Here is a 114,183-nt window from a genome sequence, read left to right on the forward strand (position 1 = left end):
GGTGGTCGCGGTGCTCGGCGACCGCGCGGGCCTCTTCGGCAACGGCACCTCCGGCGAAGGCTGCGACGCCGAGACCCTCGACCTGCCCGGCGTACAGCCGGAGCTGCTGGAGGCGCTGCTCACGACCGGCAGGCCGGTGGTGGCGGTGCTGCTGTCCGGCCGGCCGTACGCACTGGGCGCCTTCGCCGACCGCCTCGCCGCCACCGTCCAGGCCTTCTTCCCCGGCGAGGAGGGCGGCCCCGCCGTCGCCGGCGTCCTCTCCGGCCGCGTCTGCCCCTCCGGCCGCCTCCCGGTCAGCGTGCCCCGCCGCCCCACCGGCAGCCCCTCCACCTACCTCGGCCCGCCACTCGCCCACGCCACCGCGGTCACCTCGGTCGACCCGACACCGCTCTACCCGTTCGGGCACGGCCTGTCCTACACCACCTTCGCCTGGGACAGCGTGCGCGTCGACGGCGCGACCACCGACCCCGAGCGGCCGGTCGAGGTGCCGACCGACGGCGCGATCACCGTCTCCATGACCGTCCACAACATCGGCAAACGACCCGGCGCCGACGTGGTCCAGCTCTACCTCCACGACCCGGTCGCACAGGTCACCCGCCCAGTGGTCCGCCTGATCGGATACGCACGGGTGGCGCTCGCCCCCGGCCAGTCCCGGCGGGTCGACTTCCGCGTGCACACCGACCTGACCGCCTTCACCGGCCTCGCCGGCCGCCGCGTAGTCGAGCCCGGCGCGCTGGAGCTACGCCTCTCCCGCTCCAGCACCGACGTCGCCCACACCGTCGCCCTCCAGCTCGTCGGCGACGAACGCGAAGCCGGCACCGACCGCCAGCTCACCACCGAGGTCACCCTCCACAAGCCACAGCCACAGCACTTCGCCGAACACACGCAGAGCCCTTAACCGTACTTCGTGACGAAGTGTCTCCCCACGATCTTGTTGATCTAACGCAACGTCTCGACAGGCACTCCGACAGCAGCATTGCGAACCGGCCCGTCGCTGGAGGCGGCTACGCGAACTGCGTGAAGATCGTGGCCTGGCGCTGAAATACGTCGCCAACTTTTGAGCATCGAATTCGCCGACCTGGCCGCCCATGGGCACGGGCGGCGGGTGTTCCAGTTCGACAAGGTGGCCTCGCTGCCGTCACCCTCGCCCAGCTCAAGCAGCTCGGCTTTCCCCGCGAGGTGGTCGCCGCGGTCGACGCGGTCACGCGGCGAGACGTACGAGGACCTGATCCGCCGCGCGGCTGCTGACCCGCTCGGCCGGCTGGTGAAGCTGGCCGACCACACCACGAACAGCGGCCCAGCGCGGCTGGCGCTGCTCGACGACGCGACCGCCGAGCGGCTACGGCAGAAGTACGCCCGGGCCCGCGAGATGCTCGATGCCGAGCCGCACCTTGGCTGAGACGACCCTGACCGTCTGGTTGCCGCCCTGACGCAGGCTGGTTCGAGGCGAGCCGCACCAGCATCGGCGACGTCGTTGTCTGCCGCCGCTGGATCACCACGTCGTCATCGTGCCCACGGACCGCAGCCTGCGCGGCTTTGGCGAGAAAGACGGCCACCGCGTTCGCCGAGATGCGGCAACTGTCGGATGTTGGCCCAGCAGCGGATCGGGCGTTGGGCGAGGCGACCTGCCCGTGCGGCGGGAAGCGCTGGGTTGATGACGAGAACTGATCGCCTGACCGGGAGGAGTTTGCCCGCGGTCGCCGGCGGGATTCTGGGCTGATCCCGTGCGGGTTCTGCAATAGACGCGGCCGAAAAAGACCGTTGCCTCAAGTGGACGCCCGATCTACCTTTAGACCAACAGGTACGCAGACCGACCAAGGAGTCACCGACATGTTGTGGCACGCCACGCACAAACCGCAGCGCCAGTCGCTGTGCGGTTTCGCGGGCCTGTCCTACGTCAGGCGACCCAGCGACGTGACCGCCAGCGAGAAGCCGAACCCGGGCCAGAGGCGGCGAACGTAGCGCATACCAACAGCGTCTACGCCGCCCTCCCAGACCGGGACCGGGCGGCGTTTTCGTTGCAGGGCACCAACTTCATAGAGGCGTAGCTCAACGGAAGAGCCCTGGTCTCCAAAACCAGTCGTTGCAGGTTCAACTCCTGTCGCCTCTGCGATCCCCCGGCTGCGGCCGGCGGGACTGATGGTTGAAAACTCCACAGTGGATGGCATACACACGATGCCCCGTTCGGCCAGCGGAGGAATCCGTTGGCCGGGCTGGGCGATCGGGAGCGACCGGCACGGTGACCGGACCTGATTTGGGATCAGGAAGTGCGGGTTCGACTCCCGCTCTCGGTAGGCAAGCCGTCGTAGCTCAGGTGGTACGAGCACGCCCTTGGTACGGGCGAGGTCGGGGTTCAACTCCCCGCGATGGCTCTCATGCGGCTGTAGCACAACGGCAGTGCGGCTGCTTGCCATGCAGCAGACCCGAGTTCGACTCTCGGTAGCCGCTCCAAAGCCCTCACCGGTCACGCCGACGAAAGGAGGATGCGGTGGACGTCCTGGTCATCAACGCCGACCTCGGCCCGCTCCACCGGGTCAGTCTCCGCCACGCGGTACGCATGCTGGTCCGGCGTGTCGCCGAGGTCCACGAAGCCCAGCCCGACCGGGTGATCGGCGTCTACCCGGTCCCGGCGGTCGTCCGCCTGGTCTGGTACGCCGTCAAAGAAGTGGCGGTACACCGCCGGCCCGGCCTGGTCCCGCTCGGGCGTCCTGGCCCGCGACGGCCGCCGGTGCGGCTACTGCGACGGGCACGCCACGACCGTCGACCACATCCTGCCTCGCTCCCGCGGCGGCCGGAACACCTGGCTCAACACCATTCCCTTGTAGCCCAATGGCAGAGGCGCCGTCTTGAGGAGGCGGTCATGTGCGCGTTCGACTCGCGCCGAGGGCACGCATGCCGACGGAGCACGACGGGTCGTGCACTCGACTTGTAATCGAGAGGTAGCCGGTTCGAGGCCGGTCGTCGGCTTCATACCAGCGCAGCACGACGGGTGGTGCACGCGTCTCGTAAGCGCGCGGAGCCGGTTCGAGCCCGGCCGCTGGCTCTGGGGTACGTGCTGGTGCACAGGCTCGCTTTGCAAGCCTGTGGCGCGGGGTTCGACTCCCCGGTACTCCACGCTTGTGCTCGTGATGGAACCCGGCGAGCACACCATGCCGACATAGCTCAGTGGTCAGAGCAGCCGCCTGTCGAGCGGAAGGCCGGCGACACCATGCCCCGGTAGCTCAATTTGGACAGAGCGCCGGTCTACGAAGCCGTAGGTTGCAGGTTCGAGTCCTGCTCGGGGCACTTATCGGGACGTGGCGCAGCTTGGTAGCGCTCGCGGCTGGGGGCGCGCGGTCGTCGGTTCGAATCCGACCGTCCCGACCAACGGCGGGCCGCAGCCGGCCTTGAAAGCCGGAGCCCGGTGAAAGCCGGCGGGTTCGACTCCTGTGCTTTCCGCCAGGCGCCGTTAGCTGAGTGGTTTAGCCGCCGACTCTTAATCGGGCAGACGAAGGTTCGATTCCTTCACGGCGTACCACCGACACGCATGTGCGCTGGATGCGCTGCCGGGCCTTCTAAGCCCAGCGTGCCAGGTTCGATTCCTGGACATGCCGCACAACCTTCTCCCGCTAGCTCAATGGATAGAGCACCATCCTCCTAAGGTGACGGTCTGCGTTCGACTCGCAGGCGGGAGACCTCATGCCGTCGGCGCCTGATGGCCGGGCTCCGTACTTTTAATGCGGACTGCGGGGGTTCGATTCCCTCCGGCGGCACTGCGGGCGTGGTGGAGTGGATACCACACTGGGCTCATTACCCGGAGACGCGGTTCGAATCCGACGCCCGCCACCCAAGCCCCGGTAGCTCAGCTGGAGAGCGCCGTCTCGACAAGGCGGATGTCGGATCCTCCTCGGGGCACGCAACGCGCGTTCGGCTATGGGTAGGCTCTCGTCCTTTCAAGTCGGGAAGCGGGTTCGAGTCCCGCACGCGCGACCATTTCGGCGTCGTTCAACGGCAGGACGCGGGGCTGTTAACTCCGTCATGGCAGTTCGAATCTGCCTGCCGAAGCGTCTGGAGGGGCCGGCTGGTCACGGAACGCCGTTGGAAACGGTGTACGGGTCCAGGCCCGTCGCGGGTTCGAATCCCGCTCCTCCGCGCGCCGCAGCCCATCTGGTTGGTGGGACCTGGCTTATATCCAGGCTGTGGTCGAGTTCGATTCTCACGCGGCGCACGCCGGGTGATGCCTGTGTAGCTCAACGGGAGAGCGCCCCTCTACAAGGCGGAGGCCGGGGGTTCGACACCCTCCTCGGGCACTGTGGCTGTAGCGCGCGGCCCTCCGAAGGCCGAGGCCGCTGGTTCGAATCCAGCCGGGCTACGCGATGGCCTCGGAACGCTCCCGGTGGGGCGCCCAGCCCGCAAAGCTGGTGACCGTCCGGTTCGACTCCGGCCGGGGCCTCGACATGTCATCCACTGTGGACATCGTGAGCGGGGCGTTGGCTGCCCGGCCGTCCCTCATAAGGACGGAGTGCCCGGATCGACACCGGGGCTCACGACGGGGAGGGAATGTGCTCGCGTCGCCCTGCGGGGTGACGCTCGTTTCCCTCTGCACCTCCCGGTGCGAAGCCCGGCGGTTACTTCTTCTCTTACAAAGAAACCAGACCGCAGGGCGCCTTTGATCTCGGGAGGCCACAACTTCAGATGCGAGTGCCCGGTGCGTAGGTGACGGTTACTTCCACTGGTAATGGGCGGGTTGCGGGTTCGAGTCCCGTCGGCAGCTTCGGTTGCCGTAGCTCAACTGGCAGAGCAGCAATGTCACCGTCGCCGCTTGGATCTCGGGCACCCGCAATCTGGAGCCGGCTCCTCCCGGTGCGAACGGAGTTGAACGGATGAGCAAGTTCAACAAGACCTCGACCCGCCCGGCGGGTGGCACGTCGCCGGTGTTCACCGAGGCGGCCCCGACCGGCAAGACGTTCGAAGGCGCACCCGGCTACGCACGGGACGCCAAGTCCGAGCTGTTCCTCCTCGCCGTCTCGAACATGGTCGGCGAGCAGACCTTCTACGAGCAGGCCGACGCCCGCGACAGCCGGTACCAGAAGCTCGTCCGCCAGGTCGCCGTCGCCGACCCGGAGTGGACGGCCGGGTTCCTGGCCTGGCTGCGCGGAGACGCGAACATGCGGTCGGCCGCGCTGGTCGGCGCCGCCGAGTTCGTCCGCGGCCGCCTGGCCGCTGGCGGCGAGCAGCAGCTCCCCCGCCGCGACCACACCACGGAGGGCACGGACAGCCTGTCGTACTCGACCGCGTCGAACCGGCGGGTCATCGCCTCGGTGCTCCAGCGCGCCGACGAGCCGGGCGAGCTGCTCGCGTACTGGACCTCGCGGCACGGCCGGGCGATCCCCAAACCGGTCAAGCGCGGCATCGCGGCGGCGGTCGGCCGGCTCTACACCGAGTACACGCTGCTGAAGTACGACACCGCGACCCGGGGCTTCCGGTTCGCCGACGTCATCGAGCTGGTCCATCCGGCACCGGTCACGCCACGGCAGGGTGAGCTGTTCCGCTACGCGCTGGCGCGGCGGCACAACCGGCCAGACGTACCCGACCCGGAGGCGCTGCCGATGGTCGCGTTCAACCGGACGCTGCGCGCGCTCGCCGCCACCAACCCGGAGCGGCACCTCCTCGACCAGGAGGCGCTGCGCCGCGCCGGCATGACGTGGGAGGACGCGCTGTCGCTCGCCGGATCCACGGTGGACAAGGCGAAGCTGTGGGAGGCACTGATCCCGTCGATGGGCTACATGGCCCTGCTGCGCAACCTGCGCAACTTCGACCAGGCCGGCGTCTCCGACCAGGTGGCCGAGCAGGTCGCGGCAAGGCTTGCAGACCCTGACCAAGTGGCAAAGTCCCGGCAGTTCCCGTTCCGGTTCTACGCCGCATACAACGCTGTCGGCTCGCTGCGGTGGGGGCACGCGCTGGAGAAGGCGCTAGCCGCGTCCCTGGCGAACGTTCCGGCGCTCCCGGGCCGCACGCTGGTGCTGGTGGACCAGTCGCCGTCGATGTTCCCCGGCTACTACTCAGCGGCGCAGCAGGTGATGCGGGACATCAGCAACGCCGACGTGGCGAAGATGTTCGGCTCGGCGCTGGCACTGCGTGCGGCCAACGCGACCTTGGTCGGGTACGGCCACACCAACTACCGGGTGCCATTCGGTCCCGGCGAGGCAGTTCTGCGGGTCATGGGCAAGTTCCGGCAGGAATACGGCACCGACGCCTACGGTGCGGCACGCGACCACTTCGACCGCCACGACCGGATCGTCGTTGTGACCGACGGCGAGAACAACGGCTCGCTCCGTTCATGGAAGCATGCTCGCGTGCCGGGCACCGTGCCGATCTACACGTGGAACATCGCGGGCTACCGACTGAGCCAGGACCCGGGCGGGCGGAACCGGCACACCTTCGGCGGCCTGACCGACCAAGCGTTCAGGATGATCCCGCTGCTCGAGGCCGGAAAGTCGCAGACGTGGCCTTGGGTGTCCGCCAACTAGGCTGACGTGTGTTAGCGGAGTGGCTACGGCCCGCGACGTCGGCACGGTCCCGGGCCGCTCCGTCTGTCAGTCAGTCTCGCAGGCCACCCCGTCGTTGTCCCGGTCCAGACCCTTCCGATAGCCGGGCTCACCCCGGTAAATCGGTGCCGCACCAGCTCGTCTCGCCGCATCACAGTTGGCGTAGTAGACGTCAGGCTCGTCCTCCGGCGGCGGAGGTGCGGCCGGCTTCGTCGTCTTCGGCGGAGGTGGCGGCACCGCCGGTTTCTTCGACGCGGGCGGCTTCGGCGCCGGGCTTGAGGTCGCCGGAACGGGCGAAGGCGTCGGTGACAGCGACAGCGATGGAGATGGGCTCGGCGTCGAGCTGGGCGAGGCCGGCGTCTCAACCGGCGCGGAAACCAGCCGCTCCACACCGGCGGGCTGCGCGGTCGCGGTCACTCCACCACCCGGCTCATCGTCATCGCCGGTGGTGGCAAGAGAGACGACCCCGCACAGTCCGCACAGCAGCAGCATCGCGCCCGCGGTGGCCCCGCCGACGATCGTGAGCGCCTTGCGGAGGGCAGGATCGGGTGTTTTGCGTGGTGCATGGTAGGTCATGTGCGGCAGTGTGGTCTTGCCCAGAGATCGACTTCACTGGCTGTTAGGTCAGGGTTGGTGTCGCCTACTGGACTGGCACGTTGCTCCGAGCCGCCCCACGTCCAGGGTCGAGACTCCAGTACTCCAATACCGGGGTAGGCCAGTAGAGGCGCACGGGCTAGCGTGCCTGCGATCCTCGCCAACGGAACCCCAGGTCAACGCAAGGCAGTCATCGAGGAGTACACCGCCGAGATCAAGATCCAGGGCAGCCAGCTCATACCCATCTTCTGGATCCCCACCAACGGCGAAGGGCCAGCCGACACGCCGACTGACCCCGCGTTTCGCACATCAGTACACGTTGTGGGGCGGGCGGGACTCGAACCCGCGACCGAGGGATTATGAGCCCATCCAAGATCATTACTATTGGGTCGGCTTGATCCCGGACCGGGGCCGTGACGTGCGGTTTCATTGATCGCCGTCCGGCCCCCTCCGGGGTCGTCCGGACGGCAACGGCGCCGTTCCCTAGCAAGATCCCTAGCACTTGCCCGGGACCTCCAGCACGACGGAGGTCGATGTTATGAAGGCAAGTGAGTACGCGGCGACCACCGGGTACGTCGGCCCGCAGCTCCGGGAGGTGGCTCTGCGCGACGCGCTGCGCGGCGTGGATCTGGGCGGCCACGACGAACGGATCATCGCCTGAATGGTCCGGCAACTCGACGACCCCACCCTGCGTACGGTTGTCAGTCGCATCGAGCGTGCCCGGCTCGCGGAGGTGTCGCGGTGACCGCCGAGCGCCCGCGACCCGCGTACGGTGAGCGGCTCGAAGGTGTGGTGCAGGTCGCCATCATGCTCGTCATCGGCGCCGCGGCGGGAGCGGCGAGCTTCACGCACGTCCACGATGTGGCGGAGACGCGCGGCCAGCCGGGGTGGCTGGCCTGGGCCGACGCGGTCACGGGCGCGCTTTTGTCGAAGCCGTCGAACAAGGCCGCACTCCCGACCATCGCGAGCTGGCCCGCGCTGCTGGGGCCGACATCTCGCACGCCCGGCGGGTGCACCGGCGGTTGGCGGCGGCGCAGCCCGGCTGAGTCCGGACCGGTCCAGTTCCCTGGGACCACGTCTCGGGGAACTGGACCGGCTCCCGGAACGCTGGGCCGCCGTTGGCGGTAGCCTGCCCTCGTCACGCGAGCCGGACACCATGGGCGAAGGGGAGTACGAAGCGATGGCGACAACGGTCGACCTGGTTGCGCGGAGCGGCGACCTCAAGCGCGAGCTGGTGCAGTACACGCAACAGCCACGCTACGACCGGGCCCTCCGTGAGGCGCTGCTGGCCCGGGACCTGCCCCCGACCGTGTCCGAGGAACAGCAATGGATCATGTTCCTGGACTACTTCGTGCTGCAACACCGGCTGCCCAACGGCAAGACCGTGGTGGAGCAGTTTGTCGCCGCCCACCCCGACCTGCCCGAGGCCGAACGGGACCTGCTGCTCGGCTGGCGCGACGTGGTCGAAGGCGTCTTCGAGGTCAAGCGCCGCGACGGTGACGCACTCGTGGTGGAGAACCTGATCGACGACCTGACCTACCGGGTGTATTCCAATATGGGGCCGGCCGTGTTTCGCCGGATGCCGCGTCGCTCGTTCGTCATTACCCGGCTCGTGCCCATCGGTGCGGACTGGCTGATCAGCGGCATGACAAATGTGTTCCCCGCCGGCCAGCGCGCGCACGTCCACCAGGCCGCCGCTGGCGTCGCGCTGCGCAATCCCGCCCTCATCTTTCGCAACCCGGACAAGCTCGCCCGCGGTTGGGAGCTGCAGCGCGCCGAACGGGACCGGTTCGTCCGCTTCTTCGGCACCGACCTCGTCGTGCTGTCTGGCGAGCAGTTCGCCGATCAGATGCGCCAGTACCAGGAGTTCAGCCGCAAGGAGATACTCGCAGCCCTCCCCGAAGCCGATCGCACACGCCGTGCCGACAGCCCGGCCCCGGAGTTCGCCACCGATCCCCACCTGCTGGAATCCGAGACCGTGGCCATCATCTTCGACGAGGTCGAGGGATTGAACTTCTACGCCGAGTTCGGCCTTGTCGAGGCGGTCTTCGCCGATCCGGCGCTGCTGCGTCGCCGCCTGTACAAGCAGCGGCTGATCGACTACCTGGACGATGAGTCCGTCTCCCCGCTGCCGTTCCGGCGCCTGGCCGACCGCGACCTCGACCGGGCCAGCGTGCTCTTCCAAAAGCTGCTGCGCCGGCCCGGCTTCGACTGGCGCCGCGACGGGGAGGAACTGCTGCGCGAACGCAAGGCGTCGTTCTTCGAGCGGCCGCCGCAGCCCTCGTTCAGCCCGATCAGCGAACACCTCGCCGGGTACGTCTCGCGAGGCTGACCACGACCGGCTGGCAGACTGGTTCGTCGTGGCACAGTTCGTCATCGCCAGAAACCCGGAGCCGGACTCGCGGCTGCCGTACCTGCTGTGGGTGCCGCTGGGCCAGCGGGGCGTGCTGTTCAAGGCCGGCGGCACCTGGCCGCGCACGTCGGCGGTGTATTGCCACCCGATCGACGGCTGGCCGGACGACGCCGAGGTGCTGGAACGGCTGCCCGTGCGCTCCTGCGTACGCCGGGGCGCCGCGATCGACCTGGTCCTCGACCGGGGACGCGAAAACCGCTCCCAGTTCGTGTTCACCACCGCCCGGGGCCGTGAGGTGGTGTTCTGGCAATCCCCGCGTACCGTCAAGCAGTCCCGCCCCGGTGTGCGCCGGCCCACCGCCCGCGCGGCCGGCATCCCGCAGCTGGAGATCCTGGTCGACATCCGCGAGCAGTACCCGTACCGCTTCGCCGACCAGCGCGTCAGCGTGACCCGGCGGCCGCTACCGGCCGGCGACTACGCGGCCATGGTCGACGGGCGGCTTGTCGCCACCGTGGAACGCAAATCAATCCCTGACCTGATCTCCTCGATCACCGGCAGCAAGCTCAAGTACGCCATGGCCGACCTGGCCGCGCTGCCACACGCGGCGATCGTGGTCGAGGACCGCTACGCCGCCATCTTCAAGCAGACCCGGGTACGCCCCGCCACCGTCGCCGATGCCCTCGCCGAACTCCAGATCACCTGGCCGGCCATCCCGATCGTGTTCGCCGACACCCGGGCGTTGGCCGAGGAGTGGACCTATCGCTTCCTGGCCGCTGCGGCTCATCACGCCGGGGACGACGCGCACGGCCGGGACCGGCTGGCCGACCTACCCGAGCCGGCCCCACCGCCGGCACCCGATCCCACCGCCGCGGAGATCCGGGCCTGGGCGCGCACCGCTGGCCTGGACATCAGCAACGGTGGACGCATCCCCGTCGAAATCCGCGAGGCGTACCGCCACGCCCACACCTGACCACCCTCCCGGACTACTGGTCAGGAGGCTGCGACGAGGTCAGCTCATCGCGCCAGGCAGCCACGCGGGCACGCAGCGAAGCGACCTCCGTCGGCGAAAGGCCGTACTCGGCGAAGTCCTCGTCGTCGAATCGTTCGACGTAGCGCAGCATGCCCGCGAACATCGCGCGGTCGAAGCCGGCATCGACGGTCTCCGCGAGCACGCACAACCGATCGAGGGTGTAACGGCCAGACGTGATCGCCGCGTCGATGTCGAGGAAGTCACGCGCGGCAGCGCGGTTGTACAGGGCGTCCATCTTGCCCGCCAGGACATCGTCGGCGTGCAGCACCGGGCCGATCTCCATCTGTACCGGCGGTTGCATACGCCAATTCGCCACCAACTCCACCCGGTACTGTGCGCCCGGCTCTGCCGGGTCGGTGAGGTACAGGCGGACGAACGTGTCCGTCCGGTGGTCGACCTCGACCTGGTAGCCCGCGCCACGGTATGCGGTGATCACCTCGTCGACGGCGGCTGGGAAGTCCGCTCGGCGTTGCCAGTCGGCGAACAGGTCAACGTCTTCACTCGGGCGTTGCAGAATGCCGTGCGCGGCGACGGCATGGCCACCGGCCAGCGCGAACCCGTGTGGCCCGCCCGCCGTGAGCCCGATCTCGGCCAGGCGCCGGTGGACCGCCGCGTGTTCCGCTCTCACTACGCGGCTGGCCGGCGCGCGGCGGCCAGTTCAGGAAACCGCGCCTCCCACAGCTGGCGCACCTGGGGCGGGACTACCAGGCCCGGCCACAGCCGCACCAGTGTCGGCCCGTCCAGCCATCGGGTCAGCTCCTCCGGATGGGTGGCTTCGCGAAGGACGGTCTCGTACATGCTGGCCAGCCTGCGCGGGTTGTCCAGGTCATAGCTGGCCCGGCCGGACCAGTTCAACCGCCGGTCCAACCGCAGCACTCCACTCGTGGGACCACGCAAGTCGGCCAAGCGTGCAGCCACCGCGTAGGGGCGTTGGTCGGCGTACCGCGAGCCGAGCGGCGCACGAGATGCTTCCGCGCTCATTGCCAACCCCCTCCGCCTCGGCGTCGACCGTCTCATCCACGGTAAACGACCACACGCAGTTGATGTCACATCAGGCGGTTGCGCGACTTGACTTCTCCGCTGAGCTAGCTCAGGATGAAGGCGCTGTAAGTTCTTAGAGTTCTCGGAGTCGGGATGGCAAGTATTGATATTGACGACACCACCGATCAGTACCTGGAGTTCGCCGCGAACGTTGGCGGGGTCACCAAGGGCCAGATCGTCGCCCAGCTCGTAGCCGCGGCCAGGACCAGGGCCAAGCCTCCCCTGGAGAGCAAGGAGAGTGACCAGAACGCGGTCGCGATACACGTGGACTACGACGGCCACCGCACCCGAGCCCAGTTTGTCCCCGGCCCCGGCCGCATCGAGATCACGGACGGGCCACTCGCCGGCATGACGTTCCGCACGCCAAGCGAAGCCGCGCGCGCCGTCGTGGGCCACTACAAGCCCACTGTCTCCCCACATAGGAATGGCTGGGTTTTCTGGATCATTACCGCGAACGGAGAACCGCTGCAAAGCATCCGCCACAGTCGTCCATGACGCGGACGTCGACGCCGTTCCCTAGCAAGATCTCTACCATCTGCTCGGGCCGGCCAGGACCCTTGATGCCGAACCGTTCGATAGGCTACATCAGTGCGCACGACAATCGTCACCACGAAGGCTCGCGCCAGTGACGTACGGCCACCGCTATGTGACCGCTGCTGGGTGGATAGGCTCGGACGACCCGTCATTGTGAGCCAACGAGTACGAGCAAAGGACCCGGGCGGCGATTAGCATCCTAGGGCACGCACCAACGTTCATTGCTCTTGTCGCTTGACCTCGATGGCTTGATCTAGCTGTTGCTGCCGTTTGCTATGTTCGTCACGTAGCCGCTCTGTCATTTCGGCGAATATCGCATAGGCATCTTCGTCGACCAAGTTACGGTATCTACCAACGCGCAGTTCAACCGCCTCATACTCTCGTTCTATCGCATCTGCGGCTTGCTGCGAACTGAAGCTCCGTTCGTGGTATTTGTAGTAGCCAGTAAACCCAGCCGCCAGGCCAACGGCCGCGGTAACGCCGACGGCCGCCCATCGTGCCTGTGCATAGGAAACGGAGGCCGTCGCTATCGCGGTGGAAGCTACCGATCCGGCAATGACTACCCCCTGGAATCGATTGTGTATCCGTCGGTTCCGATTTGCTTCTTCGCGAAATTGAGCGATGATGTCCAGAGTGTCGTCACGGTACCGCTTCTGAGCAGCAAGCGGTGATCCGCTTAAATCCGCTTGCGGGTCACGCTGTTCGATGAGCAGTCGCCGACGTAGCAGGTTCAGTCGCTTTATATTGAAGCGAGTTTCTCGCATCCGCTTGTATTACCGATACACGACAGCGGGCGAGAGTATGACCGAAAGCGCGAGTACACCGTAGGCGTAAGGTACGTATCGGTCCGTCCAGGCGTCTCGATATAGCACTACGACCACCGCTAGCGCCAATAGACCGAGATTGCCCAAGAAGAGCCAGACGCGTCCGACTCTTTGCCATATTGTCTGCAGATGGAGGCGCTCTTCCTCTTCAAGGATGCGTACCTTTACATGGTCGGCATCCCAAGGCTCGTTCTCCTGTTGGAGCAACTGCCGCACGCTGGGGCGTTTCGCTTCTGCGGGGCCCGACCCGCGATCGACAGTCGGTGATGTCATGGCCACTTAGGGTAAAAGATCACTTCCTGAAATAGAAGCTTGTGCTCGCCTACCCGCTGTGTTAACCGGCTCGTCAGAGGCGGTGCCGCATCAGAGAGGGCAGTCAGACGGCTCCGCCCGCCTTGGAGGAGGCACGTTCGAAGAGCCGTTGGCGCTCTGCCGCCACGACCTCTCGGACGAGTTCGGCCTCGGACAGGTCCACGGCCTCAGGAGTGGAGTCAGCCATGTCGCTGACACGAGCAAAGTCGTTGAAGAGCCGCATCTTCCCAGCGAGTAGTTCGGTGATCCGCTGGTCGACGCTGTCCTCCGACAGCAGCCTGTGGACCTGCACCGACTGCACCTGCCCCATGCGGTGTGCCCGGGCGATGGCCTGTGCTTCGGTGGTGGGTTTCAGCTGAGGTTCACAGATGACGACGACGGATGCGGACTGGATGTTGAGCCCGACGCCGCCGGCCAGGATCTGGGCAACGAGGACGGCGCCGTGCCTGGCCGACGAGAACTGGTCCACCATCTGCTGGCGTCGGATCGCTGGCACCGACCCCGTGAGGGGGCCGAATACGGGCCCCGGCAGCGCCCGGGCGACCAGGTCGAGCACTTCCCTGAAGTGGGAGAACACGATCACTCGCCGCTCGTTCTCCTCGGCTTCGCGGACGATCTCGATCAGGCGCTGCATCTTTGTGGACTGGCTTCCCTGGAGCATTGCCGCTTGGCGCATCTCCATGAAGTTTCCACGCTCCACAGAGGCCCGGTACCGGCCGGCGTCGGAAGTGGACATTGGAAGCCATTCCTCGACCTCGATGAGTTCGGGAAGTTCGGTCAGTACGTCTTCCTGGTTCCGGCGTAGGTACGCCGGCGCGATCTGCCGGCGGAACGTCCGTGGCGACAGGTCAGTGGCGTTGACAGCGAGGTCGGGGCGCACGTAGGAGGCAAGGTTACGGAACTCGTCGACCCTGTTCTCCAGTGGCGTACCGGTGAGGAGGATCGCCCGGTCGGCGCGCGCGACGAGTTGCTTGGTCCTGATCGTGCGCTGCGCTTGAGGGTTCTTGATGTAGTGGGCCTCGTCGACTACGACGCACGGCAGGTCGCGGAGTTGCCGCAGGGCCGGTTCCCACCACGCCAGGGTCTCGTAGGTGGTGACAGCGACGCCACCATCGCGCATCCAGGTACGGGCTGCGCGGTCGCGTTCTGGTCCGTGGACCCGGTGCGCTCGTAGTTTCGACTTGCCGGCGACCTCACGTATCCAGTTGGTCACCACCGCGGCTGGGCACACCACCAGGAGATGCGTTTTCCCTCGGCTACGCAGGTGCGCGAAGACAGCGATAGCCTCCAATGTCTTACCGAGGCCCATCTCGTCCCCGATGATCACCTTGCGTTGCACGAGGGCGAAGCGGGCTCCGAAGCTCTGATAGCCGCGCAGCGACGCGGTCAGATGTTCGCCGTTGAGCGCTTGGTCGCGGACCGCTTGGATGATCTCTTCTGGGAGATCGCCGTGTACCGCGTTCTCGTCCTCGGTGACGAAGCCCAGTTCGGAGAGCATGGCGAAGTAGTCGGCAGGCCGAGCGAGGAAGTCCTCCCACGGGTCGCTGCCGACGTTCTTTCGGCCGGCTGCGGACGACATGCCGAGCAGTTCGGCTCGGCGTATGACGATTTGGATGCTCTCGACGAGTCCTGAGCTGGGGAGCTGCCTGGTCGGAATGACAAGCAGGTGAGTGGTTTGGCTGTCGATCGCTGCTCGCATTGGCGCGAGTTCGGATGCCCGTTCGAGGTCGGCGGCTGCCCCTCGGGTCTGCCGGCACGAGTCCCATTCGGCGAGGCGGCGCAGCAGTTGGGTGGTTTCCGGGTGGCGATGCTTGATGTCGATGCGGACTGGCATCTCGTCGTACGTTGTCTGCCAGATGGTTTGGGCTGCTGCGAGCATTCGCCGGGCGGACGTTTCCCCGACGCCTGGAAGCATCTGAAGCGAGCGACCACGGTTCAGCACCTCCTGCACCGTGTTGATCTTTGCCTCGGCGAGAGCTCCCAGCCGGAGACGATCACGGGTGGCCGCCTTCAATGCCTCCGTGGGCATCTCCTCAAGGAACCGATGGACCGCAGCGCGTCTCACCTTCTCACCCGCGTCACGGGCTGCGGACCGGTACGAGGATTCACCTGCGACGACCTTGGCGATGGCATCCAGCGCCTCTGGTAGCCCGTTGACAATCGACCGGTCCAGCATCTCGGGTGCCGGGCCGGTCTGCCTGGAGACGAGGTCGAAGCGGAGTGCGGGGTCGAGCAGCGTCTGGAGCCCGAGCCGTTGGGGATCGACGGAGGTGGTGGAGACGCCGAGCCGGTCCAGTCGGCGAGGTCCGTCGTACCGCAGGAAAGCCGCGTGGTGATGACGCAGGAGTTCGCCGGCCGCCTCCGCCGATTGCTTCTTCGCTGATCCGCTGAAGAAGCGACGCACTCCGAGCATGGGGGTGACCGAAGCGATGCTGCTGGGTACGTCCTTGGTGAGTGGGCGCAGCAGTGCGTTGTCGTCGGCCGTTGGCATAGGGAGCGCGGCCCGCTCCCAGAGGCGCCTCACGACCCCCACGTCACTCGTTCGGAGTGCGAGCACACGCCAGGCGGCCTGGCCGGACCGGCCAACGATGACGCTGCGTGCACGCATGGTTCGCTCGTCGCTGCTGGCCGCTTCCTGGACAGCCTTGTGCCAGTCCTGTATTTCCTCGGCACGATGGATCCACTGCCTGAAGTCCGCCGTGAGGCGACGAATTTCTTCGCGCTCGGTCTTATTCATGCTCACCGCAGTGATCGAGGGGGTTTAGGCACGATATCGTAGTGGACCCGTACATGAAACGGGACCTCCGAAGACGGCTGTCTGGAATCCGACGCACGACAAGTGCGGTACCTACGGTTCTGTGCCGATGTTGTGCTCCTCAGTAGTGTCGGTGCTCGTCGGTAAGCTCTGGGGGCTGTCGATCTGGAGGTGACTGGTGCGGCTCGAGGACCTCTCGCCCGGTCTCCGGGTGACCGGGGTGGTGCCCGGCGAGACCGTCTCGGTGATCGCCGCGCAATGGCACGGCTCCGATGCCGTGGAGCTGACCTTCAAGACCCTCGACGGCGGCCTGCGTCAGCAGGTGCTCTTCCGATCCGACGAGGCCAAGCTGAGTCTCTCCGACGCGGGCAGCCGGCCGTTCGACGCCGATGCCCAGGAGTTCCGGCTGGTCGCTGAGGCACAGCGGATCTCCTTGGCCGGGTTGTTCGACCCGATGCTCGCGGTTGCCACCAGCGACGTGCAGCCGTTGCCCCACCAGATCCGAGCCGTCTACGGTGAGATGCTCGACCGGACGCCGCTGCGGTTCCTGCTGGCCGACGACCCCGGCGCAGGCAAGACAATCATGGCTGGCCTGTATGTCAAGGAGCTCCTGCTTCGCGACGACGTGAAGCGCTGCCTTATCGTGGCACCCGGCGGGTTGGTTGACCAGTGGCAGGACGAGTTGTTCTTCAAGTTCGGCCTGCGTTTCGACATCCTCACCACAGCAATGGCCGAGGCCAGGCTCGGATCGACCGTCTTCGAGCAGAATCCGCTGCTCATCGCACGGATGGACCAGCTCGCACGCAACGAACAGCTGGCTGCGCACCTCGACGACGCCGAATTTGACCTCGTCGTCGTCGACGAAGCGCACCGGATGGGTGCGAACTACTTCGGCGGCAAGCTGAACAAGACCCGACGCTTCCAACTCGGCGAAAACCTGCGCGACCGCACCCGCCACCTGCTGCTAATGACGGCCACCCCCCACGCGGGCAAGGAAGAGGACTTCCAGCTCTTCCTCACCTTGCTTGAGCCCGACGGCTTCGAGGGCAAGTTCAAGGCCGGCGTACACAACCCGAACACCAGCGGGCTCATGCGACGCATGGTCAAGGAGGACCTGCTCACCTTCGAGGGCAAGCCGCTCTTTCCTGAACGCATCGCGCAAACCGTGCCGTACGAGCTGACCGCAGACGAGCAAAACCTTTACGAGCGCGTCACCGAGTACGTGCGCGAAGGGATGAACCGGGCCGAGCGGCTGGACGACAAACGCCGCAACACGGTCGGCTTCGCGCTCACAGTCCTCCAGCGACGCCTGGCCTCCAGCCCTGAGGCGATCTTCAAGTCTCTGGTTCGGCGAGCCGAACGACTCAAGCGCCGCCGCGACGACCTGATACACGGACGCCGTGTAGGCGACGAGCTGCCCCCGATCGATCCGTATGACTGGGACAGCGACGAGCGCAGTTCCGAGGAGGTCGAGCAGATCGAGGAGGAACTGCTCGACGCGGCCACCGCGGCCCGCACTATCGAGGAGCTCAACGCCGAGCTGGCCGATCTCGACAAGATCATCGAGGTCGCGCGGTGGGTCCGCAACCTTGACACCGATCGCAAGTGGGTTGAGCTGCGCAAAATCCTCGAAGACAACGATCTCATCCATCCCGGAGCTGAAAAGCCCCGCAAGCTGATCATCTTCACCGAGCACCGCGACACGCTTGACTACCTGGCCCGCAAGATCCGTTCGCTGTTCGGCAAGCCTGACACCGTTGAGGCCATCCACGGCGGTGTCCGGCGCCTCGACCGCCGTGCCATCACCGAGGAGTTCACCAAGAACCCCGCCTGCCAGGTGCTCCTGGCCACCGACGCGGCCGGCGAGGGCCTGAACCTCCAAGCCGCCCACCTGATGGTCAACTACGACCTCCCGTGGAACCCAAACCGCATCGAGCAGCGTTTCGGCCGCATCCACCGCATCGGGCAAACGGAGGTCTGTCGCCTGTGGAATCTCGTGGCGGCCAACACCCGTGAGGGCGAGGTGTTCAGCCGGCTGCTGCAGAAGGTCGAAGAGCAGCGCAAGGCCTACGGCGGCAAGGTCTTCGACGTGCTCGGGGCGGCCTTCGACGAGACGCCGCTGCGAGAGCTATTGATCGACGCCATCCGATACGGCGACCTCCCTGAGACCCGGGCCAAGATGGAGCAGGTCATCGACGAATCGGTCGCCCACGGCCTCAAAGAGCTTCTTGAGGAACGAGCACTGGCTCACGACGCCATGTCGGACGCAGACCTGGCCCAGATGCAGCGGCTCATGGAAGAGGCTCGCGCCCGCCGGTTACAGCCGCACTACATCGAGTGGGCGTTCCGCCTCGCGTTCCAGCGCCTAGGAGGTCGGCTCGCCCGACGCGAGCGCGGCCGCTACGAGATCAGCCATGTGCCCGCGGCCGTCCGTGCCGTCACTAAACACGGGCCTGTCGCCAGCCGCTACGAGCGGGTCACCTTCGAGCTTGGTTGCATCGATGTTGCCGGCAAGCCACGCGCCGACCTGCTCGCGCCTGGGCATCCGCTCCACGACTCCGTAGGTGACCTCACCATCACCCAGTTCCGAGCCGCCCTCGATCGCGGCACGGTCCTGATCTCCCCCGAGATCGAGGAGCCAACCTTGTTGGTTGGCGTGGTGGAGGAGGTAGTCGACGGCACCGGCGAGTCGATCGCACGGCGCTTCGGCTATGCCTACGTCGATGCGACCGGACGCGTCAGGCCCGCCGGCCCCGCGCCGTACCTCGACTGCGTGGCCGCCCCAAACACCCCAGCCGTGGCGGCGGCCATGAAGCTGGCATGGCTCGGCGGAGCCGAAGCCAAAGCCCGGACATGGATCATCGGACACCAGCTCAAGGATTACCTCGCCGAGGTCTCACCCGCCGACTCGCCGAGATCGACCGCACGCGGAAGCGAGTGGACCAGCGGTTGGCGAATGAGTCGAACCGACTCATCGGTGACGCGATGGCGGCCCAGGAGAAGGAGCAGGCTGGCATCAAGCCAAAGGAAAGCTCCGACAGCCTCATGCGCAAGGCTCAAGACCTCCTGGCGCGCCGCGAGGCCCGTTTGGCACTGCTGGACCAGCAAGCCCAGTTGGTCTCCAAACCGCCACGCATCATGACAGCCGCGCTCGTGCTGCCCTTGTCGATGGTTGACGCCGATATCCCCGCCGATGCTCCCATCCATGCCAAGGAGACCAAGGCCGTCGAGCGGCGCGGCATCGAGTTGGTCTTCGCCACCGAGCGTGCCCTCGGCCGTCAGCCACAGGAGCAGGCGTTCAACAACCCCGGCTACGACATCCTGTCCATCCCCACCCAGGGCGGACCCTCCATACGCATCGAGGTCAAGGCACGCATCGAGGGCGCCGAGGACTTCTACGTCACCCACAACGAGGTTGTCACCGGCAAGAACGCCGTCCCTCACTATCGGCTCGCCCTGGTCACGGTCAGCAAGGCCGGCCCGGATCACGACCAGGTACGGTACGTTGCCGACCCCTTCACAGGCATCGACTTCGGCGACCTCTATGCGACCGGCGTCCGGGCCAGTTGGGCGAAGACCTGGTGGGCCGGCACCGCACCCTTTTGAGTCACAGAGCTAGCCTAGCGGGCTGCGATATCGGAAAACTCATCTACGTCTTCGCGGACGGCGCGTTGGCGGTCTGCCCGTACATCGTGTTCGCGTCCCGTACGCCGCAGTCGCAGTACAACGATGCCGAGTTCCTCGTGGGCAACATCTTGGAGAACGAGGTGGGGCCTGCGCTGGACGCCTACGACTTCCATGGCCGCTACGCCGTCGGCGCGAACACCAAATGCGGTGGGTGTGGCATGAACAGCCAGTGCGGCAAGGGCTGTCCGGCCGCGGTCATCTCACGCGGTGGACGCATCGGGGACGTGGACGACGAGCAGTGTCCGGTGCCCGGCGAGCGGGGCCGGCGAGGTCTCCCGTAACGTCGCCGCCCTCGCCGAGGTCCCGAGCGCCAAGAGACCGCGGGTCAAGATCTGGCACCCGGAACAGCTCGCCACCTTCCTCGACGCCATCGCCGCCGATAGCGAGCCGCTCTACCCGATGCTCCACCTGGCCGCCTTCGCCGGCCTGCGACGCGGCGAGCTATGCGGCCTACGCTGGCAGGACGTCGACCTCGACGCCCGCCTGGTCGACGTCGCCTGGCAGCGCACCACCGCCCAGCACCGCGTGGTCGAGTCGACGCCCAAGACCGAGGGCTCCGAGTCGGTCATCGACATCGACGCCGGCACCGCCGAAGTCCTCCGAGTGTGGCGCAGGCAACAGCGCGAGGAACGCCTCGCCGCCGGCCCAGCCTGGCAGGACACCGGGCTCGTCTTCACCCGCGAGGACGGTTCGAGCTGGCACCTCGACTACATCACCCACCACTTCGGCAAGCTGGTCGCCAAGCACCGCCTCCCCAAGATCTCCCTGCACAAGCTGCGACACCTCGCCGCCAGCCTCCAGATCGCCGCCGGCGTCGACATCGCCATCGTCAGCAAACACCTCCGGCACAGCTCAATCAAGATCACCAACGACACCTACGGCCACCTCATCGGCACGGTGGGCCGGGACGCCGCGGAAGCGGCGGCCGCGCTGGTCCCCCTACGCAGCAGGAAGACGCATAGCAGAACAAGATCCCTAGCATTTCCCTAGCAAGGCCGCTCCATCGAGATCATCTGGAGCAGCGCGCAGACCATAATCCGAGGTCAAACCCTGTGGGCCGGAGGCATCACCATGCGAACCAGACCGCGACCATCGCCGGTGACCTGCTGCCGCTACGTTTGACCGGGTCGCGGGCGCGTGGCGGTGTCCAGTGAGCCTTCTGTCACGTCGTTCCTAGGGGCCGCCTGTGGTGATGGTCGACGTTAGCGATTCATGTGGCGTCATCGACCCGCCGCGTTGTACAATTTCTTGTACGCCAGCTCGGGAGGGACCATGCGCACCGTCACGTATTCAGAGGTCCGGCAAAATCTGGCCAAGATGCTCGACCATGTCGTGGATGATGCCGAGGAGGTTGTGGTCACCCGTTCCGGCCGCGAGGCCGCGGTGATCATCTCACTGCGGGAGTACGAGTCGCTGAAGGAGACGGCGTATCTGATGGCCAGTCCCGCCAACGCGCGTCGCCTGAACGAGGCCGTAGAGGAACTGCGCAATGGTGGTGGGCAGATGCACGACTTGATCGACCCCGCCGCCGAGGCGGGCGAAGCGTCGGCGGCGTGAAGGTTCAGTTCGCCAGCCAGGGCTGGGAGGATTACCTGACCTGGCAGCGTGATCGCCAGATGCTCAGGCGGGTGAACGCACTAATCGAGGACATCCGACGCAATGGCCACCAAGGCATCGGCAAACCGGAGCAGCTTCGCGGCAACTGGTCAGGGTTCTGGTCGAGGCGCATTGATCAGGAACACCGCCTGGTGTATCGGATCATCGATGACACCGTGCAGATAGCGCAGTGTCGCTATCACTACGAATGACACGGCCCAGCTACTCCCACCGGTCAGCCGGCTGGGCGTCAGCGGTTGCGGACAAGCTCTGCCGGGTCGCTCAGTCGTGGCAGGGCGATCACGTCGCCGCTGTCTGGCTCGTTGGGTGGTGGAGCGGCGCGGCGGCGTTGCGGGATCTCGATCGCCGGGCTGCCGTCGGTGCGAAGTCCGGCCGGCGCGTGGCCGGCGGCCCGCAGTGCAGCTAGGGTTTCAGCCTGCGGTTTCGCGCTGGCGAGCACGGTCGGGGCGAGCCGGACCAAGTGCAGGGCCTGCGGTGAGCGGGTGTTCAGGATTTCGGTAAGCAGGGTTTCGTCGTCGCTGCAAAGGCAGCAGCCGGTTGGGTGTACTTGGACCTGGCCATATCGGCGGGCTACGTCGTTGATCAGGTAGACGAGTGTCTGGGGCACGCGGTCGCCTTCGGCTACCTCGGTGATCCGGGTAAGCAGGTCCGTCGCGTTGGTGCCGGCGTCGAGCGCGGCGCGAAATGCTGGCCGGTGAGAACCGCCAGGTCCAAGCGCCACTGCGTGACTCAGGGGCGGCTGCGCTGTCGAGCAGGGCCAGGAGCGTCAGGCCGCCTGCGGCGAGCAGTTCGATGGTCAAGCGGGTGCGGTCCTCGTCCTGACCAGACGACTTGATGATCCGGCGAAGTTCGCGTACGCCTAGGCCGCCAGTCTTGAGCAGGGGCCGGGCCGATGCTCATGGTCTCGACGGTCGCGGTGATCGCGGCGAGGGTCTCGACAGCCGCGGCTGCGGCCTCCCGTTCGGCGGCCTCCGGCTCGACCCGGGTGACAGACACGGTGGGCGGCCTCGGGTCGAACGGAGCGACGTAGCCCTCCCGCAGCGCTAAAGCGACCTCGCGGGGCATCTCACCGCCACCCCATCCGGAACCCACGAGGAGACCATGCTCGGTGGCCCACGGCAACGCCATCCCGGGCGCGCCGAGCGTGATCCCTGGCAGACCGAAGGGCGAAGCCGGGCGCCGGGCAAGCATGCCGAGCTGGACACAGACATCGGCTGGGGCCTGCGCCACGACCCGGCGCACATTCTCCGGCTGGGCCAGCCAGCCGGAGAGCGCGACGACCAACTCGTTCTTGCCGACGCCGGCGACAGGGACACCGTACAGCTTCGCCAGCCTGCGTAGCTCGTTCATGTTTTGCGTGCTGAACAGCTCGGCGGCGCCGGGCCCGAGCATCAGCGGGTGCGGCCACACCGCGCTCAGATGTGCCGCCACGAAGCCGCCGGCGTGCGGCCAGATGAGGGCGAGTTGAGTGAGCCGGCGCAACGCCGCCCCCAGGTCCGGGTCATCCGCCGGTACGCCCAACAGCATCGCCAGCCGCGCGGCGGTGCACCCGTCGCCCAGCCCCGCAGCGACCTCGCCTGCCTGTAGCTGCGGCAAGGTAAGCAACGCACAGGCGCCCGCCATCGACGAGGGATGCAGAAGCCGTACGGCGAGCTGCTCGGTGCTCTTCGGCGCGGGTTCGAGCGTCGCATCGCGACGGCTCGCAACCAGACTGGTGAGCTGGTCCAGGTCAGGGTGCGAAGGTGAGCAGCGAGAGACTGCACCTGGCCAACCTACGACCCACGGTCTGGCAGCAGTCGGCTGCACGCTCAACGAGGGATCGTGTCGCACGACGCGGATCACCAACGCTATTCCGCCTCGTGACCGTCCCCCTGAACCCCCTCCGGTTGGGCATCCGTTTCGGGTGGGGCGGGCGGGACTCGAACCCGCGACCGAGGGATTATGAGTCCCCTGCTCTAACCTGCTGAGCTACCGCCCCCTGCTGCGCCGGGATCCTATCCCGCAGTGCGAGCCAGCGGCCACTGGCCCGCCGGCCGTCCATGCGCAGCGATCGAAGGGGCCAGCCTGGCCCGCCAGGAGTAGAAGCTCCCCCATTTGGACTCGAACCAAAAACCTGCCGGTTAACAGCCGGCTGCTCTGCCAATTGAGCTATGGGGGATCGAGCTGGCCCGGATCGCTCCGGTGCCGCGCGACTGCACAAGAGTACAGGACGATGGGGGTCCTGGGGCTACAGGGTTACCCTGGACACGCCAGGACCAATTCGGGACATTCTGCCAGTCCGTACCCAACGGCGCATGAGGGCGGGGCAGGATGGGTACGTACCGTGTCAAGACCACTGGGAAGGAGCCGCCATGCGCGGAAAGCTGTGGTTCATCGGCGGGCTGGCTGCGGGCTTCGTCCTGGGCGCCCGCGCTGGCCGGGAAAGGTACGAGGAACTGGTCCGCAACGCCCGCAAGGTGTGGGACCACCCCACGGTGCAGGAGGCCGCCGGCGTCGCGCAGGCGCAGGCCAACCGCATCTACTCGGAGGGCAGGGACCGCCTGTCCCACACGCGGGTCGGGGAGAAGCTCTCCAGCACGCACGACGACGCGCTGGCCGCGTCGACCTCGTCCACCGGGTCGAGCGCAAACCGCAACAACAGCACCATGTGACGCTGATCAATGAGTGAGGGGCCCGACCGTCACCGGCCGGACCCCTCGTCATCTCCGGGGTTGAGCACAAACGCGACAGCAGCACCGCGCGGGGCCAACCACGAACGAAGATCAGTCTTTGCTGGAGAAGGCCGCGTCGAAGGCGGCCTCGGGCGCGTCGAAGGCCAGGGCGCGGACGAACTGGAGCGCCTCGGGCGCGCCGACCAGGCGGTCCATGCCGGCGTCTTCCCACTCGATCGAGATCGGGCCGTCGTAGCCGATCGCGTTGAGCGCCCGGAAGCAGTCTTCCCACGGCACGTCGCCGTGGCCGGTGGAGACGAAGTCCCAGCCGCGGCGGAGGTCGGCCCAGGGCAGGTGGGAGGAGAGGCGGCCGCGGCGGCCGTCGCCGGTGCGGACCTTGGCGTCCTTGCAGTCGACGTGGTAGATCCGGTCGGCGAAGTCGAGGATGAAGTTGACCGGGTCGAGCTCCTGCCACACGAAGTGCGACGGATCCCAGTTGAGCCCGAAGGCGGGGCGGTGGCCGATCGCCTCGAGCGTGCGCTTGGCGGTGTAGTAGTCGTACGCGATCTCGCTGGGGTGCACCTCGTGCGCGAAGCGGACGCCCTCCTCGTCGAAGACGTCGAGGATGGGGTTCCAGCGGTTGGCGAAGTCTTCGTACCCCTTTTCGATCATCGAGGGCGGCACCGGCGGAAACATGGCGAGCGTGTGCCAGATAGACGAGCCGGTGAAGCCCACCACGGTGCGCACGCCCAGCTTGGCCGCGGCGCGGGCGGTGTCTTTGATCTCCTCCGCCGCTCGCTGGCGCACACCTTCGGGTGAACCGTCGCCCCAGATGCGGGCGGGCAGGATGTCCTGGTGGCGCTCGTCGATGGGGTGGTCGCAGACGGCCTGCCCGACGAGGTGGTTGGAGATCGCGAAGACCTGGAGGTTGTACTTGGCGAGCGTCTCGCGCTTGCGCTCGACGTAGCCGTCTTCGGACACCGCCTTGTCGACCTCGAAGTGGTCGCCCCAACAGGCGATCTCCAAGCCGTCGTAGCCCCACTCGGAGGCCAGCCGGCAAACCTCCTCGAACGGCAAGTCGGCCCACTGGCCGGTGAAGAGCGTGATCGGTCGGGCCATGTCCCTCTCCTGTAAAGAGCGGTGGACGGCGCGAGGGAGACCGGTCCGGTGCAAGCACGGCGCTGGGCCAGGCGGCGGATGGCGGCGGACTCCGGGCGGGTTGCGCCTCCCGCCCGGACGCGCACCCACGCCTGGTCAACGCCAGCCCCAACTCTAGGCCGCCGGGCCGCCGGCGGGAAGGATGCGCCCGCCCCGGAACGGCCGAGGCTGGCCGGGCGCGATGGCACACAACTCGCCGCCACGCCGTCCCACCAGCATGAGGATCGCGATCGCCGGGGGCACCGGCACACTCGGCAGCCACGTCACCACCGAGCTGCGCTCGCGCGGGCACGAGGTCCGCGTACTCAGCCGCAGGTCGCCCGATCACCCCGTCGACCTGACCACCGGCGAAGGGCTCGAGGCCGCGCTCGCCGGCTGCGTGGTGGTGGACGCCACCAACGCCAGCAGGAACGCCTCGGCGGTACTCGTCGAGGGCTCGCGGCGCCTGCTCGCCGCGGAGGCGGCTGCCGGCGTCGGACACCACGTGTGCGCGTCGATCGTGGGATGCGACCAGGTGCCGCTGGGCTACTTCAAGGTCAAGGCCGACCAGGAACGCGTGGTGGCGCAGGGTCCCGTGCCGTGGACGACCGTCCGCATCACGCAGTTTCACGAGCTCGTCGCGGCGACGCTGGCGCCGGCCGGGCGGTGGCGCCTGCTCCCGGTGCCGAACGCGCGGCCGCGGATGGTCGCGGTGGCCGAGGCCGCCGGTGGCGGTCGCCGACATCGCCGAGGGGGCGCCGCGCCAGGGGGCGTCGAGGTCGCCGGCCCCGAGTTCGCCGACGCCCGCCAGCTCGCCAGGACCTGGCGAAAGACCACCGGCCACCGCGCGCTGCTGCTCCCCGTGCCGCTTCCGGGCCGTCTGGGTCAGGCTTTACGAAATGGGGTACTGGCGGCGGGGCGTCCCGATGTTCAGGGAGTTACGCCGTTCGGGGCGTGGCTGGCGGCGCGGCCGTGACTGGCGATGAAGCGGTGCTCGCTGTGGCCTTCGAGAGGCATCGGCCGCGCCTGCTGCGAGTGGCGTACGCGACGCTCGGCTCCCTGGCGGAGGCGGAGGACTGCGTGCAGGAGGCGTGGCTGCGGCTGCGTACCGTCGCCGACCCGGCCGGCATCCGCGACCTGGGCGCGTGGCTCACCACCACGGTCAGCCGCAGGACGCTCGACACGCTGGGCAGCGCCCGGGCCCGGCGGGAGCGGTACGTGGGGCCGTGGCTGCCCGAGCCGCTCGTCGAGGAGGCCGCCGTACGGGGAGCAGCGGCGCCTGGTGGACGCGTTCGTGGGCGCCTGCGAGCGGGGCGACCTGGACGGGCTCGTCGCGCTCCTCGACCCGGACGTGACCTGGCAGGGCGACGGCGGCGGCAAGGTCTCGGCGCTGCTGCCGGTGGCCCACGGGGCGGTGGCGGTGGCGCGCGCACTGATCGGATTCACCCGGAAATGGCCGGGCGAGGTGCGGGTCGTGACGGTCAACGGCGGCCCCGGCATCGTCGCGCGGGACGCGGGCGGGGTGTTGACCGTCGTGTCGTTCACGGTCGACGCGGGGCGGATCGTGGCGCTGGACGCGGTGCGAAACCCGGAAAAGCTCTCCCATCTGCTGGCCCCCGAGGATCGACCAAGCAGTTGACCACGTACGCCGTCAGGTGAGCACGACGCGCGGGATGGGGGCGGTGTCCGAGTCCCAGGCGGGCATCGGGCGGACGCCGCGGACCGGGCGGCGGGCGGGTCGGGGGCGGCTGGCGGCCTCGCGCACGCGCAGCGCCGCGGCGAGCGCCTCGGCGTCGAGGCTGTGCTTGGCGGCCACGGCGACCTCGGCCGCCCGCCACGCCGCGCCTTCCACTTCGGACAGTGTTTCGCAGGCGCGGCGCAGGCGGTCGCGCCGGGCGACGAGCAGCCGGGTCTCCTGCTCGAACGGATGCCGCCGCGCGTCCCAGCCGTCGCGACCGGCGAGCACGTCACCGAACTGTTCAACGGTCAGGTCGCCGCGCCGGTAGGCGGCCATGGCCGAGCGCTCCAGGTATCGCCGGCGCGCGGCCATCTCGTCCACAGTGGATGGTGTATCCGGGATGCCGAACGCCTCCGCCTGGATCGCCCGCAGCGCAGCCTCGGCCGCCTCGTCGTACGCCCGCCACGCCGCTTCCTGCGTACGTGACACGGCGGCCCACTCGGCGCGCCGGCGCTCGGCGGTGACCGCGGCACGGCCGGCGGCGACGGCCACCTCCTCCGCGTACCGGCACAGCTCCGCCTGCCGCGCGGCGGCCGACTCGCGCCGCGACCTGAGCCGTCGAGGGGGTCGCGGCAGTGCCCGCCCGCGGCGGCGCCGAGCCGACACGGCCATCGCCACGAAGGGCGCCGCGCCGATCGCGATCAGCCCGAGCCAGATCAGCGCGGCGCCGCGCACGTCCAGGAGGAAGCCATGAAAATCGATGTTCACGGGATACACCTCACCCACGGATGGAGGGGGGACGGGAGGAGGTTGTGCCGGGAGTCAGTGGGCCGGCTGGGGCGGGGCGCGCTCGCCCCTCGCCGACCGGTCGGCGCTCTCGACGGCGACCCGCTCGGCGGAGACCGGCACCGGGGCGGGCGCCGGCTCGGCGGCCACGGGTGCGGGGGCGGCGGGGGCCACGGCCGGCGCGTCGCGCTCGACCGACCCCGCCACCTCGACGCCCGCACTCACCGGCGCCGATACCTGAGGTGGGGTCGCCGCGTGGGCCGACCCGGGAACGGCCAGGACGGCCAGGAGCGCCAGGCCCATGGCCAGACGTCCGCGCAGGCGACCCCGCTCGCGGCGGGCCGGCGCGACGTCGGACATCCATACACGTTATCGCAGCCGGGAACCGGACACGCGCAGGCGCCGTCAAAAGGAGATGACGATCGCATCCGGCTTCCGCGCGGCCGCTGCCGCATCCCTGTTTCTGCTGGTCGCGTGCGCCCAGGATGGTGGCAGCTCGGCCTTGCCCGGTGACGCGCCGGCGGCGCGTGACCCCGACGCCGTCGCGGTGCGGGTCGACTACACCGGCGGGTTCCTCACCCCGGCCGACAACATCGCGCGGCTGCCCGCCGTGACGGTGTACGGCGACGGGCGGGCGATCGTCCAGGGGCCCACGCCCGCCATCTATCCCGGTCCCGCCCTCCCCAACCTCCAGGTGCTCCAGCTCTCCGCGGCCGAGGTCGACAAGCTGGTCGACCGGGCCGCCGCCGCGGGCGTCGGCACCGCCACCGACCTCGGCCAGCCGCCGGTCGCCGACGCGCCGTCGACCCGGTTCACGGTCGACACCGAGGCCGGGCCGGCGACCACGGAGGTGTACGCGCTGAATGAGGCCGCCGACGCGGGCAGCGGGCTCACCGCCGACCAGCTGGCCGCCCGGCGCAAGCTGCTTGACCTGCTCAGCGCGGTCAGCGACCTGCCCACGACCCTCGGCAAGGCGACCGGCGGGGAGCAGCCGTACCAGGCGACGGCGCTGGCCGCGATCGCCACGCCGTACACCGCGCCGGACGCGGCCATCGGCAAGGACCAGCCCGCGGTCGCCTGGCCCGGTCCGGCGCTGCCCGGCACCTCGGCCGGCAAAGGACTGGAGACCGGCTGCGTGACGGTCACCGGTGACGACGTGGCCAAGGTGCTGGCCGCCGCCGGCAAGGCCAACGCGGCGACGCCGTGGACCTCGGGCGATCGCAAGTGGACGGTCGTGCTCCGCCCGCTGCTGCCGGACGAGACCGACTGCGCCGACCTGCTCAACCGATAGCCACGGACGACCGCGAAGTCGAGCCGAGGTGGCCTGCCGCAGGCCGGCCACGCCCTTGTGAGACAGGCATTAGACGCGGACGGCTTCGACGAACATCTGGCGGCCGAGGAGGCGCCAGGCGAAGGGCATCCGCAGATACGCGTGCACCAGGCGCGGCCGCACCTTCACCGGCATGCTCTTGACGGTGTACGGCAGGAAGCGTGGCACCACCTCCCGCGGCTCGAAGCCGGCCATCCGCAGCCCTTCCACGAGGCTGAGGTGGGTCAGCGGGAGGTGGTGGTCGAAGTAGTCCCAGTAGCGCTGCTTGACGTAGCGCAGGTTGGGCATCAGCGTGAGCAGCCGGCCGTGCGGACGCAGCACGCGCCGGCACTCCGCGAGCGTGTCGAGCAGCGCCTGCTTTGTCGGCAGGTGCTCGAAGAAGTTGGAGGTGAAGACGACGTGGACCGAGCCGCTGGCCACCTCGCCCATGTCGTCGCTCGGCGCGGTGACCACGCGGGCGTCCGTGGCGAACGCCTTGGTCTGCGGGTTGAGGTCGACGGCGATCTTCTCCCGGGCCCGGCACGCGTTGACAAACTCGCACGAGCCGGCGGCCAGGTCGAGCACGGTGTCGTCGGGGTCGACGTACCGGTCGAAGAAGCCCCGGCACAGCGCCTCCCACAGGACCCGCTTGCTCTCCAGCTCCGCGGCGCTGAACCGCGCCTCGTAGAGCTGCGCGAGCTCGTCACCACTGAAGTCCGACGCGCGCGTCACCCAACCACCTCACCTCAACAGCCGGCTGTACGCCCGTGGCCTTACCCCGAGGCGCGGCCGTGGTAAACGCCTTTGGCGAGGTAGCGCGCGAATGCGGAGGGATCAGACGGATATGTCGGACACGGGCCAGGGGTCCGGCCAGCCCAGCAGCTCCGCGAGGCGCGCGTTGTGCGGTACGAAGTAGTCGCGCAGCGCCTGGGCCACCTCCGGCGGCGGGCCGCCAAGCTCGACCCGCCGCGTGTGCTGGGCGAAGCGCGGCGGCAGATACGGCTCCAGCTCGAGAAACTCCAGCACGTCCGCGTAGGTCGAGGCGGGATCGGCGTAGAAGTCCTCACTGCGCACGACCATGATGCGCTCGCGCGGCACGTGCCGGAACCACCGCTCCAACTGCTCGGCGTAACGCCCCCGGGCCGCGTACGAGTGGCGCCGCAGCACCGCGTGGGCCGCCCGGCTGTCCGGACCGGCGCGCAGCGCCCACGCCAGCCGGTCGTGCTCGGCGGCGATCGCCTCGGCGAAGGTGAGCGGCTCCGCGCCGTACGAACGGGTCTGCGAATAGTGCGAGTAGGCCCGCTCGACCGGGTCACGCAACAGCGCGATGTACCGGCCGCGCGGCAACGTGGCCGCCGCCCGCTCGGCCGCCCGCGGATGGAAGAGGTAGTACGGGCTCGCCTCGAAGCTGAGCCGCCCGGCCATCGGCGCCGGGAAGTGACCCCGGTACCACCGCTCGCCACGTCCATAGTGGATGCTGAAGAACTGGATCTCCTTGCCCGTCGCGGCGCGCACCTGCGGATGCTCGGCGAGGTAGCGGTGCAGGGACGTGGTGCCGCATCGCTGCGCGCCGATGACGAGGAAGTCGGGCAGCGCGCCCGGGGCCACCACTCGGGCCCAGGCGCGCGTGCTGCGGACCGCACGGCGAACCGTGTCGACCGTGGGACGGCGACTCATGACCTCGGCCACGCCGCTACCGCCCGTAGCGTCATGGTCACCTCCCGAACCGTCCCGGCACGGACGGCTCAGAGTCTGCCACAAAAGAGCCTCAGCGCTCCCGGTTGACCGCCGATCCGGCCAGCGCCACCAGCGCCTCGCGCGCGCCGTCGGGGATCGGAGCGTCGGCGAGGGCCGCGACCGCCGCGTCGGCGCGTACCCGGATCATCTGCTCGATGCGCTCCAGAGCGCCCGTGTCGACGATGATCCCGCGCAGCTCCTCGGCTCCGGCGGCGTCGAGGTCGGGGTTGCCGAAGCGGTCTCGCAGCCGGGCGGCCTGTGCCCGGTCGGCGCCGCTGCGGGCGAGCGCCATCATCACCGTCGGCTTACCCTCCCGCAGATCGTCCAGGATGGACTTGCCGGTGAGCGCCGGGTCGCCGAAGACGCCGAGCACGTCGTCGCGGAGCTGGAAGGCGTCGCCGAGCGGGTCGCCGAAGGCCGCGTACGCGGCGTGCAGCTGCGTCCCTCCCCCGGCCAGCGCCGCGCCGATCTGCAACGGGCGGGTCACCGTGTACCGAGCCGCCTTCATCCTTATCACCGTGAGCGCGCTCGCCACCGAGCCGTCACCCACGCCGGAGACCAGATCGAGGTACTGCCCGGCGATCACCTCGGTGCGCATGTGCGCGAAGACGCCGTACCCACGGTGGATCTGCTCCGGTGGCAGCCCGCACTCGTGGAACATCTGGTCGGCCCAGGCGGCGCAGAGGTCGCCGCAGAGCAGTGCGGTGTTGCGCCCGAACGAGGCCGGGTCGCCGCGCCACATCGACTTGGTGTGCAGCTCGGCGAAGACCTTGTGCACCGAGGGCTCGCCTCGACGGCGGTCGCTGCCGTCCATGATGTCGTCGTGGATGAGCGCGAACGCGTGGAACAGCTCCAGCGCCGCCGCCGCGACCACCACCTCCTGGCGGTCCGGCCCGCCGGCGCCCCGCCAGCCCCAGTAGCAGAACATCGGCCGCAGTCGCTTGCCGCCGGCGAGGACGAACCGCCGCAGCGTCGCCAGTACGCCGCGCGGCGCGCCGTCCGGCCAGTCCGGATCCTGGCGGTCGATGAACGCCGCCAGCTCGTTGTCGAAGCGCTTACGCAGCTCCTCCAGCTCGGAATCGCGGGCGACCTCCACGCTCACGCCCGTCCTCGCTTCGCTCCGGGCGGCCATGAGGCTCCAAGCGCGCAGAGTTTGATGGCTTGCTCGCTACGCTCGCTCACGGCCGAAGCCCAGCCAGTCCGAGCAGAAACCGCTTGACCTCCGTCGCCGCCAGGTGCGGGCGGGCCGCCGACCGGTCCGAGCAGATCAACACCGGAGCGTCGTTGGGGTGGGCGGGGAGCCGGCCGTGCGTGCCGCGCACCGCCTGCGCGCCGGCGTCCAGCCCGACGACGCTCATCAGGTATCGCATGCCCATCTTCTTACGGGCCAGCGCGGAGGCCGCGCGCCGCTTGGCCGCGGCCGGGGCGGCCGGGTCGAAGAAGAGCTCGGCCGGGTCGTAGCCGGGCTTTCGGTGGATCTCCACGAGCCGGGCGAAGTCGGGCGCGCGCGCGTCGTCGAGCCAGTAGTAGTACGTGAACCAGGCGTCCGCCTCGGCGACCAGCACAAGCTCGCCGGAGCGCTCGTGGTCGAGGCCGTGGGCCGCCTTGCCGGCCTCGTCCAGCACCTCGCTCACACCGTCCATCGTGGAGCAGAGCTTGGCGACGGCGGGGATGTCGGCGGGATCCTTGACGTACACGTGGGCGATCTGGTGGTCGGCGACCGCGAACGCCCGGGACGTCCACGGATCGAGGTACTCCATCCCGTCCTGTGTGTACACGCGCAGCAGACCCTCGCGGCGCAGCATCCGGTTGATGTCGACCGGTCGGTTGGCCTCGGTGATGCCGTACTCGGACAACGCCACCACCGTCGCCCCGCGCGCGGCGGCCGCGTCGAGCAGCGGGGCGAGCACGCCGTCGAGCGCGGTCGCGGCGGCCGCCGCCTGCGGTGCCGAGGGGCCGAAGCGCTGGAGGTCGTAGTCGAGGTGCGGCACGTACACGAGGGTCAGGTCGGGGTTGTGGTCCGCCATGATCTTCTCGGCCGCCCGGCAGATCCACTGCGACGACGGCAGGCCGGCCCCCGGACCCCAGTACGTGAAGAGCGGGAAGTCGCCGAGCGCACCGGTCAGCTCGTCGTGCAGCTCCGGCGGGTCGGTGTAGCAGTCCGGCTCCTTGCGCCCGTCGGCGTAGTAGATGGGGCGCGGAGTGACCGTCCAGTTGACGTCCGCGCCCATCGCGTACCACCAGCAGACGTTGGCGACCGTGTAGCCCGGCTGCGCCGCGCGGGCCGCCTGCCACAGCTTCTCGCCGCCGACGAGCGCGTTGTGCTGGCGCCACAACAGCACCTCACCGACGTCCCGGAAGTACCAGCCGTTGCCCACGATGCCGTGCCCGGCCGGCGTCTCCCCGGTGAGGAACGTGGACTGCACGGTGCAGGTGACGGCCGGCAGCACGGTGCCCAGAGAGGCGTGGAAACCCGCGTCGGCCACCGCCTTGAGCCGTGGCATGTGCGCCAGCAGCCTCGGCGTCAAGCCCACCACGTCGATGACGACAAGTGGCGTCATGCGGTTGCCTCCTCGTTGATCAGGGCACGGGCGAAGGCCAGCTCGGCCGCGATGCCCGCGGCCACGCCGGCGTCGGTGCGGGGGCGCTGTTCCTCCGGAAGTACGCCCCAGGTGTACGTCTCCACGTCGAAATGGTCACACGCCGGCTCCGGCCCGGCCAGCAGTTCGCGCATGGCGGCGCGGAGTACCGGCACGGTGGAGGTGAGCGGCGCGGCCGGCTCGGCGTGCAGCGGGACGTGGTAGTGCACCCGCCACGGGCCCTTCAGCTCCCGCTCCAGCGCCTCGTCCAGGTCGTCGGCCGCGTCGCCGTACCCCGAGCGCGTCTGGTGCAGGAAGCGCGGCTCCACGTACCCCCGCAGCACCTCGGCGGCGGCGACCGGGTCCGCGGCCTCCAGCGCCGCCGAGACCTGCACCTTGACCACCGGCAGCCCGGCCGCCCGCAGCCTGGCCAGCGCCTCGGCCGGCTCCTCCCAGGCACAGGCGAGGTGGGCCAGGTCGAGGCAGACGCCGAGCCGCTCGGTATCCACGCCGGACAGGGCGGCGGCCGCCTGCGCTGTGGTCTCCACCACACACCCCGGCTCCGGCTCGAAGGCGACCCGCACCGGGCGCCCGGAGCGCGCGGCGATGCCGGCCAGCCCCGCCGCCAGCTCGTCGAGCATGCGTGCGGCGGCGCCGGCGCGGGCCGCGTCCCACGGGTCGCGCCAGGCCAGTGGCAGCGTGGAGATGGAGCCGCGCGCCGCGCCCTCCGGGAGCAGGTCGACCAGCAGGCGGGCGAGGTCCAACGTGTAGTCGAGCCGGCGCCGGTCGGTCCAGTCCGGATAGTAGACGCCGAGCTTCACGACCGGCGCCTGGAAAGCCTCGTACGGAAAGCCGTTGAGCGTCACCACCTCCAGCCCGCGCGCGTCCAGCTCCCGGCGCAGTCGCCGGCGCAGCGCCGGGTCGGCGGCCAGCTCGGAGGCGAGCGGGGCGGCCAGCCACAGCCCCAGTCCGAGCACGTCGGCGTCGAGGTGGCGGCGGATCGCGGCGGCGTACGTGTCGAACTGCCGCACGATCCCGTCGAAGTCCTCCGCCGGATGCACGTTGGTGCAGTAGCTGAGGTGCATCAGCTCCCTCCACGCAGGATCGAGTTGCCGGCGAAGGTCGCTTCCTTCTGCTCCACGTCGGAGAGGTCGAGGCGCCCCGACTGCCCGTAGAACTCCACCGGATTGCGCCACAGCACGCGGTCGACGTCGTCGTCGCTGAAGCCGGCGGCCAGCATCGCGTCGGCCGTGGCCCGGGTCAGCAGCGGGTCCGAGCGCCCCCAGTCGGCCGCCGAGTTGACCAGCATCCGCTCCAGCCCGTACTCCTGAAGGATCTTCACCATGCGGGGCGGGGACATCTTGGTGTCCGGATAGATGGAGAAGGCCAGCCAGCAGCCGGAGTCGCGGACCAGCCCGACGGTCACCTCGTTGAGGTGGTCGACGACGACGTGCCCCGGATCGATGCCCGACTCCGCGACGACCGCCAGCGTGCGCTCGGTGCCCCGCGCCTTGTCGCGGTGCGGCGTGTGCACCAGCGCGGGCAGCTCGTGCTCCACCGCGAGGGCGAGTTGGGCGGCGAAGACCTCGTCCTCCTCGGGGGTCATCGAGTCGTACCCCACCTCGCCCACCGCCACGACGCCGTCCTTCTCCAGGTAGCGCGGGAGCAGGTCGAGCACCTCCCGGCAGCGCGGGTCGTTGGCCTCCTTGGGGTTCAGGGCGATGGTGGCGTGGTGGCGTACGCCGAACTGGCTCGCCCGGAACGGCTCCCAACCGACCAGTGAGTCGAAGTAGTCGGTGAACGAGCCGGCGCTGGTGCGCGGCTGCCCCAGCCAGAACGCCGGCTCCACGATGGCGATGATGCCCGCGGCGGCCATCCGCTCGTAGTCGTCGGTGGTCCGCGAGGTCATGTGGATGTGCGGGTCGAAGATGCGCATCAGAGTCCCTTCAACCGGTCGAGCAGGGCGAGTGCGTCGGGCGCCATGTCGCGGCCGGCCGCCCGGCGCTCCTCGACCAGGCCGCCGAGCATCGTGGCGAGCTCGGCGTCCGCCCGCTCGTCCAATCCATCTACAGTGGACAGCGGTACGCCCATGAACACGCACTTGAGCACCGCCTGCCGCCACGCCGCGTCGTCCAGGTGCCGGGCGTACGGCCCGAGGGCGGCGGCCACGAGGCGCGTGTCGTTGGTGCGGATCGCATCCAGGAGCAGCGGCACGCCCTCGTCCTGGAGCGGCAGCAGCGGCAGCGACTTGAGCACCGCCCGCTTCTCGGCCGCGTCGCCGTAGCGGTACAGCCCTTCGACCTCCGCACCGACCCGATCGGCGGGGAGCGCCGCGAGCAACTGCGCCCGCGCGGCCTCGTCGGCACTCCAGCCCGGCACGTCCGCCAGCTCCGCGCGCCCGACCCGCCGCCCCGCGGCCGGAAAGAGCCGCCCGATCGCGGCCGGCTCGCCCGCGACGCGCTCCACCGCCTCGCCGAGCCAACCCTCCGCGGGTACGGCCGCCCGCAACGCGTCCAGTGTCGTCATGACGCCCCCATGTTCGACGGAGCCGGCACCACCGAAGTGGGCGTGGTGAGGCCGGCGGCGGCCTGGCGGAGGTACTCGATGGAGTGGGCGGCGACGGTGGGGGCGGCGTGGGAGTGGCGGGGAAGCTCGACGGCGACCAGGCCGCGGTAGCCGGACTCGTGCAGCGCGCGGAGTACCGGTGGGAAGTCGACCTCGCCGGTGCCGAACTCCAGGTGCTCGTGGACTCCCCGGCGCATGTCGTCGATCTGGACGTTGACCAGGTGGTCGGCGACCGCGTGTACGCAGTCGGGCACCGGCAAGGGCTCCAGGCAGCGACAGTGTCCGATGTCGAGGGTGATGCCGAAGCCGGGCGGGGAGCCGAGGTCGGCGTGCAGGCGGCGCCAGGCGGCGATGTCGTCGACCAGCATTCCGGGCTCGGGCTCGAAGCCCAGTGTCACGCCGGCCCGCGCGGCCACGTCGACCACCTCGGCGCAGCCGCGTAAGAGCCGGTCCCACGGGTCGGTCACGCCAGGTGGGGCGACGCCGGACCAGAACGAGACCGCCTCGGCGCCCAGGTCGGCGCCGACGCGTACGGCCCGGCGCAGGAATTCGAGGCGCTTGGCCGGGTCGTCGTGCAGCAGCGTGGGGGCGTGCTTGTGCCACGGGTCGAGCAGGTATCGGGCGCCGGTCTCGATGACCACCGACAGGCCCAGGCGGTCGAGTGTGGACGCCACGTCGTCGGTGCGGCGGGCCAGCTCCGGCGCGAACGGGTCGAGGTGGTCGTGGTCCAGCGTGAGCGCGACGCCTTCGTATCCCAGGTCGGCGATGACCGCCAGCGCGTCGGTGAGGCGGTGGTTGGCGAAGCCGTTGGTGCCGTACCCGAATCGGATGGTCATGTCGGTGAGACCTTGCGTGCCAGGCGGCGGGCGAGTGGCGCGATGGCCGCGACCGCGACGCCGGTGGCCGGTGCGCCGGCGCTCGCGGCGAGCGCGCCCTGTAGCGGTGGGAGGCCGGTGATGCCGGCGCCCACGGCGGCGCGCACCTTCGCGGCGGAGGGGTCGGCGGCGACGCGGGCCTGCGCGGCGCCGTAGCCGGCCGCGTACCAGGCGGCGAGCATCCCCGGCACGGCGGCGGCCGCGCCCTTGCCGCGGGCCGTGGGCAGGCCGGCCGAGAGGGCCACCGCCGCGGTGCCGGCGAGCGTCGCGGCGGGCAGCGTGCGGTCGGCGCCGGAGACCTCCCGGCGGGAGAGTGCGGTCACCGTGTACGTGTGCGCGGCGACCGTCAGCGCCGCCGGCAGCGCCCGGGCCACCTTGCCCGGCGCGGCACCGAGCAGCACGTCGAGCCCGCGGCAGGCGGCCATGACGGCGGGGCCGGCGGGCGTGTTCTTGGCCCGCAGGTCGTAAGCCCACACGGCCCCGGCCAGCGGGAGCGCCACCGCGAGCGCGCGGCGGCCACCGGCCAGCGCGGCGAGCGCCACCCCGGCGGCGGTCAGCCCGGCCGCGACGCCGAGCGCCTGGGGCGGCGTGACCCGGCCCGAGGGGATGGGGCGCTCGGGGCGCTCGACCGCGTCCAGTTCGCGGTCGGCCCAGTCGTTGGCGGCCATGCCGGACCAGTACAGGCAGACCGACGCCGCCGCGAGCCCCGCCGTGCGCGGCTGGAGCGCGCCGCCGGCCGCCGCTCCGGCCACGACGTCACCGGGTACGGAGAGGGCGGCCGGCGCCCGGACCAGCTCGACGAGCGAGCGGAGGCTGGGCAGGCTAGGCATCGGCGAGCCCGCGTACGAACGATGCCAGCAGCGACCACTGCTCGGCCAGCGCGTGCGGCACAGTGCCAGCCGGCGCTCGCTCCGCTCGCGCGGGGTCCTGGGGACGTCCGGCTCCGTCCGTCCTCGTCGCTTCGCTCCTCGGCTCGGACGTCTCCGGACCCAGGACCCCACCAAGCGGATCCTTGAAGAAGAAGGCCAGCTCGGTCAGCGGACCACTGCGCCCGGCCTTGTGCGCGGCGGCGGTGAGGCGGGCGAGGTCGAGCACCAGCGGCGCGGCCAGTGCGGAGTCGCAGCCGTGCCAGGTGAACTCCATCCGCATCGAGGTGCCCAGGAAACCGCTGAACGTGATGAGGTCCCAGGCGGTCTTGAAGTCGCCGATGTCGTCGACGTACTCGATGCGGGTATTGCCTTGCGGCTCGTAGCCCAGCGTCTCCCCCAGCACGCGCTGCTTGCTGGTGGCCTTGGCCGCGTTGGCTCCCGGGTCGGCGAGGTTGGCGCCGTCGCCGCCGCCCAGCAGGTTGGTGCCGGACCAGGTGCGGACCCGCAGGTTGCGCATCGCGAACATCGGCGCGAGCACCGACTTCACCAGCGTCTCGCCGGTCTTTCCGTCGTGGCCCGCATAGGGAACGGCGTGGCGGTGGGCGAGCGCGTCGAGGGCGGGCAGGCGCGCGCCGGTCGACGGGGTGAAATCGATGTACGAACAGCCCGCGACAAAGGCCGCGTAGGCGTACAGGGAGCTTGGCGGGAGCACCGTGCCAGGCTCGCCCAGCGCTTGCCGCAGCGCGTCGGCGTCGCCGTGCGCGGGGTGCGCCGCCGGGGCCGGCTCGGTGGAGGAGACGTTGACAACCACGACCCGCTCGAGGCTGTGCCGGTACCGGAACGCGGCGATGTCCTCGGCGATCAGCGCGGCCGTCTCGAGCTGCGTGGCGGCCACCGGTACCGGGCGGATCTCGGCCTCGACCGCGGCCAGGTCGTCGGTGAGCGCGGCCACCAGCCGGGCCGGTACGACACCGGCCGCCGCCAGCGCCTCGGCCTTCTTGCACAGCCGCGTGGTGGCCGGGTCATGACCGCCGAAGACCAGGTCGGCAAGGGTCGGCAGCGCGGGGCTGCGCAGCTGGGGCAGCTCGGTGACGCAGCCGGTGGGGTCGGCCAGCCCGGCCCGGATCGCCGTCGCACCGACAATGCTGGTCACCGCGACCGAACCGCGCCCGCCAGCGAGCCATACACCTGTCGCCATAGCGACCTCCCACCTCGCATTGGGTACCGGCGATCGATCCTTCGCCGGGAGTGCGTTTTGGGCCCCGTCCACCCGCCTGCCGAGATGGCACCACCGTGACGGCGCCGGAGTCGGCGGCAACGACGCTGTCGCGGCCCGGCGGGCAGGGCGGACGGGGCTGTGGTGGGCGGGACCGGTCGGCGTCCGTTCCCGCCCCCCACGTCTAGGCTCCGGACGAGCCGGAGAACTCGACCCAGTTCAGGTTGACCAGCCCGGTGGTCGGGCCGCCCGACACCGCGCCGAAGACCAGGTAGAGCCGCTGGGTACCGGCCGCGTAGCTGACCGGGAGGCTCTGGCTGGCCCAGGAGTTGGTACCGCTGGTCGCGTTGAGCGTGGCCGTGGCGACGACCGGCCCGGTGGGCGAACCCACGCGCAGCTCGACCGTTGCCCGTGGCGTGCCGGCGGTGGCGTTGCCGCCGCTGGCGTACCGGAAGGTGACCGCGCCGACGCCGCCCAGGTTGATCGGGTCGAACGCGATGTGGTCACCCACGTCGATGCCGGTCACGTGCTGGCCGCCGCCCGTGTCGTTGGTGTTGGCCAGCGTCACGCCCTGCTGCACCTGGGCGAACTCGGCCTGCTGCCGGTGCAGCTGGATGACCGCCTGGCCGACCGTGGTCAGCGCCGGCTGGCCGTTGCCGCCCAGGTCGGTGTACGAGGCGCTGATCCCGCCGTACAGGTAGCCGCCCGCGTGGTCGGCACCGTCGGGCGGGCTGGGCAGCGTGCCCGTGCACCCGGTGGTGGTGGTCATCTCGTGCCCGTGCGTGTCGTGCCCGAGGATGAACGACACCTGTACGCGGTTGCAGTCGATGGTGCCGTCTTCGGGGTCGGTGACCGTGACCGAGTACGGGATGGTGTCACCCCACTCGAAGAACGAACCCGACACCGGCGACGTTACAGTCACCGTCGGTGCGGTGTTGCCCACGACGATCTCCCGGGTCAGCACCGCGGTCTTGCCGGTGGAGTCGGTCACCGTCAGCTTGGCGGTGTAGACCCCGTTGGTGGTGTACGTGAACGACGGGTTCGGGTCGGCCGAGTCGACCGTGCCGTCGCTGGTGAAGTCCCAGGCGTACGAGATGGACTCGCCCGGGTCGGGGTCGTACGTGCCGGCGCTGCTGAACGCCACGGTCAGTGGTGCCTGGCCGGAGGTCGGCGTGGCCTCCAGCTTGGCGACCGGCGCCCGCGTGCCCTTCACGTACCGGATCATGGCGAGCTGCGCGTCCGGGTTGGCCCGGAAGAAGCCGTCGCCGTACTCCAGGAAGTAGATGTTGCCCTCCGGCCCGATCTCCATCTCCATCAGGTTGTCGAAGACGAAGCCCGGCAGGAACTGCTCGACCCCGGTCAGGTTGCCCTTGCCGTCGGTCTGCATCACGAACATCTTGTCGCGCGTGAACTCGCCGAAGAAGACCGCGTCGTTGTAGTACTCGGGCAGCTTCGTCTCGGAGTCCAGGTTGGCGTCGTACTTGTAGATCGGGCCGCCGTGCGGGCCGACGCCGCCGGTGCCGATCACGGGCCACTTGAAGTCACAGGTGGTCGGCGGGTTCTGCAGGTACGCGCCCGCGCACGGGGTCTGCGCGTTGTAGGTGTACCAGAACTGCGGCTGCTGCACCGGTGGGAGAACGGTCCGCCCGGTGTTGCGCGGCGAGTCGTTGACCACCGCGCCACAGTTGAACGGCTGCTTCGAGGTGCGGGTCGCGAAGTCGAAGTCGATGTACGGCAGGCTCGGCGACATGCAGTACGGCCAGCCGTAGTTGCCCGCCTTCTTGGTGGCGAACCAGCGACCGGTCCCCTCCGGGCCACGCGTGGCGCTCGGCGTGCGCGAGTCCGGCGAGTAGTCGCCGACGTACAACATGCCGCTGGCGTCGACGTCGAAGCGGAACGGGTTGCGCAGGCCCATCAGGAAGATCTCCGGGCGGGTCTTGTTGTCGTAGTCCTGGCTCTCCGGGAAGAGGTTGCCGTTCGGGATCGAATACGTCCCGTTCGGCTTCACCTTGATCCGCAGCACCTTGCCGCGCAGGTCGTTGGTGTTGCCGGAGGAGCGCTGCGCGTCGTAGCCGGGGCCCTGGGTCGGCGACTCGTTGATCGGGGTGAAGCTGTCCGAGCCACCGGCGTTGGTGTCGTCACCGGTGATCAGGTACAGCAGGCCCTTGCCGTCGAACTTGACCTTGCCGGCGACGTGGCAGCAGATGCCGCGGTCCGCCTCGACCCGGATGATCTGCTGCTCGCTGTCGAGGTCGAGGTGCGGGGTCGGCTCCTCCACGAACTTGAACCGGGAGAGCTGGTTGTACCCCTTGAACTTGTCCCAGACCGTGGGGTCGGTGCTGGTCGCCGGCGCGTCGCCCTCGTTGACGCCGGGCGTGGCCGGGTTGTCGACCGGCGTGTTGAGCTTCGGCGCGTAGTAGACGTAGACCCACTTGTTGTTGGCGAAGTCGGGGTCGATGGTGAGCGTCTGTAGGCCGTCCTCGTCGTGCGTGTAGACCGGGATGGTCGTGATCACCGGGCTGGCGCCGGTCTCCGGGTCGTACAGCCGGATCTCGCCACCGCGCGTGTTGTGCAGCACGCGGCCGTCTGGCAGCACCGACAGCGACATCGGCTCGCCCGGCTCGTCGTTGAGCGTGACCTTCTCGTAGTTGGCGAGCACGGTCGCGCCGCAGTCGCCCTCGACCACGCCGGCCGACCACTGGATGCCGCCGAGCAGGTGCTGCTTGAACTTCCCGTTGCGGTAGGTCTCGATCGAGTGGCCGAGCCCGGTGTACCACGATCGGCCGCCCTGGTAGTCCTTGCACCAGGCCACCGGATGGTCGAAGCCCATGGCGCCACCGGTGTAGCTCTTCTCGTCGACCGTGGCGAGCACGTGCGAGACGCCCCGGACGTTTGTCGTGTAGTTGTACCACTCCTCGGTCAGCGACAGCTCCCGCGGCACCGTCTCGGTGGAGGGGTGCGCCCGGTCGGCGACCTTCACGGTCGCCTGGGAGACGCCGGAGACTCCGGAGACGTTCGTGCCGACCACGTTGCGGTAGAAGGTCCAGTCCTGCTCGGTCTCGGCCGCCGCGTGTACGCCGACGTAGCCGCCGCCGGCCCGGAAGTACGCCTCGAACGCGGCCTCCTGAGTGGGGTTGAGCACGTTGCCGGTGGTGTTGAGGAAGACCACCGCGCGGTAGTTGGCGAGGTTGTCCGCGGTGAACGCGCCACCGTCCTGCGTGACGGTGACGGTAAATCCGTTCTCCTGGCCCAGTGCGCGGATCACGCGCACACCATCCTGAATGGACGCACGGCGCGCGCCGTCGGTCTTGGTGAAGACGAGTACCTTGTACGACTCCGGCGCGCGGGCGTCGGAGCGAAGAGCCTCGGGGCCGTTCTCCTGCGCGACGAGGTTTTCGGCCGCACCGGGCTCAGGGGCGGCGGTCGCTGGCGTGGCGGCTAGCAGCGGGATGGACAACGCGGTCACGGCGGCAACGGATAGCCACCGAAAGCGGGGCCCCCGCGGAAACGTTTCGCGAAGCCCCACGCTTTCGTGGGGTGCTCTAGCTTGTGGAGCCATGTAACCCTCCGGGGTCTGGGTGTGGGTTCCCTACCCCTGGCGCGGTGCCATGCCCGCCAAGGTCGTGCGAGCGCGCTCTGTGCAGGTCGTACGGCGCGGCTGAGTCTGGGCTCAAACCGCGCCGTACGGCCGCCCCGGTGGCTGAGCTCCCGCTCGGTCCCGGGCTGCCGGCGCCGTCCGTCCTCGTCGCTGCGCTCCTCGGATCGGACGTTGCCATCCCCCGGGACCACCCATCCGGACGCGGGGCGCAACCGCGTCCGGACCCTCGCGGGCGGGCCCGAGGTGTCGAGAGTGGACGCGCGCCACCGCGTCCACAGTGGGTGAGGTCAGGCGGCGACTTCGGCGAGTGCCGGTGCCACCTCGGTCCACGCCGAGTCTCGCTCCGCCGAGCGGGTCACGGCGTCCATGACTAGCTGCACCTGAAGCGCGTCGACGAACGAGGGCGTGGGGTCCGCCCCGGTGCCGACCGCCTCAAGGAAGTCGCGCATCTCGTGCGTGAACGTGTGCTCGTACCCGATGATGTGTCCCGGCGGCCACCAGGCCGACATGTACGGATGGTCGGCCTCGGTCACCAGGATCTTGGTGAAGCCCTGCTCGGCGCCGGGCGCGGTGGCGTCGTAGAACTCCAGCTCGTTCATCCGCTCGAAGTCGAAGGCGACCGAGCCGAGCGAGCCGTTGATCTCCACGCGCAAAGCGTTCTTGCGGCCGGTGGCGAAGCGGCTGGCCTCGTACGTGCCCACCGCCCCGCCGTCCAGCCGGGCCAGGAAGAGTGCGGTGTCGTCGACGGTGACCGGCCCGGTCCCCGAACCGTCCGCCGAGGCGGCCAGTCCGGCGGCCGCCGACGGCAGCGGGCGCTCCTTGACGAAGGTCTCGGTGAGCCCGCTGACGCCGGTGATCCGCTGACCGGTCACAAACTGGGTCAGGTCGATGATGTGCGCGCCGATGTCGCCAAGCGCACCGGAGCCCGCCTTGTCCCGCTGCAACCGCCAGACCAGCGGAAACTGCGGATCCACGATCCAGTCCTGCAGGTACGACGCGCGGACGTGCCGGACCACGCCCAACCGTCCACTCTCGACAAGCTGGCGCATGACGGCCACGGCCGGGACCCGGCGGTAGTTGAACCCGCACATGGATCGTACGCCGGCCGCCTGGGCCTGGATCGCCGCGGCGACCATCGCCCGCGCCTCCTCGACGGAGTTGGCGAGTGGTTTCTCGCACAGGACGTGCTTGCCCGCCTCCAGCGCGGCGATCGCGATCTCGGCGTGGCTGTCGCCCGGCGTGCAGACGTCGATCACGTCGAGGTCGTCGCGGGCGATCAGCTCACGCCAGTCGGTCGAGTACGCCTCCCAGCCGAGCCGTGTGGCGGCGTCGGCCACCTTCGACTCGTCCCGGCCGCAGATGACGGACATGCGAGCCCGCGCCGGAAGGTCGAACACGCGGTTCACGGTGCGCCACGCCTGTGAGTGCGCGGCGCCCATGAACGCGTAGCCGACCATGCCGACCCGCAGCTCTTTCTCCATGGTGGACAAGGTGGGTCTCCCCCCGTTACGTCAGAACCCGAGCTTGAGGTAGTTGCTCGCGTTCTCCTTGGTGATGGTCTCGGAGGCGAGGATGATCTCCTTCGGGACCTGCAGCTCGACGAGATCCGACATGCCCTTGTTCTGGGCGATGAGCCGGGCGAGCGAGATCGCCGACGAGGCCATCGAGGGGCTGTAGGTGACCGTTGCCTTGAGCACGCTGTTGTCGGCCTGGATCGCTTCGATCGCGGCCTTCGAGCCGGCGCCGCCGACCATGATGAACTCGCTGCGGTTGGCCTGGTTGATCGCGGCCAGGACACCGATGCCCTGGTCGTCGTCGTGGTTCCACAGGGCGTCCATCCTGGGCAGCGCCTGGAGCAGGCCAGCCGCCTCGCGCTGACCGGAGTCGGCGGTGAACTCCGCCGCCCGCCGGTTGCCGACCCGGAAGCCGGCCTGGGCGAGCGTGTCGGCGAAGCCCTTCGACCGCTCCTGGGTCAGTTCCAGCGAGTCGATGCCGGCGATCTCGCCGATCACCGGGCTGCTCACGCCCTTGGCCTGCATCTGCTCGATGATGTAGTGGGCCGCCGACACGCCCATGCCGTAGTTGTCGCCCTTGATCTGGAGGCGGTAGGCGAGCGCGTCGGGGAAGGCCCGGTCCAGGTTGACCACCGGGATGCCCTGCTTCATCGCCTCCAGACCGAAGGCGTTGAGCTCCTTGCCGTCGTGCGGCAGCAGCACGATGATGTCTGGCTTCTGCGACAGCAGCGTGGCGAGCGCGGCGCGCTGCGCGGCCGCGTCGGCACCGGCCTCGACCGTCTTGAACTCCACGTCCGAGTACGTGCCGGCCTGGGCCTTGGCGTTGTTGGTGATGGCGGCGATCCAGCCGTGGTCGGCCGCCGGCGCGGAGAAGCCGATGGTGACCCTTTCGCCGGGCGCGGCGTTGGCGTTGCCACCAGCGGCGACCGTCTGCGCGCCTCCGCTGGGCTCGTCCGACTCGTTGCTCGTGCAGGCGGTGAGCAGGGCTCCCGCACCGAGCGCGGCCCCACCGAGCAGAAGCCGGCGGCGGGACAGGTCGGGCGCGTGTTTCATGACGACCTCCGGTAATCGGGTGCAAGGGATCCGGCGGCCGTCCCGGTATCGGACGGTCACCAAGGGTTTTTTGGGGTACTAGCTGGTGGTGAGCTTGTTGTTCTTGTTGAAGAACTGGCTTACCGACTTGAACTGGATCTGCTGGATCAGGACGGCGGCGACGATGATGCCGCCCTTGACCATGTTCTGAACCTCACTGGGCACGTCGTTGATCGCGAACAGGTTGGTGATGGTGGAGAACACCAGCACGCCCAGGACCGAACCGATGATCGTGCCACGACCGCCGCTGAGGAGCGTGCCACCGATGATGGCCGCGGCGATCGCGTCCAGCTCGTACAGGTTGGCCATCGCCGCTTGGGCCGAGGTGGACTGCGAGGTCAGCATGATGGCCGCGATGCCGCAGCAGAGGCCGGAGAGGGCGTACAGCAGCAGGGTGTGCCGCTTGACGTTGATGCCGGCCAGCCGGGCCGCCTCGACGTTGCCACCGACCGCGACCGTGCGCCGGCCGAACGTCGTGCGGTTGAGCAGCACCCAGCCGGCCGCGACCACGACGGCGAGCATGATGACGAGGATCGGGATACCGAGGAAGTCGTTGGCGGCGAGGCCGTTGATGAACGAGTTGCCCGACACCTGGGTCTGCTTGCCGGAGATCTGTGCCGCCAGGCCGCGAGCCGCCACGAGCATGGCGAGCGTGGCGATGAAGGCGACCAACCGGCCGTAGGCGATGAGGATGCCGTTGACCAAACCGACCCCGATGCCGACCGCGATCGCGCAGAAGATCATGCCAGCGGCGCCGAACTCCTGGGTCGCGACCGTCGTGCTCCACACACCGGCGAGCGCGATGATCGCGCCGACCGAGAGGTCGATGCCGCCGCCGATGATCACGAACGTCATGCCGACCGTGACCACACCGATGACCGACGCCAGCTCAAGGATGGTGAAGATGTTTCGCCGGACCCACTCGCCGTCGCCGTAGAGGTCGGGCCGCGTGATGATGCCGGCGATGACGAGGATGACCAGCACGGCCACGAGCGCCAGGTTGCGCCACAGCCCTTCGGTCGAGTCGACCCGCCACCAGCTCCGCTTCTCCGGGGCCGACTTCTCCGGCTCCTTGACCGGCGCAGGCGCGGTCTGCGCTGTCATTGTGCTTTCCTTTCGTTCGCGACTGCGGGGCTCGCAACTACAGGCCCACGGCCCGAGGCGGGCCGTCGGAGCTCAAGCTCGCATTCCGGCTCGGCGGCGATATCCGCGTGATGGTGCCCGGCGCCAACAAGGCGCCGCCGACCCAGAACGCTCGTCCTCGCGCTCACAGTCAGACCGCCTCCTCAACTTGCAACGAACCCGCCATCACGAGGTCAAGCACGGTGTCTTCGTCGATCTCCCCGGCCGGCGCCTCGCGGACCACGCGGCCTTCCCGCATGACCAGCACGCGATCCGCCAGCCCCAGCACCTCGGGCACCTCGCTGGAGACCAGCAGCACGCCCACGCCCTGGGCGGCCAGGTCGCGGATCACCTGGTAGAGCTCGGCCCGCGCGCCCACGTCGACGCCTCGCGTGGGCTCGTCGAGCAGCAGCAACCGCGTGTCGCCGAGCAGCCAGCGCCCCACGACCACCTTCTGCTGGTTGCCGCCGGAGAGCGTGCGTACGGCCCGGCGCACGTCGCGCGGGCGCAGGTCGAGCCGCTCCGCGATCCGGTTGGCCTCCTCCACCTCGCGGCCGGCGTTGGTGAAGCCGACGCGGGCGTAGTCGCTGAACGTGGAGAGCGTCACGTTGCGGTAGATCGGCTCACCGAGCAGCAGCGCCTGGCTCTTGCGCTCCTCGGGGGCCATCCCCAGCCCGGCGCGGACCGCCGCGCTCACGCTCCCCGGCCGCAGCACCTTGCCGCCCATGCGCACGCTGCCCGCCTCCGCGCGGCGGGCGCCGAAGATGGTCTCCAGCAGCTCGGAGCGGCCGGAGCCGACCAGGCCGGCGATGCCCACGATCTCACCACTGTGGACGCTGAGCGAGATGTCGGCGAACTCGCCGGAGCGGGTCAGCCCCTCCACGCGCAGCAGCTCCTCGGCGCCGCTGACGGCGGGGGCCGGCTCCGGGAAGACGTACTCGATGGTGCGGCCGGTCATCCGGCTGACCAGGTCGCGGGTCGGCGTGGTGCGGGCCGGCAGGTTGGCCGCGGTGGTGCGGCCGTCCTTGAGTACGGTCACCCGGTCGCCGATCTCGCGGATCTCCTCCAGCCGGTGCGAGATGTAGATGACCGCGATGCCCTTGGCGGTGAGGCCGCGGATGATGCGGAAGAGGTTGCCCACCTCGTCGTGGGCGAGCACCGCGCTCGGCTCGTCCATGATGATCAGGCGGGCGTCGTGGGAGAGCGCGCGGGCCATGCTGACGACCTGCTTGCCGGCCGCCGGCAGCGAGCGCACCAGGCGCGTGGGCGGGATCTCGGCGTGCCCCAGCCCGCCCAGGATCTCCCGCGTGCGGCGGGCCATGTGGCCGCGCCGCACGAAGCCCAGCACCTTCGGCTCGTGGCCGAGAAACGCGTTCTCACCCACCGAGAGGTCTTCGACGAGGTCGAGCTCCTGGTAGATGGTGGCGATGCCGGCCTTCATCGCGGCCTGCGGATTGGCCGGCGCGAAGTCCTGGCCGAGCCACTCGATCTGGCCCTCGTCCGGGCGGTGCACGCCGGCGAGCACCTTGATGAGGGTCGACTTGCCGGCGCCGTTCTGCCCGAGGAGGCAGTGCACCTCGCCGGCGCGCACCTCGAGCTGCACGCCGTCGAGCGCGCGTACGCCGGGGAAGGTCTTGACCACGTCGGTGAGGCGGAGGACGACTTCCGCGCCCGGGGTCTCGGTCTCGTTGTGCTCGGTCATGACGCCTGCTCGAATGCCACGTCGCTGGCGAGCACCGCGGCGCCGGTGACACCGGCCCTCGGCCCCAGCTCGGAGAGGACGACCGGGAGGTTGCCGGTCGCCAGCGGAAGCGAACGGCGGTAGACCACGCTGCGGATCTCGGCGAGCAGGATGTGCCCGAGGTGGGCGAGCCCGCCGCCGATCACGATCATCGACGGGTTGGCGAAGCTGACCAGCCCGGCGAGCACGCCACCGATCCGCCTCCCCCCGTCGCGGATGAGGCGGATGCAGGTGACGTCGCCCTCGCTGGCCGCCTCGGCGACATCGCGTGCGGTCACCGTGCCGTTGGCCGCGAGCCGGTCGACAAGCGCCGGCGAGGTGCCGTTGCGCGCGGCGAGCGTGGCGTCCTTGGCCAGCGCGGCGCCACTGAAGAGCGCCTCGAGGCAGCCCACGTTGCCGCAGGTGCACATCGGACCGTGCGAGTCGACCTGGATGTGGCCGATGTCGCCGGCGCAACCGTCGGTGCCCCTGTAGACCTCGCCGCTGAGGTAGATGCCGCAGCCGATGCCGGTGCCGATCTTCACGAAGAGGAAGTCGTCGACCGAGTGGGCCACGCCGCCGTGCCGCTCGCCGACCGCCATGATGTTGACGTCGTTGTCGACCACGGCCGGGCAACCGTGCTCGCGGGTGAGCAGCTCGCGCACCGGGAAGCGATCCCAGCCCGGCATGATCGGGGGCGAGACCGGCACGCCGTCGCGGAAGCTCACCGGCCCGGGGACGCCGATGCCGACCGCGTCCAGCTTCTCGTACGCACCGTCCACTTTGGCCTTGGCGAGCAGCTCGTTGACCCGCTGGAGGATCACCTTGGGGCCGGAGCGGATGTCAGCGCTCTCGGTGTACGCCGCGACCGGCTCCAGCCGCCCGTTGGTCACCTCGACGTCGACCGAGCTGGCGCCCAGGTCGACCGCGGCGAAGCGCAGGCGCGGGTTGAGCTCGACAAGTGTGGAGCGCCGGCCGCCGCGGGAGGCCGCCATCCCGGCCTCGGCCACGTAGCCGAGCGCGACCAGCCGGTCGATCTCGCCCAGTAGCCGGGGGCGCGGGATCTCCAGCCGGTCGGCGAGCTCGGCGCGGGAGATCGTGCCATGGTCGCGCAGCAGGCGGAGAAGGCGCAGGTGCAGAGGTTCGGCCGTACGCACGGAACCCTCCCTCGGAAGAGGTTCACATCGACGCAACGTCGGCGTGTTGTGCCCGACACACTAAGAGCCTTCCGCTCCCAATGTCCAGACCTTTACTCGTACTGCAACACAACTTTTTGCGAAGTCAGCAGAAGTTGTGATCGGGACGCCCCACAAGACGCCCCGATCACCACCTTGTTATCGCTTGTAGATGGTCAATTCGGACATATTGCGGTAGCTGAGGTCCGCGAACTCCAGCGACTGGCCGGGGTTGGCCGTGCCACCGGGCGCGGTGTCCTGCTCCCAGTTGGCGTGGTGGAAGTCCTGCTCCCCGATGACCTCGAAGAACTGCTGGAAGTTGATGTCGCCCTCGCCCAGCGGCGTCATCACGTGCCCGTTCGCCTGCTCCGGCGCGCGGTCACCGTCCTTGGCATGGAAGAGCGGGAAGCGCTTGGTCCGGTTGGCCACGTTGAGGATCGGGTCGAAGATGTCCGTCCTCACCTGGCCCCGGGAGTTCGTGTAGGTGCGGTGCTTGAACCGGGCCACGTAACCCCAGTAGATGTCGAACTCGAAGTAGACGTACTTCGGGTCGGTCTTGGCGAAGAAGTACTCCAGGCGGCGCACGCCGGACGAGGCAGTGGGCCGCCCGTTGGCGTCGAGCGGGCCGGAGTCGAGCAGGAAGCTGTACGCCGCGTCGTGATTGTGCGTGTACAGCCGCATCTTCCGTTCCTTCGCCTGGCGACCCAGCTCGTTCCAGGTGTCCGCGGCGGCATCCCAGTCGGCCTGGTAGGCGCTGTTGGTCGGGTCGGAGCCGGTGCCGATGTTCTTCATGCCAAGCTCTTCGGCGATGTCCAGCTGCTGCTGGAACGTGTCGGCCCGGATCTGCGTGTGCGTGCCGTTGGCCACCAGGCCGTTGTCGTCCAGGATCTTGCGGATCTCGGCCGGCGTGATCTGGCGCCCCAGGATCGAGGTGTGCTGGTTGTAGCCGGCGAACTCGATCTCCTTGTATCCGATCTCGGCGAGCCGGGCGAGGACCCGCTCGAAGCCGTATGGCACGCCGCTGTCGTCGGGCGCCGCGCTGATCCGATCGCGCACGCTGTACAGGATGATGCCGCGGTTCTGGTGCGGGATGAGGGGCTCGACCGTGATCTTCTTGTCACCGAGCGCCGGCGAGCCGGTCTGGAGCACGGGCAGGCCGGCGGCACCGAGCGCCGCGGCCGCGCCGGCCGATGCCTGGAGCAGACGGCGGCGGGTGAGCGCCTTCTTGGACTGTGGCTCGGTCATTGCCTTCTCCACCTTTCTTCGGCGGCCGGGGACCGCCGTCGACGACGAGAGCAGAGGTGATTAGGACGTATGAACGGGAGAGAGGGTGCGGACGACCCAGACCAGCGCCGCCGACGCGCCGGACCTGCGGGAATAGGGGACTCAGAACCGTTTGTGTCTCACGTGTTACGCCTGAGAGCAGACGCTAGCCCCTCGGGGTCGCCGAAAGATAGTCCCCAAAGCAACAAACTTTTGATCGCACGAACGAAAGATTTGCGTAGTGCACGAGAAAGCGCTCTCTACCCGGTCACTTGCACAGCAACTTCGCCATCCTCCGCGAAACGACGAAGAGGCCGAGCGCCATCACCGCCAGCAGGTACGCCACGTCGAGCCAGCCGCTCGCGCCGAGCGTGCCGGTGCTGATGCCGCGCAGCAGCTCGACCGAGCGGTAGAGCGGGGTCACCTCGACGATCCAGCGCAGCACCACCGGGTACGACTCGGCCGGTACGAACGTGCCGGAGAAGAGAAAGAGGGCGAACTGCGCCGAACCCATCAGGTCGAAGTCTTGCCAGCCGCGCATGAACGTGACGACCGCCATGCCCAGCGCGCCGAACGCGAAGCCGACCAGCACCGCCGCCGGGAACGACACCAGCGCCCGCATCGCCGTGGTCAGGTCGAGCGCCACCATCACGACCAGGAACGCGGCCGAGTAGAGCGAGCCGCGCACCATCGCCCAGGCCAGCTCACCGAGCGCGATCTCGAAGGGCTGCACGGGGGTGGCGAGCACCCCGTCGTACAGCTTCATGAACTTCATCTTCCCGAAGAAGTTGAAGGTCTCCGACAGCGCGCCGGACATGGCCGAGGCGGCGAGCATCGCGGGCGCGACGAAGGCGGCGTACTCGATCACCTGCCCGCCGGGCAGCGTGAGGTCGCCGATCAGGCCGCCCACGCCGACACCGATCGCGAGCAGGTAGAGCAACGGCTCGAAGAAGCCCGAGATCATCACGACCCAGTACGCCGACTTGAGCGCGGCGACGTTGCGCTCGGCGACCGACGCCGAACGCCGGCCGGCCCCCTCGAAGCTCAACAGCCGGGGCAGCACCAACGCGACCATTGCTTACCTCTCGTTCACGACTGCGGGGCTCGCAGGCGGGCGTCCGCGACCGCCCACAGACCGTCGAAGCTCACTCCTCGCGCTCACAGTGCTTACCTTTCGTTCGCGACTGCGGGGCTCGCAGGCCGTCGAAGCTCACTCCTCGCGCTCAGTGCTCAGATCACCAAGCGCTTCTTGAACCGGAAGCGGGCGATCGCGTAGCCGCCGGCCGCCCAGATGGCCAGGTAGAGCAGGTGGCCCGGCACCGACCAGTCGGCGGGCACGCCGAGCGTGGCGGCCCGGGACAGGTCGACGCCGTGCCACAGCGGCGACGCGTACGCCAGCCAGCGCAGCCCCACCGGCAGCGACTCCACCGGGAAGAACACGCCGGCGAAGAGCGACATCGGGATCACCGCGAACCGGAAGAGCAGCGCCAGGTAGCTGTCGCTCGTGACCGAGGAACTGTAGGCGAACGTGGGCGCCGCGAAGGCCAGCGCGAGCAGCAGCGACACCGGCAGCACCGCCAGCGCCCACCACGAGTGCACCGCGCCGAACGCGAGCGCCACCAGCAGGAACGCCACCGCGCCGGTCAGCGCCCGGAAGAGCACGTAGAGCAGGTTGCCGCCGAGGATGTCGTCGAGGCGCACCGGTGTGGCGGCCTGCCCCTCGTACGTGCGGACCCAGTTGAAGTTGCTCAGCACCGGCCAGGTCGACTCGAAGAGGGCCACCTGCATGACCGTCGACGCGATCAGCCCGGGGACGATCCAGTCGAGGTAGCGCACGCCGCCGATGCCCCCGTCGACGTACTCCCCCACGCCGAGGCCGAAGCCGAGCACCGTGAGCAGCGGCAGCACGAACGTGGAAAGCGCGCTGCCCCGCCACACTCGCTTGTACGTGACCAGCCAGAACTCAAAGACCGCGGTCATGCCTACCCCGCTCCGTCGCTCGGCGCTCATCCGCCGCTGTGGCCGAGGCCCGTAGCCTCACGACTCCCGCTCATTAGTCGACCAACGTGCGACCGGTCAGGTGGAGGAAGACGTCCTCCAGCGAGCTGCGGCGCACCAGCACGCTGGCCGGCGTGAGCCCGCGGCCGTGCACGTCGGCGACCGCGGCGTCGCCGTCGCCGACGTAGAGCAGGATGCGGTCGGGCAGCACCTCGATCCGCTCGCCGAGGCCGGCCAGCTTGCCGGCGAAATCCTCCTGCGACTCGGCGACGAAGCGCAGCTCCACCACCTCGCGCGTGGAGTAGCGCTCGATCAGCTCGCGCGGTGAGCCCTCGGCCACGATGCGGCCGCCGTCCATCACGACGAGGCGGTCGCAGAGCTGCTCGGCCTCGTCCATGTAGTGCGTGGTGAGCACCAGCGTCACGCCCTGCTGCTTGAGCCGGAACAGCCGCTCCCAAACCAGGTGGCGAGCCTGCGGGTCGAGGCCGGTGGTGGGCTCGTCGAGCAGCACGATGTCGGGCTCGTTGACCAGCGCGCGGGCGATCGTGAGCCGTCGCTTCATGCCGCCGGAGAGGGGCTCGACCTTGCTGCCGGCCCGCTCGGCGAGCTGGACGAAGTCGAGCAGCTCGGCGGCGCGCTCGCGGGCGACCCGGCGCGGGATGCCGAAGTAGCGCGCGTAGGTGGTCAGATTTTCCCGGACGGTCAGCTCGGGGTCGAGGTTGTCGAGCTGGGGGCAGACGCCGAGCCGGGCGCGGATGGCCGGACCCTCACGCGTCGGATCCTTGCCGAGGATCCGCAGCGTGCCGCCGGTCGGTGGGGAGACGCAGCCGATCATGCGCATCGTCGAGCTCTTGCCGGCGCCGTTGGGCCCCAGGAAGCCGAACGCCTCCCCCGGCTGCACGTCGACGTCGATGCCATCGACGGCCGTGAAGTCGCCGAACCGCTTCACCAGCCCCCGCGCTTGGATGAGTGGTTGGACTGTAGCCACGCCGGCACCCTAAACCCGCCCTGTGACAACCTCCCAGCCGTTTTTCGAAGACTTTTGATGTCTTCGGAGAAAGTTCCCTCGGTATCGAACAAACTTTGCGCTATCTTGGCCGAATGGTTGGAGTGTGGCCCGACAATCAGCACCAGGCGGCGGTCCTTCGTCTCCTGCGCGACGGCGGGCCCCGCTCCCGCGCCGAGCTCGTCGACGCGGTGGGCCTGTCCCGGTCCAAGCTGGCGGTGGAGATCGACCGGCTCATCGACCGCGGCCTGGTCGACACCGCCGGACCCGCCGCCTCCCGGGGCGGGCGGCGCTCGTCGGTCGTCCGGATCGCCGCGGCGACCCGCTTCCTCGGCATCGACATCGGCGCGACCACACTCGACCTCGCGGTCACCGACGGTGAGATGCGCATCCTCGGACGGGTCACCGAGCGCACCGACCTGCGCAAGGGGCCGGTGGCCGTGATCGGCCAGGCACTCGAGCTGATCAACAAGCTGCGCGTGGAGACCGTCACCACGCGGTTCACCGGCGCTGGCGTGGGCATCCCCGGGCCGGTCAGCTTTCGCGAGGGCATGCCGGTGTCGCCGCCGTTCATGCCGGGGTGGCACCGGTTTCCGGTACGCGAGACGCTGGCCGCCGAGCTGAGCTGCCCGGTGCTCGTCGACAACGACGTCAACATCATGGCGCTCGGCGAGATGCACGCCGGGATCGCCCGCTCGTTCGAAGACTTCCTGTTCGTCAAGATCGGCGCGGGCATCGGATGCGGCATCGTCGCCGCCGGCGAGGTCTACCGGGGCGCCACCGGCAGCGCCGGCGACATCGGCCACACCTCCGTCGACCACAACGGGCCGGTCTGCGTGTGCGGCAACACCGGCTGCCTGGAGGCGTTCTTCGGCGGGGCGGCGCTGACCCGGGACGCACTTGCCGCCGCCCGCTCCGGCCGCTCCCCCCACCTCGCCGACCGCCTGCGCGAGCACGGCTCGGTCGGCCCGGTCGACGTCTCGACGGCCGCCGCGGACGGCGATCCGTACGCGATGGGCATGGTCCGCGACGGCGCCCGCCGGGTCGGGCAGGTGCTCGCCGGGCTGGTGAGCTTCTTCAACCCCGGCCTGGTCGTGATCGGCGGCGGGGTCGCGGGCATCGGTCACGCGCTGCTCGCCGAGATCCGCTCGGTGGTCTACCGCTCGTCGCTCCCCCTCGCCACCGGCGACATGCCGATCGCGCTCTCGGAGATGGGCGACGAGGCCGGCCTGGTCGGCGCGGCCCGCATGATCAGTGACCACATCTGCCACGACTCGGGCGTACGCCACGCCGTGCGCATGGCCTGACCCGCCAGCGCGATCAGTCTGGCGTCGATGTCGCCTGCGCGGCCGCGACCAGCTCGTCGACCACCGCCTCGTCCGGCGGCGTGCCAGGGTCGTAGCGGACCGTCCAGGTCAGGCCGTCGACGCCGCTCACCCGCCGCGCCACGACCCGCACTCCCCCGCCCTCGGGCAGCGGGTGATGTTCGGTGTACGCCACCGAGCGGGTCACCCGCGTGCGCACCTGGTCTGGCACCTCGCGCGGCTCGAGCAGCAGCGTGGAGAGGATCGGCTGGTCGGCGACGAGGGCGTACCCGGGGCGCTCGCCCACCACCGCCGCGGGCGTGACCACCAGCTCGCGCCCCGACCAGACCGCCTTGTGGATCTCGTGCCAGCCGAGCCGGTGCAGCCCGGGCAGCCACAGGCCCCGGTTGGTCGCCACCACCACACTGCCGGCGGCGGCGGTCGCCCACGCCACGATCCGCTCGTCGGACTCCAGCGCCGGGCGCCGGTCGGCGGGGAGCTTGGGCTTGCGCCGGAAGAGAGCCATCAGAGTCCACCAACCGCCTGCTCGCGCAGCGCCCGGGCGTGCTGCTCCAGCGAAAAGAGTTCCCCGGCGAGCGCGAGGTACTCGTCTTTGTTGGTCACCGGGTTGACCCGCTGCACCTTCGACTTCAGCTCACGAACCCGGGTCGCCACCGAGCCGTGCTGGAGGCGGGCGAGCGTGACCGAGACGTAGCGCGGGTCGGGCTCCCCGTCGATCCGCAGCGGCTCGACCGCCAGCTCGCCGACGAGCGCCTTCCCGGCGAGGTCGGCGCACTCGTCGCGTACCCCCTCGATCCAGACGGCCCCGGCCACCGCGGACGCCGCACCGCCCGCGGCGGTGATGGCCTCGCGGATCGCCATGTGTACCGGATGGCGGTAGACCTCGGCGTCCAGCGCGTCGAACATCGGCCCGGCCAGCGCCGGCATCTGCAGGGCCAGCTTCAGGCACTCCCGCTCGACCATCACCTGTGGACTGTCTACAGAGGACTCCACCGGCGCCGGGCGCCCCGGCGCGGGCTCGGCCCGTCCCGAGGCGGCCGCCACCGCGCGCTGCACCGGCTCGATCTCCATGCCGAGGTCGCCGGCGAGCTTGCGGACGTACTCGGGGCGCTTTTCCCGGTCTTTGATCTTCGCCACCAGCGGCGCGGCCCGGCGCATCGCGTCGACCCGGCCCTCCACGGTGTCGAGGTCGTGGCGGGAGAGCACCTGCCGCAGCGCGAAGTCGACCAGCGGCTCGCGCCGCGCGACCAGGTCACGCACGGCCAGGTCGCCCTTGGCGAGGCGCAGGTCGCAGGGGTCCATGCTGTCCGGCGACACCGCGATGAACGTGCGCCCGACGAACTTCTGGTCTTCCTCGAACGCGCGCAGCGCCGCCTTCTGCCCCGCCGCGTCACCGTCGAACGTGAAAATAATCTCGCCGGTGAAGCCGTCGGTGTCCATCAGCAGCCGCCGCAGCACGCCGATGTGGTCGCTGCCGAACGAGGTGCCGCAGGTCGCCACCGCCGTGGGGACGTCGGCGAGGTGGCAGGCCATCACGTCGGTGTACCCCTCGACGATCACCACCCGCCCCTGCTTGGCGATCTCCCGCTTGGCCTGGTCGACCCCGTAGAGCACATGCGACTTCTTGTAGATCGGCGTCTCGGGTGTGTTGAGGTATTTCGGGCCGTCATCCTGGTCGAAGAGCTTGCGCGCGCCGAAGCCGATCACGTCTCCGGTGAGGTCTTTGATCGGCCACAGCAGCCGCCCCCGGAAGCGGTCGATGAGCGAACCGGAGCGCGCCTCCCGCGCGAGCCCCGCCGTGATCAGCTCCTGCGGGCTGAAGCCCTTTTGCCGGAGGTGCTTGGCGAGGTGGTCCCAGGCGTCGGGGGCGAAGCCACAGCCGTACTGCTGGGCGGTCGCCCGGTCGAAGCCCCGCTCGGCCAGGAACTCACGCGCCTTCTGCGCGCCCGCCGTGCCGAGCTGCTCCGCGTAGAACTCGGCCGCCGCCACGTGCGCCGCCACCAGACGCTGCCGCTGCCCCTGCTGCTGACGCACCGGCGCCGGCCCGGCCTCGATGTAGCGCAGCTGGATGGCGGCCCGCCCGGCCAGCCGCTCGACCGCCTCCACGAACGAGAGGTGGTCGATGTCCATCAGGAACTTGATGGCGTCGCCGCCCTGCCCACAGCCATGGCAGTTACCCGTGAGGATGTTGTCTTCGAGTACGAACGCGTGGGTCTTGTCGACGACAGGGCAGAAGACCTCCTCGACCTCCCCCAGGTCTTCGACCTGCTCGACGACCCAACCCCGCCGCTCGAACGCCTTACGATGCGCCAGGAAGCGCTCGCGGTGGGCCGCGAGGAGGAAGAAGTCCTCCGGCAGATCCGAACCCATGAGCGTCAGGCGATAGACCGGCCCCTTGTAGCCGGATTCACCGTTTGCCCTGAGCACGTCCTTGAATCCGGTTCGGATGTACTCACGGATACCGTACGTGCCCACGCCGATACGGGTGCACAGATCCCGGACGAACTCCAGGTGTTGCCGTGATGTCGAGTTGAGTGAAATGCAGCCGTCGGCCGCGACGTCTCCATCCGCCGCGAAGTATCCCGCGAGCCAGCCGAACAGATAGGAGAGGCTCTCTCCGAGGGGCGGCAACTCCGCCTTGAAGTAGGCGGGCAGGTTCGTCACGGCGAGGCCGCCCGCCCGCTGGTACGTGTGGCTGAGCGGGAACCACTTCAGCAGTTCTCGGTCTTTGTCGCCGTAGAGGAGCGCCACGCTCCCTCCGCCGAACAATGTGCCGTCGCCGAACACTATCCCCCGGGCCACTCCGTACGGCGACGGCCGCAGTTCGTGGCCCCCATCTCGAGTACGCAGCGACCGCGGGTACGCGTGGGCGAGGCGATCGCCAGGGCGCAGGTCTGCCGTCGTCCGCTCGACGTGCCGGCGGCGCCCCTGCCCCCCGCGCACGAACCACCGGTGGTTGGTGGTGGTGCGGATGGTTTTCTTCAGACCGTTTCGTGAGAGATGCAACCGAACCACGGGCTGCTCGCCGAACGAGTAGAAGGGCGCCTCCACCCACCGCCCGCCCGTCGTCAGCACCCGGTGCGACGCGCCCGCCAGGTCGCGGATCTCGCGGACCCCGTCCGCCGTCAGTACGCGGGTGTCTCCAGCCAGGCAGAAGTACACGTTTCGCCCGGGGGCCACGGTGAACGACGCGGTCTTCTCATCGTGAAACGGGCACAACCCCTTGAGGTTGCCGCCGCCGGCCGTCTTGAGCGTCACGTGCTCGGAAATGACGTCGGCGATCGCCGTGCGCTCGCGGACCAGCGCGATGTCCTCGTCTCGGATGCGGCCAGCCATGACGTACATCCTGCCTCACCCATCGCGGCGGCCGCCGCCTCCCTCTCGCGTGCGCACGCGAGGCGCCGCGATCGTCAGGTAGGACGGCGGCGGGCCAGCACGCGCAGGCCGGCCCCGCCGCCCACCAGCGCGGCGCCCACCGCCACGAACGCGCCGATCGCCAGCCCGGTGCGAGGCAGGTCACCGCCGGGGTTGGCGGGAGGTGTGGGCGAGGCGGTCGGGGACGGGGACGGGCTGGGCGAAGCCGACGGTGTCGCGCGCGGGCCGATCGACACCTGGATCTCGACCTCGGCCGGGCTCGGGTCCATCGCTGCGGGCGCGCCGACCGCGAACAGTGCCACGGCCGCCAGCACCAGGCCGCGGGTCTTCGCACCGGCCTCGGCCGGGATCGGGTCGAAGGTGACCGGCAGGTCGTCGCGCCGGGCGCGGCGGCGGCGCCAGAGCCACAACACGAGTACCGCGGCGGCGGCCACCAGCACGACGACGATGAGCCATGGGACCGCCCACAGCGAGTGAGACTGACTCATCGACGGAAGCGTCTGGGCGGTGGTCTGCGGATTGACGGTCACCTCGGCGGTGAGGCGCCCGGCCGGGAAGACCCCCTCGAGCGTGCGGGTGATCCGCACCTCCGAGTCGGGCAGCAACTCGGGGATGTCGATCATCTCGGTGTGCGCCACGCGTACGCCGAGTGGACCCCTGACCTGGATGCGCGCCTTGCCGGAGAAGCGGACGTTGCCGTCGTTGGCGACCCGGTACGTCACGGTCATGTCGCCGCCGCCGAAGGGTACGGCCGGGTTGTCGTAACGGACGTCGACCGAGGTGATCAGCGCCACGGGCTGCACCGGGCCGTCGACGCGCAGGTAGACGCGGGCGGCCACGCGCCGTTCGACGTTGACCTGCTGGCCCTCGGCGTTGGTGGTGGTCTCGGTGGCGGAGGCGATCAGGCCGCCGATGTGGTCGCCCGGCTCGGCGTTCGCGGGGATCTTCAGTTTGAACGGGATGTCCACGCGCTTGCCCACCGGCACCGTGTACTCCCGACCGGGCAGCGAGATCCAGGCGCCCACGTCCTTGGGTCGCTCGCTCGCCGGCAGCAGCGCGAAGCCGCCGTCGGCCGCGTTGAAGGCGTCCGTGCCGTACACGTTGATTTTCAGCGGTTTGCGGCCCAGGTTGCTCACCGCGAGCCAGTCGGCGACCTCCTCGCCGGGCTTGAGGCCGTACTCGAAGCGGCTCCGCACCGTCGGCCCCGTCGAGCTGGACGGCAGCACGCTCCACCGGTAGTCGTCCCCGGGCGCCTCCCGTACCGGCGTCGCGGGCAGCGCCTGTGCGGCCGCGGACGGGGAGGCGGCCGCGACGGTGGGCGGGAGGCCGGCCGCGACCACGGCCACGGCGGCGAGCAGAAGCCCGGCGCGGAGTGAACGCCGGGTGCGAGCGGGGCGGGCAGGGCTCATGGCGTGGGCTCCTCGACGGGGTCCGGATGCAGGCAGGCGGCGGAGGCGCCGCAGGCTCGCGCCCACGGCACCTCCGCCTCTGTCGACCCGTTGGCCGGGCGTGACCGGGTTCCGGTCAGGCAAGCGTCAGGGTCAGGGTCGCGGCGTAGCCGCCCGGCGTGGCGGTGTCCGGCACCGACAGGGTCAGGCCGGCGCCGCAGGAGAACACGCCGGCGCTGCTCGCCGCGGCGGCCGAGCAGAGGGTGCGGGTCGCACCGAGGTCGGCCGAGGTGCCCGCGCTGACCGAACCCGAACCGCTGGTCTTGCTCGCCGTGGGGGCCCAGGTCAGGTTCGCGGCCCCGATCGGGGTCGTGGCCGGCGTGGTGTTGAAGTCCTCCAGCTGGCCGGTCAGGTCCCAGCCGGCGTTGCTGCCGCGCAGGTCGGTGACCGTCGCCGACTGAAGGTCGCCGGTCGCGCTGCCACCGACGGTGCCGCCCGCGAGGAGCGCCTGGTTGCCGGCGACCGCCAGGCTGAACGCGCCCGGCGTGACGTCCGCGACGATCTCCTGCTGGCCCGACGGCCCGTCACCGGGCTCCACCGTGACGGACTGTGCCGACGAGGCGGAGGGCTGGAACGCCGAGGCGTTGGCCGGTACGAAGCTCGCCGTGATCGAGTGGGTCCCGATCGGCAGCGACGTCGTGGTGAGCGTGGCCGAGCCGCTGGCGACCGGGGCCGAACCGATCACGGTGCCGGCGCCCCGGCGGAACTCGACCGTGCCCGTCGCGGCGGCCGGGGTCACGGTCGCCGTGAGGGTGACCTCGGCGCCGGACTCGACCGGGCCGGCCGGCGCGATGGCGAGGTCGGTCGCCGTGGCCTCCGCCACCGGTCCGGTGTCGACCCGCCAGTTCGAGCCCTCGACCACGATCGGGAGCTGGAACTCGTCGGCGTGCCGGCCCGCGGTGAGGCTGAAGCACTCGATGATGATCAGGTAGTTGCCCGGGGCCGGCGTCGCGCCCAGCGCCGTGGCGAACGAGCGGTTCGGCTCGATCGTCACGTCGGCCTGGTCGAACCCGCCGCCGCCCAGCGGGCGGCCGAGGTTCTGGTACGGACCACCGACCGGACCGACCCGGAGACCGGCGTTCTCCCCGTACCCGGTCGGGCACGGGTCCGCGGACGTCGCCGACGTGAACATCGGGTTGGCGTCGACGGTGCCATTGGTCTCTGTCAGCGTGATCGTGCCGAGCGACGCCGCCTGCGCGGGCGACGCGACCGCCACGAGTACGCCCGCCGACATGACGGTCGCACCGAGCAGCGCGCCAACGCGGGCGAACATGCGCTTGCTCATGAATCACTTCCTCTCGCTGAGGATGATGCTCAGGCCAGGTCCTGGTGACCCGGCCGGCCATCAGGCTCTCCAGGAGCCGTGACCCGGTAGGCAGGCCAACGTCTCCGCCGAACGTGCGGAAGGCGAATTCTCGGTGCCCGTTCATCGGGCGAAGGGTCCGGAGGACACACTCGGGGTACTACCGGGGGATCAGCCGAAACGCCCGTGCACATAGTCGGACGTACGCGGGTCCTGCGGATGGTCGAACATCGCCGCCGTCGGGCCGTGCTCGACGATGACGCCGGGCGTGCCCTGCGAGGCGAGGAAGAACGCGCACAGGTCGGATACGCGCGCCGCCTGTTGCATGTTGTGCGTGACGATCACGATGGTCACTTCGTGCACGAGCTCGGCGATGGTCTCTTCGATGCGCCGCGTCGAGGTCGGGTCGAGCGCGGAGCACGGCTCGTCCATCAGGAGCACGCGCGGGCGTACGGCCAGCGAACGCGCGATGCAGAGCCGCTGCTGCTGCCCGCCGGAGAGCGCGCCGCCGGGCTGGCGCAGCCGGTCGCGCACCTCCTTCCACAGTCCCGCCTTCGTCAGCGTCTCCTCGACCAGGTCGTCCCGCTCCCGGCGGCTGACGCGCGTGCCGGTGAGCTTGAGCCCGGCGACCACGTTGTCGTAGATGGACATCGCGGGAAAGGGGTTCGGCTTCTGGAAGACCATGCCGACCTGCCGCCGCGCGTCGGTGATGCGGCGGTCGGCGGAGTAGAGGTCGCGCCCGTCGAGCAGCACCTTCCCGGCCAGTGACGCGCTCGGCACCAGCTCGTGCATCCGGTTCAGGATGCGCAGGAACGTCGACTTGCCACAGCCGGACGGCCCGATCAGCGCGGTCACCTTGCCCGCCGGCATGGTCAGCGAGACTCGGTCGAGCACCTTGTGCTCGCCGAACCAGGCGGAGATGGACCGCGCGTCCAACGACGCCAGGCCGGTGGCGTCCGGCACGGGCACGGGGGCCTTGCCGGAGACCGGCGGGGCCAGGTCGACGAGGGTCGAGTCGTCGAGCTTGGTCACGGCACAATCCTTTCTGGACTGTCGCTGGGGCCGATATGGTGGATCTTGTGCGTGCGAGCCGCAGCCCTGCGAAGATCCATCAGACCGGCCCTAGAGGAGGTTGGGCAGCAGCCGGGCGGCCTGGTCGGCGATGGCGAGCCCGAGGGCGAGGATCACCGGCGCGCCGACGATCCACGCCTGCCAGCCGCCCCACCGGGCCCTCAGGTAGGTGACCCCGAGCGTGGCGAGCAGCAGGCCCTGGCTCCAGAGCAGGAGCGGGGTCCACGCGCCCGCGTCGGTCGCCATCGCGGCGTCGGCCGGAGGCAGCGACGCGGCCCCGAACCGGCGGGCCGGCGCCGGCTTCGCCTCGGTGACCAGCTCCGCGTCGACGCGCAGCACGTCACGGGGTACGTAGAGGCTGCCGTCGGCGGTCACCAGCGTGAGCCGCCCCTTGCCGGCATCCAGCGGGGGCGGGGCCGGCTCGCCCGGGCGGCGCAGCCCGACGACCCGGTACGTGTGCTCGCCCTGCCCGGTGGTCACGATGACGGCGTCGCCGGGCAACAGCAGGTCCAGGTCGCGGAACGGGCCGCCGTACGCCGCCCGCCGTCCCATCACGACAGACGTGCCGGGCTGTCCAGGTAGGACGCTGTCGCGCCGGTGCCCCGGACCCTGCCGCAGCACGTCGCCGCTGGAGCCCTCGAAAACGACCGTGCTCAGCCCCACGGCGGGAATCCGGAGCACCGCCACCGGCGTCCCGGGGCCGACGACGCTCTCGCGGCCTTGTTCGGCGCCGTCCTCGTACTCCACTGTGGTCTGGCCGACCGGGGCGGTGCCGCGGGCCAGCTCGGCGCGGAAGTCCGCGAACGCGGTCTGCTGGTTGCGCGCGTACTGCAACTGGGAGAGCAGCGTCAGGTGCACCACGAAGCCCAGCGCCACCGCGGCGAGGATGCTCAGCGCGATCCCTGGTACCTGTAGCGCGGCGCGGACCGCCGGAGACGCGGGCGGCGGTGGCGGCGCCGCCGGCTCGCGAGGCGGGCTCGCGGCCGGCGACGGGCGCTCGATCGTGACGGTCATTCCCGCTCGTCCGGCCAGGCGACCGGCTCGGGCTCCGGCTTGCGGCGGCGGGTCACCAGCATCGCGCCGGCGCCGAGGCCGATCAGCGCGAGCCCGGAGGCCCCGATGGCGACGAGCGGCGCGCCGGTGCTGGCCAGCGAGCCCCCACCGCCCCCGTTCCCGTCTGCGTCACCGTCGCCGTTTCCATCGCCATCGCCGTCACCATCGCCGTCGCCGTCCTCCGCGGTGATCTCGACGGTGACCGTGTTGGACGTGGACGAGGTGTAGGCGGTGGCGTCGGCGGGCGTGAAGACCGCGGTCAGCGCGTACGTGCCGACCACGTCGGCGACGAGGATGAGGATGGCGGTGCCGCTGGCGACGGTCACCGGGTCGCCGATCTGCGCCGTGCCGAGGCGAAACGTCACGGTGCCGGTGGCGGCCGACGGCGCGACCGTCGCGGCCAGCGTCAGCTCGGCCCCTTCCACCTGTGGCGACTCCGGGGTCACCGCCAGGGTCGTGGTGGTCTCCCGCGGACCGCTGGGCGCGGCGCCGACCTGGTAGCCGCCCAGCCCGTCGCTCGACTCCCCGTACGCCTCCGGGTCGTCCGGCACGAACCGCGCCTCGAAGTCGTACCGCCCGTCGGCGAGGCCGGTGACCTCGGTCCGCGCGGCGCCGGCGGCCAGCGGTACGGTCGCGATGTCGGTCCACGCCGCGCCCGCCTCGGGCCGCTGGCGAAACGTCACCGCGCCGGCCGGCGGCTGCTCCTCGCCCGTGGCCGCCACGGTCGCCGCGAGAGTGATCGCCGAGCCGGTCGGCGCCGGCGAGGCCGGGTCCGCCGACAGCGTGGTGGTCGTGGGCTTGCCGCCGGTGAAGACCGTGACCTCGACCGGGTCCGATGTGGACGCGAGGAAGGCCGCCGGGTCGCTGGGCGTGAAGCGTGCGGTCAGCGCGTACGTGATCTGCGTGCTCACCAGCGGCAGGATCACGCCGGGCAGGGCCGCCGTCCCGTCCGCGCCGACCGGCACGGGCTCGCCGAGGTCCTCGGTCACGCCGCCGGCCGTACGGCGGAAGAGCACGCTGCCCGCGGCCGCCGGCGTCACCGTGGCGGTCAGCGTGACCGGCGTCTCCGGCGCGATCGAGCCGCCCGGCTCGGCGGTCAGCGTGGTCCGCGTCTCCTGCGCGGTGCCGCAACTGGTGCCGACCTGCCAGGTCGTACCACAGACCACGATCTCGAGCTGGAACTCGTCGACGTGCCGGCCCGCGGTGAGGCTGAAGCACTCGATGATGATCAGGTACACGCCGTCGGTGGGCGCGGCGCCGAGGGCGGTGGTCAGCGACCGGTTCGCCTCGATCGTCACCGGCGCCTGGTCAAAGCCGCCGCCACCGAGCGGGCGGCCGAGGTTCTGGTACGCGCCACCGGGGCGGCCGACCCGCAGCCCGGCGTTCTCGCCGTAGGTGGCCGGGCAGGCCGCCGCCGAGGTGGCGGATGTGAACATCGGGTTGTCGTCGACTGCTCCGCCCTGCTCGGTCAGGGTGACCGTGCCGAGGGACGCGGCCAGTGCCGGCGTGGCCGAACCGACGAGCACACCGGCCGCCAGGATGCCGCTGGACAGGAGGGCCGCCAAGGCCAGCGCGAGCCAGGAGCGACGCCGTTGCCCGCTCATATCGTCGATTCCTCCATCTGGGTCGGTTCCGGACGGCCAGCGGTCCGGACGGCCACGCGGGCCGCCCGGACCTGGTTGTCACTGGTTCAGCTGTTGAAGCGCAGGTTGGTGTAGCCGCAGTTGGCCTCGAGCGGGTTGTTGAACGTCGCCCGGTAGCCGAAGCCGAACAGTTCCACCACGCGGCGCTGCTGGCCGCCGATCGTCACGGTCTGGCTGCACGCGGCCGAGCCGGTACCCACGAACGTGCTCTGGATCAGCGGGTTGGTCAGGTCTGCCGTGGGCACCACGTTGTACACGTCGCGCCGGAACGGCACCGGGAAGTTGACGTTCAGCACGCCGCTTACGACCGGCTGCGTGGTGGCCTGCTGCGTGGTGCTCATGCCCACGATGTGCGCCGGGCCGCGGCGGTCGACGACCTCCACATTGGGCACGTTGGCCTCGATGACGGCGCTGTTGGTCTGCGCGACGAACTGCCCGATCGAGAACGGGATGACGTGGGTCAGGTTGCCGGTGAGCACCGTACCGTCGTGCTCCTGGATGCGCGGGTGCACCGGTACGGCCGGGGTCGCCGGGTTGTTGTCGTTGTCCACCGCCAGGCAGGGGTAGTCACCGAAGTTGATCTCGTTCTCGGTGATCGCCATGCGCGCCGGCTGGATCCAGAACTCCCAGGTGCCGGAGCCGGTCTGGATCATCCGCGGCACCACCGGGTTGCCCGCGATCCTGGTGTCGAAGCACTTGTAGACCCGCTGGATCTGGGCGAAGGACAGGTTGAACGGCAGGTCGCCGCCCTGGTGCACGGCGAGGGTCACCGCGTCGACACCGGCCGGGATGTACGTGTAGTTGCCGGTGTCCGACGGCGTGCTGCCGCCGCCGTAGCTGGACGACCGGGCGAAGTCGACGCAACCGCTGATGTTCACGCCGTTCCAGAAGCCGGCGCCGCCGTGCGAGCCGCCCAGGTTCTCCCCCTCCGACGCGCGCAGCGCCTGCCGGCCCTGGCCCGAGCCATTGGGACGGACGAACTGGCAACCGTTCGCCTTGGTCTTGACGGTCGTGGTGCCGCCGGCCGGGGGCCGGGCGTCCCACGACGCGATGACGTCGCCGCCACCGACCGTCGCGCCGAGGCCGTTCATGAGATCCTGGGTCGTGTCGGAGCCGGCGCCCGCCAATTGGCGGTAGTCGTTGGCCGGCACGGGGTCGGCGATGGCCGGAGTGGCCGCCACGGCCACGGCGATGACGGCGCTGAAGCTCACCGCCACCGCCCTGCCGATGGTCTTGACCTTCATGTGTGCTCCCTTTCTGCGGGACTCAGAGGTCTGGCTCGCGGGCTGCGCCGATGACCCAGGCCCGCCGGGCAAGACACTCCGGCTCGCCTCCATGCCAGACGAGCCGCAGCCATCGTCGCGTCGGCGCTCTGGCCGCCGAAACCGATGCCAGACAAACGTTTCGCGCGTGTGTCTCTCGCCAACACGTAGGCCGGATGAACGAGAACTGGCGAGTTCTCCTCGCCCCCACCGGACGGTCATTTCCGGCCACCGCGCGCGAGCGCCTGGAGCACCGGTCCGGCCACGCCACCGAGCAGGCCCATGACGAGCGCGGCGATCAGGATGTACCGGATGATCCCCAGTGGACTGCCGATTGTGGACTGTGCGGCCGGTGTGGCGGATGGCTGCGGAGTGGGTGGAGCGGCCGGGCCGGACGCCGAGGGAGTGGCCCCCGGGTCGGGTACACCGGCGGAGGTCGCCGACGGAGCCGGTGTCGTCGGGCCGCCGTTGCCGTTCCCGTTGCCCTCGCTCGGCGTCGGTGTGGTCGGCGTGACCCACCGCTCCAGCCGGTCGGCGGTGTCCAGCGTCCGCTCGCGCATGGCCGCCGGCAGCGGCAGGTATCCGTCGGGCAGTTGGCCGTCCGCCTGCCCCGGTGCCTGGCCGGGACCGGCGGCGTACCGCAGCAGCCGGGCGTAGTCGCGGCGGGCGTCGGCCGGATCGCTGGTGTCGCCGATCGCGTACGTGATGGTGGTCAGCGGGTACGCGCCGGGCGCCGCCCACGCCTTGGCCGGGTCGATCACGTCGACGCCCTCGACCCCGCTCGCCGACGCGGTCGCCAGGGCCGCCGACATCGCCGCCGTGCTCGGACTACGGCAGTCGTCCGGCATCACCAGCGCCCCGCTGGTATCCCGCTTCGGCTTGCAGAGCTGGGCCGCGTAGAGGCCGTACCGGGCGGCCGCCGAGGAGTCCGTCACAGACATGGCGAACCGGGCTCCCGGCGTCTTGCGAGGCAGCTCCAGGTACCGGTACTGCGGGTCGTCAAGCCACGGGGCGACCTCGCCCGGCTGCGGCCGCAGCAGCGTCTCCTTCACCTTCGCGTTGGCCCGCAGGGTCTGCAACGCCGCCTCGGCCATCGTGCCCATGTACGGAAACCGTTCGAGGCCGCAGAGCTGGTACTCGACGCCGTCCCCGCCGAGGTTGGCGACGCAGCGCGGATCCGCCTTCGGGAAGGTCTCCGGTGTGGGCGTGAAGACGCCTCGGTAGTTCTCGTTGACCACCATGCCGTCCTCGTCGGGCGTACCGTCGAGCCACGCCTTGGCCTCGGGGTCGGCGAGGATCCACCGCCAGAGGTCACGCGCGGCGGTCGAGCTGCCGACGGTCACCATCAGGCCGTCCAGCGTCGCGGCCTCCTCGCGCGGCCAGTAGCGGAACTCGGGGTTGAGGGTCAGGAACTCGTTGTCCACGCGGATGCTGGCCGGGTTCGCCCGTCCGGCCTGCCCCACCGGGCCCATCGCGTCCCGGCGGTAGCTCTGGGTCAGCAGCTTGGCCATCAGCCGCGGGGTCAGCTTGAGGCCGCTCACCGCCAGCGCCCGCAGCCGTTCGATCTCCTCCGGGGTCGGTTCGCCGCTGACGTGCTGCGGGTCGATGATGTTGTAGTCGATGTTGAGCGCGACGACCGTGCCGCTGACCGCGACCGGCGCGTGCAGGTACGCCGGCGAGGTGGCGGTGACCGGTTCCGGGCTGTAGACCAGGCCGGGCGCGTTCTCCGCGGGGTTGGTGACCTGAAACGTGGCCTCGAAGTCGCCGATCGCCGAGTAACCGATCACCGGCCCCTCGCCGGAGCAGATGGCCGGCTGCCACGAGGTGATCGCCTCCGCGATGACCTCTGTGCCGGCGGTGCGCCGCTCCGACCGGTCCAGCGGGCAGCTCCCCTCGACCGGGTTGAACTCCAGGGGTACGACGATCCGGTGCTGCCACACCGCGGGCGCGAACGGCGAGCCGTGGATGGCCGAGGTGCCGCTGACGTCCGCGCCGGTGTACGGATGGTGGAAGCCGCGCGGCACGATCACCAGCGAGCACGGCCGGGGGCCGGTACCGGTCGGCGTGGCTACCGCCGCACCGCAGCCCAGGTGGGGCGCGAACTGGTCGTTCTGCACCTCGAAGACCACGCGCCCGGTGCCGTCGCCGCCGGTCAGCGCGTACGGGTACTCGTTGGTGGTCTCCTTGGCGGCGTACCGGCCCATGACGTCGACGTCGGTCTCCTCGCGGCTGGTGCCGCCAGAGAGTTCGATCCGGCCGTACGGCTGGGCCGGGCTGCCGTCCTTGGACCGCTCCCCGGTCACCGACAGGAAGGGCACCATCCGCGCGCCCTCGAGCGGCTCCTGGGGGTCGGGCACCGGGTAGTCCGGATCGGGCGGTGTCGTGATCAGCGCCCGGCGGCCGGAGTTCACCGCGTCGACGGAGACCGCGCCGCCGGGCAGGAACGGCCGGTCCAGGTCCATGCCGAACTGGCAGGTCTCCCGGAAGTTCGCCGCCGCCGGGTCGCCCCAGCACTGCATGAGTTGCAGGTAGTCGACGCCGAGCATCCGGCGGGGCGTGGGACGGGCACCGGTCCAGGAGACGACGATCGCCTCGTTGGAGAGGTCCCGGGTCTTGGAGACGGTGACGGCGAGGCCGGTGAAGTCCTCGAAGCCCTGCTTGGTGCCGTGCGTAGTGACGGACGAGGAGCCGGTGCCGCCGCCCTCGGGGGCGCCGGCCGCCGGGCCGGCGGCCGGCTCGACGGCGAAGAGCAGGCTCGCCGCGATCAGGGCGACCAGGGCGCCGGCGATCTGCCGCCGGTTCACGCCCGGCCCCCAGGCTCGCGGCGCCCGCGCAGCGCGGTGGCCAGCAGCGGCGGTCCGAGGATCAGTCCGATGAGGAGTACCGCGACGAGCGCCATGACGGTGTGCCGCAGCCGCCAGCCGCCCTCGCCCTCCAGCGACACCGGCTCGGCCGCCACCTGCCCGCCGTCGCCAGCGCCGGTGCCGTCGGAGCCCACGGGCAGGCCGGTGTCCGGGTCGATCGGGCCGGTGGTGGCGCCGCCCGGTCCGGCCGAGCCGGTCGGGCTCGGCCCGGCGGTGTTGTTGCCGCCCCCGTTGATGTTGTCGCCGCCGCCGTTGTTGTTGTTTCCGCCGCTGTTGTTGTTGCCGCCACCGCCGCTGCACTGGGCGGCCGCCAGCACCGGGGTCTGCTCGCGCGCCCCGCCGGTGCCGGCGGTGTTCTGCCGCGTCCCCTGCCGGTCGCACTGCGAGGGCTGCGGCGCGTTGGCGAGCAGCGTGTTGCGGCCGTTGCGGTCGAACGTGGGGTTGTTGCAGCCGGCCACGTCGATGTTCCGCTTCTCCGCGCCCGGCACGCGGTGGATCTGCTGTATGCCCGCCTCCACGAGGTTTCTCGGCAGTGGCGAGTAGCCGAGCACGTCGGCCTGCTGTTGGCCCTCACAGAGGAAGTAGTAGGCGAACAGGCCGAGCGTGTACCCCTTGTCCTCGGACATGGACTGCACGTCGATCCGGTCGACCGGGATGATCATGTACGAGTACGACGACAGCGGATACGTCCGCGGGTCGTTGAACCGGTACACGTCGTCGAGGATCTGGGTCAGAAACTGCCGGCTGTCGCGGTCCTCGTTGATGCGCGCCCTCGTCAGTGCGACGGCCACATTGGACGCGGTCGGCTCGGTGTAGTACCCGGCGCGGTTGAGCACCTTGACCACGGGGAAGCGGGCGTTGATGGCGTACGAGTACTCGACGTAGGTGATGGCGCCCTCGGCGTTGCCCTGCGAGACGTACCCGGCCACGCCGGTCGAGCCGCTCTGCCCGATGAAGCCCTCGTTCGCCCGGTACGGGTACTGCGAGGTGAGCCCGCACGGGGACGGCTTGTCGAACTTGGCGCAGTACGCGTTCCAGATCGCGGGGTACTCCTTGCTCATCCAGAGCGTGAACTGCGCGCTGGTGCCCGAGCCGTCCTGCCGTACCACCGGCACGATCGAGCGGGCCGGCAGGTTGAGCCCGGGGTTGTCGGCCCGGATCGCCGGGTCGTTCCACCGCTTGATCACGCCGGTGAAGATCTTCGCGATCACCTCGCCGGAGAGGCGCAGGTTGGTGACCCGGCGCCCGCCGATCCGCAGGTTGTACATGAACGAGGTGCCGCCGGCGACGATCGGCATGTACGCGTACGTGCGCGACGGGGCCGGGTCGGTGCCGGCGAAGCGGTCGCTCATCTCGTACGGGATCTCCGAGACGCCGAAGTCGACGGTCCCCTGGCGGTAGCGGTTGCGCCCGTCGGTCGAGCCGGAGGAGGCGTAGCTGACGACGACGCCGCGCTGCTGGATGTTGCGCCGCCAGTTGTCGATGGCGTTGGCGCTCCACGTCGAGCCGGCACCGTTGATCGGTACGCGTCGCGGCGCCGCCGAGGCCGCCTCGGGCGGGGCGATGGAGACCACCAGCAGCACCGCGAGCATGGCGGTGGCGGCACGGGCCAGGCGGCGGGTCACGCTGGTCCACTCTCTGGTCATGTGCTCAGTTCCCCTGCTGTCGGTTGATCCCCGGCTGTCGGTTGGTCGGCGGCTGTCGGTTGGTCGGCGTACGCGCGGCGGGCCCGGTCGCGGTCGGCGAACCGCCGCGCGTCCCGGCGGGAGGCGCGCGTGCGGCGGCGGCGCTGGCCCCGGCTGAGCTGCCCGGGCACGCGACCGCCGATCAGCCGGGCCAGGACGAACAGCAGCAGGACCAGGATCATCAGCACCGCGGCGGCGCCGAAGCCGCGGGCGATCATGTTCGCGTCCGGCCGGCGGACCAGGTCGAACGTGGCGAGCGGAAGGGACACCTGGGGGTTGACCCGCGGGTCGACGTTGGTGATCGCGGTGAAGCCGGCGGTCAGCAGCACCGGGGACGTCTCGCCGATGCCCCGCGCGGTGCCCAGGATGATCGCGGTGGTGATGCCCGACCGGGCGGTGGGGAGCACGACGTGCCAGATCGTCCGCCACTGCGAGGCGCCGAGCGCCAGCGACGCCTCCCGCAGCGAGCCGGGCACCAGCCGGATCACCACGTCCGCGGCGCGGATGATGATCGGCAGCATCATCACGCTGATCGCCAGCGCCGCCGCGAACCCGGAGAGCGGTACGCCGAGCGTGAGGATGACCGTGCCATACACGAACAGCCCCGCCACGATCGACGGCAGCGCGGTCATCGCCTCGACGATCGTGCGTACGAAGCGGCTGAACGCCCCGGGCAGCTCGCTGAGGAAGACGGCGGCGATGATGCCGAGTGGCACGGTGATGGCGAGCGCGATGCCGATCTGTTCCAGCGTGCCGATCATCGCGTGCCGGATGCCGCCGATGTCGAGTGGCTGGAGCGGTCCGGCCAGGCTCATGTCCTCGTAGTAGAAGTTGCCGTGGGAGAGCGCCTCCCGGCCGCGCCAGAACGTGAAGGCGACCACCACCACGAGCGCCACCAGCATCAGGAACGCGAGGCTGTGCACCACCACGCCGGCCAGCCGATCGCGTACGGCCGGGCCGGACTCGTCCAGCGAGACCAGCAGCGCGTAGATGCCGAGGAAGGCCACATAGGACACGACAACGAAGCCGAGCGCGCCGTCGAAGGGGGCGAGCTGCGTGAAGACCACCGCGGCGAGGCTCACCGCGGAGAAGGCCGCCCCCAGGAGGGCGAGGAAGTCGGTGCGCCGCGCGGTGGTGGTGGCCCGCCGCACCTCGGGCGTCACGGGCTCGGCCGGCGTACGGGGAAGCGTGGTGGTCATTTTCCTACACCTCGCTCGCCGCGCCCGACCGGCTGCGACTGATGATGATTCCGGCGCCGAAGTTGACGACGAGCGTCACCGCGAAGAGCACGAGCCCGGCCGCCATCAGCGCGGCGAAGCCCACGCCGATGTCCTCCGCGTACCGGAGCGCGATCAGTGCCGAGATCGAGCCGCCGCCGTTCTGGAGGATGTGCGGCTGGATCACGAAGACCATCGAGATGACCAGGAAGACGCCGATCGTCTCGCCGAGCGCCCGGCCGAGACCGAGCATGGTGCCGCCGATCATGCCGCCGCGCCCGAACGGAAGCACCACCGCGCGGATCATCCCCCACTTGGTGGCGCCCAGCGCGTACGCGCCCTCCCGCTCGCCGAGGGGCGCCTGCGAGAAGACCTCCCGCATGATCGAGGCGATGATGGGAGCGACCATCATGGACACCACGAGCCCGGCGACGAACGTGGAAGCGGTCAGCGACGTCGGGCTCGCCAGCGGGTCGCGCGGGTCGTAATCGTCCACTTGGAACAGTGGGATCCAGCCGAAGTACGTGGTGAGCCAGCGCGGCAGCCCTTCACCCCGCTCGCCCACCACCAGAAGCTGCGGCTGCAACAGGAACAGGCCCCAGATGCCGTACACCACGCTCGGCACCGCGGCCATGAGGTCGACCAGGTTGACGAGCAGCGGCTTGAGCCGGGCCGGCGCGTACTCCGAGATGTAGAGCGCCGAGCCGACCGCGAGCGGCACCGCGACGCAGATCGCCACCGTGCCGATGAGCAGCGTGCCGACCAGCACGCCGGCCACACCGAAGTTGCCGCCCTGCGGGTCCCACGCCTGAGTGGTGAGAAAGCCGAAGCCCGCCGCCCGCCAGGCCGGCAGCGCGTCGCGGGTCAGGAAGATGCCGACCAGCAGCATGATGGCGAGCACCACCGTGCCACCGGTCCGCGCGATGCCCCGGAAGAGCCGGTCGCTCGGGGGCCGCCGCAGGCGGATCCGGCGCGGCGCGTCCGCAGGACCGTCCGGAGTGGACGGTACGGTCGTCGCGGGCGGATCTGTTGCCGTGACCGTCATCAGCCCGCGTTCCGCAGCTCTCGGCTCGACCGGGACGGGCTTTCCGCCACACTCGCGTGGCGGCGGCCGCGGCGTACGCTCCGCGTGCCGGCGACCACCTCGGCCTTCGGCACCGCCTCCAGGAAGCGTTCCAGGTTGTACGAGCACTCCCGGGCCCGGAGGTAGGAGCGGCTCGACACGGCGACGGGCTCGCCGTCGAGATCTATCCGCCAGGTCCACTGTCCGGTGAGCTCGACCGTGGATTCGACGGGCTTGACGCGGTCGCAGTTGGCTTGGAGGTCAAGGACCGACTGGCGACAGGAGCTGTATGTCTCGTGGTACGTGGTGCCGCGTCCAAGTGGACGGTTGTTGGGCGAGACCAGCATCCAGAGGATGCCGTCGGCCCCGTCCCAGTCCTTCGACTCGGGCATCGGCGCGGCAAGAAACACGAATCGTGAGTGCTGCACCTTGGTCCCTTCCGACCTGCGCATCGCGATGCGCACATCCGACCGCGCACCCCAACTCGCCCGGTCGGTGGGATCAGCCTCGGTAGGGACGATGTCCGCGTGCGCGCCCGAAGACTCACGCCGGACATGCAAGAGGTGAACAGAGGGTAAGGGCGTATCCACCGTTCGGATAGAGCGAGCGGACGAATGCATGGCCGGGAACTGCTTCGTCATGGTTTCGACGGTTTCTTTCATCGACAACCAAGATTCTGTCGATCGGCTACGGCCGGGCCACTGTCGATGGCCCTCGGCCGGACCGGATCCGTCAGCGCGGGCGGCGCCGGGTCAGCAACGCGATCGCGCCGACGATCCCCACCACGATGACCACGCCACCGACCCACAGCACGCTCACCAGCGGCGAGGCGGCGCCGGATCGGTCGTTTCCGGCAAGCCGCGGATCGGCCGGCGAGGGTCCGGCTGTCGTGGGAGCCGCCGGCGCGCCACTGGTCGCGGGCGCGCCCGTCGCCGTCGGACCGGTGGTCGGCACGATGGCCCGCGGCGGCGGTGGCGATTCGAGCGAGGCGCCGCCGGCCGGCTGGCCCACCTTCCAGTCCCGGCCGGTCACGGTGAGCGGGGTGACGAACCGCTCCGGATGCTGCCCCTGCGTCAGGCTGAAACACTCCACCACGACCCACCATTCGCCGCTGGCCGGCGCACCACCGAGCGCGGCGGCGAACGAGCGGTTGGGCTTGGCCAAGACCGCCTTCGCGTCGTACCCGCCGTCGGTCAGCGGCCGGGCGACGTTGGCGTACGGCCCACCGGGCGGCCCGACCCGCACCAGCGCGTCGCTGCCGTACCCGCTGGGGCACGGCCGGGACGCCGAGGCCGTACCGAAGATCGGTGTCTGATCGACCGTCCCCTCGCTCTGCGAGAGCTGTACGGTGCCGAGCGGCGCCGCCGAGGCCGGCACCGGAAAGGCGACCACGGCGAGGGCGGTGAGCGCGGCGGCGGACAGGGCGGCGAGGCTGGTGCGGACTCGGATCACACGCAGGGTCTATTCAGCCCGCGCGACAGCCGTGTCAATGCCAGCCGCGCGCCGGACACACAGCAGGTGAACTCGGTCAGCGGGCCCGACGATCCATTCACCGTGAATTCACCGGCCGTCAACTGTCGGCGCCTCCCGCCGCGCCCACCATCGGCCCGGCCGGTTCACCTCGGTGGTGCTGCTGACGGACGGCGGACGGACGGTCGGGCGCACGCTCCCCGCGTTCCGTACGTACCACGGCGAGCTGCCCGGGAAAATCAAGGCGATCCCGGTCTTCACCCTCCTCTTCGGAGAGAGCACCGTGGAGGAGATGACCGCGGTGGCCACGCCCACCGGAGGCGCTCCTTCGACACCCGCGGCGGCTCGCTCGCCGGCGTGTTCAAGGAGATTCGCGGATACCAGTGACCGGTCGGCGCCCGGCGGGCGTTCCCGCGCTCTCCGTGGAGAATTCACGTGGCGTTTCGGCGGTTGTCGCACCTCCGCGCCCGGCGGCCGTTTGCATCGGCTCGTGATGACCTCATCGAAACGCGCCTGTGCCGCCGCGATGGCGGCGGTCGCGATCCTCCCGGCGCTCCCGGCGTCGACCGCCTCGGCCGGCCCGCCGGCGCAGAGGGGCGCGGCCTGCACACCGGACGCGTCGCTGCTCGGCTTCTCCGACGCCCTCGACAAGACCACCTTCGCCGGCACGGCCGTGTCCGGCCTCTCCGCCCTCGCGCTGACCCGCTCCTCCCGGGGTCTGGCACTGGTCGACAACATCGGCACCACGCCGGCCCGGGTCTACGACGTCGACCTGGACGCCGACCGGCGCGGCGTCTCCGCCAAGGTGCGCGGGATGACCGTGCTCACCAGGCCGGACGGCACGCCGTACAACGGTGGCGACTTCGACGGCGAGGGCCTTGTCGCCGAGCACGGCGGGCGCACGGTGCTGGCCAGCTCCGAGTCGGAGCCGTCGATCCGGCGCTTCCGCCTCTCCGACGGCCGCGAGATCGCCAGCCTCCCGGTGCCCGCGCGCTTCCAGGTCGCCCCGGCCGGAGAGGCCGCGGTCAACCAGACCTTCGAGTCGCTCACCGCCACCCCGGACCACCGCACGCTCTACGCCGGCATGGAGGGGCCGCTCTCCACGGACGGCCGCGACGCCGCGGGCCGTGGCCTCCAGCGCATCATCCGGTACGCGGGCCGCGAGGGCGCCGCCTACACACCGACCGCCCAGTTGGCGTACCGGACCGACCCCAACCTCGGCCTGGTCGAGCTCGTGGCGCTCGGCGGCGACCAACTGCTGGCCCTGGAGCGCGGCTACACCTCGGGCGTCGGCAACACCGTGCGCGTGTACCGCGTCTCCGCCACCGGCGCGCCCGACGTCACCGGCGTCGCGTCGCTCGCCACGCTCACCGACCCGCGCGCGTGGCTGGGCAAGGAGCTGCTGGTCGACATCGCCGACTGCCCGCCCTCCGGCGCTACCGCCAAGCAGCCGCAGCCCAACCCGCTGCTGGACAACATCGAGGCGATGGCGCTCGGCGAGGCGCTGCCCGGCGGGCGCCGGCTGCTGTGGCTGCTCTCCGACGACAACGCCGGCGCCACGCAGATCACCCGCGTGTACGCGCTGTCGGTGAAGCTCCGCCCCGAGCCCGAGCTGAAGTCGCGCGCGCTGCTCTCCGCGACCGCGTACCAGCCGGGCCCGGTCTCCGGCACGCAGCTCGCGCCGGACACCGTCAACGGGGTCACACCGCCCTTCCCCGGCCAGCCGATCCCCGGCTTCTCGGCGGTCATCTCGGCGAACCCGGGCGACACCTCGGGACGGCGCCTGCTCGCCATGCCGGACAACGGTTTCGGCGCGAAGAACAACTCCGCCGACTTCCTGCTCCGGGCGTACTATGTGGAGCCTCGCTACGACCGCAACCGGGTCGACGTCAAGGGTTTCATCAGCTTCCGCGACCCGGCGCGCAAGGTGCCGTTTCCGATCGTCAACGAGAACACGCGCGAGCGGCTGCTGACCGGTGCCGACTTCGACATCGAGTCGCTGGCCCGCGACTACCGCGGCGACCTGTGGATCGGTGAGGAGTTCGGCCCGTACCTGATCCGCACCGACCGCACCGGCAAGGTGCTCCAGGCGCCGATCCCCCTGCCCGACGGGGCCAAGTCGCCCCAGTCGCCCGACCTGGCGCCGGGCGAGACGCCGACCGTACCCTCCAGCCGCGGCTTCGAGGCGATGGCGGTGAGCCGCGACGGGCGGTGGCTGTACCCGATCCTGGAGGGCGCCAAGACCGACGACGCCGACCAGCGCCGCCGCATCGTGTACGAGTTCGACGTGCGCGCCAACCGCTACACCGACCGCACGTGGTCGTTCCGGGTCGCCGATCCGTCTCTTGTGGTCGGTGACGCGGCCGTACTCGACGGCCGGCGGATGGTGCTGATCGAGCGGGACAACGCGATGGGCCCGCAGTCGGTGGTCAAGCGCTTGGTGGTCACCGACCTGGACGAGGTGGGCGCCGACGGCTACCTGCGCCGGCACACCGCGGTCGACCTGATGCGCGTGGCCGACCCACGCGGCGTCTCCACTCCGGCCCGCCCCGGCGAGTACGGCGTGGGCAAGCTCTTCTCCTTCCCACTCCAGTCCGTCGAGTCGGTGCTGCCGCTGGCCGGCGACCGCGTGCTGGTGGCCAACGACAACAACTTCCCCGGCAACGACGGGCGCATCCCCGGCCGCGCCGATGACACCGAGCTGATCGTCATCGACGTACCCGGATTGCGCTGACCCTTCTCCTCCGGGGCGGATCCGCGTGGTCCGCCCCGGACCGGTCAAGCCTCTTCGGCCACGCTCTGGAGGGTCGCGGCCAGGGCCGGGAGGACGCCGGCCGCCGTACCCCGAAGGTTGACGTCGCAGACCCCGTCGAGCGGTGTGGGCTCCGGATTGACCTGGATGACGACGGCGCCGGCACGCGCCGCGACGCGCGGGATCTCGGCCGCCGGATACACCACGCCCGACGTACCGACGGTCAACAGCACATCGCAGGCGGTGGCGGCTTCGACCGCCGCGGCCAGGGCCGCTTCCGGCAGCGCCTCACCAAACCAGACCACGCCGGGACGCACGAGCGCACCACACCGCGTGCAGCATGGCGGCGCGATCCGGCGCCCCTCGTCTGGCTCGGCGCTCTTGTCCGTCGCCTTCTCTGGCTCGGCGCTTTGGTCCTGCCACTCGCCTGACTCGGCGCTTTGGCTCGTCGCCACGTCTGGGAAGGCAGCGGGGTGAGCCGCGTCGCCCACGCAGCGCGGCGCGAAGAGGCTGCCGTGCAGGTGGATCGGAGCCCGGGATCCGGCCCGCTCGTGCAGGTCATCGACATTTTGCGTGACGACGACGGTCTCCGGGACCAACTCCTCGATGGCGGCGACGGCCAGGTGACCGGGATTGGGCTGGGCCTGGCGGACTCGGGCGCGCCGCCACTCGTACCAGCCCCAGACCAGATCCGGGTCGGCCGCGAATGCCTCCGGGGTCGCGAGCCGCTCGGCGTCGAACTGTGCCCAGAGGCCGGTCAGATCGTCACGGAATGTCGGCACACCACTCTCGGCCGACATCCCGGCGCCGGTGAAGACGACGATCCGGCGCGCCTGGCCGAGAAGCTCCGCGGCACCGGCGGGCAGCACACTCTCCATCCGCCAGATCCTGCCACGGGCTACTTCTCGGGGGCGGCGAGCACTGTAACGGCGCGGAACGAGTAGCCGTCCTGCCAGCCACGCTCCCAGGTGAACCGGACCCGGTCGCCCTCGGACAGCGACCTGTAGCCGGGCATCTGGATGTGGCTGAAGTGGGCCCAGCAGCCGCCCGGCGTCTCCGGCGAGTCGATGATCCCCCAGCCCTCATCGGGGCGCCACTCACGGACCACACCATCGACCACGCGGCAAGTTTCGCAGATGCTCGCACCGGCGGCCCGGTTGTCGGCGCGGCGCAGGTCGGCGCAGGTCGCGGCTAGGTTTCATGGGGGTCGGTCGAGCCGAGGTGGCGCCCGGTGCCGCAGCCGGCTGTGCCCTTGTGAAACCAGGCCCTAACATCGAGGCCGGTCGTCACGGCAGGTCCACCACGTGAGGATGCGATGCGCAAACGTCCGGCCTCGTTCGAGAGGGAAGCCTCGCAGCGCTTCCAGTTCCTTGTCGACCAGCACGGCTTTGCCGGGCCCGGATACAGCGACCGGCTCCTGCCCCTCGTCACCTACCACCGTCGGGATCTGCGGATCTCGATCCATCTCCAGTCCGACCCGCATGACGGGGCCGGCAAACGGATCTCGGTATCGATCTCGCTCACCGGCGCCGGCGGCTGGCTCAAGGCAGACCTCGACGCCCTGGTCGAGGCGGCGCTCTACGCGCCCCGCCACCGGGTCGCCTGGAAGGCGCACACCGCCGACGCCATGCGCGGCACACTCGACGACAACGCCACCTGGATCCGCCGGCTCATGCCGCTCCTCCAGGGACCCGACGCTCTCGACACCGTCCGGCGCGCCAACCGGCACGAGACCGACAAAACCGGAAATCCGAAGCGCCGACCGCCCGGCATCGAATGGAAGTACGAACCCTGATCGGGAAAGCGGGCCGGGGCGATAAGCATGACCCAGATGTGCCTCGGTGCCGCAGGCTCGGAAGAGCAGGGATGCCCGCCTTCGCCGGGTCACATCGGGACGTCATGGCGAGCGTGCGCGACCGGCACGGCGCCGTCCGTGGCGGCTAATTGACCCTGGAGGGTGAATTGGTCGCCACGCTCAGAGAGCTTTCGGCGTCGAGGTCTGAGTGGCTACCGGGTGCTCGAAGGTCGGCGCCCGGCTTGGCCGGAAGATGCATTGTGGACGGACGCGTCAGTGGGAGCGCGGTGGTCAGCCGACCACGCGGAGGCGCTGGAGCCCCAGGTCGAGGACGTCGCCGGGGCGCAGCGGCGTCTGCACCTGGAGGCGCCAGCCGTTGATCCGCGTGCCGTTGGTGGAGCCGAGGTCGACCACCATCCACTGCCCGTCGACCGAGGTCAGCATGGCGTGCCGGCGCGACACCGAGTCGTCGGTCAGCCGCAGGTCACAGCCGTAGTCGCGGCCGATCACGTAGCGCCCCGGCGCGGGCGGGAGCCGCAGGTCGAGCGGGATGCCGCCGGGGCGCGCGAACGTGCGCTCCCACCAGGCTTGGAACGCCGCCTCGGCGCGCGCCCAGAGGCCCGCGGGCGGCAGGTCACTGACGGCGGACTGGAGGTCACGGCGGCGGCGGGCGTCGACCACCACGCGCAGCCGGCTCATGAACGTGAGGTCGGAGAGCCGCCCCTCGCGGGCGCTCTCACGCAGCGCCTTGACCGCCCGCAGCCGGTCGCGGTGGGACACGCGCGCCTGCTCCGGGTCGGCCGTCATCGCCCCATTATCGACGATGCCCACTCCCCCGCCCAGCCCCGAATTCGCCCATGCGAGAGCGCACACGCGGAGGCGCACGCGAGAGCGCACACGCGGAGGCGCACGCGAGAGCGCACACGCGGAGGCGCACGTGAGAGCACGCACACGCAAGCGCCCGCCCGACGAAGCCCGGCCCGCGGTCAGCCCGCCACCGCCGAACCCACCGCCCGCCACAAAGCAGCCCAGCCCGGCGCAGATCAGGCCAACCCAGCACAGGCCAGCCCGGCACAGAGCTGCACAGGCCACCTCAACGCAGAGCAGGCCAGCCCAGCCCGGCGCAGAAAAGGCCAGCACAGAGCAGGCCAGCTCAATGCAGAGCAGGCCAGCGCGGAGCGAGCCAGCCCGGCGCAGAGCGAGCCGCCGGCGCGGCAGGGACCGCCCGGCCCCGGGCCACGAGCGGCAAGGCCGCCGCCCGGGCGGGCGATCAGGCGGCGAGCACCGAGACGGCCGCCACCAGGTAGAGGGCGCCGCCCGCGCAGACGCCCGCGCCGGCCAGGGCCGGTACCCAGGAGGTGGACCACCTGCGGGTACGGCCGGAGAGCAGGGCCCACCCCCGCAGGCTGATCACGCCGACCGCGGTGAGTGTGACGGCCATGCCCACGCCGAACGCGATGACCAGCACGACCGCGCCCAGCGCCCGGCCCGTGAGCAGCCCGCTCACCAGCACGACGAACGCCGAGGGCGAGGGGAGCAGCCCGCCGGAGAGGCCCAGCGCCACCAGCCCGCGCCGCGACCACGGATCCTCGGGCACCTCGTGATGATGGTGGTGGCCTCCCCCACCGTGGCTGTCGCCCTCACCGTGCTGGTGACCGTCACCGTGCTGGTGACCCTCGCCGTGGTGATGGCCTCCATCGTGGTGATGGTCCCCACCTTGGTGATGGTGGTGGTGCCCCCGCCGGCGTACGTGCCGCCACAGCAGGTGCGCGCCGACCGCGATCACGACCAGGCCGGCGGCCACCTGCATCCAGGCGGTGAGCGTCTCGGTGCCGAGGCTGGCCACGCCGGAGAGTCCGACCCACAGGAGCGCGAGCACCAGCACCGAGAACGTGTGCATCAGCGCCACGATCAGGCCGAGCCGCAGCGCGTCCCGGTAGCGGCCACGCGTACCCACCAGGTAGGCGGCGGTCACGCTCTTGCCGTGCCCCGGCGCGACCGCGTGGGCGGCGCCGACCGCGAGCGCGGTGAGCAGCGCGAGCCAGAAGACGGCCTGCCCGTCGAAGAGCGTGACGAGCCGGTTTTCGAAGCCGGTCATGACCGCGCTCCAGCCCGTCGCCGGCGGGCGACCCAAAGACCCAGACCCACCAGGAGTACCGCCACCGTCCCGCCCGCGACAGCCTGCACGCTCTGCCGCACGCCGCCACCGGACCCGGTGAACGTGAGGTGCTGCGTGGGCGCGGTGGCGGTGAGCAGCGCCTGGTCCGGCGTGGCGGGCGTCTCCGCGCGCACGACGGTGCGGTACGCCTCGTTCATGTCGGTCAGCGCGGTCACCGTGATGTCGACCTCCACAACCCGGCCGGGGCAGTCGAAGGTGAGCCGGGCACCCTCGGTGACAACGTTCTCCAGCTCGGCCAGGTCGCCGGCGCACGGGCGCCCGCCCTGGCTGACCACGATCCGGCCGAGCAGGTAGTCGCGTACGCCGGTCGAGCGCCGCAGCAACTCCTCGCCGGTCACGTCCGGGCTCGCGCCGTCGAACGCGCCGACGTGCCGGCCGAGCGCGACCCAGTCGTCTTCGGCGGCGAGCCACGAGACCGCGACCCGCGAGCCGTCGGCGCTCACCCGCGCGGTCGAGGGCGGGCCGAAGGGGTGCGCCTCCGCGGGGGTACCCGGGAATAGGACCGCCACCGCGATCGCGGCGGCGGGAAAGGCGAAGCGGTGGCGCCTCACCGTACCTCCGTCCAAGATGGACACGGTGGGCCCGCCGCGGTGTGCGGCGGGCCCACTGCGCGTCACTTCGTCACGGTGATGACCGGGCTCGTGATCTTCTGGTTTGGACTGTCCAGGTAGACCACGTGCGTGCTGCCCTTCTTCGCGCTCGGGGGCAGCTCGAAGTTGTAGGTCAGCCGGCCCAGCTCGTCCGCCGTCTTGTAGCCGACGAACACGCCGTTCTTGCCTTCCTCCGCCTTCGTGTTGCGCAGGTAGACGGTCACCTTCTCGCCCGGGTCGTACCCGTACGCGGAGACCTTCAGCTTGCCCTTCATCTCCACGGCCGTGCGGTTGACGATCGCCTGCTCGCCGACGGTGTTCTCCGGCGTGCGGATCTCGTTGACCGTGCGCTCACCCGCGTCGTTCTTGCGGATGACCACGCCGTCGTGGTGCTGGCCGTTGGCGTAGCGGGCCTCGTACCGGATCGAGTCCTCGCTGACGTCGATGAGCTGGTAGAGCTGAGTGTCCTCGCTCGAGCTCATGATGTCGGCACCGTTGCTGGTCCAGTTGGTGCCGCTGACGTCGTACATCTTGCCGCCGGAGACGGAGACCGCGTACACGGTGCTGTCGTGCACGGTCGCCGACTTGCGGGAGGCCGTCGTGCTGCCCCGGCCGTACGTGTGGTCGTGCCCCTGGAGCACCAGGTCCACGCCGTGCTCCTCGAAGAGCGGACCCCACTGCGCCCGGACGATCGGGTTGTTGCGCCCCGAGGCAGTCGAGTACACCGGGTGGTGGAACGTGACGACCGTCCACTTGTGGGGGTTGGTCTCGAGCACGTTCTTCAGCCACGCGGTCTGCGCGTTCATCAGGTCCGTGCTGCCCTGCACGTTGGTGTTCAGACCGATGAAGCGCACGCCCTGGTAGTCGATGTAGTAGGCGGTGCGGTCGAGCGCCGGGCTGTCACCCCACGCCGGTCCGTTCCGGGGGTACGGGAACTGCGGCGACCAGAAGGACGAGACCGCGCCCCCGCTCCACTCGTGGTTGCCCGGGACCGAGATGTTGTTGATCTGGCCGTCGATGAAGCTGCCGGCCTTGAACCACTGACCCCACTGCTCTTCGCTGTTGGCGGTGTCGATGAGGTCACCGGCGTTGACGATCGCCTTGGCCTTCGGCCGGTCGGCGAACGCCTGGCGGAAGACGCGCGGCACCGCGGAGTCGATGTAGTTCTGCGCGTCGCCGTAGTAGATGAACGAGAACGGCTCGAAGTTGCTGGCCGCCGTGGTGAAGTCGATCCACTCGCTCCAGTTGGTACCGTCACCGACCCGGTACGAGTAGCGCGTGTTCGGCTTCAGGTTGGTGAACTCGGCGGTGTGGTACGTCGAGGCGTACCCGAGCGAGGTGTTGACCGGCGTCGTGGCGATCGCCTTGACGTTGGTCAGCGCCCCGGTCGGAGGTGCCACCTGGCCGAGCGCCTTGGGCGCCTCGAGGATCTCCGCCTGGGCCCACTCGGCGGTCGCCTCGGCACGCCAGGTGACCCGCTGGGAGGTCGCCGGCGTATCGGTCGGCGTGAGGATGATGCGGTCGGGCATCGGCGACGGCTTGTGGATCTCCGCGGCCGGATGCTTGCCCGGCGCGGCCTCACCGAACGCCGACGGGCCGATCGCGAAGCCGCCCGCGAGCAGGGCGGCGGCGCCGATACCCGCGATCAGTGCGCGGCGCGGCCCGGTCGACCACGGTCTTCTCTGGTCAGACAATGCTGATTCACCCCTCGGGGTTGAGGACGCAGCCACCGCCGGCAAGCGGTGGCCCGACGGGCATTCAGCCAGCGGTAGCCAACGTGCTCGCGACAGATGGCTGTCCTGGGGGTGAACTCATGATCAACTGGGGTCCGGCTTTTGTCCTGCTTAGTCCAGTTCTTGGCTACAGTTCATCCGGCGGCGATCAGTACGCCGCCGAGCGGTGGCGCCGAGTTCGAAAATCGATTTCTAAGATGCCGTTCGCGATGATCAATTCACTGGACGCCCGGCTGGTCGGCCGGGTCGCGGGCACGCTGCTCGCCGCGGCCCTGCTCGGCGGGCTGGTCACTGGCGCGTCCCGCCCCAGCCTCGTGCTCAAGGACGACCGGTTCATCGACGCCGAGACGCCCGGCGTCCTCACGATCGAGGCCGGCGAGTGCTTCGACGATCCGGCGTACGACGTCGCCTACGCCGATGTCGTCGTCTTCTACCGCCCGTGCGTGGAGGGCGCCGACAACCAGTCGTACGGGTTCCTCCAGGTGCCCGAGGGCGACTGGGACGAGGCGCGGGTACGCGAGTACGCGTGGGACGGCTGCCGTGGCGCGCAGGACCGCCGCTGGCCCAACGGCGACCCCGGCGTCGCCCTGTACCCGGTGCTCCCGACCGCGCAGACCTGGGCGGACGGCGACCGCACGGTGATGTGCGTCCGGTACCGCCCGACCGGCAAACTCTCCGCCACCGACACGCGCTGAGCGGGGACGCGCCCCCGGTGGTGCGCCCCCGCTCGGTCCCCCAGCTCAGGCTCTGGTCAGGACCGGCTTCTCGGTCGTGACCGGTTCCCGGACCGGGCGGCCGGGCCACCAGATCCTCCTGCCGGCGTCCACCGCGAACGCCGGGATCAGCAGGCTCCGCACCACGAACGTGTCCAGCAGCACGCCCGCCGCCACGATCACGCCGACCTGCACCGAGGGCACGAGCGGCAGGATGCCCAGCGCCGAGAACGTGGCCGCGAGCACCAGCCCGGCACTCGTGATCACGCCGCCGGTGACGGTCAGCGCGTGCAGTACGCCCCGCTTGTGGCCGAGCTGCCCGACCTCCTCGCGGGCCCGGGTCATCAGGAAGATCGTGTAGTCGACGCCGAGCGCGATCAGGAAGAGGAACGTCTGGAGCGGCGTGCCGAAGTAGAGCTTGGTGTACCCCATCGCGCCGAGCACGAAGCCGGCGGCGCCCATCGCGGCCGCGTACGACAGCAGCACACTGCCGATCAGCAGCAGCGGGGCCACCAGCGCCCGCAGCAGCACCACCAGGATCAGGAACACCACCGCGAGGATCAGCGGGATCACCACGCGCTCGTCGCGGGCGGCGGCGTGGTCCGTGTCGAGCTGGATGGCCGTCTCGCCGCCGACCAGCGCCTCCGCACCGGGTACGGCGTGCGCCGCGTCCCGCATGCGCTCCACCGTGTCCTTGGCCGCCGCACTGTCCGGCTCCGCGGCCAGCACCGCCCGCACCATGACCCACTGCCCGTCGGGCGAGCGCTGCGGCTCGGGTACCGACGCCACGCCCTCGACGCCCCGCAGCACCGCGACCACCTCGTCCGCGGCGCCGGCCCGCGCGGTGACCTCAACCGGCGCGGCTGATCCCTCCGCGAAGTGCTCCGCGATGAGCCGCTGTCCGGTGACCGAGCCGACCTCCTTGGTGAACGTCTCGGCGGCCGGCAGCCCCATGCTCAGGTTGCCGATGCCGAGGCTGAGCACGCCCAGCGCGGCCGCCGTACCGATCCAGACGCCCCTCGGCCGCCGCCCCACGAACCCCGCGACCCGGGCCCACAGGCCGCGGTCCTCGGCCACGTCGTGCCCGACCGCGGCCGGCGTGTAGCGGGGCACGAACGGCCAGAACAGCCACCGTCCACAGAGGACGAGGATGGCCGGCAGCAGGAGCGTCATCACCAGGAACGCGGCCGCGATGCCGATCGCGCCCACCGGCCCCAGGCTGCGCGTGGAGTTGAGTTCGGCGGCGAGCAGGCAGAGCAGGCTGATCGCCACCGTGGCCGCCGAGGCCAGGATCGCCGGGAACGAGCGGCGCAGCGCCACCCCCATCGCCTCGTGCCGGTCGCGGTGCCGGCGCAACTCCTCGCGGTACCGGGCGATCAGCAGCAGCGCGTAGTCCACGCCGACGCCGAAGACGAGTACCGTCAGCACGCTCTGCCCCTGGAAGTCGACGGTCAGCCCGCCGTGCTTGGCCAGCAGGTACACCGCCGCACTCGCCACCTGGCTGGCGATGCCGACGCAGATGAGCGGCACCAGCCACAGCACCGGGCTGCGGTACGTGAGGAGCAGCAGCAGCGAGACCACGCCGGCGGTGACCAGCACGAGCGTGATGTCCATCCCGCTGAACGCGTCGAAGGCGTCGTCCGTGGCGCCCGCCGACCCGGTCAGGCCGGTGCGCAGCCCGGCCGGGGGCGCGTTCGCCAACTGGTCCCGGACCGCCCCGGTCGACTCGGTCTGGCGATCCTCGTCCCCGGCGAGCGGGAAGGAGATCAGCAGCGCCTTGCCGTCCTCGCTCACGATCGCCGGCGGCACCGCGCCGCCCTCGGCGTACCGCGTGAACGCCGCCCGGTCCACCTCCGCTTTGGACCGGTCGGCGTCCGTGAGCCCGGTGTCCCGCGCGTAGACGGCGACCGCCACGAGCCGGTCTGAGCCGGGGAAGGCCGCCTCGGCCCGCTCGAACGCCTGGGTCGCCTCCGCCGTACGCGGCAGCCACGTCACCGCGTCGTCGCTGACCACGTCGGCGAGCTTGATGGCGACCGGCCCCACCGCGGACGCGACGACGAGCCAGAGCGCGAGCGCCAGAAACTTGGTACGCCTGCCGGACGGCAGTCTGGTGATCCAGTGCCACGACATCTCGGGTTTCCTCTCTCGGAGTGCGATACCTCGATCCTTCGACCGGCGCCGCCTCTGGACACTGGTCACAGCACCCCGAGGCCGGTGGGGCTAGCCCTACCGGCAATCGCCGGCGGGTCAGGCCAAGATGGGATACGTGAACGAGGAGCTGACCGCCGTCATCCGCCGGGGCCTGGCCGCGAGCGGCCGGAGCTTCGTGCTCGGCGCGCTCTTCTTCACCACCGGCGTGGCGCTGCTGGTCATCTCGATCATCTCGATCTCGTTCCTGGCCCTCTTCGGCGTCGGCATCCTCCTCGTGCCGCCGGTCACCGTCGCGGTCCGCGGCCTCGCCAACGAGCGGCGCCGCCTCGCCGCCCGGTGGTCGGGCGTGGAGATCCCGTCGCCGTACCGGCCACGCCCGCCGATGGAGCCGTTCGGGGTGATCGGCGCGTGGCAGCGGCTGCGGTGGATCCTCGGCGACCCGGCCACCTGGCGCGACCTGCTGTGGCTGCTCACCGCGCCGATCACGCTCGCGCTCGGCATCCTGCCGCTGTCCCTGGTCGTGCACGGCGTCGAGGGCATCCTGCTGATGCCGACCGTGCTCCAGTTCGTCGACGGCTACCACTACGGCCCCGGCTGGCTGATCGACATCCCGTTCGAGGGCATCGTGGCGATCCCGCAGGGCGTGCTGATCCTCGCGCTCGGGCTGGCCACCGCGCCGGCGATCCTGCGGCTGCACGACCGCTTCGCCAAGCTGCTGCTCGGGCCGACCCGACAGGCACTGCTCGACCAGCGCGTGCGCGTACTCACCCGGACCCGCGCGGAGACCGTCGACGCCCAGGCCGCCGAGCTGCGCCGGATCGAGCGCGACCTGCACGACGGCGCGCAGGCCCGGCTGGTGTCGCTGGGCATGAGCCTGGGGCTGGCCGAAGACCTGGTGACCCGCGACCCGGCCGCCGCCCAGAAGCTGCTCGCCGAGGCCCGCGACGCCAGCGACCAGGCCCTCTCCGAGCTGCGCGACCTGGTCCGCGGCATCCATCCGCCGGTGCTCGCCGAACGCGGGCTCGACGGGGCGGTGCGCGCGCTCGCCCTCACCCTGCCGATCCCGGTCGAGGTCGACATCGAGCTTGCCGGGCGCCCCCAGGCACCGGTCGAGTCGGCGGGCTACTTCGCCATCGCCGAGGCGCTCGCCAACGTGGTCAAACACAGCCGTGCTACCCACGCCTGGGTCCTCGTCCGCCACGACGGCGGCAGCCTGGGCATGACGGTCAGCGACGACGGGATCGGCGGTGCCGACCCCGCGCGAGGCACCGGCCTGCGCGGGATCGAGCGGCGCCTGGCAGCATTCGATGGAACGGTCGCCATGAGCAGCCCGCCCGGCGGCCCGACCGTCGTGACCATGGAGCTGCCGTGCGCGTTGTCATCGCGGAAGACCTCGCCCTCCTCCGGGACGGGCTGATCCGGCTGCTCAACGCCTACGACTTCGAGGTCGTCGAGGCGGTCGACAACGGCCCCTCACTGCTGCCCGCCCTGCTCAAGCACCGCCCGGACGTGGCCGTGGTCGACGTACGCCTGCCGCCCACCTTCACCGACGAAGGTCTCCAGGCCGCCATCGCCGCCCGCGCACAGGTGCCCGGCCTGCCGGTGCTGGTCCTCTCCCAGCACGTCGAGCAGCTGTACGCCCGCGAGCTGCTCTCCGACCGCACCGGTGGCGTCGGCTACCTGCTGAAGGACCGCGTCTCGCACGTGAGCCAGTTTGTCGACGCCGTGCGCCGCGTCGCCGAGGGCGGCACCGCCCTCGACCCCGACGTGGTCGGCCAGCTCCTCGCCCGCCGCTCGGCCGACGAGCCCCTGAAGGCCCTCACCCCCCGCGAACGAGAGGTGCTCGGCCTGATGGCCGAGGGCCGCTCCAACAACGCGATCGCCAGCCGCCTCTTCGTCACCGACAAAGCCGTGGGCAAGCACATCAACAACATCTTCACCAAGCTCGGCCTCCCCCCGTCCGACGACGACAACCGCCGTGTGCTGGCCGTGCTCGCCTACTTGAACGGCTGACCCGGACGCGTGCAGGGTCCCGCCCGCCCACCTCGGCAACGATGGGCGGGCGGGGGCCTCTCCCGCGCCGCCGCTACGGGTAGAGGCCGGCCAGGACGGTCGCGGTCTGGACCGGGTTGGTGACGACGAAGTAGTGGCCGCCGTCGACGGCGTGCGTGCTGGCGACCATCGACGGGCGGAGGCGGGCGGCGACCGCGGGCAGGGTGCAGAGCGGGTCGTCGGCGCCGACCAGTACGTGCACCGGGGTCTCGAGCGAAGGGGTCCACTCGTCCGGCACGAGCGCCAGGTCGCGCCGGAAGCGGGGCAGCAGCAGCCGCCCGACCTCGTCCGCGGTCAGGGTCGTGGGGGGCATCAGGCCGCTGCGGGTCAGGTCGGCGACCAGTTCGGCGTCGTCCTTGGCGCGGATGCCCCGGGCGGTCGCACCGGACAGGGGCGGGGCGGAGAGCACCACGTGCGTGGGCTCCAGACCGCCACCGGCACGGTTGGCGACCTCGGCGGCGACCAGCGCGCCCAGGCTGTGTCCAAACAGGACGGTGTTGGCGGAGAGGTACGGCGTGATCTCCTTCCACCACGCGTCGGCCACGTCCGCGACGGTGACCGGGCCACGCAGGGTCGCCTCGCCGGCCACCACGCGCCACGACTCGGGCAGGTGCTTGGCGAGCCGCGTGTACGAGCCGGCCGAGCCGCCCGCGTACGGCAGGCAGATCAGCGTGCGCCCGCTCCCCTCGCGCAGCACGCGCAGGTTGACGGTGACCTCGCCGGTACGCAGCTTGAAGCGGGCCAGCTTGCCGGTCGACGTGACCGGGAGCTGGTCGACCACCTCGATGACCGTGGGGCGCTTGAAGGCCGGCAGCTCGCGGAACGCCTGGCGGGCGGCCGTACGCAGCGCCGCGCGGTCCACGCCGTTCTCCGGTACCAGGTAGGCGACCGCCTGCTCCAGCCCGCTGCTGTCCCGCCCGCCCACGACGGCGACCTGGGAGAGCCCGTCGACCTCGCGGGCGGCGGCCTCGACCTCGAACGGTGACACCTTGAAGCCGCCCACGTTGATGAGGTCGTCGCGGCGGCAGACGTACTCGATGTCGCCGTCCTCGGCACGGCGGACGATGTCGCCGGTGTACGCGCCGCCGTCGGCGAACGTGCGGGCGGTGGCGTCCGGGCGTTCGAGGTAGCCGGCGGCGACCGACCCGCCGGCGACGTGCAGCCGCCCCTCGACGCCGTCGGCCACCAGCTCGCCCCGGTCGTCGCGGACGGTGATGCGTACGCCCGGCACCGGGATGCCCGTCGAGCCGGGACGGCTGCCGTTGGTGGCGACGACGACGTGCAGCACCTCGGTCGCGCCGAGCCCGTTGACCAGCGGCGCGCCGCACACCTTGGCGAACTCGCCGCACATCGGCGCGGGCAGGTGCTCGCCCGCCGACACGGCCAGCCGCAACGAGCCGAGCGCCAGCGCCTCGCCGTGGCGGATCCGCTCCAGCAGCGCCGCGTACACGCGCGGCACCGAGCAGAGCACGGTCGGGCGGTGCGCGGCGAGCGTGGCGGCGACCCGGAAGACGTCCGGCGGGCCGGCGCTCAGCACCGTACGGGCGCCGGCGGCGAGCGGGAAGAGCAGCGAGTTGCCGAAGCCGTACCCGAAGGAGAGCTTGGCGGTCGAGAGCACGGTGTCGGCCGGCGAGAGCGCGAGGATCCGGCCGAATCCACTGAGGACACTGTCGATGCCGGCGCGCGTGTGCAGCACTCCCTTGGGCTGCCCGGTGCTGCCGGACGTGTACTGGATCAGCACCACGTCGCCGCTCCCCTGGTGGGCCGGGGGCGGGATCTCGCCCTCGTACGGCGCCATCCGGTCGGCGCGGCCGCGCGGCAGGTCGAGAGCGCCCCGCCGCGGCAGGTGCGCGTCGGCCCGCTCGTCGACGTGGAGGTACGTGGCGGAGCAGTCGCCCGCGATGAACTCGATCTCGGCCGGCGTGAGCATCGGGCTGACCGGCACCGGCACGCCGCCGGCCCACCACACGCCCAGGATCGCCACCACCGTCGCGATCGAGTCGTCGGCGACGACGAGCGCGTTGGTGCCGGGGCGGAAGGCGGAGCCGTCCAGCCGCGCCGCGTAGGCGTGCACGGCGCGGGCCAGTTCGGCATAGGTGATCTGGCCGCCGGCGTCCACGTACGCGGTGGCGTCGGGCTTACCGGCGGAGAGCAGGTGCTCGACGATGTTGTTGTTCACGATGTCGAAACCTCCAAGCTGGCCGTGCTCCCGCACGGCTCGACCGCTAGGGCGAGGATGGTCGTGGGGCTCTTCCGGTCGTGCTCGCTTCGCTCGCTGTGCGCCCCGAGCGGCCGGCGCCGTCCGCCCTCGTCGCTCCGCTCCTCGACGTTGCCAGCGTGGCTGGTGACCGCGGCGCAGAGCGCGGCGGCGCCCACCACCGCGAGAAACCCGCCCGCCGCGCCGAGGTCGCCGAGCGCCCGCTCGACGTGCCAGACGGGAAAGGGTTGGCCGGACGCGAGCGCGTCCACGAGGCCGGTGTCGGGCGTGGAGATCACGAGGCCGTCCGGGCGGGTCTCCGGCCGGGCGGCGGCCTGGATCACGCGGGCGGTCGCGCGTACGAGGTCTGTGCGGTGGCACTCGCGCAGCCGGATGCCGGGCCCGCCGGCGGGGTCGAGCGCGAGGCAGGCGGCGCCCTCGGCCGGCACCAGGTGCTCGGGCGCGGCGGTCAGGCTCCACCGGCTGACGGTGGCGGAGGCGCCCACGAGCGCGGCGGCGGCGTCACCGGTGGCGATGAGCCGCATCGCCTCCGCGATCGCCGAGATGCCAGCGGTGGCGCCGCCGGTGAGGGTCAGGTTGGGCCCGGCGAGGCCGAGGCGGATGGAGACGGTGGCGGCCGGCCCGTTGTACGCGGAGGCGGGACCGAGCGCCGGCGCGACGAAGCCGGGCTCCAATGTGGACGCCTCGGCGCATACGGTGGCGTACTCCGGCAGCCCGGCCGTGGAGCTGGCCCACACCACCGCGGTCGTGTCGTCGGGCTTGCGGGCTTCGGGACGGGCCGGCGTATCGGCCGCCGAGGCGAGGGCGAGCAGCGACTCGTGCGGCACGGTACGCAGTCCGCGGGCGCCGGCACGGGCCGGCACGCGGGGCTCGACCGGACCGTACACCGGCCGCTCCAGCGGGGCCAGCACGGTGTCCGGCGCGGCGAACCGCCGGGCGGTGGCCGGTGGCGGCGCGGCGGTGAGGCGACGGGCGAGCGCGGGCATGTCGTCCACTTCGGACAGACGCAGCCCCACGCCGCGTACGGTGACACTAGCGGGCATCGGGCGTCCCCTTCCCCAGCAGCACTGTGCAGACCGCGCCGCCGAAGCCGTACGCCTGGCTGAGCACGTGGCGCACCGGCCCGCGCCGCCCCGACGGCTCCACCAGGTCGACGCCGGCACACTCCGGGTCCGGTTCGAGCAGGGTCACGTTGCCGGGTACGAAGTCGCGGGCGAGCGCCCGTACCCCGATGACCGCCTCCAGCGCGGCGGCCGCGCCCTCGGCGTGGCCGAGCTGTCCCTTGACGGAGGAGAGCACCGGGCGTCGCCCGCCCAGCGCCTTGGCGACCGCGCGGGCCTCGACCGCGTCGTTCGCCGGCGTACCGGTGCCGTGCGCGCAGACCCAGTCGATGTCGTCCGCCTCGACCCGCGCACGGTCGAGGCAGGTCTGGATGGTGGCGATGAGGCCGGCACCGTCGGGGTGCGGCTGCGTGAGGTTGTGCGCGTCGGCGGCGGAGGCGGTGGCGAGTACGCGGGCGAGCGGCGCGCGTCCCCGCCCGGCGACCCGTGCGGCCCGCTCCAGTACGAGCACCGCGCCGCCCTCGCCCGGCATCGTGCCCCGGCGCCCCGCGTCGAACGGCCGGATCGCGTCGCCGGCCAGCGCCCGCATCGAGGTGAAGAACGCGAACACCTCCAGCGACAGCTCGTCCGCGCCACCGCAGACCGCCACGTCCACCTCGCCGGAGGCCACCGCGGCGGCGCCCGCGGCGATCGCCTCGTTGCCGGCCGAGCAGCCCGGCGCGAGCAGCACGGCCGGTCCGTCCACTGTGACCACTTGGCGTACGGCGGCGAGCAGCTCGTCGGGGCGGGCCCAGGCCCGGTCGGGCACGCCGAGCGGGCCGCGCCCGATGGCCCGGTCCAGCAAGGGCCGCGTGCCCATGACGGTGCCGACGAACAGCCCCAGCCGCCCCCGCCGCCGGTGCGCCGGCAGGCCCGCGTCGCCGAGCGCCTCCAGCGTCGCGGCGGCCAGGTAGCGGGCGGCGAGCGACTCGTGCGGGGGTACCAGCGAGTCGAGCGCCGCCACCGCGCCGGCCGGCACCTCGGCCGCCCGCCGCGTCGGGTACTCGGACAGGTCGTACCGCGTCACCGGTCCGGTGAGCACCCGGCGGTCTTCGATGGCGCGCCACAGCGCGTCCGCGCCCAGTCCGGCGGGCGAGACCGCGCCCACGCCGGACACCACGACGCTGTCACGGTCCAACGCTCAGTCCCCGGCTGCGCAGTACCGCGATCGTCCCGCCGATGTCCCGCATGCCCGCCGCCTCGTCGTCGGTGAGCTTCAGCCCGAGCTGCCGCTCCATCCGTACGACGAAGTCGACCTTCTGCAACGAGTCGACGCCGAGGTCCTCGTAGAAGGCCGCGCCGTCGGTGATCTCGTCTGCCGGTACGTCGAACACCTCAGCCGCCAGCGCGCGCAGCCGCGCGGCGGACGTCTCCTGTGGCATGGTCTCTCTCCCCTAACCCGTCCCTCTGGGCTCGGCTGCGCGCTCGTTCCGCTCCTCGGTCGGTAGCGCTCCCTGCGATGTCGCTCGCTGTCGCCGAGCGTGTACTGCCTCCCCAGGCCCGGTTTCGCGGTCGATCGCCACGATGGGAGCGGCGAGTACGCCGGGACGATCAACCTGGGGGATCAGACAACGGGGCGGCGGCGCGCGGTCGCACACAGCGTGCGTCGTTTTCCGGGGGCGAAGACGCGATCAGGGCGCCCCCGTTTCCGGGGACGCCCTGTGGGAAGGCCGTCGCTCAGGCCTCGGCGACGCCGAGGATCTCGCGAAGCTCGACGCCCCAGTAGCGCGCGTCCGGCCAGCGCTGGGCGATCTCGACGGCCCGCTCCAGCGACTCGGTCTCGAAGATGCAGATGCCGGCGAGCTGCTCCTTCGCCTCGCTGAACGGCCCGTCGGTCACCGCCGCCACGCCGTCGCGCACGCGGATGGCCTTGGCCTGCGCCGGCGGGGCCAGCCCGGCGCCGCTGACCCACTCGCCGCTCTTGGTCAGCTCCTGCCAGATCTCGCCGGCCTCGTTTTGCAGGACGCCCATCTCCTCCTCGGACATGGCGGCCGCCGCGGCGGTGTTCTGGTAGATCAACAACATGTACTTCACGGCGTTACCCTTCATGGTCTCGATGCCCGCTGCGGGCACCTCGCACAGGTAGGTCGGAGCGGCCCCGCGCTCCTCGACGTCGCCGAGTGAGACCCAGGTCACGCATCCCGCACGCCTCCGCGGCTGCGAGTTTAGCGACGAGGGAGCCTCCAGTAATGGCCGTGACTGAACCGGCCCGCTGGGGGAAACTGAGGGGAGTCAGGTCCGCACCTGTTCCCTAGGGAGGTGCCCGATGACGACCGAGGCCCGCCTGCCCGACTCGATGCCGGTGCTGTCCCGTGGCCGCCATCGCAACCCGCGTAAGGGCGCCTGCTTCATGGAGATGGCGTCCTACCTCGCCGGCGAGCGCTGGAGCGACCATCCGGCTTGCACCCATCCACTGCTCGCCTCGCTCGCCCGTCTGGTCAACGACCACACCACCGACACCGGCCGTCAGCGCCTCGCCGGGCTTATCCCCTCGGTCATCGGCCTGACCAGCGATGACGTGCGGTGGGACGCCCTGATCGCGCTGCGTGCCGCGGAGACCGCCCTGCCGGTCGTCTCGGCCGAGCTGCAAAACGCGATGGCCGTCTCCGTGCTCAGCGGCAACCGCCTGCTCGCCGGCCTCGACGGGCGCCCGCCCGACACGCTCCGCGCCAGCAGCCGCGACGCCCTGTCGCGGGCGCCGCTCGCGGCCCGCTGGGCACACCGGTTCACCTACGACGTGTCGGTCTCCCGGAAGATGTACCAGCGGCACGGCGCGCCGCGCACGGTCGAGTTCGCCGTGCAGGGCATCGCCAGGGCGTGCGTCCCCGACCCCGACGAGATGATGCGCGGCCTGCTGGCCGGCGCGATCACCGACGTCACCGCGCTGCGCCCGGCCGTGCCGGTCCGCCTTCCGGTCGTCCGGGCGAGCTGACGGGCCACTCCGGCGGGCGGCGCCCGGCCGGTAGGCGACAGATTCGGGCTACCGCGATGTCCGCCGTGGCCCGGACCGCCGCTCCCGCGGCCTCACCCTCCGCGTCCGCACGACCCTCACCGCGGGGCCGACGCCGTGGTCGGGGCGAGGCCCCGGCCGCGCTCAGGACTCGTCGTCCCCGTCGGCCTGCGGGGTTTCACCCTTGCGGAGCAGGGCCTCGGGGCGGGCGAGCACGGTGATGCGATACGACAGGCCCACGTTCGACCAGATCTCGCCGTGCAGGCTGAGGCAGAGGCCGACGCCGTCGAGCCCTTCGGGGTGCTCGAAGAAGTCGACCTCGGGCTCGGCGATCGCGCCGACCAGGCCCTGCGTGCCCCGGTCGGTGGCCGGCACCTGCAACAGCCCGACCGCGAACTGGACCTCGACGTCATCGAGGGCGTCCACGTCGTACCAGTGCGTGTCGGGCAGGAACAGCTGCGAGTCGACCGGGCGGCGGCGGTAGTCCGGCCCCATCATCCCGGTCTCCTCGGGCGGGGCGTCGCCGATCCAAACCATCCCGGCGAAGTCGCTGCGCAGCCGCCGGCTCTCGGTGTGGAACTCCGTCACGACGGTGTCGAGGCGCGGCTGGGCGACGAGGTGCACGTCAGCGTCGGTCACCTGCGGCACACTAGCACCGCCGGCCCCACGTGATCCGAGCGTCCCTCGCGGCACACCAGCGGGACGCGGGGACACCGCGCCCAGCCCGGGGCGCCGGGGCGTGCGCCGGGGTCGTCACGCCGATGAATGCATCCACTCCCCGCGGTGACCGGGGCGTCCCGTAAACCCCCGTTGTGGTACCTCAAGGGACGCCCCGGTCACGGCGGTGGGGTCACTCCCAGCGGACCAGCGTGGCGGCGGGCGTGCCGGCCAGGCGCCGGGTCACGACCGCACCGGCCAGCGCGCCGACCACCGCCGCGGCGGGCACGGTGAGCGCGAGCAGGAGCCACGAGGGGTACTGGGTGAGACCCGGCCCGGCGCCGATCCCGGTTGTCACCTGGTCGGCGAGCACCTGGAAGGCGACCAGCCCGGCGGGCAGGCCCACGACGCCGGCGGCGAGCCCGAGCGCGGCACCGCCGGTCGCCGACTGGGCGAGCGTCTGGCGCACCGTGAAGCCGACTGTGCGCAGCACGCCGAGCACGCGAGCCCGCTCCCGGGCGCCGCTGAGCAGGGCGGCGGCCAGGTTGGCGAGGCTCACCGCAAGTACCAGCGCGGCCATGACCTGCAACGAGACCGTGAAGATGCCGAGTTCGTCGGGGTCGGACTCGCGGGCGCGTACGGTCGCGGTGGGGCCGAGCCGCTCGCGCAGCGCGGTGGCCAGCGCCTCGGGCGTGGCGGCCGCACCGGTGACCAGAAACGCGTCGGGCACCGCGCCGGGCAGCATCTCCGCCCGGTACATCAGCACCTCGCCGGTGTCCTCGGTCTCGCTGTACCAGCCGACGATCCGCAACGAGAGCGGGGTCTCGCCGGCCTGGATGTCCACCGTGTCGCCGACCTCGACGCCGAAGCGCTTGAGGAAGCCGTAGCCGACCAGTGCCTCCCCCGCCGCCCGCAGGGGCTCGCCCGCGCGGAGCATGAACCCCGCCTGGGCCGGGTCGCCCCCGATCGCCCGGGCCAGGAAGGTCTCCTCGCCCAGCGTGGCGCGGCGGTCGGTCTGCGTGTACCAGCCGGCGACCTCGGGCATCGCCGAGAGCGCCGCCGCCGTGCGCGCGCCGTCGGTGCCGTCTCCGGCCACCACCGCGTCGTACGGGTCGCCGGAGCGCGCCGGATCGGTGACAATTTTGTCCATTGTGGACACGAAGCCGGCGGCCACCACCACCGCGGCGACGGCGATCGCGAGCGCGGCGGCGGTCAGCGCCGACCGGCCCGGCCGGGCCAGCACGCTGCCCAGCCCGAAGCGGGTCGACGGGGCGAGCCCCAGCCGCTCCAGCAGCCGGGCCACCTTCGACGGGGCGGCCGAGCGCGGCGGCGCGTCGCGGAGCACATCGGTGACCGGCTGGCGGGCGGCGCGCCGCGCGGGCAGCACCGTGGCCACGGTCAGGATCACGCCGACGAACGCCACCGCCACCAGCAACGCCACGGCGCTGACCCGGATCCCGCCGCGCCCCATCGCCGAGGAGAGCCCCACCTGAAGGAACGGCGCGATCAGCGTGCCGGCCAGCCAGCCGACCACCGCGCCGCCGATGCCGAGGATCAGCGTCTCGCCGAGCAGGCCACCGATGACCTGCCGGTTCGTGTAGCCGACCGCCTGGAGCATCGCGATCTCCCGGCGCCGGGCCAGCAGCCGGGCCGCCGCCGTGCCGGCAACCACGAAGGCGGCCGCCAGCAGTACGAACACGCCGAACCCGGCGAGCGATGCGCCGAAGATCAGCTCCCGGACGAGGATGTCGTCGCGCGTGTCCGGCCAGGGCTGTACGCCGGTCACACCGGGGCTGGTGCCCAGCCGGGCGGCGGCCGTGTCGGCGGCGGCGGGATCGGTGAGCTGGGCGATCAGCAGCGCGCCCCGCTCCTCCGCGACCGGCGCGAGGGCCTGGAGCCCGGCCGGGTCGACGAAGAGCCGGATCGGGTCACAGTCGGGATAGAAGCAGTCGGTCAGGTCGATGGCGGTGCCGACCATGGTGAGGGTCACGGGGCGGCCGGCCACGTTGATCCGTACCTGATCACCGTCGCGAAGCCCGGCCTCGACGGCGGCGGCCCGGTCGAACACGACCTCGTCCGCTGCCGCCGGCCAGCGTCCGGTGCGCAACTGGGGCGCGCCCACGGCGGAGGCCGGCGGGAGCGTCGCGATCCGCGCCTCCACCGAACCGTCGCCAAGCTCGACGTCGCCCGAGGTGAACGGGGTGATCGGGCCGGTTGCGGCGAACGCGGCATCGTCGCGGAGCCCGTCCAGCGCGGCCGGCTCACCGTAGACCACCAGGTCGGGGCGGCCGGAGTCGCGGTAGATCTCGTCGACCTGCGGCCCGCCCTGGCTCTGCACCGAGAGCCCGGCGACCACGGCGGCCGCGGCGAGGGCGGCGACCAGAGTGGTGGCGGCGGCCCCGACCCGGCTGCGCCCGCGCAGGCCGGAGAGGGCCAGTCGGAGGGTGGCGGACACGGCTCAGCCGTCCAGGTTGATCAGGTTGGCGTACGTGGGGCGGGCCGCCGTGCTGGCGAGGTCACGCTCGTCGACGATCTGGCCGTCGAGCATGGTCACGACCCGGTCGGCCGCGGCCGCGATCCGGTGGTCGTGGGTCACCAGCACGATGCTCTGGCCGCTGCCGTGCCGGCGGCGCAGCAGATCGAGCACCACCTCGGCGGAGGCGGAGTCGAGCGCGCCGGTGGGCTCATCGGCGAGCAGCACGTCCGGGCGGTGCACGACCGCGCGGGCCAGCGCGACCCGCTGCTGCTGCCCGCCGGACAGCTCGGCGGGCGCGGCGTCGGCGGCGTCGGCCACGCCCAGCTCGTCCAGGATCTCCAGCGAGCGGCCGCGCGCCTCGCGGCGACCCACTCCCTGGAGCACCAGAGGAAGCTCGACGTTGCCGATCACGGTCATCGTCGGCACGAGGTTGAGGAACTGGAACACGAACCCCACGTGCCGGCGGCGCAGCAGCGCCCGGCCGCTCTCGTCGCGGTTGTCGATGCGGTGGCCGGCCAGCCACACCTCGCCTCGATCTGGTCTGTCCAGGCCGCCGAGCAGGTGCAGCAGCGTGGACTTGCCGCAGCCGCTCGGCCCGGTGATGGCGACCCAGTCACCCGGGGCCACGGTCAGGGACACGTCTCGGAGGGCGGCGAACTCCCGGGCTCCGCCACCGTAGGTCCGCTCAAGGGAGGTGGCGCGCAGCAACGCTTCGGTCATGGCTGGGTCTCCGTTTCGGGCTTGCGGGGACCGCCCGCGGCGCGCACCTGGTCGCCGCCGGCGCGAGGGCTCCGCTCTCCGCTGCCGCCGGCCTGGACGTGGCCATCGGGAACGGTCTGGTCTCCGCCGTGCGCATCGCCGGCGGGAACGGTCTGCTCTTCGCTGGCGGCGCGCACGTTGCCGGCGCCAGCGGGAAGGATCTGGGTGAGCTGCTGCTCGCACGCCTCCAGCCAGCGCAGCTCCGCCTGAAGGTGCAGCGCGGTGGACTGGAGCAGCAGGCGGCTCACGCTGCCCGCCGCGGTCTGCCCGGCCTGGCGGTCGAGGTCGCGCAGCGCCTCGAGGCAGCGCTGGCGGTGGTCGGTGATGATCGCGCGGGCGTCGATGTCCGGGATCACGCCGGCGGCCAGCCGGGCCGTGACCAGTCTGAGCAGCACATCGGGCTTGACGATCGGGGTGTCCGGACGCTCCGCGAACCACTCACGCAGCGCCTTGGTGCCGGTGTCGGTGAGCCGGTAGACCTTCCGGTCGCGCCGGTCACCGCCGGACGCGGGCGTATGGGTGACGAGGCCGTCCTTCTCCAGGCGGCCGAGAGTGACGTAGATCTGGCCGACGTTGACCTCCACGCCGGCGCCGGCGAACAGCTCGTCGTAGCGCCGCCGCACCTCGTAGCCATGGGCGGGGCCGGCTGCCAGCAGCCCGAGTACGACGTGTTTCATGCCCGCGCCTCCAATACCTAACAGCTAGAGTTTAACCGTTAGGTATTGCGTGTCAACCTGCCCTTGACCAGGCACGCTGTCTCTACCGGAGGGCCGTACGGCTCCGCGACGGCCGCTCGCCGTCACCGACGGGGCTATGCCGGGGACCCAGCCCCCCGCGGGCCGGCGTGAACGGGCCAGGTCCCCGACATAGCCCGCTCACTGGGTCAGGTGGAGGCGAGGTCGCGGCGGACGAACTCGGCCGTGTACGAGGTCGGATGCTCCAGCAGCCGGCCCGGCGTCCCCTCGAAGAGGATCGTCCCGCCCCGCGTACCGCCCTCCGGGCCGAGGTCGACGATCCAGTCGGCGTTCTTGATCACGTCGAGGTTGTGCTCGATGACGATCACCGAGTTGCCCCGCTCGGCCAGCCCTTCGACGATGTCCAGGAGCTGCCGGATGTCCGACATGTGCAGGCCGGTGGTCGGCTCGTCCATCACGTACACAGCGCCGCTCTTGTGCAGCTCGGTCGCGAGCTTGATGCGCTGGCACTCGCCACCGGAGAGCGTGCTCAGCGGCTGGCCCAGGCGCAGGTAGTCGAGGCCCACGTCGTTCATCGCGCGGAGCACCTTGGCCAGCTTCTTCTCGGCGCCGCCGGCGGTGAAGAACTCCAGCGCCTCGGCCGTGGTCATCTCCAGTACGTCGCTGATCGAGCGCCCGCGCAGCTTGTGCCCCAGCACGTCGTCGTGGAAGCGCCGCCCCTCGCACACCTCGCACACCGACTTGATCGCGTCGAGGAAGGCCAGGTCGGTGTAGATGATGCCGAGCCCCTGGCAGTTCTGGCAGGCGCCCTTGGAGTTGAAGCTGAACAGCGAGGGGGTGACCCCGTTGGCCTTGGCGAAGAGCTGGCGGATGGTGTCGAGCATGCCGGTGTACGTGGCCGGATTGGAGCGGATCGAGCCGCCCACCGCGCTCTGGTCGATCACGATCGCGTCCGGATGCTGCCCCACGAACACCTCGTTGACCAGCGTGCTCTTGCCCGAGCCGGCGACCCCGGTGACCACCGTCAGCACGCCGGTGGGGAAGTCGACGGTGAGGTTGCGCAGGTTGTGCGCGGTGGCTCCGGTGACCCGCAGCCATCCGGTCGGCTGGCGGTAGCCGGTCTTGAGCGGCAGCCGGTGCCGCATGAACCGGCCGGTGAGCGTGTCCGCCTCGCACAGCTCGGCCACGCTGCCGGCGAAGACGATCTCACCGCCGTGCGTACCGGCCTTGGGGCCCACGTCGATCGCGTGGTCGGCGATCTCGATGACGTCGCGGTCGTGCTCCACCACCAGCACGGTGTTGCCCTTGTCGCGGAGCTTCACCAGCAACTGGTTGAGGCGCTCGACGTCGCGGGCGTGGAGGCCGACGCTCGGCTCGTCGAAGATGTACATCATGTCGGCGAGGCTGCTGCTCAGGTGCCGCACCATCTTGATCCGCTGGGACTCGCCGCCGGAGAGCGTGTCGGTGGCCCGGTCCAGGCTCAGGTAGCCGAGGCCGATGGTGACCAGGTTGCCGACCCGCTCCAGCAGGCTCTTCACGACCGGCACGGCCAGCGGGTCGGTGAACGTCTCCAGCGTGCGCACCAGCTCGCTCGCCTCCATCGCGTTGAGCTGAGCGATGTTGTACCCCTCGATCTCACTGCCGAGCGCGGCGGGGTTGAAGCGGGTCCCCTTGCAGGCCGGGCAGGTCGCCGAGGTCACGTACCGCTCGATCGCCGCCTTGGTGCGATCGGACAGCTCGGCGCTGTCCCGCTTGATGTACAGGCGGTTGAAGCGGGTCACGGCCCCCTCGAAAGTCGAGTTGATCGTGGTGCCCTGCCACTCCACCGGGATCTTGCTCTCGCCGTGGAGCAGCAGCTCCCACTCCTCCGGCGAGTAGTCGGCCAGCGGCTTGTCCAGGTCGAAGAAGCCGGAGGCGGCGTACATCTTCCAGACCCAGCCGGTGACCCCGAAGTCGGGATGCAGCAGCGCGCCCTCCCGCAGCGACCTGCTCCGGTCGATGTAGACGTCGAGGTCGATCTGGACTGACTTGCCGATGCCCTCGCACTCGGGGCACATGCCCTGCGGGTCGTTGAAGGAGAAGACGTTGGAGAAGCCGAGGTGCGGCTTGCCGACCCGGGAGAAGAGCAGCCGCAGCAGCGGCGCGATGTCGGTGATGGTGCCGACGGTCGAGCGGGAGCCGCCACCGAGCCGCTTCTGGTCCACGATGATCGCGGCGGACAGGTTGTCGATGGTGTCCACGTCCGGCTGGCCGTACTTGGGGAGCCGGTTGCGGGCGAAGGCACTGAAGGTCTCGTTGAGCTGCCGCTGCGCCTCGGCGGCGATGGTGTCGAAGACGATCGAGGACTTTCCGGAGCCGGAGACCCCGGTGAAGACGGTCAGCTTCCGCTTGGGGACCTGGAGCGAGATGTTCTTGAGGTTGTTTTCCCGGGCTCCGGTGATCGTGATCTCGTCGCGCACCGAAATAGCGTACACCGTAGAGGGAGTCCAGTTCTTGCGGATCTGGATCGACTTCTTGCGTTGACCGATCTGTATTTGTATCGTCATCGCCACGAAACATCGCACGGCGGTACGCCCCCACGCGCCCGGGCGTGGCGACGTCACCGGTCTGGCCTCCTCTGTCGCCCACGGAAGTAGGTGCCGCACCGCCATGTCCCCCACCTCCAGACGCCGAGGTCGGCTCACGCTGGCCCTCCTCACCGTCGCCGGCCTGCTGGTGCCCGTCGCGATCGCGACGCCAGCCGCGGCCGCCGGCGGTCCCAACCTCGCCTCCGGCCGCACCGCGTCGGCCAACGCCACCAGCGGCGCGTACCCGATCGCCAACCTGACCGACGGAAACCAGGCCACGTACTGGCAGGGTTCCGGCGCCTTCCCGCAGTGGGCGCAGGTCGACCTCGGCGGCAGCCGGCGGATCGACAAGGTCCAGCTCAAGCTCCCGGCCGGTTGGAGCGAGCGCACGCAGACGCTCTCCGTGCAGGGCAGCCCGAACGGGAGCACGTTCGCCACGATCGTCTCGCCGGCGGCGTACACGTTCGGCCCGGCCAACAACAACACCGTGACGATCAACTTCGGCGCCACCGACGCCCGGTACGTGCGGGTCAACATCACCGCGAACTCGGCCGCCTCGGCGGGTCAGCTCTCCGCGCTGGACGTCTTCGCGGTCGCCGCCGCCGGCCCCAACCTGGCTGCCGGCAAGACGATCCAGGTCAGCAGCACGCAGGGCGGCTACCCGGGCGGCAACGTCAACGACGCCAACCAGGGCTCGTACTGGGAGAGCGCCAACCACGCGTTCCCGCAGTGGATACAGGTCGACCTCGGCTCGTCGGTGAGCGTCAACCAGTTGGTGCTCAAGCTGCCGGCCGGCTGGGAGACCCGCACGCAGACGCTGACCGTGCAGTCGAGTGGCAACGGCTCCTCGTTCGGCACGCTGGTCGCCTCCGCGGGTTACGTCTTCAACCCCGCCACCGGCAACACCGTGACGATCAACTTCACCGCGACCACGACCCGGTACGTGCGGCTGAACATCACCGCCAACACCGGCTGGCCGGCCGGGCAGCTCTCCGAGTTCGAGGTGTACGGCCCGGTGACCGGTGACACGCAGGCGCCCAGCACGCCGGGCAACCTGGCCTTCACGCAGCCGGCCACCGGGCAGATCCGCCTCACCTGGAACGCGTCGACCGACAACGTCGGTGTCACCGCGTACGACGTCTACGCCAACAACGAGCTGCGCACGAGCGTGGCCGGCAACGTCACCACGTTCACCGACAACCAGCCGGACGGCACCACGGTCTCGTACCATGTGCGGGCCCGCGACGCGGCCGGCAACCAGTCCGCCAACAGCAACACGGTGACCCGGCCGGGCGGCCCCACCGGCGGCACCAACCTCGCCGTCGGCAAGCCGATCACCGAGTCGGGCCACGTGCACACGTACGTCGCCACCAACGCCAACGACAACAACGTGACCACGTACTGGGAGGCCAACGGCCATCCGGGCACGCTGACCGTGCAGCTCGGCTCGAACGCCAGCATCAACTCGGTCGTGCTGCGCCTCAACCCGGACCCGGCCTGGGGCACGCGCACGCAGACGATCCAGGTACTCGGGCGGGCGCAGAGCGCCTCCGGCTTCACCAACCTGGTCTCCGCGGCCACGTACACGTTCAACCCCGCCTCCAGCAACACCGTCACCATCCCGGTCACCGCGACCGTCGCGGACGTGCAGCTGCGCTTCACGGCCAACTCCGGTGCGCCGGGCGGCCAGGTGGCGGAGTTCCAGGTGATCGGCACGCCGGCGCCCAACCCCGACCTGACCATCACCGGCATCACGTCCAGCCCGGCCGCGCCGGTGGAGACCAGCGCCATCACCCTCTCCGCCACCGTGCGCAACGCGGGCAACGCGGCCTCCGCCGCCACGGACGTCAACTTCTACCTTGGTACGACCCGCGTGGGCACCGCCACGGTAGGCGGACTCGCGGCCGGGGCGACCGCCACGGTCTCGGCCAACATCGGTCCCCGTGACGCGGGCACCTACCAGGTGAGCGCGAAGGTCGACGAGGACAACGACGTCATCGAGCAGAGCGACACCAACAACGCCTTCACCAGCCCCACGTCCCTTGTGGTCACTCCGGTGTCCAGTTCGGACCTGGTCGCCGCGGCGGTGGGCTGGACGCCGAACAACCCGGCGAACGGCAACACGGTCAGCTTCTCCGCGTCCATCCGCAACCAGGGCAACATCGCCTCGGCGGGCGGCGCGCACGGCATCACGCTGACCGTGCTCGACGACGCCGGCTCGGTGGTGCGGACGCTCACCGGCTCGTACAGCGGCACGATCGCGGCCGGCGCCACCACACCGGTCGTCGACCTCGGCACGTGGACCGCCGCCAACGGCCGGTACACCGTCCGGGTAGTGCTCGCCAACGACGGCAACGAGCTGCCGGTCAAGCAGGCCAACAACACCAGCGAGCGGCCACTCTTCGTGGGCCGCGGCGCGAACATGCCGTTCGACATCCTCGAGGCCGAGGAAGGCCAGGTCGGTGGCGGCGCGGCCGTCGTCGGTCCGAACCGGACGGTCGGCGACCTCGCCGGTGAGGCATCCGGCCGCCGCGCGGTCACGCTCAACCAGAACGGCGCGTACGTGCAGTTCACCACCAGGGCCAGCACCAACACGCTGGTGACCCGGTTCTCCATCCCGGACGCGCCGGGCGGCGGCGGCACCAGCAGCACGCTCAACGTCTACGTCAACGACGTGTTCCACAAGGCGATCCCGCTGACCTCGAAGTACGCGTGGCTCTACGGCGCGGAGGCCGGCCCGGGCAACTCGCCGAGCGCGGGCAGCCCTCGGCACATCTACGACGAGGCGAACATCTTCCTCAACTCCACCGTGCCCGCCGGCAGCCGCATCAAGCTCCAGAAGGACGCGGCCAACAGCGGCACCTTCGCGATCGACTTCATCAGCACCGAGCAGGTGTCACCGGTCGCCAACCCGGACCCGGCGCGGTACACGACGCCGAGCGGCTTCACCCACCAGGACGTACAGAACGCGCTCGACCGCGTGCGGATGGACACCACCGGCAACCTGGTCGGCGTCTACCTGCCCGCGGGCGAGTACCCGACGCAGAACAAGTTCCAGGTGTACGGCAAGTCCGTGCGCGTGGTCGGCGCCGGCGCCTGGTACACGCGGTTCGTCTCGCCGCAGAACCAGGAGAACACCGATGTCGGCTTCCGCGTGGAGGGCTCGGCGGGCGGCTCGCAGTTCGTCGGGTTCTCGTACTTCGGCAACTACACGCAGCGCAACGACGGGCCGGGCAAGGTCTTCGACCTCCAGAACGTCTCCGGAATCACCATCGACGGGATCTGGGCCGAGCACCAGATGTGCCTCTTCTGGGGCCTCAACACCGACAACACGACCATCCGCAACACGCGCTCGCGCAACCTCTTCGCCGACGCCATCAACATGACGAACGGCAGCACGGGCAACCTGGTCAGCAACAACGAGTCCCGGGCCTCCGGCGACGACAGCTTCGCCCTCTTCGCCGCTACGGACGGCGGCGGCGGGGCGCAGCGGGACAACGTGTTCGAGAACCTCACGTCGATCCTGACCTGGCGGGCCGCCGGTGTCGCGGTCTACGGCGGGCTCGGCAACACGTTCCGCAACATCTACATCGCGGACACGCTGGTGTACTCCGGTGTCACCATCAGCTCGCTCGACTTCGGCTACCCCATGGACGGTTTCGGCGCCAGCCCGCCGACGGTGTTCGACGGGCTGTCGATCGTACGGGCCGGTGGGCACTTCTGGGGCGCGCAGACGTTCCCCGGCATCTGGGTCTACTCGGCGAGCAAGGTGTTCCAGGGCATCCGCGTCAGCAACGTGGACATCGTGGACCCGACCTACCACGGCATCATGTTCCAGACCGACTACGTGGGCGGTCAGCCACTCTTCCCGGTCGCCGACACCGTCTTCACCAACGTCTCCATCTCGGGGGCGCAGCGCAGCGGTGACGCGTACGACGCCAAGTCCGGCTTCGGCATCTGGGCCAACGAGATGCCCGAGCCCGGCGAGGGACCGGCACGCGGCTCGGTGACCTTCAACAACCTGCGGTTCAGCAACAACTTCCAGAACATCCAGAACACGACGTCGACGTTCACCATCAACGTCAACCCGTGACCGGGACAGCCTCGTAGTTCCCACCGGACAGGGGCCCCGCGCACGCGCGGGGCCCCTGTTTCGTCGTCGCGCGTTACTCGCTGACGGCGCCCAGGGCCGGCTCCTCGCCGCGCTCCGCGACGCCCTGGCCGCTGTCGCCGCTGACGGCCGAGCCCTCGCCCGCCGCCGGCACGGTGACCACAATGGACGAGAGCAGCAGGCCGCGCCGGGCCAGCCAGCGGCCGGAAAAGCCGGTCAGCGGCCCCTCCGGCGTCTCCGGTCCGGGCACGAGCAGCGTCGCCTCGAACGTGCCGGCCGGGTCGATCGCGATCCGCGCCTCGCTGAAGTCGAGCCACTTGACCGCGAGCGGAAACCACGCCTTGTAGACCGCCTCCTTGGCGCTGAACAGCAGCCTGTCCCAGTGCACACCGGGCGCGGAAGCGGTCAGCTCGCGCAGCATCGCCAGCTCCTCGGTGAGCGCGATCGCGTCGAGCACTCCCTCGGGCAGGGGCGCGTCGGGCTCGGCGTCGACCCCGACGGTGCGAACGTGGCGGTCGAGCGCGAGCGCACTGGCCCGGTAGCCCTCGCAGTGCGTCATGCTGCCCACGACACCGGCCGGCCAGCGGGGCGCGCCGCGCTGGCCGGGGAGGATCGGCACCGGCTCGAACCCGAGGTGGGACAGGGCCTGCCGGGCGCAGCCGCGCACGGTGGTGAACTCGCGCCGTCGCTTGTCGACGGCGCGCGCGATGACGGCCTGCTCCTCCGGGAAGAGCTCCACCGGCGCCACGTCGTCGTACGCCTCGACGGTCACGACGGCCGGCGGGACGAGCTCAGCCAACACGTGCACCGTCCACAGTAGCCAGGATCTGGCGCGGGCCGGCCGGTGGTTTCGAACGTGCCCGCCACTCCCGCGGATAGCCGAGCGAGACCTCCTGGTGCGGCACGCCGTCAAACCGGTTGACCCGGGGGATGTGCAGGTGTCCATAGACGACAGCCGCGGCGTTGAAGCGGACGTGCCAGTCGGCCGTCTGCACGGTGCCGCACCACTGGGCGAACTCCGGATGCCACAGGATCTCGGTCACCTCCCGCACGAGCGGGAAGTGGTTGACGAAGACCACGGGCAGCTCGGGGCGCTCGCGCTCGGCGAGCCGGCGCAGCGTCAGCCGCAGCCGGGCGGCGCACCACTCCTCCCGGCTCGGATAGGGGTCGGGGTGGAGCAGAAACTCGTCGGTGCAGACGATGCCCGCCTCATAGGCATTTGCCAGCGACGCGGCCTTGGTGTCGAACTGCGGCATCCGGAACGTGTAGTCGTAGAGCAGGAAGAGCGGCACGATCGTGACCGGGCCGCCCTCGCCCTCCCAGACCAGGTAGGGGTCTTCCGGCGTCACCACGCCCAGGCCGCGGCAGATCTCCACGAGGTGGCGGTAGCGCTCCTCGCCGCGCAGCTGGACCGGATCCTCCTTGGGCGTCCACAGCTCGTGGTTGCCCGGCGCCCACACCACCTTGGGGAAGCGCTCGGCCAGCAGCCGAAGCGCCCACTCGACGTCTTCCATCATGTCGCCGACATCGCCGGCCACCAGCAGCCAGTCGTCGTCGGTCTCGGGCCGGTAGGTCTCCACCAGCTCACGATTTTCCGCGTAAGCCACGTGCAGGTCACTGATGGCCAGGAGCTTGGGCAGTGCGGGCACCTGTCGATGGTACCGGCGGCCGCGTGTGCCCCGCCCCTACGCGACCACTGGTTGGCGGCTCGTGGTGGTGACCGGTCAGTCCAGAAGGGACCCCAGCAGCACCGACGGGTCGGCGAGGCGGTCGAGGTCGACCGGGTCGCCCGCGAAGCCGGCCCGCACGAGCGCCTGGATCTGCTCCTGCACGTCCCACACGTTGACGTTCATCCCGGCCAGCACGCGCCCGCCCCTGGTCCAGAAGACCACGAACTCCGGCGTCTTGCCGTCGACGAGGGCGGGGTCGCCGCGGAAGACCACGCGGTCGTAGCCGCCCGGCGGGACCCAGCCGGCGTACTCCATGCCCAGGTCGTACTGGTCGGTGAAGAAGTAGGGGACGCGGTCGTACGACACCTCCTGGCCGAGCATCGACCGGGCCGCGGCGGGACCGCCGTTGAGCGCGTTGGACCAGTGCTCGACCCGGATCCGGTCGCCCACGAGCGGGCTGAGGAAGCGGGCGACGTCGCCGGCCGCGTAGATGTCGGGGTCGGTGGTGCGCAGCGCGCCGTCGGTGAGCACGCCGTCGTCGACCGCCAGCCCGGCCGCCGCGGCCAGCTCGGTCGCCGGCCGGATGCCGACGCCGACCACGACCACGTCGGCGGGGATCTCAGTGTTGTCGCCGAGCACCACGTTGGACACCTGGCCGCCGGCGCCACCGAACTCGCGCACACCGGACTCGAAGCGGAACTGCACGCCGTGCGCCTCGTGCAGGGCGCGGAAGACCTCGGCCACCTCGGGACCGAGCACCGCGTGCAGCGGGAGCGGCGCGATCTCCACCACGGTGACCGTGCAGCCGTGCTCGCGGGCCGCCGCGGCCACCTCCAGGCCGATCCAGCCGGCGCCGACCACGACCACGTTGCCGCCGGCCCGCAGTGACCCCAGCAGCGCCTCGGCCTCGTCCATCGTGCGCAGGTAGCGGATGCCGTGGAGGTCGGAGCCGGGCACGCCGAGCGTGCGCACGCGCGAGCCCGTGGTCAGCAGCAGCTTGTCGTAGCGCAGCTCCTCGACACCGTCGAGCGTGACCACGTGGGCGGCGGCGTCGAGGTTGGTGGCCCGGCGGCCGAGAAGCAGCTCGACGTCGTGCTCGGCGTACCACGCCGCGTCGTGCACGAAGGCCTTCTCGCTCGGCTCCTTGCCGGCCAGGTAGCCCTTGGAGAGCGGGGGCCGCTCGTACGGCCGCTCGGTCTCCTCACCGACCAGCACCAACCGGCCGGTGTAGCCCTCGTCCCGCAGGGTCTGCGCCGCCTTCGCCCCCGCGAGTGACGCGCCGATGATCAGATACATGAAAGCTCAGCCTCCGCTCAGTCGCTCATGCCAGGCTACGGCCGCGGGGTCGGTCAGGGAGGCAACCTGGTCGATGACGACCCTGAGTCGGCTCGCCTCGTCCGGCGCGACCTTCCACAGTGGCGCGAAGATCGGATCGAGCCCGTCGGGAGCCCGCGCCACCAGGGCGTGGACCAGGTCGGTGAGGATGGCCCGCTGCCGCTCGTACCACACCTCGGCGCCCCGCCGGCGCATCACGTAGCGCAGCGCCATGCCCTTGAGCAGCGCACACTGCGCCCGGATCAGGGGCGGCACGACCAGGTCGGCGTCGTACCGGCGCAGCGGCCGCTCCCCCGACGCCGCCGTCGTGGCCTCGACGGCGGTGGCCACGAAGCGTCCGATCTGTACGCTCGTCGCGCCCTTGAGCGCGGCCTGTGCCCGGTAGCTGCCGTCGTAGCCCGCCAGCGGCGCGAGCGCGGGGTCGGCGAGCAGGTCGGTGAGCACCTCGGCGAGGTCGCCGGGCGCCTCGGCGGAGTAGGTGGCGGCCACGTCGGCGCAGAGTGCCGCCCGCTCGTCGGCGTCGGCCAGCAGCCGGCCGAACGGGATGTAGCCGCCGAACACACCGTCTTCGACGTCGTGCACCGAGTAGGCCACGTCGTCGGCCCAGTCCATGACCTGGGCCTCCAGGCACCGGACGTCGGCCGGCGCGCCGTCGCGCGCCCAGGCGAAGATCTCCGCGTCGTCGGCGTAGACGCCGAACTTGCGCCGCCCGGGACGGCGCGGCCAGGGATATTTACAGGTCGCGTCGAGCGAGGCCCGAGTGAGATTGAGGCCGGCGCCGTTGATTTTGGCCTCCAGACGCGTGAGTACGCGCAGCGTCTGGGCGTTGCCCTCGAAGCCGCCGCACTCCCGGGCGACCGCGTCGAGCGCCTCCTCGCCGTTGTGCCCGAAGGGCGGGTGACCGAGGTCGTGGGCGAGCCCGGCCACGTCGACCACATCGGGGTCGCAGCCCAGCCGGGCGCCCATCTCCCGGGCGATCTGCGCCACTTCGAGCGAGTGCGTGAGGCGCGTGCGCAGGAAGTCGTCGGAGCCGGCGGTGTGCACCTGTGTCTTCGCCGCCAGCCGGCGGAACGCGGCGGAGTGCAGCACCCGCGCCCGGTCTCGCTCGAACGGGCTCCGCCCGTGCCCGGTGTCCTTGCGCGGCTCGGGCACGAACCGCTCGGCCTCGATCACGCCATGAGCCTATCCCTACTGTTCGCGCTGCTTCAGGACACAGAACTCGTTGCCCTCGGGGTCGGCCAGGACGATCGAGCCGGCGCTGGCGCCCTGCCCCACGTCGACGTGGCGGGCGCCCATGTTGACCAGGCGCTCGACCTCGGCCTCCCGGTCGGCCGGGCGCAGGTCGACGTGCAGGCGGTTCTTGCCGGACTTGGCATCCGCCACGGGCACGAAGACCATGCCGGGCACCGCGTCGGGCGTGCGGCGGATCTCCACCTCGTCGGGCCGCTCGTAGGTGATCTGGTAACCGAGCGCCTCGGCCCACCAACGCGCGAGGCGCGCCGGATCGAGCGCATCGACGACCAGGTTCTCCCAGCGGCTGCCCATAGGTACGCCTCCCGATTTATCCCTAGTTGTCGCCCGGCGGCGCCTTATCGCCAGACGACGCCAAAGTGACGACCACGTTACGCCCGGGATCATCATTCCGCGTGCCGGCTAATCTCTGGCCCCGGGAGGCGCTAGAGGCAACAGCCGATCGGATGAGAGTTGGTAGCCGATCACCTGGCCGTTACCGCTCGGGACCGCGCGGTAACGTGCTGACGCGACAACTGAAAAGACCGGAGTGGCGGCTACCGGTCGCACATCACTATGCCCGGAGCTCGAAACCCACCAGGCCGGACTGGGTGGCGAGTGCACGTCCGGGCTGAGGAGAGCACGTGTCCGGCATTGACGCCTGCCTTGCGCGGGCCATGGCGATCCACGGTGCCATCGGCGCCAGCATCGTCGACCACACCACCGGGTTCGCCATCGGCGCACGCGGGCGAGCCCCCACCGACGACCCCGATGCCACCTGGTCCGGCACCGCCGCGATCGTCAACGTGGCGACGACCGGCTCCCCGTTCGCGTCGACACGGCCGGGCGACGGCATCGAAGACGTCATCATCACCACCCTCGACGGCTACCACCTGATCCAGCAGGTACGCACGGTGTTCGACAGCCGGCTGGTGCTCTACCTCTGGCTCGACAGGACGCAGGGCAACCTCGCCATGGCCCGCCGGCAGTTGCGGCTGCTGGCGGAGGGCCTGGCCGGGACGCCCGCACCTCCGGACCCCGCCGCGGCCTCCGGCCCGGCGCGGGCCGCGGAGCCGGTGGCCTCGGTCCCCGCCGCTCTGGGATAGGCCGGTGAAGTCGACACGCACGGGCAAGGCCGTGCCACCTCGCCGCGCCCTCACACAGCACACCGGTGCCGGGGAGACCGGCGCGCTCCACATCGAGGGCGACCCCGGCGGCATCGTGTACCTGACTGACGGGTGGGTCAGTTACGTCGAGTCCCCGGGCGCTCCCGGCGTGGGCGAGCTGCTCACCACCTCGGGCCGGCTGCCCACGCAGGTGTGGGCGGCGGCCGCGGCCAGCGGCGAGCCGGTGGGGCCGCTGCTGGTGGCGCAGGGCCACCTCACACAGGGCGAGCTGGAACTCTGCACGCTCGGCGCCCTCTACGACGCGGCGTTCTTCGCACTGTCGCCGACGCCCGCCCGCGTCCGCTTCGAGCCCGGCGTACGCCACTCGCTCGGCCCCGTGTGCCAGGTGGACGCCGCCGTACTCGGGCGCGAGCTGACCCGCCGTCGCAAGCTCCTCGACGACGTACATCCCATCTCCGATGTGGACACCGGGCGGCTGCGGACCGTCCCGCGCGCCCCCACGCCCCGGCTGGTGGTCACCGCGCCACAGTGGGAGCTGATCGTCCACTGTGATGGCGAGCGGACCGCGGCGGACCTGGCGCGGCTGCTCGGCCGGGCCGGATACGCGACGGTGCTGGAACTGCGCCGCCTGGCCGCGGCCGGGCTGGTCACCGCCATCGCGCCGGACGTGCCCGCGGCGGACGAGGCCACCGCCGAGCCGTCCACCGTGGTCACGGCGACGGCCCTGGCGAGCGGCGCGGCCAAGGGCGACGGGCGAAGTGCCGAGCAGGCCCCCGCGAAGGTGATCGGGCGTGCGCCGGCGGCCAGGATACCCGGGCGTACGCCGGTGACGAGGCCGGAGGTGAAGACCACCACGGAGGCGGCGGAGAAGAGCGGGGCCGCGAAGGGCGACGACGGGCCGCCTGACGATGCCGCCAAGAATGACGGCCACGCGGGCCGGGAGGCGGCCCGCGCCAAGGCCGCCGAAAAGGGGGCGGCGGCGCGGCGGACCACCGCCGCGCGGCGTGCGGTCGCGGCCTCGCCCGGCGCCGCCGGTCGCCCGCAGCAGACGGAGGCACGGCTGCCCCGCCGTGCGGACGGCGAGCCGGGATCGGGGCCCGACCCACCTGCGGCCTTCACGGACGAGCTGGACGAGGCACTGCTCAACCGCATCCGATCGGGCCTTGAAGCCCTCTAACCCAACCGACAGAACCACAACCGAAGGGGGGACGATCCTTGAACGGGATCGCCGAGTTACGGGTACTGCGTCAGCGGCTGCCCGACATCGCCGGCGCCGTGCTCGCCAGCACGGACGGCATGCTCATCGCGAGCGACATGGGCGACGGCACCGGCCGCCCGATCGCCGACGGAGCCGGCGGCAACGCGACCGGCGCCCGGAGTACGAGCCCCGGCATGGACGCGGAGGCCATCGCCGCGCTCTCGGCGGCCACCTTGGGGCTGGGCCAACGGTTCGCCGCCACGGTGCGCCAGGGGCAGCTGCGCGAAACCGTCATCCAGTCGGACGGTGGGTCGATCGTCACGTACGGCGCAGGGCAGAACGGTCTGCTGACCCTGCTCACCCGCCCGCACGCCAACCTGGCCCGCATCCACCACGAGGCACGCCGGGTCGCGCCACGGCTCGGCCAGATCGTCGACGGGTCGGCCGCGCAGGCAAGGCCCGCACCGATGCCGAACTCGCCCGTGCCGGACCGGCCCCGCCTCGCCCGCCGTACTCCCATGGCGGCATTCGGCCGGCCCGCACACGCGTAGCGAAGCCCAACCACAGACCCCGCACCCCAGAGTCAGCAAACCGAACTTTAAGGACAGGAGCCCCTACCCATGGCTGACATGGACACCTCCCTCAAGGAGATCATGCAGATCGAAGGCGCCATCGGAGCCGCGCTGGCCGACTACACCAGCGGCATGGCGCTCGGCACGATCGGTGGCAGCAAGGATCTCGACCTGGCGGTGGCCGCTGCCGGCAACACCGACGTCGTGCGGGCGAAGCTGCGCGCGATGGAGATGCTCAACATCAAGGAGACCATCGAGGACATCCTGATCACGCTGGACAACCAGTACCACCTGATCCGGCCGATCACGGGGCGCGCGGGCAAAGGGCTGTTCCTGTACGTCGCCCTGCTCAAGGGACGCGCCAACCTCGCCATGGCCCGCCACCGTCTGCGTAGCATCGAGGAAGGCCTGGACGTGTGAGGTGGACGGTCCGCCGGCCGGAGACGCGCCGGCCGGCGGACCGCACGCCGTCAGCGACTGTCCGAGTCAGCCGCCGTCACGATCGCGGCGCGGCCCGCCTCCAGCCGCGCGATCGGCACGCGGAACGGCGAGCACGACACGTAGTCCAGCCCCACTTCGTGGAAGAAGTGCACCGACTCCGGGTCGCCACCGTGCTCGCCGCAGACGCCGAGCTTGAGGTCGGGGCGCGCCGCCCGCCCCTCGTCGACCGCGATGCGCACCAGCCGCCCCACGCCGTCCCGGTCGATCGACTCGAACGGCGAGATGCCGAAGATGCCCAGCTCGATGTAGCGCCAGAAGAACGCGCCCTCCACGTCGTCACGGGAGAAGCCCCACGCCATCTGGGTCAGGTCGTTGGTGCCGAACGAGAAGAACTCGGCCGCCTCGGCGATCTGCCCCGAGGTCAGCGCCGCCCGCGGCACCTCGATCATCGTGCCGATCGACACGTCTTCGGCGCCCGCGTCGGCGATGATGCGCTCGGCCTCGGCGCGTACCGTCTCCAGCTCCTGCACCGCCCCGACGAGCGGCACCATGATCTCCGGGCAGGGGTTTCCGCCGTTGCGCTTGCACTCGGCCGCGGCCTGGGCGATCGCGCGCACCTGCATGGCGAAGAGGCCGGGGATGACCAGCCCCAGGCGTACGCCGCGCAGGCCCAGCATCGGGTTCTGCTCGTGGATACGGCGTACGGCGGCCAGCATCGCCTCGGCCTTGGCCACGTCCTCGCCCCGCTCGTGGGCCACGGCCACGCTCACCGCCAGCTCCTCCAACGGCGGCAGGAACTCGTGCAGCGGCGGGTCGATCAGCCGTACGGTCACCGGCAGCCCGTCCATCGCCTGGAAGATCTCCAGGAAGTCGGCGCGCTGCAAGGGAAGCAGCGCGTCCAGCGCCTCCTGCCGCTCGCCGTCGGTGCGGGCGAGGATGAGCCGCTCCACCAGCTCCCGCCGGTCGCCCAGGAACATGTGCTCGGTGCGGCAGAGGCCGATCCCCTCGGCCCCGAAGCGCCGGGCCCGCGCCGCGTCCTCGCCGGTGTCGGCGTTCGTCCGCACGCGCAGCCGCCGCGCCCCGTCGGCGTGCGACATGATCCGGTGTACGGCCTTGACGAGAGCGTCCTCAGTGGACTCGATCTCGCCCTCGAAGTAGCGCACCACGGC

The 114,183-nt window shown here is 70.8% G+C and carries 97 protein-coding genes, 21 tRNA genes and 4 pseudogenes (1 of these 122 only partly in view); 52 read left to right on the forward strand and 70 right to left on the reverse strand.

Features of this window, described 5'->3' with window-relative positions:
* The 23 genes and pseudogenes from ACFFIA_RS33045 to ACFFIA_RS33155 form a co-directional block, all read left to right on the forward strand.
* Positions 1-898: glycoside hydrolase family 3 C-terminal domain-containing protein (locus ACFFIA_RS33045; RefSeq protein WP_377258654.1), on the forward strand; the 898-nt coding region annotated here is incomplete at its 5' end.
* A gap of 159 nt (positions 899-1,057) precedes the next feature.
* Positions 1,058-1,399, forward strand: coding sequence for a hypothetical protein (locus ACFFIA_RS33050; RefSeq protein ID WP_377258657.1), 342 nt, complete (start codon positions 1,058-1,060; stop codon positions 1,397-1,399).
* A 639-nt stretch (positions 1,400-2,038) separates the two neighbouring features.
* Positions 2,039-2,110, forward strand: a tRNA-Trp gene (locus ACFFIA_RS33055).
* A gap of 110 nt (positions 2,111-2,220) precedes the next feature.
* Positions 2,221-2,294: transfer RNA gene (locus tag ACFFIA_RS33060), tRNA-Pro, on the forward strand.
* A gap of 5 nt (positions 2,295-2,299) precedes the next feature.
* Positions 2,300-2,372 (forward strand) — tRNA-Thr (locus ACFFIA_RS33065).
* 5 nt (positions 2,373-2,377) lie between these two features.
* A tRNA-Gly gene (locus tag ACFFIA_RS33070) sits at positions 2,378-2,451 on the forward strand.
* Positions 2,452-2,488: 37 nt separating this feature from the next.
* Positions 2,489-2,816 (forward strand): annotated as a pseudogene (locus ACFFIA_RS33075) (HNH endonuclease); the annotation flags it as partial.
* Positions 2,817-2,889, forward strand: a tRNA-Leu gene (locus ACFFIA_RS33080).
* A 5-nt stretch (positions 2,890-2,894) separates the two neighbouring features.
* Positions 2,895-2,967 (forward strand) — tRNA-Thr (locus tag ACFFIA_RS33085).
* Between the two features lie 78 nt (positions 2,968-3,045).
* Positions 3,046-3,114 (forward strand) — tRNA-Ala (locus ACFFIA_RS33090).
* A gap of 96 nt (positions 3,115-3,210) precedes the next feature.
* Positions 3,211-3,285 (forward strand) — tRNA-Arg (locus tag ACFFIA_RS33095).
* Positions 3,286-3,290: 5 nt separating this feature from the next.
* Positions 3,291-3,366, forward strand: a tRNA-OTHER gene (locus ACFFIA_RS33100).
* Between the two features lie 76 nt (positions 3,367-3,442).
* Positions 3,443-3,517: transfer RNA gene (locus ACFFIA_RS33105), tRNA-Lys, on the forward strand.
* A gap of 85 nt (positions 3,518-3,602) precedes the next feature.
* Positions 3,603-3,674 (forward strand) — tRNA-Arg (locus ACFFIA_RS33110).
* Between the two features lie 6 nt (positions 3,675-3,680).
* A tRNA-Lys gene (locus ACFFIA_RS33115) sits at positions 3,681-3,752 on the forward strand.
* 2 nt (positions 3,753-3,754) lie between these two features.
* Positions 3,755-3,824, forward strand: a tRNA-Met gene (locus ACFFIA_RS33120).
* 6 nt (positions 3,825-3,830) lie between these two features.
* A tRNA-Val gene (locus tag ACFFIA_RS33125) sits at positions 3,831-3,894 on the forward strand.
* A gap of 5 nt (positions 3,895-3,899) precedes the next feature.
* Positions 3,900-3,972 (forward strand) — tRNA-Glu (locus ACFFIA_RS33130).
* A gap of 1 nt (position 3,973) precedes the next feature.
* A tRNA-Asn gene (locus ACFFIA_RS33135) sits at positions 3,974-4,044 on the forward strand.
* A 5-nt stretch (positions 4,045-4,049) separates the two neighbouring features.
* Positions 4,050-4,131 (forward strand) — tRNA-Ser (locus tag ACFFIA_RS33140).
* A gap of 1 nt (position 4,132) precedes the next feature.
* Positions 4,133-4,207 (forward strand) — tRNA-Ile (locus tag ACFFIA_RS33145).
* Between the two features lie 150 nt (positions 4,208-4,357).
* A tRNA-Cys gene (locus ACFFIA_RS33150) sits at positions 4,358-4,432 on the forward strand.
* A gap of 430 nt (positions 4,433-4,862) precedes the next feature.
* A complete protein-coding gene (locus ACFFIA_RS33155; protein ID WP_377258660.1) occupies positions 4,863-6,509 on the forward strand; it encodes a TROVE domain-containing protein in 1,647 nt (548 codons plus the stop codon).
* Between the two features lie 66 nt (positions 6,510-6,575).
* On the opposite strand, the gene ACFFIA_RS33160 is transcribed toward ACFFIA_RS33155, so the two are convergent.
* On the reverse strand, positions 6,576-7,103 hold the full coding sequence (locus tag ACFFIA_RS33160) for an excalibur calcium-binding domain-containing protein (RefSeq protein WP_377258663.1): 528 nt from the start codon (positions 7,101-7,103) through the stop codon (positions 6,576-6,578).
* 162 nt (positions 7,104-7,265) lie between these two features.
* Here ACFFIA_RS33160 and ACFFIA_RS33165 point away from each other — a divergent pair, with 162 nt between their 5' ends.
* The 5 genes and pseudogenes from ACFFIA_RS33165 to ACFFIA_RS33185 all read left to right on the forward strand — a co-directional run bounded on the left by ACFFIA_RS33165 (position 7,266) and on the right by ACFFIA_RS33185 (position 10,444).
* Positions 7,266-7,484 (forward strand): hypothetical protein, encoded by a 219-nt coding sequence (locus ACFFIA_RS33165; RefSeq protein ID WP_377258666.1) that lies wholly within the window; start codon positions 7,266-7,268, stop codon positions 7,482-7,484.
* Between the two features lie 175 nt (positions 7,485-7,659).
* Positions 7,660-7,782, forward strand: a complete 123-nt coding sequence (locus ACFFIA_RS33170) for a hypothetical protein (RefSeq protein ID WP_377258669.1) — start codon at positions 7,660-7,662, stop codon at positions 7,780-7,782.
* Positions 7,783-7,928: 146 nt separating this feature from the next.
* Positions 7,929-8,051 (forward strand): annotated as a pseudogene (locus tag ACFFIA_RS33175) (DUF2637 domain-containing protein); the annotation flags it as partial.
* 250 nt (positions 8,052-8,301) lie between these two features.
* Positions 8,302-9,453 carry a DUF7986 domain-containing protein gene (locus ACFFIA_RS33180; RefSeq protein WP_377258672.1) on the forward strand — a complete coding sequence of 384 codons (1,152 nt, stop codon included), beginning with the start codon at positions 8,302-8,304 and terminating at the stop codon, positions 9,451-9,453.
* A 28-nt stretch (positions 9,454-9,481) separates the two neighbouring features.
* Complete coding sequence (locus tag ACFFIA_RS33185) at positions 9,482-10,444, forward strand: ERCC4 domain-containing protein (protein ID WP_377258675.1); 963 nt, start codon at positions 9,482-9,484, stop codon at positions 10,442-10,444.
* A 13-nt stretch (positions 10,445-10,457) separates the two neighbouring features.
* Here ACFFIA_RS33185 and ACFFIA_RS33190 read toward each other — a convergent pair whose 3' ends face one another.
* Complete coding sequence (locus tag ACFFIA_RS33190; RefSeq protein ID WP_377258678.1) at positions 10,458-11,132, reverse strand: nucleotidyl transferase AbiEii/AbiGii toxin family protein; 675 nt, start codon at positions 11,130-11,132, stop codon at positions 10,458-10,460.
* A complete protein-coding gene (locus tag ACFFIA_RS33195) occupies positions 11,132-11,401 on the reverse strand; it encodes a hypothetical protein (protein WP_377258681.1) in 270 nt (89 codons plus the stop codon). The genes ACFFIA_RS33190 and ACFFIA_RS33195 overlap by 1 nt, the downstream gene beginning before the upstream one ends.
* Positions 11,402-11,638: 237 nt before the next feature.
* Between ACFFIA_RS33195 and ACFFIA_RS33200 the strand changes: the two genes are divergently transcribed.
* The gene (locus ACFFIA_RS33200; RefSeq protein WP_377258684.1) at positions 11,639-12,040 is read left to right on the forward strand and encodes a hypothetical protein; all 402 of its coding nucleotides are present in this window, start codon (positions 11,639-11,641) and stop codon (positions 12,038-12,040) included.
* A gap of 257 nt (positions 12,041-12,297) precedes the next feature.
* On the opposite strand, the gene ACFFIA_RS33205 is transcribed toward ACFFIA_RS33200, so the two are convergent.
* Positions 12,298-12,843 (reverse strand): DUF4231 domain-containing protein, encoded by a 546-nt coding sequence (locus ACFFIA_RS33205; protein ID WP_377258687.1) that lies wholly within the window; start codon positions 12,841-12,843, stop codon positions 12,298-12,300.
* Positions 12,844-13,279: 436 nt separating this feature from the next.
* Positions 13,280-15,952, reverse strand: a complete 2,673-nt coding sequence (locus tag ACFFIA_RS33210) for a DEAD/DEAH box helicase (RefSeq protein WP_377258690.1) — start codon at positions 15,950-15,952, stop codon at positions 13,280-13,282.
* A gap of 196 nt (positions 15,953-16,148) precedes the next feature.
* Here ACFFIA_RS33210 and ACFFIA_RS33215 point away from each other — a divergent pair, with 196 nt between their 5' ends.
* The 6 genes from ACFFIA_RS33215 (at position 16,149) to ACFFIA_RS33240 (ending at position 21,465) form a co-directional block, all read left to right on the forward strand.
* On the forward strand, positions 16,149-19,112 hold the full coding sequence (locus tag ACFFIA_RS33215) for a DEAD/DEAH box helicase (RefSeq protein WP_377258693.1): 2,964 nt from the start codon (positions 16,149-16,151) through the stop codon (positions 19,110-19,112).
* Entirely contained in the window at positions 19,058-19,576 is a 519-nt protein-coding gene (locus ACFFIA_RS33220; RefSeq protein WP_377258696.1) for a protein NO VEIN domain-containing protein, read from the forward strand. Before ACFFIA_RS33215 ends, ACFFIA_RS33220 begins: the two co-directional genes overlap by 55 nt.
* On the forward strand, positions 19,573-19,938 hold the full coding sequence (locus ACFFIA_RS33225; protein ID WP_377258699.1) for a radical SAM protein: 366 nt from the start codon (positions 19,573-19,575) through the stop codon (positions 19,936-19,938). The genes ACFFIA_RS33220 and ACFFIA_RS33225 overlap by 4 nt, the downstream gene beginning before the upstream one ends.
* Positions 19,865-20,647, forward strand: a complete 783-nt coding sequence (locus ACFFIA_RS33230; protein WP_377258702.1) for a site-specific integrase — start codon at positions 19,865-19,867, stop codon at positions 20,645-20,647. The genes ACFFIA_RS33225 and ACFFIA_RS33230 overlap by 74 nt, the downstream gene beginning before the upstream one ends.
* A 282-nt stretch (positions 20,648-20,929) precedes the next feature.
* Positions 20,930-21,214, forward strand: a complete 285-nt coding sequence (locus tag ACFFIA_RS33235) for a type II toxin-antitoxin system Phd/YefM family antitoxin (protein ID WP_377258704.1) — start codon at positions 20,930-20,932, stop codon at positions 21,212-21,214.
* Complete coding sequence (locus ACFFIA_RS33240) at positions 21,211-21,465, forward strand: Txe/YoeB family addiction module toxin (protein ID WP_377258707.1); 255 nt, start codon at positions 21,211-21,213, stop codon at positions 21,463-21,465. The genes ACFFIA_RS33235 and ACFFIA_RS33240 overlap by 4 nt, the downstream gene beginning before the upstream one ends.
* Before the next feature lie 38 nt (positions 21,466-21,503).
* Here ACFFIA_RS33240 and ACFFIA_RS33245 read toward each other — a convergent pair whose 3' ends face one another.
* The 4 genes from ACFFIA_RS33245 to ACFFIA_RS33260 all read right to left on the reverse strand — a co-directional run bounded on the left by ACFFIA_RS33245 (position 21,504) and on the right by ACFFIA_RS33260 (position 23,432).
* The gene (locus ACFFIA_RS33245; RefSeq protein ID WP_377258710.1) at positions 21,504-21,995 is read right to left on the reverse strand and encodes a helicase-associated domain-containing protein; all 492 of its coding nucleotides are present in this window, start codon (positions 21,993-21,995) and stop codon (positions 21,504-21,506) included.
* An 8-nt stretch (positions 21,996-22,003) separates the two neighbouring features.
* On the reverse strand, positions 22,004-23,086 hold the full coding sequence (locus ACFFIA_RS33250) for a hypothetical protein (protein ID WP_377258712.1): 1,083 nt from the start codon (positions 23,084-23,086) through the stop codon (positions 22,004-22,006).
* Between the two features lie 92 nt (positions 23,087-23,178).
* Positions 23,179-23,252: transfer RNA gene (locus ACFFIA_RS33255), tRNA-Ile, on the reverse strand.
* A gap of 107 nt (positions 23,253-23,359) precedes the next feature.
* Positions 23,360-23,432: transfer RNA gene (locus tag ACFFIA_RS33260), tRNA-Asn, on the reverse strand.
* Positions 23,433-23,625: 193 nt separating this feature from the next.
* On the opposite strand from ACFFIA_RS33260, the gene ACFFIA_RS33265 reads away from it, so the two are divergent.
* Positions 23,626-23,925, forward strand: coding sequence for a hypothetical protein (locus ACFFIA_RS33265; RefSeq protein WP_377258715.1), 300 nt, complete (start codon positions 23,626-23,628; stop codon positions 23,923-23,925).
* 111 nt (positions 23,926-24,036) lie between these two features.
* Here the strand turns inward: ACFFIA_RS33265 and ACFFIA_RS33270 are convergent, their stop codons facing one another.
* On the reverse strand, positions 24,037-25,044 hold the full coding sequence (locus ACFFIA_RS33270; protein ID WP_377258719.1) for a sugar phosphate isomerase/epimerase family protein: 1,008 nt from the start codon (positions 25,042-25,044) through the stop codon (positions 24,037-24,039).
* 256 nt (positions 25,045-25,300) lie between these two features.
* Between ACFFIA_RS33270 and ACFFIA_RS33275 the strand changes: the two genes are divergently transcribed.
* From ACFFIA_RS33275 to ACFFIA_RS33285, 3 genes and pseudogenes are all read left to right on the forward strand, one after another.
* Positions 25,301-26,038 carry an SDR family oxidoreductase gene (locus tag ACFFIA_RS33275; protein WP_377258722.1) on the forward strand — a complete coding sequence of 246 codons (738 nt, stop codon included), beginning with the start codon at positions 25,301-25,303 and terminating at the stop codon, positions 26,036-26,038.
* 59 nt (positions 26,039-26,097) lie between these two features.
* Positions 26,098-26,202, forward strand: a pseudogene (locus tag ACFFIA_RS33280) (RNA polymerase sigma factor SigJ); the annotation flags it as partial.
* Positions 26,203-26,344: 142 nt separating this feature from the next.
* The gene (locus tag ACFFIA_RS33285; RefSeq protein ID WP_377259154.1) at positions 26,345-26,701 is read left to right on the forward strand and encodes a sigma-70 family RNA polymerase sigma factor family protein; all 357 of its coding nucleotides are present in this window, start codon (positions 26,345-26,347) and stop codon (positions 26,699-26,701) included.
* A gap of 12 nt (positions 26,702-26,713) precedes the next feature.
* Here ACFFIA_RS33285 and ACFFIA_RS33290 read toward each other — a convergent pair whose 3' ends face one another.
* Entirely contained in the window at positions 26,714-27,508 is a 795-nt protein-coding gene (locus ACFFIA_RS33290; protein WP_377258725.1) for a hypothetical protein, read from the reverse strand.
* Between the two features lie 54 nt (positions 27,509-27,562).
* Entirely contained in the window at positions 27,563-27,886 is a 324-nt protein-coding gene (locus tag ACFFIA_RS33295) for a hypothetical protein (protein WP_377258728.1), read from the reverse strand.
* A 55-nt stretch (positions 27,887-27,941) separates the two neighbouring features.
* Between ACFFIA_RS33295 and ACFFIA_RS33300 the strand changes: the two genes are divergently transcribed.
* Complete coding sequence (locus ACFFIA_RS33300; protein ID WP_377258731.1) at positions 27,942-28,817, forward strand: hypothetical protein; 876 nt, start codon at positions 27,942-27,944, stop codon at positions 28,815-28,817.
* A gap of 69 nt (positions 28,818-28,886) precedes the next feature.
* Here ACFFIA_RS33300 and ACFFIA_RS33305 read toward each other — a convergent pair whose 3' ends face one another.
* The 20 genes from ACFFIA_RS33305 to ACFFIA_RS33400 all read right to left on the reverse strand — a co-directional run bounded on the left by ACFFIA_RS33305 (position 28,887) and on the right by ACFFIA_RS33400 (position 53,146).
* Positions 28,887-29,567 (reverse strand): methyltransferase domain-containing protein, encoded by a 681-nt coding sequence (locus ACFFIA_RS33305; RefSeq protein ID WP_377258733.1) that lies wholly within the window; start codon positions 29,565-29,567, stop codon positions 28,887-28,889.
* A 102-nt stretch (positions 29,568-29,669) separates the two neighbouring features.
* Complete coding sequence (locus ACFFIA_RS33310; RefSeq protein WP_377258736.1) at positions 29,670-30,512, reverse strand: sulfotransferase family protein; 843 nt, start codon at positions 30,510-30,512, stop codon at positions 29,670-29,672.
* A 91-nt stretch (positions 30,513-30,603) separates the two neighbouring features.
* On the reverse strand, positions 30,604-31,668 hold the full coding sequence (locus ACFFIA_RS33315; RefSeq protein WP_377259124.1) for a polyprenyl synthetase family protein: 1,065 nt from the start codon (positions 31,666-31,668) through the stop codon (positions 30,604-30,606).
* Positions 31,669-31,750: 82 nt separating this feature from the next.
* On the reverse strand, positions 31,751-33,133 hold the full coding sequence (locus tag ACFFIA_RS33320) for an alkaline phosphatase family protein (protein WP_377258739.1): 1,383 nt from the start codon (positions 33,131-33,133) through the stop codon (positions 31,751-31,753).
* A complete protein-coding gene (gene eboE, locus ACFFIA_RS33325; protein ID WP_377258742.1) occupies positions 33,130-34,236 on the reverse strand; it encodes a metabolite traffic protein EboE in 1,107 nt (368 codons plus the stop codon). The genes ACFFIA_RS33320 and eboE overlap by 4 nt, the downstream gene beginning before the upstream one ends.
* Positions 34,236-35,087, reverse strand: coding sequence for a TatD family hydrolase (locus ACFFIA_RS33330; protein WP_377258744.1), 852 nt, complete (start codon positions 35,085-35,087; stop codon positions 34,236-34,238). Before ACFFIA_RS33330 ends, eboE begins: the two co-directional genes overlap by 1 nt.
* Complete coding sequence (locus ACFFIA_RS33335) at positions 35,087-35,677, reverse strand: EboA domain-containing protein (RefSeq protein WP_377258747.1); 591 nt, start codon at positions 35,675-35,677, stop codon at positions 35,087-35,089. Before ACFFIA_RS33335 ends, ACFFIA_RS33330 begins: the two co-directional genes overlap by 1 nt.
* On the reverse strand, positions 35,674-36,552 hold the full coding sequence (locus ACFFIA_RS33340) for a sugar phosphate isomerase/epimerase family protein (RefSeq protein WP_377258750.1): 879 nt from the start codon (positions 36,550-36,552) through the stop codon (positions 35,674-35,676). The genes ACFFIA_RS33335 and ACFFIA_RS33340 overlap by 4 nt, the downstream gene beginning before the upstream one ends.
* Positions 36,549-37,421 (reverse strand): SCO3242 family prenyltransferase, encoded by an 873-nt coding sequence (locus tag ACFFIA_RS33345; RefSeq protein WP_377258752.1) that lies wholly within the window; start codon positions 37,419-37,421, stop codon positions 36,549-36,551. The genes ACFFIA_RS33340 and ACFFIA_RS33345 overlap by 4 nt, the downstream gene beginning before the upstream one ends.
* Positions 37,414-38,658, reverse strand: a complete 1,245-nt coding sequence (locus ACFFIA_RS33350) for an inositol-3-phosphate synthase (RefSeq protein ID WP_377258755.1) — start codon at positions 38,656-38,658, stop codon at positions 37,414-37,416. The genes ACFFIA_RS33345 and ACFFIA_RS33350 overlap by 8 nt, the downstream gene beginning before the upstream one ends.
* Positions 38,659-38,860: 202 nt before the next feature.
* Entirely contained in the window at positions 38,861-42,142 is a 3,282-nt protein-coding gene (locus tag ACFFIA_RS33355) for a ThuA domain-containing protein (protein WP_377258758.1), read from the reverse strand.
* A 419-nt stretch (positions 42,143-42,561) separates the two neighbouring features.
* Positions 42,562-43,755: a Gfo/Idh/MocA family protein gene (locus ACFFIA_RS33360; protein WP_377258761.1), complete on the reverse strand. Its 1,194-nt coding sequence runs from the start codon at positions 43,753-43,755 to the stop codon at positions 42,562-42,564.
* Positions 43,756-43,785: 30 nt separating this feature from the next.
* Complete coding sequence (locus ACFFIA_RS33365; protein ID WP_377258764.1) at positions 43,786-44,841, reverse strand: substrate-binding domain-containing protein; 1,056 nt, start codon at positions 44,839-44,841, stop codon at positions 43,786-43,788.
* A 78-nt stretch (positions 44,842-44,919) separates the two neighbouring features.
* A complete protein-coding gene (locus ACFFIA_RS33370; RefSeq protein ID WP_377258767.1) occupies positions 44,920-45,984 on the reverse strand; it encodes an ABC transporter permease in 1,065 nt (354 codons plus the stop codon).
* 169 nt (positions 45,985-46,153) lie between these two features.
* On the reverse strand, positions 46,154-47,704 hold the full coding sequence (locus ACFFIA_RS33375; protein WP_377258770.1) for a sugar ABC transporter ATP-binding protein: 1,551 nt from the start codon (positions 47,702-47,704) through the stop codon (positions 46,154-46,156).
* Positions 47,701-48,879, reverse strand: coding sequence for an ROK family transcriptional regulator (locus ACFFIA_RS33380; protein ID WP_377258773.1), 1,179 nt, complete (start codon positions 48,877-48,879; stop codon positions 47,701-47,703). Before ACFFIA_RS33380 ends, ACFFIA_RS33375 begins: the two co-directional genes overlap by 4 nt.
* A gap of 177 nt (positions 48,880-49,056) precedes the next feature.
* On the reverse strand, positions 49,057-50,142 hold the full coding sequence (locus ACFFIA_RS33385; protein ID WP_377258776.1) for a sugar phosphate isomerase/epimerase family protein: 1,086 nt from the start codon (positions 50,140-50,142) through the stop codon (positions 49,057-49,059).
* A gap of 286 nt (positions 50,143-50,428) precedes the next feature.
* Positions 50,429-51,235, reverse strand: a complete 807-nt coding sequence (locus ACFFIA_RS33390; protein ID WP_377258779.1) for an ABC transporter permease — start codon at positions 51,233-51,235, stop codon at positions 50,429-50,431.
* A gap of 155 nt (positions 51,236-51,390) precedes the next feature.
* Positions 51,391-52,140 (reverse strand): ABC transporter permease, encoded by a 750-nt coding sequence (locus ACFFIA_RS33395; RefSeq protein ID WP_377258782.1) that lies wholly within the window; start codon positions 52,138-52,140, stop codon positions 51,391-51,393.
* 73 nt (positions 52,141-52,213) lie between these two features.
* Positions 52,214-53,146 carry an ABC transporter ATP-binding protein gene (locus ACFFIA_RS33400; protein ID WP_377258785.1) on the reverse strand — a complete coding sequence of 311 codons (933 nt, stop codon included), beginning with the start codon at positions 53,144-53,146 and terminating at the stop codon, positions 52,214-52,216.
* Positions 53,147-53,259: 113 nt separating this feature from the next.
* On the opposite strand from ACFFIA_RS33400, the gene ACFFIA_RS33405 reads away from it, so the two are divergent.
* A complete protein-coding gene (locus tag ACFFIA_RS33405) occupies positions 53,260-54,471 on the forward strand; it encodes an ROK family transcriptional regulator (protein WP_377258787.1) in 1,212 nt (403 codons plus the stop codon).
* A gap of 13 nt (positions 54,472-54,484) precedes the next feature.
* Here ACFFIA_RS33405 and ACFFIA_RS33410 read toward each other — a convergent pair whose 3' ends face one another.
* The 15 genes and pseudogenes from ACFFIA_RS33410 to ACFFIA_RS33485 all read right to left on the reverse strand — a co-directional run bounded on the left by ACFFIA_RS33410 (position 54,485) and on the right by ACFFIA_RS33485 (position 73,925).
* Complete coding sequence (locus tag ACFFIA_RS33410; RefSeq protein WP_377258790.1) at positions 54,485-54,994, reverse strand: hypothetical protein; 510 nt, start codon at positions 54,992-54,994, stop codon at positions 54,485-54,487.
* Entirely contained in the window at positions 54,994-55,452 is a 459-nt protein-coding gene (gene dnaG / locus ACFFIA_RS42630) for a DNA primase (protein ID WP_512700732.1), read from the reverse strand. Before dnaG (ACFFIA_RS42630) ends, ACFFIA_RS33410 begins: the two co-directional genes overlap by 1 nt.
* A 74-nt stretch (positions 55,453-55,526) precedes the next feature.
* Positions 55,527-57,834 (reverse strand): annotated as a pseudogene (gene dnaG / locus ACFFIA_RS42635) (DNA primase); the annotation flags it as partial.
* A 65-nt stretch (positions 57,835-57,899) separates the two neighbouring features.
* Positions 57,900-59,273, reverse strand: coding sequence for a DUF916 domain-containing protein (locus tag ACFFIA_RS33430; protein WP_377258793.1), 1,374 nt, complete (start codon positions 59,271-59,273; stop codon positions 57,900-57,902).
* Between the two features lie 115 nt (positions 59,274-59,388).
* Positions 59,389-60,597, reverse strand: coding sequence for an Ig-like domain-containing protein (locus ACFFIA_RS33435; protein ID WP_377258796.1), 1,209 nt, complete (start codon positions 60,595-60,597; stop codon positions 59,389-59,391).
* A 189-nt stretch (positions 60,598-60,786) separates the two neighbouring features.
* Positions 60,787-61,584, reverse strand: coding sequence for a phosphate ABC transporter ATP-binding protein (locus ACFFIA_RS33440; protein ID WP_446686991.1), 798 nt, complete (start codon positions 61,582-61,584; stop codon positions 60,787-60,789).
* Between the two features lie 153 nt (positions 61,585-61,737).
* A complete protein-coding gene (locus ACFFIA_RS33445) occupies positions 61,738-62,700 on the reverse strand; it encodes a sortase (RefSeq protein WP_377258798.1) in 963 nt (320 codons plus the stop codon).
* A complete protein-coding gene (locus ACFFIA_RS33450) occupies positions 62,697-64,343 on the reverse strand; it encodes an Ig-like domain repeat protein (protein WP_377258800.1) in 1,647 nt (548 codons plus the stop codon). The genes ACFFIA_RS33445 and ACFFIA_RS33450 overlap by 4 nt, the downstream gene beginning before the upstream one ends.
* Before the next feature lie 86 nt (positions 64,344-64,429).
* Positions 64,430-65,626: a hypothetical protein gene (locus ACFFIA_RS33455; RefSeq protein WP_377258803.1), complete on the reverse strand. Its 1,197-nt coding sequence runs from the start codon at positions 65,624-65,626 to the stop codon at positions 64,430-64,432.
* 236 nt (positions 65,627-65,862) lie between these two features.
* The gene (locus tag ACFFIA_RS33460) at positions 65,863-68,448 is read right to left on the reverse strand and encodes a hypothetical protein (RefSeq protein WP_377258806.1); all 2,586 of its coding nucleotides are present in this window, start codon (positions 68,446-68,448) and stop codon (positions 65,863-65,865) included.
* On the reverse strand, positions 68,445-70,154 hold the full coding sequence (locus ACFFIA_RS33465; RefSeq protein WP_377258809.1) for a phosphate ABC transporter substrate-binding protein PstS: 1,710 nt from the start codon (positions 70,152-70,154) through the stop codon (positions 68,445-68,447). Before ACFFIA_RS33465 ends, ACFFIA_RS33460 begins: the two co-directional genes overlap by 4 nt.
* Positions 70,151-71,392: a phosphate ABC transporter permease PstA gene (pstA, locus tag ACFFIA_RS33470; protein ID WP_377258812.1), complete on the reverse strand. Its 1,242-nt coding sequence runs from the start codon at positions 71,390-71,392 to the stop codon at positions 70,151-70,153. Before pstA ends, ACFFIA_RS33465 begins: the two co-directional genes overlap by 4 nt.
* 4 nt (positions 71,393-71,396) lie before the next feature.
* On the reverse strand, positions 71,397-72,455 hold the full coding sequence (gene pstC, locus ACFFIA_RS33475; protein ID WP_377258815.1) for a phosphate ABC transporter permease subunit PstC: 1,059 nt from the start codon (positions 72,453-72,455) through the stop codon (positions 71,397-71,399).
* The gene (locus ACFFIA_RS33480) at positions 72,455-72,901 is read right to left on the reverse strand and encodes a hypothetical protein (protein WP_377258818.1); all 447 of its coding nucleotides are present in this window, start codon (positions 72,899-72,901) and stop codon (positions 72,455-72,457) included. Before ACFFIA_RS33480 ends, pstC begins: the two co-directional genes overlap by 1 nt.
* Positions 72,902-73,205: 304 nt before the next feature.
* On the reverse strand, positions 73,206-73,925 hold the full coding sequence (locus tag ACFFIA_RS33485; protein ID WP_377258821.1) for a hypothetical protein: 720 nt from the start codon (positions 73,923-73,925) through the stop codon (positions 73,206-73,208).
* Positions 73,926-74,436: 511 nt separating this feature from the next.
* Between ACFFIA_RS33485 and ACFFIA_RS33490 the strand changes: the two genes are divergently transcribed.
* Positions 74,437-76,677, forward strand: coding sequence for an esterase-like activity of phytase family protein (locus ACFFIA_RS33490; protein ID WP_377258824.1), 2,241 nt, complete (start codon positions 74,437-74,439; stop codon positions 76,675-76,677).
* Positions 76,678-76,721: 44 nt separating this feature from the next.
* Here ACFFIA_RS33490 and ACFFIA_RS33495 read toward each other — a convergent pair whose 3' ends face one another.
* Both ACFFIA_RS33495 and ACFFIA_RS33500 read right to left on the reverse strand, forming a co-directional pair.
* Positions 76,722-77,573, reverse strand: a complete 852-nt coding sequence (locus ACFFIA_RS33495; protein WP_377258827.1) for an SIR2 family NAD-dependent protein deacylase — start codon at positions 77,571-77,573, stop codon at positions 76,722-76,724.
* Positions 77,574-77,593: 20 nt separating this feature from the next.
* A complete protein-coding gene (locus tag ACFFIA_RS33500) occupies positions 77,594-77,815 on the reverse strand; it encodes a cold-shock protein (protein WP_377258830.1) in 222 nt (73 codons plus the stop codon).
* Positions 77,816-78,010: 195 nt separating this feature from the next.
* Here ACFFIA_RS33500 and ACFFIA_RS33505 point away from each other — a divergent pair, with 195 nt between their 5' ends.
* Positions 78,011-78,490 carry a hypothetical protein gene (locus ACFFIA_RS33505; RefSeq protein ID WP_377258833.1) on the forward strand — a complete coding sequence of 160 codons (480 nt, stop codon included), beginning with the start codon at positions 78,011-78,013 and terminating at the stop codon, positions 78,488-78,490.
* Between the two features lie 291 nt (positions 78,491-78,781).
* Here the strand turns inward: ACFFIA_RS33505 and ACFFIA_RS33510 are convergent, their stop codons facing one another.
* The 4 genes from ACFFIA_RS33510 to ACFFIA_RS33525 all read right to left on the reverse strand — a co-directional run bounded on the left by ACFFIA_RS33510 (position 78,782) and on the right by ACFFIA_RS33525 (position 82,953).
* Positions 78,782-79,297 carry an FHA domain-containing protein gene (locus ACFFIA_RS33510; protein ID WP_377258836.1) on the reverse strand — a complete coding sequence of 172 codons (516 nt, stop codon included), beginning with the start codon at positions 79,295-79,297 and terminating at the stop codon, positions 78,782-78,784.
* Positions 79,298-79,760: 463 nt separating this feature from the next.
* A complete protein-coding gene (locus tag ACFFIA_RS33515; protein WP_377258839.1) occupies positions 79,761-80,588 on the reverse strand; it encodes a nickel/cobalt transporter in 828 nt (275 codons plus the stop codon).
* Positions 80,585-81,220, reverse strand: a complete 636-nt coding sequence (locus tag ACFFIA_RS33520; protein ID WP_377258842.1) for a hypothetical protein — start codon at positions 81,218-81,220, stop codon at positions 80,585-80,587. The genes ACFFIA_RS33515 and ACFFIA_RS33520 overlap by 4 nt, the downstream gene beginning before the upstream one ends.
* 62 nt (positions 81,221-81,282) lie before the next feature.
* Complete coding sequence (locus ACFFIA_RS33525) at positions 81,283-82,953, reverse strand: purple acid phosphatase family protein (protein WP_377258844.1); 1,671 nt, start codon at positions 82,951-82,953, stop codon at positions 81,283-81,285.
* 248 nt (positions 82,954-83,201) lie between these two features.
* Between ACFFIA_RS33525 and ACFFIA_RS33530 the strand changes: the two genes are divergently transcribed.
* On the forward strand, positions 83,202-83,687 hold the full coding sequence (locus tag ACFFIA_RS33530) for a hypothetical protein (protein WP_377258846.1): 486 nt from the start codon (positions 83,202-83,204) through the stop codon (positions 83,685-83,687).
* 45 nt (positions 83,688-83,732) lie between these two features.
* On the opposite strand, the gene ACFFIA_RS33535 is transcribed toward ACFFIA_RS33530, so the two are convergent.
* A complete protein-coding gene (locus tag ACFFIA_RS33535; RefSeq protein WP_377258849.1) occupies positions 83,733-85,835 on the reverse strand; it encodes an MMPL family transporter in 2,103 nt (700 codons plus the stop codon).
* A 136-nt stretch (positions 85,836-85,971) separates the two neighbouring features.
* Between ACFFIA_RS33535 and ACFFIA_RS33540 the strand changes: the two genes are divergently transcribed.
* Positions 85,972-87,273, forward strand: coding sequence for a sensor histidine kinase (locus ACFFIA_RS33540; protein ID WP_377258852.1), 1,302 nt, complete (start codon positions 85,972-85,974; stop codon positions 87,271-87,273).
* Positions 87,225-87,869, forward strand: coding sequence for a LuxR C-terminal-related transcriptional regulator (locus tag ACFFIA_RS33545; RefSeq protein ID WP_377258854.1), 645 nt, complete (start codon positions 87,225-87,227; stop codon positions 87,867-87,869). Before ACFFIA_RS33540 ends, ACFFIA_RS33545 begins: the two co-directional genes overlap by 49 nt.
* 73 nt (positions 87,870-87,942) lie before the next feature.
* Here ACFFIA_RS33545 and ACFFIA_RS33550 read toward each other — a convergent pair whose 3' ends face one another.
* The 5 genes from ACFFIA_RS33550 to ACFFIA_RS33570 form a co-directional block, all read right to left on the reverse strand.
* On the reverse strand, positions 87,943-90,087 hold the full coding sequence (locus tag ACFFIA_RS33550; RefSeq protein WP_377258857.1) for an AMP-binding protein: 2,145 nt from the start codon (positions 90,085-90,087) through the stop codon (positions 87,943-87,945).
* Positions 90,084-91,169, reverse strand: a complete 1,086-nt coding sequence (locus ACFFIA_RS33555; protein ID WP_377258859.1) for a beta-ketoacyl synthase N-terminal-like domain-containing protein — start codon at positions 91,167-91,169, stop codon at positions 90,084-90,086. Before ACFFIA_RS33555 ends, ACFFIA_RS33550 begins: the two co-directional genes overlap by 4 nt.
* Positions 91,159-92,364 (reverse strand): beta-ketoacyl synthase N-terminal-like domain-containing protein, encoded by a 1,206-nt coding sequence (locus ACFFIA_RS33560; protein ID WP_377258862.1) that lies wholly within the window; start codon positions 92,362-92,364, stop codon positions 91,159-91,161. Before ACFFIA_RS33560 ends, ACFFIA_RS33555 begins: the two co-directional genes overlap by 11 nt.
* The gene (locus ACFFIA_RS33565) at positions 92,354-92,608 is read right to left on the reverse strand and encodes an acyl carrier protein (RefSeq protein WP_377258865.1); all 255 of its coding nucleotides are present in this window, start codon (positions 92,606-92,608) and stop codon (positions 92,354-92,356) included. Before ACFFIA_RS33565 ends, ACFFIA_RS33560 begins: the two co-directional genes overlap by 11 nt.
* Positions 92,609-92,903: 295 nt before the next feature.
* On the reverse strand, positions 92,904-93,362 hold the full coding sequence (locus tag ACFFIA_RS33570; protein WP_377258867.1) for a YciI family protein: 459 nt from the start codon (positions 93,360-93,362) through the stop codon (positions 92,904-92,906).
* Positions 93,363-93,492: 130 nt separating this feature from the next.
* On the opposite strand from ACFFIA_RS33570, the gene ACFFIA_RS33575 reads away from it, so the two are divergent.
* A complete protein-coding gene (locus ACFFIA_RS33575; RefSeq protein WP_377258870.1) occupies positions 93,493-94,158 on the forward strand; it encodes a hypothetical protein in 666 nt (221 codons plus the stop codon).
* 162 nt (positions 94,159-94,320) lie between these two features.
* Here ACFFIA_RS33575 and ACFFIA_RS33580 read toward each other — a convergent pair whose 3' ends face one another.
* From ACFFIA_RS33580 to ACFFIA_RS33600, 5 genes are all read right to left on the reverse strand, one after another.
* Entirely contained in the window at positions 94,321-94,815 is a 495-nt protein-coding gene (locus ACFFIA_RS33580; protein WP_377258871.1) for a hypothetical protein, read from the reverse strand.
* A 211-nt stretch (positions 94,816-95,026) separates the two neighbouring features.
* A complete protein-coding gene (locus tag ACFFIA_RS33585; RefSeq protein WP_377258874.1) occupies positions 95,027-97,288 on the reverse strand; it encodes an ABC transporter permease in 2,262 nt (753 codons plus the stop codon).
* 3 nt (positions 97,289-97,291) lie between these two features.
* The gene (locus ACFFIA_RS33590; RefSeq protein WP_377258877.1) at positions 97,292-98,029 is read right to left on the reverse strand and encodes an ABC transporter ATP-binding protein; all 738 of its coding nucleotides are present in this window, start codon (positions 98,027-98,029) and stop codon (positions 97,292-97,294) included.
* Positions 98,026-98,745 carry a PadR family transcriptional regulator gene (locus ACFFIA_RS33595; RefSeq protein WP_377258880.1) on the reverse strand — a complete coding sequence of 240 codons (720 nt, stop codon included), beginning with the start codon at positions 98,743-98,745 and terminating at the stop codon, positions 98,026-98,028. The genes ACFFIA_RS33590 and ACFFIA_RS33595 overlap by 4 nt, the downstream gene beginning before the upstream one ends.
* A gap of 206 nt (positions 98,746-98,951) precedes the next feature.
* Entirely contained in the window at positions 98,952-101,309 is a 2,358-nt protein-coding gene (locus ACFFIA_RS33600) for an ATP-binding cassette domain-containing protein (protein WP_446686990.1), read from the reverse strand.
* A gap of 103 nt (positions 101,310-101,412) precedes the next feature.
* Here ACFFIA_RS33600 and ACFFIA_RS33605 point away from each other — a divergent pair, with 103 nt between their 5' ends.
* Positions 101,413-105,423: a galactose-binding domain-containing protein gene (locus ACFFIA_RS33605; protein ID WP_377258886.1), complete on the forward strand. Its 4,011-nt coding sequence runs from the start codon at positions 101,413-101,415 to the stop codon at positions 105,421-105,423.
* A gap of 73 nt (positions 105,424-105,496) precedes the next feature.
* Here the strand turns inward: ACFFIA_RS33605 and ACFFIA_RS33610 are convergent, their stop codons facing one another.
* The 5 genes from ACFFIA_RS33610 to ACFFIA_RS33630 form a co-directional block, all read right to left on the reverse strand.
* Positions 105,497-106,243, reverse strand: coding sequence for a 4'-phosphopantetheinyl transferase family protein (locus ACFFIA_RS33610; RefSeq protein WP_377258888.1), 747 nt, complete (start codon positions 106,241-106,243; stop codon positions 105,497-105,499).
* Complete coding sequence (locus ACFFIA_RS33615; RefSeq protein WP_377258891.1) at positions 106,233-107,090, reverse strand: metallophosphoesterase family protein; 858 nt, start codon at positions 107,088-107,090, stop codon at positions 106,233-106,235. The genes ACFFIA_RS33610 and ACFFIA_RS33615 overlap by 11 nt, the downstream gene beginning before the upstream one ends.
* Before the next feature lie 75 nt (positions 107,091-107,165).
* Positions 107,166-108,407: an NAD(P)/FAD-dependent oxidoreductase gene (locus ACFFIA_RS33620; RefSeq protein WP_377258894.1), complete on the reverse strand. Its 1,242-nt coding sequence runs from the start codon at positions 108,405-108,407 to the stop codon at positions 107,166-107,168.
* A gap of 6 nt (positions 108,408-108,413) precedes the next feature.
* Positions 108,414-109,619 carry a deoxyguanosinetriphosphate triphosphohydrolase gene (locus ACFFIA_RS33625; RefSeq protein ID WP_377258896.1) on the reverse strand — a complete coding sequence of 402 codons (1,206 nt, stop codon included), beginning with the start codon at positions 109,617-109,619 and terminating at the stop codon, positions 108,414-108,416.
* A gap of 15 nt (positions 109,620-109,634) precedes the next feature.
* Entirely contained in the window at positions 109,635-109,991 is a 357-nt protein-coding gene (locus ACFFIA_RS33630; protein ID WP_377258899.1) for a VOC family protein, read from the reverse strand.
* A gap of 329 nt (positions 109,992-110,320) precedes the next feature.
* Here ACFFIA_RS33630 and ACFFIA_RS33635 point away from each other — a divergent pair, with 329 nt between their 5' ends.
* The 4 genes from ACFFIA_RS33635 to ACFFIA_RS33650 all read left to right on the forward strand — a co-directional run bounded on the left by ACFFIA_RS33635 (position 110,321) and on the right by ACFFIA_RS33650 (position 112,993).
* Entirely contained in the window at positions 110,321-110,782 is a 462-nt protein-coding gene (locus ACFFIA_RS33635) for a hypothetical protein (RefSeq protein ID WP_377258902.1), read from the forward strand.
* Between the two features lie 4 nt (positions 110,783-110,786).
* The gene (locus ACFFIA_RS33640; protein WP_377258905.1) at positions 110,787-111,980 is read left to right on the forward strand and encodes an ADAM 12 protein; all 1,194 of its coding nucleotides are present in this window, start codon (positions 110,787-110,789) and stop codon (positions 111,978-111,980) included.
* A 38-nt stretch (positions 111,981-112,018) separates the two neighbouring features.
* A complete protein-coding gene (locus ACFFIA_RS33645; RefSeq protein ID WP_377258908.1) occupies positions 112,019-112,552 on the forward strand; it encodes a roadblock/LC7 domain-containing protein in 534 nt (177 codons plus the stop codon).
* 69 nt (positions 112,553-112,621) lie between these two features.
* Entirely contained in the window at positions 112,622-112,993 is a 372-nt protein-coding gene (locus tag ACFFIA_RS33650) for a hypothetical protein (protein ID WP_377258910.1), read from the forward strand.
* A gap of 50 nt (positions 112,994-113,043) precedes the next feature.
* Here ACFFIA_RS33650 and ppdK read toward each other — a convergent pair whose 3' ends face one another.
* A protein-coding gene (ppdK, locus tag ACFFIA_RS33655; protein ID WP_377258913.1) for a pyruvate, phosphate dikinase crosses the window boundary here: on the reverse strand, positions 113,044-114,183 show its 3' portion. Its footprint extends 1,545 nt past the window's final position; only the last 1,140 of its 2,685 coding nucleotides appear in the window; the start codon falls outside the window, past its right edge — the gene reads right to left on this strand; the stop codon is at positions 113,044-113,046.

Origin of the sequence: Phytohabitans kaempferiae, assembly GCF_042433955.1 — a bacterium.
GTDB classification, from domain to species: Bacteria; Actinomycetota; Actinomycetes; order Mycobacteriales; family Micromonosporaceae; genus Phytohabitans; species Phytohabitans kaempferiae.

Excerpts from the sequence above, each read along its gene's own strand:
- ACFFIA_RS33430 (WP_377258793.1), bottom strand. The coding sequence starts at position 59,273 with ATGAGCCCTGCCCGCCCCGCTCGCACCCGGCGTTCACTCCGCGCCGGG.
- ACFFIA_RS33530 (WP_377258846.1), top strand. The coding sequence starts at position 83,202 with ATGATCAATTCACTGGACGCCCGGCTGGTCGGCCGGGTCGCGGGCACG.
- ACFFIA_RS33275 (WP_377258722.1), top strand. The coding sequence starts at position 25,301 with ATGAGGATCGCGATCGCCGGGGGCACCGGCACACTCGGCAGCCACGTC.
- ACFFIA_RS33650 (WP_377258910.1), top strand. The coding sequence starts at position 112,622 with ATGGCTGACATGGACACCTCCCTCAAGGAGATCATGCAGATCGAAGGC.
- ACFFIA_RS33445 (WP_377258798.1), bottom strand. The coding sequence starts at position 62,700 with ATGACCGTCACGATCGAGCGCCCGTCGCCGGCCGCGAGCCCGCCTCGC.
- ACFFIA_RS33210 (WP_377258690.1), bottom strand. The coding sequence starts at position 15,952 with ATGAATAAGACCGAGCGCGAAGAAATTCGTCGCCTCACGGCGGACTTC.
- ACFFIA_RS33535 (WP_377258849.1), bottom strand. The coding sequence starts at position 85,835 with ATGTCGTGGCACTGGATCACCAGACTGCCGTCCGGCAGGCGTACCAAG.
- ACFFIA_RS33170 (WP_377258669.1), top strand. The coding sequence starts at position 7,660 with ATGAAGGCAAGTGAGTACGCGGCGACCACCGGGTACGTCGGCCCGCAG.
- ACFFIA_RS33340 (WP_377258750.1), bottom strand. The coding sequence starts at position 36,552 with ATGACCATCCGATTCGGGTACGGCACCAACGGCTTCGCCAACCACCGC.
- ACFFIA_RS33365 (WP_377258764.1), bottom strand. The coding sequence starts at position 44,841 with ATGAAACACGCGCCCGACCTGTCCCGCCGCCGGCTTCTGCTCGGTGGG.
- ACFFIA_RS33405 (WP_377258787.1), top strand. The coding sequence starts at position 53,260 with ATGGTTGGAGTGTGGCCCGACAATCAGCACCAGGCGGCGGTCCTTCGT.
- ACFFIA_RS33270 (WP_377258719.1), bottom strand. The coding sequence starts at position 25,044 with ATGGCCCGACCGATCACGCTCTTCACCGGCCAGTGGGCCGACTTGCCG.
- ACFFIA_RS33620 (WP_377258894.1), bottom strand. The coding sequence starts at position 108,407 with ATGTATCTGATCATCGGCGCGTCACTCGCGGGGGCGAAGGCGGCGCAG.
- ACFFIA_RS33495 (WP_377258827.1), bottom strand. The coding sequence starts at position 77,573 with ATGGAGAGTGTGCTGCCCGCCGGTGCCGCGGAGCTTCTCGGCCAGGCG.
- ACFFIA_RS33600 (WP_446686990.1), bottom strand. The coding sequence starts at position 101,309 with ATGACGATACAAATACAGATCGGTCAACGCAAGAAGTCGATCCAGATC.
- ACFFIA_RS33360 (WP_377258761.1), bottom strand. The coding sequence starts at position 43,755 with ATGGAGAAAGAGCTGCGGGTCGGCATGGTCGGCTACGCGTTCATGGGC.
- ACFFIA_RS33490 (WP_377258824.1), top strand. The coding sequence starts at position 74,437 with ATGACCTCATCGAAACGCGCCTGTGCCGCCGCGATGGCGGCGGTCGCG.
- ACFFIA_RS33395 (WP_377258782.1), bottom strand. The coding sequence starts at position 52,140 with ATGACCGCGGTCTTTGAGTTCTGGCTGGTCACGTACAAGCGAGTGTGG.
- ACFFIA_RS33510 (WP_377258836.1), bottom strand. The coding sequence starts at position 79,297 with ATGACGGCCGACCCGGAGCAGGCGCGCGTGTCCCACCGCGACCGGCTG.
- pstC (WP_377258815.1), bottom strand. The coding sequence starts at position 72,455 with ATGACGGTCACGGCAACAGATCCGCCCGCGACGACCGTACCGTCCACT.
- ACFFIA_RS33450 (WP_377258800.1), bottom strand. The coding sequence starts at position 64,343 with ATGAGCGGGCAACGGCGTCGCTCCTGGCTCGCGCTGGCCTTGGCGGCC.
- ACFFIA_RS33320 (WP_377258739.1), bottom strand. The coding sequence starts at position 33,133 with ATGACGCCACTTGTCGTCATCGACGTGGTGGGCTTGACGCCGAGGCTG.
- ACFFIA_RS33205 (WP_377258687.1), bottom strand. The coding sequence starts at position 12,843 with ATGCGAGAAACTCGCTTCAATATAAAGCGACTGAACCTGCTACGTCGG.
- ACFFIA_RS33630 (WP_377258899.1), bottom strand. The coding sequence starts at position 109,991 with ATGGGCAGCCGCTGGGAGAACCTGGTCGTCGATGCGCTCGATCCGGCG.
- dnaG (WP_512700732.1), bottom strand. The coding sequence starts at position 55,452 with ATGGTCGAGCGGGAGTGCCTGAAGCTGGCCCTGCAGATGCCGGCGCTG.
- ACFFIA_RS33160 (WP_377258663.1), bottom strand. The coding sequence starts at position 7,103 with ATGACCTACCATGCACCACGCAAAACACCCGATCCTGCCCTCCGCAAG.
- ACFFIA_RS33515 (WP_377258839.1), bottom strand. The coding sequence starts at position 80,588 with ATGACCGGCTTCGAAAACCGGCTCGTCACGCTCTTCGACGGGCAGGCC.
- ACFFIA_RS33455 (WP_377258803.1), bottom strand. The coding sequence starts at position 65,626 with ATGAAGGTCAAGACCATCGGCAGGGCGGTGGCGGTGAGCTTCAGCGCC.
- ACFFIA_RS33565 (WP_377258865.1), bottom strand. The coding sequence starts at position 92,608 with ATGCCACAGGAGACGTCCGCCGCGCGGCTGCGCGCGCTGGCGGCTGAG.
- ACFFIA_RS33300 (WP_377258731.1), top strand. The coding sequence starts at position 27,942 with ATGACGATCGCATCCGGCTTCCGCGCGGCCGCTGCCGCATCCCTGTTT.
- ACFFIA_RS33295 (WP_377258728.1), bottom strand. The coding sequence starts at position 27,886 with ATGTCCGACGTCGCGCCGGCCCGCCGCGAGCGGGGTCGCCTGCGCGGA.
- eboE (WP_377258742.1), bottom strand. The coding sequence starts at position 34,236 with ATGCACCTCAGCTACTGCACCAACGTGCATCCGGCGGAGGACTTCGAC.
- ACFFIA_RS33375 (WP_377258770.1), bottom strand. The coding sequence starts at position 47,704 with ATGACCGAGCACAACGAGACCGAGACCCCGGGCGCGGAAGTCGTCCTC.
- ACFFIA_RS33330 (WP_377258744.1), bottom strand. The coding sequence starts at position 35,087 with ATGCGCATCTTCGACCCGCACATCCACATGACCTCGCGGACCACCGAC.
- ACFFIA_RS33505 (WP_377258833.1), top strand. The coding sequence starts at position 78,011 with ATGCGCAAACGTCCGGCCTCGTTCGAGAGGGAAGCCTCGCAGCGCTTC.
- ACFFIA_RS33385 (WP_377258776.1), bottom strand. The coding sequence starts at position 50,142 with ATGACCGAGCCACAGTCCAAGAAGGCGCTCACCCGCCGCCGTCTGCTC.
- ACFFIA_RS33390 (WP_377258779.1), bottom strand. The coding sequence starts at position 51,235 with ATGGTCGCGTTGGTGCTGCCCCGGCTGTTGAGCTTCGAGGGGGCCGGC.
- ACFFIA_RS33590 (WP_377258877.1), bottom strand. The coding sequence starts at position 98,029 with ATGACCGAAGCGTTGCTGCGCGCCACCTCCCTTGAGCGGACCTACGGT.
- ACFFIA_RS33465 (WP_377258809.1), bottom strand. The coding sequence starts at position 70,154 with ATGACCAGAGAGTGGACCAGCGTGACCCGCCGCCTGGCCCGTGCCGCC.
- ACFFIA_RS33265 (WP_377258715.1), top strand. The coding sequence starts at position 23,626 with ATGCGCGGAAAGCTGTGGTTCATCGGCGGGCTGGCTGCGGGCTTCGTC.
- ACFFIA_RS33180 (WP_377258672.1), top strand. The coding sequence starts at position 8,302 with ATGGCGACAACGGTCGACCTGGTTGCGCGGAGCGGCGACCTCAAGCGC.
- ACFFIA_RS33200 (WP_377258684.1), top strand. The coding sequence starts at position 11,639 with ATGGCAAGTATTGATATTGACGACACCACCGATCAGTACCTGGAGTTC.
- ACFFIA_RS33345 (WP_377258752.1), bottom strand. The coding sequence starts at position 37,421 with ATGCCTAGCCTGCCCAGCCTCCGCTCGCTCGTCGAGCTGGTCCGGGCG.
- ACFFIA_RS33235 (WP_377258704.1), top strand. The coding sequence starts at position 20,930 with ATGCGCACCGTCACGTATTCAGAGGTCCGGCAAAATCTGGCCAAGATG.
- ACFFIA_RS33335 (WP_377258747.1), bottom strand. The coding sequence starts at position 35,677 with ATGACGACACTGGACGCGTTGCGGGCGGCCGTACCCGCGGAGGGTTGG.
- ACFFIA_RS33370 (WP_377258767.1), bottom strand. The coding sequence starts at position 45,984 with ATGACAGCGCAGACCGCGCCTGCGCCGGTCAAGGAGCCGGAGAAGTCG.
- ACFFIA_RS33575 (WP_377258870.1), top strand. The coding sequence starts at position 93,493 with ATGACGACCGAGGCCCGCCTGCCCGACTCGATGCCGGTGCTGTCCCGT.
- pstA (WP_377258812.1), bottom strand. The coding sequence starts at position 71,392 with ATGACCACCACGCTTCCCCGTACGCCGGCCGAGCCCGTGACGCCCGAG.
- ACFFIA_RS33410 (WP_377258790.1), bottom strand. The coding sequence starts at position 54,994 with ATGGCTCTCTTCCGGCGCAAGCCCAAGCTCCCCGCCGACCGGCGCCCG.
- ACFFIA_RS33435 (WP_377258796.1), bottom strand. The coding sequence starts at position 60,597 with ATGAGCAAGCGCATGTTCGCCCGCGTTGGCGCGCTGCTCGGTGCGACC.
- ACFFIA_RS33155 (WP_377258660.1), top strand. The coding sequence starts at position 4,863 with ATGAGCAAGTTCAACAAGACCTCGACCCGCCCGGCGGGTGGCACGTCG.
- ACFFIA_RS33310 (WP_377258736.1), bottom strand. The coding sequence starts at position 30,512 with ATGAGTCGCCGTCCCACGGTCGACACGGTTCGCCGTGCGGTCCGCAGC.
- ACFFIA_RS33555 (WP_377258859.1), bottom strand. The coding sequence starts at position 91,169 with ATGCCCGCTAGTGTCACCGTACGCGGCGTGGGGCTGCGTCTGTCCGAA.
- ACFFIA_RS33595 (WP_377258880.1), bottom strand. The coding sequence starts at position 98,745 with ATGAAACACGTCGTACTCGGGCTGCTGGCAGCCGGCCCCGCCCATGGC.
- ACFFIA_RS33350 (WP_377258755.1), bottom strand. The coding sequence starts at position 38,658 with ATGGCGACAGGTGTATGGCTCGCTGGCGGGCGCGGTTCGGTCGCGGTG.
- ACFFIA_RS33605 (WP_377258886.1), top strand. The coding sequence starts at position 101,413 with ATGTCCCCCACCTCCAGACGCCGAGGTCGGCTCACGCTGGCCCTCCTC.